Origin of the sequence: Sphingomonas sp. Leaf198 (assembly GCF_001424005.1) — a bacterium.
Taxonomy (GTDB): Bacteria; Pseudomonadota; Alphaproteobacteria; order Sphingomonadales; family Sphingomonadaceae; genus Sphingomonas.
The window spans coordinates 1-111,310 of the sequence record NZ_LMPX01000003.1 but is presented as its reverse complement, the minus strand read 5'-3'; the positions used below and the strand labels follow the sequence as shown (position 1 = coordinate 111,310).

General features: G+C 66.4%; 113 protein-coding genes (1 of these 113 cut by a window edge). 55 read left to right on the top strand and 58 right to left on the bottom strand.

Going from position 1 to position 111,310, the window contains the following annotated elements:
* Positions 1-288, bottom strand: the 5' portion of a protein-coding gene (locus ASG20_RS13060) for a CC_3452 family protein (protein ID WP_056053446.1). It extends 42 nt beyond the left edge of the window; the window shows 288 of its 330 coding nt (coding positions 1-288); it begins with the start codon at positions 286-288; the stop codon falls past the left edge of the window.
* Between the two features lie 182 nt (positions 289-470).
* Between ASG20_RS13060 and ASG20_RS13055 the strand changes: the two genes are divergently transcribed.
* A complete protein-coding gene (locus ASG20_RS13055; protein ID WP_056054707.1) occupies positions 471-899 on the top strand; it encodes a winged helix-turn-helix transcriptional regulator in 429 nt (142 codons plus the stop codon).
* 89 nt (positions 900-988) lie between these two features.
* On the opposite strand, the gene ASG20_RS13050 is transcribed toward ASG20_RS13055, so the two are convergent.
* From ASG20_RS13050 to ASG20_RS13040, 3 genes are read right to left on the bottom strand one after another with little or no spacing between them, the layout of a single operon-like run.
* Positions 989-1,414 carry an acyl-CoA thioesterase gene (locus tag ASG20_RS13050; RefSeq protein WP_056053443.1) on the bottom strand — a complete coding sequence of 142 codons (426 nt, stop codon included), beginning with the start codon at positions 1,412-1,414 and terminating at the stop codon, positions 989-991.
* A 1-nt stretch (position 1,415) separates the two neighbouring features.
* Positions 1,416-2,192, bottom strand: coding sequence for a sulfite exporter TauE/SafE family protein (locus ASG20_RS13045; protein ID WP_056053440.1), 777 nt, complete (start codon positions 2,190-2,192; stop codon positions 1,416-1,418).
* A 9-nt stretch (positions 2,193-2,201) separates the two neighbouring features.
* A complete protein-coding gene (locus ASG20_RS13040) occupies positions 2,202-3,410 on the bottom strand; it encodes an LL-diaminopimelate aminotransferase (protein WP_056053436.1) in 1,209 nt (402 codons plus the stop codon).
* Positions 3,411-3,739: 329 nt separating this feature from the next.
* Between ASG20_RS13040 and ASG20_RS13035 the strand changes: the two genes are divergently transcribed.
* The 3 genes from ASG20_RS13035 to clpS all read left to right on the top strand — a co-directional run bounded on the left by ASG20_RS13035 (position 3,740) and on the right by clpS (position 6,787).
* Entirely contained in the window at positions 3,740-5,458 is a 1,719-nt protein-coding gene (locus tag ASG20_RS13035; RefSeq protein WP_056053433.1) for a PHA/PHB synthase family protein, read from the top strand.
* Between the two features lie 336 nt (positions 5,459-5,794).
* Entirely contained in the window at positions 5,795-6,256 is a 462-nt protein-coding gene (locus ASG20_RS13025; RefSeq protein WP_056053424.1) for a phasin family protein, read from the top strand.
* Positions 6,257-6,448: 192 nt separating this feature from the next.
* Positions 6,449-6,787 (top strand): ATP-dependent Clp protease adapter ClpS, encoded by a 339-nt coding sequence (gene clpS, locus ASG20_RS13020; RefSeq protein WP_056053421.1) that lies wholly within the window; start codon positions 6,449-6,451, stop codon positions 6,785-6,787.
* A 161-nt stretch (positions 6,788-6,948) separates the two neighbouring features.
* On the opposite strand, the gene ASG20_RS13015 is transcribed toward clpS, so the two are convergent.
* Positions 6,949-7,632, bottom strand: a complete 684-nt coding sequence (locus tag ASG20_RS13015) for a Crp/Fnr family transcriptional regulator (protein WP_056054705.1) — start codon at positions 7,630-7,632, stop codon at positions 6,949-6,951.
* Positions 7,633-7,882: 250 nt separating this feature from the next.
* On the opposite strand from ASG20_RS13015, the gene murA reads away from it, so the two are divergent.
* Positions 7,883-9,166: a UDP-N-acetylglucosamine 1-carboxyvinyltransferase gene (murA, locus tag ASG20_RS13010; protein WP_056053418.1), complete on the top strand. Its 1,284-nt coding sequence runs from the start codon at positions 7,883-7,885 to the stop codon at positions 9,164-9,166.
* A gap of 395 nt (positions 9,167-9,561) precedes the next feature.
* Here murA and phbB read toward each other — a convergent pair whose 3' ends face one another.
* From phbB to ASG20_RS12990, 4 genes are all read right to left on the bottom strand, one after another.
* Positions 9,562-10,284, bottom strand: a complete 723-nt coding sequence (gene phbB / locus ASG20_RS13005; RefSeq protein WP_056053415.1) for an acetoacetyl-CoA reductase — start codon at positions 10,282-10,284, stop codon at positions 9,562-9,564.
* A gap of 30 nt (positions 10,285-10,314) precedes the next feature.
* Positions 10,315-11,322, bottom strand: coding sequence for a ferrochelatase (gene hemH / locus ASG20_RS13000; RefSeq protein ID WP_056053412.1), 1,008 nt, complete (start codon positions 11,320-11,322; stop codon positions 10,315-10,317).
* The gene (locus ASG20_RS12995) at positions 11,319-13,505 is read right to left on the bottom strand and encodes a xanthine dehydrogenase family protein molybdopterin-binding subunit (RefSeq protein WP_056053409.1); all 2,187 of its coding nucleotides are present in this window, start codon (positions 13,503-13,505) and stop codon (positions 11,319-11,321) included. Before ASG20_RS12995 ends, hemH begins: the two co-directional genes overlap by 4 nt.
* A 158-nt stretch (positions 13,506-13,663) precedes the next feature.
* Positions 13,664-15,352, bottom strand: a complete 1,689-nt coding sequence (locus ASG20_RS12990; protein WP_056053404.1) for a class I adenylate-forming enzyme family protein — start codon at positions 15,350-15,352, stop codon at positions 13,664-13,666.
* A gap of 37 nt (positions 15,353-15,389) precedes the next feature.
* Between ASG20_RS12990 and lgt the strand changes: the two genes are divergently transcribed.
* The 6 genes from lgt (at position 15,390) to ASG20_RS12960 (ending at position 21,025) form a co-directional block, all read left to right on the top strand.
* Positions 15,390-16,325 (top strand): prolipoprotein diacylglyceryl transferase, encoded by a 936-nt coding sequence (lgt, locus tag ASG20_RS12985; protein ID WP_056053401.1) that lies wholly within the window; start codon positions 15,390-15,392, stop codon positions 16,323-16,325.
* A gap of 51 nt (positions 16,326-16,376) precedes the next feature.
* Positions 16,377-17,465, top strand: a complete 1,089-nt coding sequence (locus ASG20_RS12980; RefSeq protein WP_056053398.1) for a class I SAM-dependent methyltransferase — start codon at positions 16,377-16,379, stop codon at positions 17,463-17,465.
* Positions 17,417-17,974: a GNAT family N-acetyltransferase gene (locus ASG20_RS12975; protein WP_330218677.1), complete on the top strand. Its 558-nt coding sequence runs from the start codon at positions 17,417-17,419 to the stop codon at positions 17,972-17,974. The genes ASG20_RS12980 and ASG20_RS12975 overlap by 49 nt, the downstream gene beginning before the upstream one ends.
* Before the next feature lie 159 nt (positions 17,975-18,133).
* Entirely contained in the window at positions 18,134-18,907 is a 774-nt protein-coding gene (gene pgeF, locus ASG20_RS12970; RefSeq protein ID WP_056053395.1) for a peptidoglycan editing factor PgeF, read from the top strand.
* Between the two features lie 90 nt (positions 18,908-18,997).
* Positions 18,998-20,344, top strand: a complete 1,347-nt coding sequence (locus ASG20_RS12965; protein WP_056053392.1) for a cystathionine gamma-synthase family protein — start codon at positions 18,998-19,000, stop codon at positions 20,342-20,344.
* Positions 20,345-20,506: 162 nt separating this feature from the next.
* Positions 20,507-21,025 carry a phosphoribosyltransferase gene (locus tag ASG20_RS12960; protein ID WP_056053389.1) on the top strand — a complete coding sequence of 173 codons (519 nt, stop codon included), beginning with the start codon at positions 20,507-20,509 and terminating at the stop codon, positions 21,023-21,025.
* 367 nt (positions 21,026-21,392) lie between these two features.
* Here the strand turns inward: ASG20_RS12960 and ASG20_RS12955 are convergent, their stop codons facing one another.
* Positions 21,393-21,788 (bottom strand): glycine zipper 2TM domain-containing protein, encoded by a 396-nt coding sequence (locus ASG20_RS12955; protein WP_056054699.1) that lies wholly within the window; start codon positions 21,786-21,788, stop codon positions 21,393-21,395.
* 155 nt (positions 21,789-21,943) lie between these two features.
* Here ASG20_RS12955 and ASG20_RS12950 point away from each other — a divergent pair, with 155 nt between their 5' ends.
* A complete protein-coding gene (locus tag ASG20_RS12950; protein WP_231420603.1) occupies positions 21,944-22,969 on the top strand; it encodes an esterase-like activity of phytase family protein in 1,026 nt (341 codons plus the stop codon).
* A 71-nt stretch (positions 22,970-23,040) separates the two neighbouring features.
* On the opposite strand, the gene rpmB is transcribed toward ASG20_RS12950, so the two are convergent.
* Positions 23,041-23,340 (bottom strand): 50S ribosomal protein L28, encoded by a 300-nt coding sequence (gene rpmB, locus ASG20_RS12945; protein ID WP_056053386.1) that lies wholly within the window; start codon positions 23,338-23,340, stop codon positions 23,041-23,043.
* A 182-nt stretch (positions 23,341-23,522) separates the two neighbouring features.
* Between rpmB and ASG20_RS12940 the strand changes: the two genes are divergently transcribed.
* Positions 23,523-23,741 carry a hypothetical protein gene (locus ASG20_RS12940; protein ID WP_055874129.1) on the top strand — a complete coding sequence of 73 codons (219 nt, stop codon included), beginning with the start codon at positions 23,523-23,525 and terminating at the stop codon, positions 23,739-23,741.
* A gap of 60 nt (positions 23,742-23,801) precedes the next feature.
* Positions 23,802-24,230 (top strand): nucleoside deaminase, encoded by a 429-nt coding sequence (locus ASG20_RS12935; RefSeq protein ID WP_056054692.1) that lies wholly within the window; start codon positions 23,802-23,804, stop codon positions 24,228-24,230.
* Between the two features lie 150 nt (positions 24,231-24,380).
* On the opposite strand, the gene pepN is transcribed toward ASG20_RS12935, so the two are convergent.
* Positions 24,381-26,969 carry an aminopeptidase N gene (pepN, locus tag ASG20_RS12930; protein ID WP_056053382.1) on the bottom strand — a complete coding sequence of 863 codons (2,589 nt, stop codon included), beginning with the start codon at positions 26,967-26,969 and terminating at the stop codon, positions 24,381-24,383.
* A 106-nt stretch (positions 26,970-27,075) separates the two neighbouring features.
* Between pepN and ASG20_RS12925 the strand changes: the two genes are divergently transcribed.
* Together ASG20_RS12925 and ASG20_RS12920 are read left to right on the top strand one after the other, a co-directional pair.
* Complete coding sequence (locus tag ASG20_RS12925; protein WP_056053379.1) at positions 27,076-28,782, top strand: M28 family metallopeptidase; 1,707 nt, start codon at positions 27,076-27,078, stop codon at positions 28,780-28,782.
* Entirely contained in the window at positions 28,779-29,615 is an 837-nt protein-coding gene (locus ASG20_RS12920; RefSeq protein ID WP_056053376.1) for a hypothetical protein, read from the top strand. The genes ASG20_RS12925 and ASG20_RS12920 overlap by 4 nt, the downstream gene beginning before the upstream one ends.
* Here the strand turns inward: ASG20_RS12920 and ASG20_RS12915 are convergent.
* The 3 genes from ASG20_RS12915 to ASG20_RS12905 form a co-directional block, all read right to left on the bottom strand.
* Positions 29,528-30,448, bottom strand: coding sequence for a DMT family transporter (locus tag ASG20_RS12915; protein WP_056053374.1), 921 nt, complete (start codon positions 30,446-30,448; stop codon positions 29,528-29,530). The two genes, ASG20_RS12920 and ASG20_RS12915, sit on opposite strands and share 88 nt — an antisense overlap.
* Complete coding sequence (locus tag ASG20_RS12910) at positions 30,445-31,446, bottom strand: threonine aldolase family protein (RefSeq protein ID WP_056053371.1); 1,002 nt, start codon at positions 31,444-31,446, stop codon at positions 30,445-30,447. The genes ASG20_RS12915 and ASG20_RS12910 overlap by 4 nt, the downstream gene beginning before the upstream one ends.
* Before the next feature lie 250 nt (positions 31,447-31,696).
* Positions 31,697-33,850, bottom strand: coding sequence for a transglycosylase domain-containing protein (locus ASG20_RS12905; protein ID WP_056053368.1), 2,154 nt, complete (start codon positions 33,848-33,850; stop codon positions 31,697-31,699).
* Positions 33,851-34,059: 209 nt separating this feature from the next.
* Here ASG20_RS12905 and ASG20_RS12900 point away from each other — a divergent pair, with 209 nt between their 5' ends.
* Positions 34,060-34,656 carry an NADPH-dependent FMN reductase gene (locus ASG20_RS12900; RefSeq protein ID WP_231420604.1) on the top strand — a complete coding sequence of 199 codons (597 nt, stop codon included), beginning with the start codon at positions 34,060-34,062 and terminating at the stop codon, positions 34,654-34,656.
* Positions 34,657-34,773: 117 nt separating this feature from the next.
* Here the strand turns inward: ASG20_RS12900 and ASG20_RS12895 are convergent, their stop codons facing one another.
* The 8 genes from ASG20_RS12895 to ASG20_RS12860 form a co-directional block, all read right to left on the bottom strand.
* Positions 34,774-35,805 (bottom strand): sensor histidine kinase, encoded by a 1,032-nt coding sequence (locus ASG20_RS12895; RefSeq protein ID WP_056053364.1) that lies wholly within the window; start codon positions 35,803-35,805, stop codon positions 34,774-34,776.
* Positions 35,802-36,242 (bottom strand): response regulator, encoded by a 441-nt coding sequence (locus ASG20_RS12890; protein WP_056053360.1) that lies wholly within the window; start codon positions 36,240-36,242, stop codon positions 35,802-35,804. Before ASG20_RS12890 ends, ASG20_RS12895 begins: the two co-directional genes overlap by 4 nt.
* Positions 36,239-37,729: a sensor histidine kinase gene (locus ASG20_RS12885; protein ID WP_330218676.1), complete on the bottom strand. Its 1,491-nt coding sequence runs from the start codon at positions 37,727-37,729 to the stop codon at positions 36,239-36,241. The genes ASG20_RS12890 and ASG20_RS12885 overlap by 4 nt, the downstream gene beginning before the upstream one ends.
* Before the next feature lie 90 nt (positions 37,730-37,819).
* The gene (locus tag ASG20_RS12880) at positions 37,820-38,560 is read right to left on the bottom strand and encodes an exonuclease domain-containing protein (RefSeq protein WP_231420605.1); all 741 of its coding nucleotides are present in this window, start codon (positions 38,558-38,560) and stop codon (positions 37,820-37,822) included.
* A gap of 81 nt (positions 38,561-38,641) precedes the next feature.
* Positions 38,642-39,091 carry a PH domain-containing protein gene (locus ASG20_RS12875; RefSeq protein ID WP_056053355.1) on the bottom strand — a complete coding sequence of 150 codons (450 nt, stop codon included), beginning with the start codon at positions 39,089-39,091 and terminating at the stop codon, positions 38,642-38,644.
* 372 nt (positions 39,092-39,463) lie between these two features.
* A complete protein-coding gene (gene pgmG, locus ASG20_RS12870) occupies positions 39,464-40,837 on the bottom strand; it encodes a phosphoglucomutase/phosphomannomutase PgmG (RefSeq protein WP_056053352.1) in 1,374 nt (457 codons plus the stop codon).
* A 67-nt stretch (positions 40,838-40,904) separates the two neighbouring features.
* Positions 40,905-41,159, bottom strand: coding sequence for a DnaJ domain-containing protein (locus ASG20_RS12865; RefSeq protein ID WP_056053349.1), 255 nt, complete (start codon positions 41,157-41,159; stop codon positions 40,905-40,907).
* Positions 41,156-41,965, bottom strand: a complete 810-nt coding sequence (locus ASG20_RS12860; protein ID WP_056053346.1) for a division plane positioning ATPase MipZ — start codon at positions 41,963-41,965, stop codon at positions 41,156-41,158. The genes ASG20_RS12865 and ASG20_RS12860 overlap by 4 nt, the downstream gene beginning before the upstream one ends.
* 81 nt (positions 41,966-42,046) lie before the next feature.
* On the opposite strand from ASG20_RS12860, the gene panC reads away from it, so the two are divergent.
* Positions 42,047-42,898, top strand: coding sequence for a pantoate--beta-alanine ligase (panC, locus tag ASG20_RS12855; protein WP_056053344.1), 852 nt, complete (start codon positions 42,047-42,049; stop codon positions 42,896-42,898).
* A gap of 78 nt (positions 42,899-42,976) precedes the next feature.
* On the top strand, positions 42,977-43,273 hold the full coding sequence (locus ASG20_RS12850; protein WP_056053341.1) for a sel1 repeat family protein: 297 nt from the start codon (positions 42,977-42,979) through the stop codon (positions 43,271-43,273).
* A 162-nt stretch (positions 43,274-43,435) separates the two neighbouring features.
* On the opposite strand, the gene topA is transcribed toward ASG20_RS12850, so the two are convergent.
* Positions 43,436-46,039: a type I DNA topoisomerase gene (topA, locus tag ASG20_RS12845; RefSeq protein ID WP_056053336.1), complete on the bottom strand. Its 2,604-nt coding sequence runs from the start codon at positions 46,037-46,039 to the stop codon at positions 43,436-43,438.
* A gap of 363 nt (positions 46,040-46,402) precedes the next feature.
* Between topA and ASG20_RS12840 the strand changes: the two genes are divergently transcribed.
* Together ASG20_RS12840 and ASG20_RS12835 are read left to right on the top strand one after the other, a co-directional pair.
* A complete protein-coding gene (locus ASG20_RS12840) occupies positions 46,403-46,696 on the top strand; it encodes a hypothetical protein (protein ID WP_056053333.1) in 294 nt (97 codons plus the stop codon).
* Positions 46,693-48,327, top strand: a complete 1,635-nt coding sequence (locus ASG20_RS12835) for a methyl-accepting chemotaxis protein (RefSeq protein WP_082470966.1) — start codon at positions 46,693-46,695, stop codon at positions 48,325-48,327. Before ASG20_RS12840 ends, ASG20_RS12835 begins: the two co-directional genes overlap by 4 nt.
* 102 nt (positions 48,328-48,429) lie before the next feature.
* Here the strand turns inward: ASG20_RS12835 and dprA are convergent, their stop codons facing one another.
* Together dprA and plsY are read right to left on the bottom strand one after the other, a co-directional pair.
* Positions 48,430-49,521 carry a DNA-processing protein DprA gene (gene dprA / locus ASG20_RS12830; RefSeq protein WP_056053329.1) on the bottom strand — a complete coding sequence of 364 codons (1,092 nt, stop codon included), beginning with the start codon at positions 49,519-49,521 and terminating at the stop codon, positions 48,430-48,432.
* Positions 49,514-50,128, bottom strand: a complete 615-nt coding sequence (gene plsY, locus ASG20_RS12825) for a glycerol-3-phosphate 1-O-acyltransferase PlsY (RefSeq protein WP_056053326.1) — start codon at positions 50,126-50,128, stop codon at positions 49,514-49,516. The genes dprA and plsY overlap by 8 nt, the downstream gene beginning before the upstream one ends.
* A gap of 153 nt (positions 50,129-50,281) precedes the next feature.
* Here plsY and murI point away from each other — a divergent pair, with 153 nt between their 5' ends.
* Together murI and hemA are read left to right on the top strand one after the other, a co-directional pair.
* Positions 50,282-51,070, top strand: a complete 789-nt coding sequence (murI, locus tag ASG20_RS12820; RefSeq protein WP_056053323.1) for a glutamate racemase — start codon at positions 50,282-50,284, stop codon at positions 51,068-51,070.
* Between the two features lie 136 nt (positions 51,071-51,206).
* Positions 51,207-52,469: a 5-aminolevulinate synthase gene (gene hemA, locus ASG20_RS12815; protein ID WP_056053320.1), complete on the top strand. Its 1,263-nt coding sequence runs from the start codon at positions 51,207-51,209 to the stop codon at positions 52,467-52,469.
* Positions 52,470-52,472: 3 nt separating this feature from the next.
* Here the strand turns inward: hemA and ASG20_RS12810 are convergent, their stop codons facing one another.
* The 5 genes from ASG20_RS12810 to ASG20_RS12790 are packed head-to-tail and all read right to left on the bottom strand — an operon-like array spanning position 52,473 to position 55,261.
* The gene (locus tag ASG20_RS12810; protein WP_056053319.1) at positions 52,473-53,045 is read right to left on the bottom strand and encodes a Uma2 family endonuclease; all 573 of its coding nucleotides are present in this window, start codon (positions 53,043-53,045) and stop codon (positions 52,473-52,475) included.
* 31 nt (positions 53,046-53,076) lie between these two features.
* Positions 53,077-53,541, bottom strand: a complete 465-nt coding sequence (locus ASG20_RS12805; RefSeq protein ID WP_056053316.1) for a DUF3429 domain-containing protein — start codon at positions 53,539-53,541, stop codon at positions 53,077-53,079.
* Positions 53,541-54,263, bottom strand: a complete 723-nt coding sequence (locus tag ASG20_RS12800) for an anti-sigma factor (RefSeq protein WP_056053313.1) — start codon at positions 54,261-54,263, stop codon at positions 53,541-53,543. The genes ASG20_RS12805 and ASG20_RS12800 overlap by 1 nt, the downstream gene beginning before the upstream one ends.
* On the bottom strand, positions 54,256-54,819 hold the full coding sequence (locus ASG20_RS12795; protein WP_056053310.1) for a sigma-70 family RNA polymerase sigma factor: 564 nt from the start codon (positions 54,817-54,819) through the stop codon (positions 54,256-54,258). The genes ASG20_RS12800 and ASG20_RS12795 overlap by 8 nt, the downstream gene beginning before the upstream one ends.
* A gap of 16 nt (positions 54,820-54,835) precedes the next feature.
* The gene (locus ASG20_RS12790) at positions 54,836-55,261 is read right to left on the bottom strand and encodes a hypothetical protein (RefSeq protein ID WP_056053307.1); all 426 of its coding nucleotides are present in this window, start codon (positions 55,259-55,261) and stop codon (positions 54,836-54,838) included.
* Between the two features lie 252 nt (positions 55,262-55,513).
* On the opposite strand from ASG20_RS12790, the gene rpiB reads away from it, so the two are divergent.
* The 5 genes from rpiB to ASG20_RS12765 all read left to right on the top strand — a co-directional run bounded on the left by rpiB (position 55,514) and on the right by ASG20_RS12765 (position 59,260).
* Complete coding sequence (gene rpiB, locus ASG20_RS12785; RefSeq protein WP_056053303.1) at positions 55,514-55,954, top strand: ribose 5-phosphate isomerase B; 441 nt, start codon at positions 55,514-55,516, stop codon at positions 55,952-55,954.
* Entirely contained in the window at positions 55,951-57,261 is a 1,311-nt protein-coding gene (glyA, locus tag ASG20_RS12780; protein WP_056053301.1) for a serine hydroxymethyltransferase, read from the top strand. The genes rpiB and glyA overlap by 4 nt, the downstream gene beginning before the upstream one ends.
* A gap of 5 nt (positions 57,262-57,266) precedes the next feature.
* Entirely contained in the window at positions 57,267-57,446 is a 180-nt protein-coding gene (locus ASG20_RS12775) for a hypothetical protein (protein ID WP_056053298.1), read from the top strand.
* On the top strand, positions 57,447-57,911 hold the full coding sequence (gene nrdR / locus ASG20_RS12770) for a transcriptional regulator NrdR (protein ID WP_056053297.1): 465 nt from the start codon (positions 57,447-57,449) through the stop codon (positions 57,909-57,911).
* 224 nt (positions 57,912-58,135) lie between these two features.
* Positions 58,136-59,260, top strand: a complete 1,125-nt coding sequence (locus tag ASG20_RS12765; RefSeq protein WP_082470965.1) for a TrmH family RNA methyltransferase — start codon at positions 58,136-58,138, stop codon at positions 59,258-59,260.
* Positions 59,261-59,440: 180 nt separating this feature from the next.
* On the opposite strand, the gene ASG20_RS12760 is transcribed toward ASG20_RS12765, so the two are convergent.
* Positions 59,441-59,740 carry a chorismate mutase gene (locus tag ASG20_RS12760; RefSeq protein WP_056054676.1) on the bottom strand — a complete coding sequence of 100 codons (300 nt, stop codon included), beginning with the start codon at positions 59,738-59,740 and terminating at the stop codon, positions 59,441-59,443.
* Positions 59,741-59,931: 191 nt separating this feature from the next.
* Between ASG20_RS12760 and rpsD the strand changes: the two genes are divergently transcribed.
* From rpsD to ASG20_RS12745, 3 genes are all read left to right on the top strand, one after another.
* On the top strand, positions 59,932-60,546 hold the full coding sequence (gene rpsD, locus ASG20_RS12755) for a 30S ribosomal protein S4 (RefSeq protein ID WP_056053294.1): 615 nt from the start codon (positions 59,932-59,934) through the stop codon (positions 60,544-60,546).
* Positions 60,547-60,733: 187 nt separating this feature from the next.
* Positions 60,734-62,365, top strand: a complete 1,632-nt coding sequence (locus ASG20_RS12750; RefSeq protein WP_056053291.1) for a M28 family peptidase — start codon at positions 60,734-60,736, stop codon at positions 62,363-62,365.
* A complete protein-coding gene (locus ASG20_RS12745) occupies positions 62,366-63,337 on the top strand; it encodes an agmatine deiminase family protein (RefSeq protein WP_056053288.1) in 972 nt (323 codons plus the stop codon).
* 323 nt (positions 63,338-63,660) lie between these two features.
* Here ASG20_RS12745 and ASG20_RS12740 read toward each other — a convergent pair whose 3' ends face one another.
* From ASG20_RS12740 to coxB, 11 genes are all read right to left on the bottom strand, one after another.
* On the bottom strand, positions 63,661-64,530 hold the full coding sequence (locus ASG20_RS12740; RefSeq protein ID WP_056053285.1) for a class I SAM-dependent methyltransferase: 870 nt from the start codon (positions 64,528-64,530) through the stop codon (positions 63,661-63,663).
* Positions 64,527-65,927, bottom strand: coding sequence for a threonine synthase (gene thrC, locus ASG20_RS12735; RefSeq protein ID WP_056053282.1), 1,401 nt, complete (start codon positions 65,925-65,927; stop codon positions 64,527-64,529). The genes ASG20_RS12740 and thrC overlap by 4 nt, the downstream gene beginning before the upstream one ends.
* A 132-nt stretch (positions 65,928-66,059) precedes the next feature.
* Positions 66,060-66,671 (bottom strand): SURF1 family cytochrome oxidase biogenesis protein, encoded by a 612-nt coding sequence (locus tag ASG20_RS12730; RefSeq protein WP_330218675.1) that lies wholly within the window; start codon positions 66,669-66,671, stop codon positions 66,060-66,062.
* Positions 66,668-67,051 (bottom strand): DUF983 domain-containing protein, encoded by a 384-nt coding sequence (locus ASG20_RS12725; RefSeq protein ID WP_056053278.1) that lies wholly within the window; start codon positions 67,049-67,051, stop codon positions 66,668-66,670. The genes ASG20_RS12730 and ASG20_RS12725 overlap by 4 nt, the downstream gene beginning before the upstream one ends.
* Before the next feature lie 271 nt (positions 67,052-67,322).
* Positions 67,323-68,249, bottom strand: coding sequence for a cytochrome c oxidase subunit 3 (locus tag ASG20_RS12720; protein ID WP_056053275.1), 927 nt, complete (start codon positions 68,247-68,249; stop codon positions 67,323-67,325).
* 30 nt (positions 68,250-68,279) lie between these two features.
* Entirely contained in the window at positions 68,280-68,831 is a 552-nt protein-coding gene (locus ASG20_RS12715) for a cytochrome c oxidase assembly protein (RefSeq protein WP_056053272.1), read from the bottom strand.
* The gene (locus tag ASG20_RS19705) at positions 68,831-68,968 is read right to left on the bottom strand and encodes a hypothetical protein (RefSeq protein ID WP_165886435.1); all 138 of its coding nucleotides are present in this window, start codon (positions 68,966-68,968) and stop codon (positions 68,831-68,833) included. Before ASG20_RS19705 ends, ASG20_RS12715 begins: the two co-directional genes overlap by 1 nt.
* A complete protein-coding gene (locus tag ASG20_RS12710) occupies positions 68,965-69,864 on the bottom strand; it encodes a heme o synthase (RefSeq protein WP_056053270.1) in 900 nt (299 codons plus the stop codon). The genes ASG20_RS19705 and ASG20_RS12710 overlap by 4 nt, the downstream gene beginning before the upstream one ends.
* Before the next feature lie 59 nt (positions 69,865-69,923).
* On the bottom strand, positions 69,924-71,393 hold the full coding sequence (locus ASG20_RS12705) for a hypothetical protein (protein WP_056053267.1): 1,470 nt from the start codon (positions 71,391-71,393) through the stop codon (positions 69,924-69,926).
* Positions 71,394-71,966: 573 nt separating this feature from the next.
* Positions 71,967-73,628 (bottom strand): cytochrome c oxidase subunit I, encoded by a 1,662-nt coding sequence (gene ctaD, locus ASG20_RS12700; RefSeq protein ID WP_056053265.1) that lies wholly within the window; start codon positions 73,626-73,628, stop codon positions 71,967-71,969.
* Between the two features lies 1 nt (position 73,629).
* Entirely contained in the window at positions 73,630-74,796 is a 1,167-nt protein-coding gene (gene coxB / locus ASG20_RS12695; protein ID WP_231420607.1) for a cytochrome c oxidase subunit II, read from the bottom strand.
* 388 nt (positions 74,797-75,184) lie between these two features.
* Here coxB and pyrE point away from each other — a divergent pair, with 388 nt between their 5' ends.
* The 5 genes from pyrE (at position 75,185) to ASG20_RS12670 (ending at position 79,170) form a co-directional block, all read left to right on the top strand.
* Positions 75,185-75,769 carry an orotate phosphoribosyltransferase gene (gene pyrE, locus ASG20_RS12690; RefSeq protein ID WP_056053256.1) on the top strand — a complete coding sequence of 195 codons (585 nt, stop codon included), beginning with the start codon at positions 75,185-75,187 and terminating at the stop codon, positions 75,767-75,769.
* A complete protein-coding gene (locus ASG20_RS12685; RefSeq protein WP_056053253.1) occupies positions 75,766-76,494 on the top strand; it encodes a pyridoxine 5'-phosphate synthase in 729 nt (242 codons plus the stop codon). Before pyrE ends, ASG20_RS12685 begins: the two co-directional genes overlap by 4 nt.
* 177 nt (positions 76,495-76,671) lie before the next feature.
* The gene (gene acpS / locus ASG20_RS12680) at positions 76,672-77,106 is read left to right on the top strand and encodes a holo-ACP synthase (protein ID WP_056053250.1); all 435 of its coding nucleotides are present in this window, start codon (positions 76,672-76,674) and stop codon (positions 77,104-77,106) included.
* Positions 77,103-78,092 carry a signal peptidase I gene (gene lepB, locus ASG20_RS12675; RefSeq protein ID WP_056053246.1) on the top strand — a complete coding sequence of 330 codons (990 nt, stop codon included), beginning with the start codon at positions 77,103-77,105 and terminating at the stop codon, positions 78,090-78,092. The genes acpS and lepB overlap by 4 nt, the downstream gene beginning before the upstream one ends.
* A gap of 1 nt (position 78,093) precedes the next feature.
* Positions 78,094-79,170, top strand: coding sequence for an AI-2E family transporter (locus ASG20_RS12670; protein WP_056053243.1), 1,077 nt, complete (start codon positions 78,094-78,096; stop codon positions 79,168-79,170).
* A gap of 175 nt (positions 79,171-79,345) precedes the next feature.
* Here ASG20_RS12670 and ASG20_RS12665 read toward each other — a convergent pair whose 3' ends face one another.
* On the bottom strand, positions 79,346-80,395 hold the full coding sequence (locus tag ASG20_RS12665) for a glycosyltransferase (RefSeq protein ID WP_082470964.1): 1,050 nt from the start codon (positions 80,393-80,395) through the stop codon (positions 79,346-79,348).
* 176 nt (positions 80,396-80,571) lie between these two features.
* Here ASG20_RS12665 and ASG20_RS12660 point away from each other — a divergent pair, with 176 nt between their 5' ends.
* Entirely contained in the window at positions 80,572-81,543 is a 972-nt protein-coding gene (locus tag ASG20_RS12660) for a hypothetical protein (protein ID WP_056053236.1), read from the top strand.
* Between the two features lie 4 nt (positions 81,544-81,547).
* Here ASG20_RS12660 and ASG20_RS12655 read toward each other — a convergent pair whose 3' ends face one another.
* Both ASG20_RS12655 and ubiG read right to left on the bottom strand, forming a co-directional pair.
* Complete coding sequence (locus ASG20_RS12655; protein WP_231420608.1) at positions 81,548-82,978, bottom strand: glycosyltransferase family 39 protein; 1,431 nt, start codon at positions 82,976-82,978, stop codon at positions 81,548-81,550.
* A gap of 218 nt (positions 82,979-83,196) precedes the next feature.
* Positions 83,197-83,937, bottom strand: coding sequence for a bifunctional 2-polyprenyl-6-hydroxyphenol methylase/3-demethylubiquinol 3-O-methyltransferase UbiG (gene ubiG, locus ASG20_RS12650; RefSeq protein ID WP_082470963.1), 741 nt, complete (start codon positions 83,935-83,937; stop codon positions 83,197-83,199).
* 52 nt (positions 83,938-83,989) lie between these two features.
* Between ubiG and ASG20_RS12645 the strand changes: the two genes are divergently transcribed.
* The 3 genes from ASG20_RS12645 (at position 83,990) to ASG20_RS12635 (ending at position 87,438) form a co-directional block, all read left to right on the top strand.
* Positions 83,990-85,243 carry an aspartate kinase gene (locus ASG20_RS12645; RefSeq protein ID WP_056054666.1) on the top strand — a complete coding sequence of 418 codons (1,254 nt, stop codon included), beginning with the start codon at positions 83,990-83,992 and terminating at the stop codon, positions 85,241-85,243.
* 55 nt (positions 85,244-85,298) lie between these two features.
* Entirely contained in the window at positions 85,299-86,318 is a 1,020-nt protein-coding gene (locus ASG20_RS12640; RefSeq protein ID WP_231420609.1) for an NAD(P)H-dependent flavin oxidoreductase, read from the top strand.
* 346 nt (positions 86,319-86,664) lie between these two features.
* Positions 86,665-87,438 (top strand): hypothetical protein, encoded by a 774-nt coding sequence (locus ASG20_RS12635; protein WP_056053229.1) that lies wholly within the window; start codon positions 86,665-86,667, stop codon positions 87,436-87,438.
* On the opposite strand, the gene ASG20_RS19930 is transcribed toward ASG20_RS12635, so the two are convergent.
* Together ASG20_RS19930 and ASG20_RS19925 are read right to left on the bottom strand one after the other, a co-directional pair.
* Entirely contained in the window at positions 87,439-87,666 is a 228-nt protein-coding gene (locus ASG20_RS19930) for a VOC family protein (RefSeq protein ID WP_231420610.1), read from the bottom strand.
* A 3-nt stretch (positions 87,667-87,669) separates the two neighbouring features.
* Positions 87,670-87,843: a hypothetical protein gene (locus tag ASG20_RS19925; protein ID WP_231420611.1), complete on the bottom strand. Its 174-nt coding sequence runs from the start codon at positions 87,841-87,843 to the stop codon at positions 87,670-87,672.
* Between the two features lie 117 nt (positions 87,844-87,960).
* On the opposite strand from ASG20_RS19925, the gene ASG20_RS12625 reads away from it, so the two are divergent.
* The 6 genes from ASG20_RS12625 (at position 87,961) to pal (ending at position 92,959) form a co-directional block, all read left to right on the top strand.
* On the top strand, positions 87,961-88,419 hold the full coding sequence (locus ASG20_RS12625) for a YbgC/FadM family acyl-CoA thioesterase (RefSeq protein WP_056053226.1): 459 nt from the start codon (positions 87,961-87,963) through the stop codon (positions 88,417-88,419).
* A complete protein-coding gene (gene tolQ / locus ASG20_RS12620; RefSeq protein WP_056053223.1) occupies positions 88,416-89,108 on the top strand; it encodes a protein TolQ in 693 nt (230 codons plus the stop codon). The genes ASG20_RS12625 and tolQ overlap by 4 nt, the downstream gene beginning before the upstream one ends.
* A gap of 182 nt (positions 89,109-89,290) precedes the next feature.
* Positions 89,291-89,728 (top strand): protein TolR, encoded by a 438-nt coding sequence (gene tolR / locus ASG20_RS12615; RefSeq protein ID WP_056053220.1) that lies wholly within the window; start codon positions 89,291-89,293, stop codon positions 89,726-89,728.
* 13 nt (positions 89,729-89,741) lie between these two features.
* Positions 89,742-90,776 (top strand): hypothetical protein, encoded by a 1,035-nt coding sequence (locus ASG20_RS12610; protein ID WP_056053218.1) that lies wholly within the window; start codon positions 89,742-89,744, stop codon positions 90,774-90,776.
* Positions 90,777-90,982: 206 nt separating this feature from the next.
* The gene (tolB, locus tag ASG20_RS12605) at positions 90,983-92,380 is read left to right on the top strand and encodes a Tol-Pal system beta propeller repeat protein TolB (protein ID WP_231420625.1); all 1,398 of its coding nucleotides are present in this window, start codon (positions 90,983-90,985) and stop codon (positions 92,378-92,380) included.
* A gap of 51 nt (positions 92,381-92,431) precedes the next feature.
* The gene (gene pal / locus ASG20_RS12600; RefSeq protein WP_056053212.1) at positions 92,432-92,959 is read left to right on the top strand and encodes a peptidoglycan-associated lipoprotein Pal; all 528 of its coding nucleotides are present in this window, start codon (positions 92,432-92,434) and stop codon (positions 92,957-92,959) included.
* A gap of 165 nt (positions 92,960-93,124) precedes the next feature.
* Here the strand turns inward: pal and ASG20_RS12595 are convergent, their stop codons facing one another.
* The 4 genes from ASG20_RS12595 to ASG20_RS12580 form a co-directional block, all read right to left on the bottom strand.
* Positions 93,125-93,976, bottom strand: a complete 852-nt coding sequence (locus ASG20_RS12595) for a S1/P1 nuclease (protein ID WP_056053210.1) — start codon at positions 93,974-93,976, stop codon at positions 93,125-93,127.
* Entirely contained in the window at positions 93,973-94,893 is a 921-nt protein-coding gene (locus ASG20_RS12590) for an isoaspartyl peptidase/L-asparaginase family protein (RefSeq protein WP_056053207.1), read from the bottom strand. Before ASG20_RS12590 ends, ASG20_RS12595 begins: the two co-directional genes overlap by 4 nt.
* Entirely contained in the window at positions 94,890-96,029 is a 1,140-nt protein-coding gene (locus ASG20_RS12585) for an acyltransferase family protein (protein WP_056053204.1), read from the bottom strand. The genes ASG20_RS12590 and ASG20_RS12585 overlap by 4 nt, the downstream gene beginning before the upstream one ends.
* Positions 96,030-96,097: 68 nt before the next feature.
* Positions 96,098-96,619 (bottom strand): DUF1993 domain-containing protein, encoded by a 522-nt coding sequence (locus tag ASG20_RS12580; protein WP_056053202.1) that lies wholly within the window; start codon positions 96,617-96,619, stop codon positions 96,098-96,100.
* Positions 96,620-96,734: 115 nt separating this feature from the next.
* Between ASG20_RS12580 and ispG the strand changes: the two genes are divergently transcribed.
* From ispG to ASG20_RS12560, 4 genes are all read left to right on the top strand, one after another.
* Positions 96,735-97,871, top strand: coding sequence for a flavodoxin-dependent (E)-4-hydroxy-3-methylbut-2-enyl-diphosphate synthase (gene ispG / locus ASG20_RS12575; protein WP_056053196.1), 1,137 nt, complete (start codon positions 96,735-96,737; stop codon positions 97,869-97,871).
* Between the two features lie 324 nt (positions 97,872-98,195).
* Positions 98,196-98,444 (top strand): hypothetical protein, encoded by a 249-nt coding sequence (locus tag ASG20_RS12570; RefSeq protein ID WP_056053193.1) that lies wholly within the window; start codon positions 98,196-98,198, stop codon positions 98,442-98,444.
* Positions 98,445-98,459: 15 nt separating this feature from the next.
* The gene (locus tag ASG20_RS12565) at positions 98,460-99,359 is read left to right on the top strand and encodes a DMT family transporter (RefSeq protein WP_056053189.1); all 900 of its coding nucleotides are present in this window, start codon (positions 98,460-98,462) and stop codon (positions 99,357-99,359) included.
* The gene (locus ASG20_RS12560; RefSeq protein WP_056053188.1) at positions 99,356-99,832 is read left to right on the top strand and encodes a GNAT family N-acetyltransferase; all 477 of its coding nucleotides are present in this window, start codon (positions 99,356-99,358) and stop codon (positions 99,830-99,832) included. Before ASG20_RS12565 ends, ASG20_RS12560 begins: the two co-directional genes overlap by 4 nt.
* A 188-nt stretch (positions 99,833-100,020) precedes the next feature.
* Here ASG20_RS12560 and ppa read toward each other — a convergent pair whose 3' ends face one another.
* The 3 genes from ppa to ASG20_RS12545 all read right to left on the bottom strand — a co-directional run bounded on the left by ppa (position 100,021) and on the right by ASG20_RS12545 (position 103,323).
* Positions 100,021-100,599: an inorganic diphosphatase gene (gene ppa / locus ASG20_RS12555; RefSeq protein ID WP_056053185.1), complete on the bottom strand. Its 579-nt coding sequence runs from the start codon at positions 100,597-100,599 to the stop codon at positions 100,021-100,023.
* Between the two features lie 74 nt (positions 100,600-100,673).
* A complete protein-coding gene (locus tag ASG20_RS12550) occupies positions 100,674-102,587 on the bottom strand; it encodes a M61 family metallopeptidase (protein WP_056053182.1) in 1,914 nt (637 codons plus the stop codon).
* Between the two features lie 82 nt (positions 102,588-102,669).
* A complete protein-coding gene (locus ASG20_RS12545) occupies positions 102,670-103,323 on the bottom strand; it encodes a DUF1345 domain-containing protein (RefSeq protein ID WP_056053179.1) in 654 nt (217 codons plus the stop codon).
* 49 nt (positions 103,324-103,372) lie between these two features.
* Here ASG20_RS12545 and hisS point away from each other — a divergent pair, with 49 nt between their 5' ends.
* The 4 genes from hisS to ASG20_RS12525 all read left to right on the top strand — a co-directional run bounded on the left by hisS (position 103,373) and on the right by ASG20_RS12525 (position 108,288).
* Positions 103,373-104,608: a histidine--tRNA ligase gene (gene hisS, locus ASG20_RS12540; protein WP_056053176.1), complete on the top strand. Its 1,236-nt coding sequence runs from the start codon at positions 103,373-103,375 to the stop codon at positions 104,606-104,608.
* Positions 104,609-104,753: 145 nt separating this feature from the next.
* Positions 104,754-105,827 (top strand): peptide chain release factor 1, encoded by a 1,074-nt coding sequence (gene prfA / locus ASG20_RS12535; protein ID WP_056053173.1) that lies wholly within the window; start codon positions 104,754-104,756, stop codon positions 105,825-105,827.
* A gap of 138 nt (positions 105,828-105,965) precedes the next feature.
* Positions 105,966-106,772: a peptide chain release factor N(5)-glutamine methyltransferase gene (prmC, locus tag ASG20_RS12530; protein ID WP_231420626.1), complete on the top strand. Its 807-nt coding sequence runs from the start codon at positions 105,966-105,968 to the stop codon at positions 106,770-106,772.
* A gap of 256 nt (positions 106,773-107,028) precedes the next feature.
* A complete protein-coding gene (locus tag ASG20_RS12525) occupies positions 107,029-108,288 on the top strand; it encodes a DUF4167 domain-containing protein (protein WP_056053169.1) in 1,260 nt (419 codons plus the stop codon).
* A gap of 258 nt (positions 108,289-108,546) precedes the next feature.
* Here the strand turns inward: ASG20_RS12525 and ASG20_RS12520 are convergent, their stop codons facing one another.
* Positions 108,547-108,825, bottom strand: a complete 279-nt coding sequence (locus ASG20_RS12520; RefSeq protein ID WP_056053166.1) for a hypothetical protein — start codon at positions 108,823-108,825, stop codon at positions 108,547-108,549.
* A 74-nt stretch (positions 108,826-108,899) separates the two neighbouring features.
* Here ASG20_RS12520 and ASG20_RS12515 point away from each other — a divergent pair, with 74 nt between their 5' ends.
* Positions 108,900-109,331, top strand: coding sequence for a CBS domain-containing protein (locus tag ASG20_RS12515; RefSeq protein WP_056053164.1), 432 nt, complete (start codon positions 108,900-108,902; stop codon positions 109,329-109,331).
* 15 nt (positions 109,332-109,346) lie between these two features.
* Here the strand turns inward: ASG20_RS12515 and ASG20_RS12510 are convergent, their stop codons facing one another.
* The gene (locus ASG20_RS12510) at positions 109,347-110,834 is read right to left on the bottom strand and encodes a lipopolysaccharide biosynthesis protein (RefSeq protein ID WP_056053160.1); all 1,488 of its coding nucleotides are present in this window, start codon (positions 110,832-110,834) and stop codon (positions 109,347-109,349) included.
* Between the two features lie 135 nt (positions 110,835-110,969).
* Positions 110,970-111,310: hypothetical protein (locus ASG20_RS19920; RefSeq protein ID WP_236698774.1), on the bottom strand; the 341-nt coding region annotated here is incomplete at its 5' end.

Here is a 111,310-nt window from a genome sequence, read left to right as displayed (position 1 = left end):
ATAGGCCTTGCCCGCGACCGTAAAACTGGCGAGCGGCCCCACGCGCTTGGCGACCGCAGCGCAAAGGATCACGTCGCGCTGGGGCGCCTTGCTGGAGACGAATGCCGCATTCTCCCAGCGCCACGGCGTGCCGTTGGTGATCAGCCGGGTGGAGGCGGGCGCCGCGGCGGGGACGGCGATGTAATAATTGATCGGGGTCTGCGCCGATGCCGGTGTCGCGACCGGTGCGGCGAACCCCGTTGCTAGAGCGGGAACGGCGGTCAGAAGGGCGCGGGTGATGCGAGACATCGGTCGACTCCTAAAAGGTTTCTAATTGCTACTTATCCGGATGCGTTTTGAGTTGCAACTGAAAACCGAGGCATTTCGCTCCGGTCGTTTATGCGGTACCGTTGCTGTCCAATAAGGAAGACGCCGTGGGAAAATTGCGCGAACCCCTGCTCGAATGCAGCCTGCCCGCCGCGCTGGAGGCGATGGGCGAGCGATGGTCGTTCCTGATCCTGCGCGCGTCGTTCAATGGCCTGCATCATTTCGAGGAGTTCCAGTCGGAACTGGGGATTGCGCGCAATATCCTCGCGAACCGGCTCGCGCGGCTGGTCGAGCATGGGATCCTGGAGCGGCAGCCTATTCCGGAGGATCGGCGCAAGATCGCCTACGGTCTGACCGACAAGGGGTTCGCGCTGCTGCCGACGATGATCGCGCTACGGCAATGGGGCGAGCGGTGGGAGACATGCGTGCCGGCGTTCCCGATCCTGGTCGACGCGCGCGATCGGCGGCCGTTGCAGCCGGTGTCGGTGCGGTCGCACGACGGGCGCGTGCTGGGGAAGGGCGACCTGATCTGGGCGCTGCCTGGGGAAGTGGCCGGAGATGGGGTGGAGGCTGAGGCCGAGGCGGCGGAGTAACTGCCTTCGCCCTCTCTTCCTTGTTCTCCCGCGAAGGCGGGAGCCCAGTCTGGACCCCCGCCTTCGCGGGGGAACATGCTATCTAAGGTTTATTGGGCGGGCAGCGCTTCGAGCACCGTGCGGATCGCGTCCGGCAGAGCTACCGGCCGGCCGGTCTCCAGATCGACGTGCACGCTGACCATGGTGATGACGGTGTGCAATTCCCCCGTCTCCGCATGCGCGAGCTCGAACCGCTTCGTCAGGCTGGTCGTCCCAAGCTTCTCGATCCGCACGAACGCCTCGACCGTATCGCCGAGGCGGAATGGTTTGAGGTAATCGATCTCGGTCCGGCGGACGTTGAACTCGGTGGTCGGCCACAGATCAGGCAGAGCCTCCGCGATCCCGGTCCATTCCCAGAACTCGGTAACCGCGACGTCGGCATATTCGAGATAGCGCGAGTTGAAGACGATGCGCTGCCCGTCGATCTCGGCATAGCGCACGCGGAACCTGGTCGAAAAGGCGAAGCCCGGCCTCATATCAGAAGATCAGCTTCACGCCGACCAGCGCCAGCACGGTCGCGAGGACGGGGACCAGCACGCGGTCGGAAACGCGCGTCGCAATCAGGCTGCCGACGATGATGCCGGGGATCGAGCCGATCAGCAGCGACACGAGCAGGTCGACGTCGACCGAGCCGAGGATCCAGTGACCGATCCCGCCGAGCAGCGTCAGCGGTACCGCGTGAGCGATGTCCGACCCGACCAGCCGGTTGATCGGGAGCGTGGGGTACAGGATCAACAGCGCGGTCATGCCCAGCGCGCCGGCGCCGACCGAGGTCAGCGAGACGAGCACGCCGAGGACTGCGCCGAGCAGGATGGTCAGCATCGCCTGGCGCTCACCACCAACCGTGCCGATCCGAGGCGTCAGCCACGCGACGATCCTGCCGCGGAAGAACGTCGCGACCGCCGACAGGATCAGCGTCACGCCGAGAACGACGGTGATCGCGTGGCCGGTGTCGGACGATTTCTCGCCGAGATGGTTGAGCACGAGCAACGTCGCGATCGCCGCGGGGACGCTGCCGGTCGCGAGCCGGCGCACGACCTGCCAGTCGACCGTGCCGCGCCAGCCATGCACCGTCGTCCCGACCGTCTTGGTCGCCGACGCGTAGAGCAGGTCGGTGCCGACCGCGGTGGCGGGGTGGAAGCCGAAGACGAGTACCAGAAGCGGCGTCATCAGCGACCCGCCGCCGACACCCGTCAGCCCGACGATGAGGCCGACGAGCACGCCGGCCACCGAATATAACGGATTGATATCCACGCTGGCGGGTTAGCCGGCGCCACGCGCGGGCGTGTTGACGCCCATCGACTGGAGATATTTCTTCACGTTGCGCGCCGCCTGGCGGAGCCGCTGTTCGTTCTCGACCATCGCGATCCTCACATAGCCCTCGCCGTTTTCGCCGTAGCCGACCCCTGGGGCAACGGCGACCTGCGCGTGAGTCAGCAATTGTTTGGTGAACTCAAGGCTACCTAAGTGCGCGAGTGCGGGCGGCAGGGGGGCCCACGCAAACATGCTCGCGCGGGGGCTCGGTATATCCCAGCCAGCGCGGCCGAAGCTCTCGACCAGCACGTCGCGGCGCTTGTGATAGAGCTGGCGGTTGCGCTCGACGATGTCCTGCGGGCCGTTGAGCGCGGCGCAGGCGGCGGCCTGGATCGGCGTGAACGCGCCGTAATCGAGGTACGACTTCACGCGCGTCATCGCCGCGATCAGCGTCTTGTTGCCGACCCCGAAGCCCATCCGCCAGCCGGCCATCGAGTATGTCTTGCTGAGCGAGGTGAACTCGATCGCGACGTCCTTCGCGCCCGGGACCTGGAGGATCGAGGGGGTCGGCTTGCCGTCGAAATACAGCTCCGAATAGGCGAGGTCGGAGATCACCCACAGCTTGTGCTTCTTCGCGAATGCGACGACGCGCTCGTAGAAGGCGAGATCGACGACTTCGGCGGTCGGGTTCGACGGATAGCCCATCACCAGCACCGACGGCGCGGGGACGGTGAACGCCATCGCGCGCTCGAGGCTCTCGAAATACGCCTCGTCCGGGGTCGTCGGCACCGCACGGATCGTCGCGCCGGCAATGATGAAGCCGAAGGTGTGGATCGGATAGGACGGGTTGGGCGCGAGCACGACGTCGCCGGGCGCGGTGATCGCGGTGGCCAGACTCGCGAGGCCTTCCTTCGAGCCCATCGTCACGACGACCTCGGTCTCGGGATCGACGTCGACGCCGAAGCGGCGGCCGTAATAATTCGCCTGAGCTTTCCGCAGGCCGGGGATGCCCTTCGACTGCGAATAGCCGTGCGCGCTGGGCTTGCGCGCGACTTCGACGAGCTTCTCGATGACGTGCTCGGGGGGCGGCAGATCGGGATTGCCCATGCCGAGATCGATGATGTCCTCCCCGCCCGCGCGCGCCGCCGCCCGCATCGCGTTCACTTCGGCGATGACATAGGGGGGTAAGCGTTTGATGCGGTAGAAGTCTTCGGACATGATCAGCCTCTAGCTGGAGGAGCGGGTGCTGTACCGCAGGTGAGCGGGGGCGTCATCCGCCTCATTCGTCGCGGGGGCGAAAGCTTGGGTATTTTGGCTGGGCTCCACTTTCTATCCTCCCCCGCAAGGGGGAGGTGGCACCGAAGGTGACGGAGGGGGAGGCAGGCGCAACCTCTGCTCCGTGTCCTCCCCCTCCGTCTGGCAAGGGCCAGCCACCTCCCCCTGGCGGGGGAGGATCGTTGAGCATCCTGCGACCACAAATCGTCGATGTGACCATGCTTCCGCCCAGCCGGCGTCTGCGTTAAGCTCCCGAAAAAGCAGAGGATGCCATGGCCGATACTCCTCCCGACGCCTCCACGCCGACCCTCCCCGATCTCCAGCATTGGACGTGGGTGATGGGGCGTGCGCAGCAGATGATGATGGAGCAGGGCCTCGCCGCGATGCAGACGAAGCCCGAGGGGATCCCAGCAATTCCGGGCTTCACCGACCCCGCGACACTGGAGCGTGCGCGCGATTTCTGGGCCGAGAGCCTGACTTTGTGGCAGCGGTTTCTCGATCCCGCCAAGGCGCCCGATCCCGCGCCCATCACCGACAAGCGCTTCAAGGCGCCGCAGTGGCGCGAGCCGGTGTTCGACCTGATCCGGCAGAGTTATCAGCTGATCGGCGACCACATGCTGCGCGGCGTCGAGGCGGTGGACGGGCTCGACCCGAAGCAGAAAGAGCAGTTGCGGTTCGCGACCAAGGGGTTCGTCGATGCGATGAGCCCGACCAATTTCGCGCTGACCAACCCGCAGGTGATCGAGAAGACGATCGAGACGCGCGGCGAGAATCTGCTCAAAGGTCTGCAGAACATGATGGCGGACCTGGCCCGAGGGCAGGTGACGCATACGCCGGACGGCGCGTTCGAACTCGGCCGCAACCTGGCGATGACGCCGGGCAAGGTGGTGAAACGCACGCCGCTCTACGAACTGATCCAGTACAGTCCGACCACCGAGACCGTACTCGCGACGCCACTCGTGATTTTCCCGCCATGGATCAACCGGTTCTACATTCTCGACCTGACGCCGGAGAAGAGCTTCATCCGCTGGGCGGTCGAACAGGGCATCACCGTGTTCATGGTGTCGTGGAAATCCGCCGATTCGAGCATCAAGGACGTCGTCTGGGACGATTATGTCGGGGCGCAGGTCGAGGCGATCGACACGGTGCGCGCCGCGCTCGACGTGCCGGCGGTGCATACGATCGGCTATTGCGTGGCGGGGACGACGCTGGCCGCGACGCTGGCGCTGCTCGCGGCGCGGGGTGAGGCGACGAAAGTGGCTAGCGCGACGTTCTTCACCGCGCAGGTCGATTTCGCGCAGGCTGGCGAGCTACAGCATTTCATCGACGACGAGCAGTTGAAGATGGTCGCGTCGCTGTCGCCCGAGGGGTTCCTCGACGGGCGCTACATGGCGACGACGTTCAACCTGCTGCGCGGGCGCGACCTGATCTGGAATTACGTCACGCAGAATTACCTGCTGGGGCAGGATTACGTGCCGTTCGACCTGCTCCACTGGAACGGCGACACCACCAACCTGCCCGCGAAATGGCATCTGAGCTATCTCACCGACCTGTACCGCGACAACCTGCTGGTTACGGGCACGATGACCGTGGACGGTACGCCGATCGATCTCACCAAGGTCGCGACGCCGAGCTATGTCCAGGCGGGGCGCGAGGATCATATCGCGCCGGCCGAGAGCGTGTGGAAGCTGACCCAGTTGTTCGCGGGCCCGCTAAAGTTCGTGCTGGCGGGGTCGGGGCACATTGCCGGGGTCGTGAACCCGCCGGCTGCGGGCAAGTATCAGTTTTGGACCAATCCCTCCGCGCATACGACGCTCGATGACTTCGTTGCGGGGGCCACCGAGACCAAGGGAAGCTGGTGGCCGGACTGGGTCGAATGGGTGCGGGCGATCGATCCGAAAACCGTTGCGGCCAAAGGGGTTAGGCAACCTGGAACAGGGGCTTTCGCGGCGCTCGGCGATGCGCCGGGGGAATACGTCAAAACCCGATAACACCACCTTCCGTAAACGTCATGGTGCAGTGCACAAATTCATTGTGCGCCGCCGCGAATCGTGTAGAAGGATCGCGACATAACTCCGAAGAGAGGTGCGTGGATGGTGGATATCGTGAAACGGACGGCCAAGACCGGTTCGAAGCCTGCCGCCACCGCGAAGGCTCCTCGGACCGTCGCCAAGCCGGCACAACCGGCACCCAGGCCGGTCGCCAAGACGCCGGCGATCGACACTCCTCCCGCGGCTGCTTTTGTATCGCCGCAACCAGACTCTCCCGCCCCGATTATGGCCGTCGCGCCAACGGGGATCCCAGCTAGCGACACAAAGGACGCCACGATGGACACGATCCAGAGCATCACCGAGAAGACCAAGGCCCTGTTCACCAACGGGTTCAGCGGCACCACGACCAGCGAGTTCAGCGAGCAGGCCAAGGGCGCGATGGAAAAGTCGGCGAAGATGGTCGAGGACATGACTGCATTCGGCAAGGGCAACATCGAGGCGCTGGTCGAATCGTCGAAGATCGCCGCGAAGAACGTCGAGGCGCTCAGCCACGAGGCTGCCGAGTACGCCAAGACCTCGTTCGAGAGCGCGACCGAAGCCGCCAAGACGCTCGCGGCCGCCAAGTCGCCGACCGAGTTCATGAAGCTCCAGGGCGATTACGCGCGTACCACGTTCGACACGATGATCGCCGAGGGCTCGCGCTCGACCGAGCGTCTGCTGAAAATGTTCGGCGAGTTCGCCCAGCCGATCTCAAACCGCGTTGCGGTCGCGACGGACAAGATGAAGATCTCGGCATAAGCCGATAGCGCGCCGCCCTCGGGCAATGCGACACGAAAGGGGCGGCCGTCACGCGACGGTCGCCCCTTTTGCGTTGCGGATTTCGCGCGAGGTTTGCGGGCGCCCCCCTTGCTCTTGCCCCCCGGCATGCCATATTTTGACGGCATGCTTTTGACCCCTGAAATGACGACTCCCCGGCGGACGGGCGAGCAGATGGCCGAGCGCCGCGACGATGGTGGCGAGGATGGCAATGGCGGCACCGGCGCCGGCATCGCGACCAAGACGCGCGCGAAGACTAAACAGCCGACGCCGTACCGTGTGCTGATGCTCAACGACGACTATACGCCGATGGAGTTCGTCGTGCTGTGTCTGCAGCGCTTTTTCCGGATGGATATGGAGGCCGCGACGCGTGTGATGCTGCACGTCCATCAGAAGGGCGTCGGGGTGTGTGGCACGTTCAGCTACGAGGTGGCGGAGACCAAGGTGAGCCAAGTGATGGATTTCGCCAAGCAGAACCAGCACCCGCTACAGTGCACGCTCGAGAAGGCGTGAGCCTGACACTTTGAGCTAAACGTCGTGCTCATCCTCATTCGCAACGGGGAAGTGGTACCGAAGGTGACGGAGGGGGGGGTAAAAACCCCTGCTCAGTGTCCTCACCCTCCATCTGGCAAGGGCCAGTCACCTCCTCTGACGGGCAAGGATCTCACCACAAGTTACCGCGCTGGTGGCAACCAGCGCAGGTCAAGCCCGTCGAACCGGTCGATGTAATTCGCCGCCTGCGCCAATTGCACCTCGTTGAGCAGCGTAACCCGGCCCGTCTCCCGCCGAATCAGGCCGTCTTCCTCCAACTGCCGAAGCATGCGGTTGACGTGGACCGCGGTAAGCCCGGTGGCGTCGCCGATCTCCTCCTGCGTAAGACCGAGCATGAAGCTGTCGCCCATCGCGCGGTCGCGCATCCGCAGTCGGTTGCGCATCTCGAGAAGCAAAGCCGCGATCCGCGCCTTGGCCGAGGTACGACCGAGTGCGGCGAGACGGTCGGTAAGTGCGACCCTCTCCATCTGGTTCATCACCATGATCAGCGCCGACAGCCGCGGGTGATCGGTGACGAGCCCGGTCATCGCCGAGCGATCGAACGAACACACCGTGCAGTCGGTCAGCGCGACCACCGTTTCGGGAGAGTCGCGGTACACCAGCGCCGAGACCGCCAGCATGTCGCCGGCATAGAGGAAGCGCAGAATCTGGCGGCTGCCGTCATCGAGCAGCACATAGCTCATCGCCATGCCGCGCTGCAGGATGAAGAGTTCGGCCTGCGGATCATTCTCGCGCACGAGGACGGCACCGCGACGCAAGTCTCGCGGGCGCTCCTCCAACCGCGCTAACGCAGCCTTCTCGTTCATCGACAGGTCGATGAGATCGCCGACGCGGTCGGCGAAGCAGCTGTCCGGCACTCTGTAATGGTCCCCAATGTTCGAGAACCACAGAGCAAAGCTAGGATTTCCGCGCATTAAAGTCGATCAAGCGGGGGTGTTAGCGCTACGGAAGCAGTGAGCGGTCCCAACGCGGGACTTGACCCCCCGGCAGTATCCGCCCGTCGCCTGATCGATGCGCGGCCCTTGCGCAGAACGCCAGCCGCGATAGACACCCGGGATGGACCGTATTCTCATTCGCGGCGGCAATCGCCTGTCCGGGCGCCTGCCCATCTCCGGTGCGAAGAACGCCGCGCTCACGCTGATGCCGTGCGCGCTGCTGACCGAAGAGCCGCTGACACTGCGCAATCTGCCGCGGCTGGCGGATGTCGACGGGTTCGGACATCTTCTCAATCAGTTAGGCGCGTCGACCGCGATCCAGGGGACGCGACCAGAGGATTTCGGTCGGGTGATGACGATCCGCGCGGGCAATCTGACCTCGACCGAAGCGCCGTACGACATCGTGCGGAAGATGCGCGCGTCGATCCTGGTGCTCGGGCCGTTGCTCGGGCGGGGCGGCGAGGCGACGGTGTCGCTGCCGGGTGGCTGCGCGATCGGTAACCGGCCGATCGATCTGCACCTGCGCGCACTTGAGGCGATCGGTGCCGAACTTGAGATGGCCGCGGGCTATGTGAAGGCGATCGCGCCGGGTGGACGCCTGCCGGGCGGCCGCTTCCGCTTCCCGATCGTGTCGGTCGGCGCAACCGAGAACGTCGTGATGGCGGCGGTGCTCGCCAAGGGTACGAGCGTGATCGAGAACGCCGCGCGTGAGCCTGAGATCGTCGACCTGTGCAACTGTCTCGTCGCGATGGGCGCGTCGATCGACGGGATCGGCACCGAGACGCTGACGATCGAAGGCCGCGATCGGCTGCACGGCGCGACCTATGCGGTGATGCCCGACCGGATCGAGGCGGGCAGCTATGCGTGCGCGGCGGCGATCACCGGCGGCGACCTGGAACTGGTCGGCGTGTCGATCCCGGACATGGGCGCGACGATCGATGCGCTGGTCGAGGCGGGCGTGTCGGTGACGCCGACCAAGGACGGCGTGCGGGTCGCGTCCGACGGCAAGCTGCAACCCCTGACCCTCTCGACCGCGCCCTACCCCGGTTTCGCGACCGACATGCAGGCCCAATTTATGGCAATGCTTTGCATGGCCGACGGCGCCAGCATGCTTACCGAAACGATCTTCGAGAACCGCTACATGCACGTGCCCGAACTGGCACGGATGGGCGCGGACATTCAGGTGCACGGCCGCACCGCGATGGTCCGCGGCGTCGACAAGCTGGTCGGGGCGCAGGTTATGGCGACCGACCTGCGGGCTTCGATGAGCTTGATTTTGGCGGGGTTGGCGGCGGATGGCGAGACGTCTGTGGGCCGGGTGTATCACCTCGACCGTGGGTATGAGCGGTTGGAGGAGAAGCTGAGCGCGGTTGGTGCGGATATCGAGCGCGCTAGCGACGGGTGAGGGCTTGGTGTCCTAGTTTGAGCCGGGGTAGCCCTCTCCCCTCTGGGGAGAGGGTTGGGTGAGGGGCAGCCAAGCAATGCTGCGCCTGGAACTCCCCTCACCCCCACCCTCTCCCCGGAGGGGAGAGGGAGTAGGTTGCCGAGCGCTTCGTTGGCTTCCTTGCTCGCCGCGGACGCTGTGGCGTTCGGTGTAAGCAGCGCTACTCGTTCCCCCGCGAAGGCGGGGGCCCAGGATCAAGCAAGACCGTCCTCGGTAATCCGGTAGACATCTAATCAGCGCCGCCGGCAAAGCCGCCGTCGGACGGGTTCGGCCTAGCCGACCCGCCGGCCGTGCCGGGCGCTGCCCGCTCGCTCCGCTTGCTGGCATCGGCGCGGACGTTGCCGCGCCTGCGCCCGTCAGTACATGTGCTGACCGCCATTGATGCTCAGCGTCGACCCGGTAACGAACCCGCCCTCCTCCGAGCACAGAAACGCTACGCCGCGCGCGATCTCGGTAGCCTGGCCAAGGCGCCCGACCGGGATTTTCGCAACGATCTTCTCCAGAACGTCGGCCGGCACCGCCGCCACCATGTCCGTATCGATATACCCCGGCGCGATCGCGTTGACCGTTACGCCCGCACGCGCGCCCTCCTGGGCCAGGGCCTTCGTGAAGCCGTGGATGCCCGACTTGGCCGCAGCATAGTTCACCTGGCCGTACTGCCCGGCCTGGCCGTTGATCGAGCCGATGTTGACGATCCGCCCCCATTTGCGCGTGCGCATGCCGGGGAACACCGCCTTGGCCATGTTGAAACAACCGCCAAGATTGGTGTCCATCACCTCTTTCCAATCCTGGTACGTCATCTTCAGGATGGTGCCGTCGCGGGTGATGCCGGCGTTGTTCACGACGATATCGACGTCGCCCAGATCGGCGGCGACCTGCGCGCAACCCGCTTGGCACGCGTCGTAGTCGGCGACGTCCCACTTGTAGGCCGCAATGCCCGTGCGCTCGGTGAACTCCTTCGCGCGCGTGTCGTTGCCGGCATAGGTGGCCGCCACGGTCAGGCCCATGTCCTGCAATGCGAGACTGATCGCTTCGCCGATTCCGCGCGTACCACCGGTTACAATTGCGACGCGTGCCATCAGTCTCTCTCCTCAGTGTTTTGCCGAAGGCTAGCCAGCCCGCACCCATCCTTCAAGCTCGCGTGCCAAAATGCTGCGCAACATTCTCACGCCGACCGGGCTGTCGTTGAGGCAGGGGAGATAGGCGAAGTGCGTGCCGCCAGCTTCCTCAAAGCTCTCGCGACCGCGGATCGACAGTTCCTCGAGCGTCTCCAGGCAATCCGCGGAGAACCCCGGCGCGAAGATCGCCACCTTGGTCTTGCCCGCCCTAGCGAGCGCAACGAGCGTCTCGTCGGTTGCCGGCCCCAGCCACTTCTGCGGCCCGAACCGCGACTGGAACGCGATCGTCAACTCGCGCCCCATCCCCTCGCCAAGCAACCGCGCGGTCTTCTGGCAGTGGCAGTGATACGGATCGCCCTGCTGCAACGTCCGCTTCGGCATCCCGTGGAAGCTGGCGACGATCGCATCGGGCGTGAAATCAAGCGCGGAGAGCCCCTCTTCAAGCGAGTCCTTCAGCGCGTCGATATAGAGCGTGTCGTCATAGTAAGGCGGCAGTGTGCGGATCGCCGGCTGCCAGCGCAATCCGGCGAGGTGCTTGAACGCCTTGTCGTTCGCGGTCGCGGTCGTTGCTGCGCAATATTGCGGATAGAGCGGCGCGAGCAGGATGCGTTCACAGCCCGCCGCCTTCATCGCGGTCAGCCGGTCCGAGATCGACGGATTGCCGTAGCGCATCGCCCAGTCGACCAGCACTTCCGGACCGAACGAATCCTTCAGCGCGGCGGCCTGCAACCGCGTGATCGCAGCGAGCGGCGAGCCGTCCTCGCGCCAGACCTGCGAATAGGCATGCGCGGACTTTTTCGGGCGGGTGTTGAGGATGATGCCGCGAAGGATCGGCTGCCATGCGATCTGCGGGATCTCGACAACGCGCGAATCGGACAGGAACTCGCCGAGATAGCGCTTCACCGATTTCGCATCGGGGCCATCGGGGGTGCCGAGGTTCATCAGCAACACGCCGATCTTTGGTTTCGGAATCGGGGGGTGATCGGGGGGCAGGGTCATGGCGCTGGTCTTAAAGGCAAATTGCGGATGCGGAAGCCCGTTGACGCATAGAGCGCATTGGCGATCGCCGGTGCGACCGCGGGGACGCCGAGTTCGCCGACGCCGCCGGGGGCTTCGTCGCTTCGGATCACCTCTACCGTGATATCGGGCGTGTCGGCGAGGCGGGGCAGGCCGATCGTGTCGAACCCGCGCGCGTCGGCGAGGCCGCGAGTGAAGCCGGTCGAGGCACCGAGCGCGGCGGCCATGCCGAAGATCAGCCCGCCCTCGATCTGCTGGCGGACGATGTCGGGATTGATCTGCGCACCGCAATCGACCGCGGCGACGAGGCGGTCGACCACCGGGCGCTGGTCCGCGCCGATGTGCGCCTCTGCCATGACGGCGATGTAGCTGCCGCGGAACGCGTGGGCTGCGATCCCCTGGCCGCTGCCGGCGACGCCGCCGTCCCAGCCGCCGAGCGCCGCCGCGGTCGAGAGGCAGCGGGCGAGTCGCGGTTCGCCGCCGAGCATGGCGATGCGGAACGACATCGGTTCGGACTGCGCGGTGCGCGCGAGTTCGTCGAGGAAGCATTCGGTGAAGAACGCGGTGTAGCCGTGTGCGCCGCCGCGGAGGTGGCCGGTAGGGATGCCGATCTCGGCAGGGTGATGCTCGACCGTATAGGCGGGGATGCGATAGACTGGCGCCGCGCCCGCGACGGCGTAGCGGTCACCTTTGACGCCGATCAGCGCGGCTTCGGTCGCGAGGCCCGGCATCATCCGGCGTGCCATCTCGGCGCCGGTCGAGGGGGCAGCGATGTTGGCCGACCAGCCCATGATCGCGCCGTTGGGGGCGAGCCGTGCGGCCATCTTCGCGACGGCGGGCGGGCGGTAGTGATCGTGGAGCGAATCCTCGCCACGCGACCAGGCGAGGCTGACCGGGCGTCTTAGCTTTACCGCCAGCACTGCCGCCTGTTCGGCGACATCGTGTTCGAGCGCGGCGCCGAACGATCCGCCGATCAGCATCGGATGGACGACGACGGCATCCTCGCTGAGGTCCGCCGCCCGCGCTGCTGCCGATCGTGCGAGCCCCGGTGCTTGCGTTGCCAGCCAGAGTTCGAGGCGGCCGTTGGAGAAGGAGGCGGTTGCGCTGCGGGTCTCGATCGCTGCGTGCAGACCGAGGCCCGCGCGGTAGTTTGCGGTGACGAGCTTGGCACCCTGGAAGGTCGTGGCGACGTCGCCTGCGGCCGCCATCTGCTTGCCGGGACGGGCTAGCGCGGCGTCGAGTGCTGCGTCGATCGACTTGGTATCGGGGAGGGGGATGTCGTTCTCGAATCGCGGTGCGAGCGCGTCGAGCGCCTTTTGTGCGGCCCACCCTGTCGTTGCGACGGCCGCCGCCCAGCGCGGGTTCTCGACCACCGACAGCACGCCGCGGATGCGGTCGGCGGCGGCACGGTCGACCTTTGTCAGGCGACCGCCGACCGGGCCCTGGCGGATTGCGGCGTGGACCATGTCGGCGAGGCGGACGTCGCCGGCGAAGTTGGCCGAGCCGTCGACTTTCGAGGGGGTGTCGAGGCGGGGGACGGATTTGCCGACAAGCTTGCCCGCGCCCTGGATGTCGAGCGGGAGGGGATCGGGGAGGGTGAACTTCGCGGCTTCCTCGGCGAGTTCGGCGAAGCGGATGCGCTTGGTTTGGTAGGTGCAGAAGCCGGCGTCGACGTTGACCTGGGTCCAGTCGGCGTCCCAGCGTTTGGCCGCCGCCATGCAGAGCAGCGCGCGGGCGCCTGCGCCGGCCTCGCGACAGGCTTGCTCGAACATCCGGATCGAGCTTGATCCGCCAGTCAGCATCGGTGGCCGCGTCGTGCCTTGCGGGAGGCGGTCGAGCAGACCTTCGAACAGGTCGCGTGTGCCGATCGGGTTGGCGTAGAGCGGGTTGAGCGGGGCGGGCTCGACGCCGACGGTGCGCCAGTCCGCGCCGAGTTCGTCCGCGACGATCTGGGGGAGGGTGGTGTAAACGCCCTGACCGTGCTCGACTTGCGGGACGGCAACGGTGACGTGCCCGTCGGTGCCAATCTTGAGCCACGCGCCGAACGGGGTTTCGCCGGGGTTGGCGACGAGGTTTGGGGCGTAGGTTCGTGGCCAAAGGCCCCAGGCGACGACAAGGCCGATCCCCGCGCCGCCGCCGACGAGTATGCTGCGCCTGTTGATCATGAGGTGGCTCTAATCCTTCTCCCCCACGGGGAGAAGGTGGCGCGAAGCGTCGGATGAGGGGGAGTGGGTCTCCGAGGCTGTGCCGGGAGTCTCACTGCCCCTCTCCCTTCCGTCGCCAAGCGGCTCCTCCCTCCCTCTCCCCGTAGGGGCGAGGGAATTTAGACGAGCGCTCGGTACGTGGCTTTCAGCGACACCTTGTCGATCTTCTCCGTCCCCAGTCTTGGGAGCGGCTCTTCCGAAATCCAGATCTGCTGCGGTATCTTGAACGCGGCGATGTGCTGGTGGAGGAACGCGGTCAGGTCGTCCGGGGTCAGCGTTTCGCCGTCCCGCGTGACGACCACTGCGCCGGGGACCTCGCCGAAGCGCTCGTCAGCGAGGCCGAACACGGCGGCTTCCGCGACCGCTGCGTGTTCGTACAACGCCGCCTCGACCTCCTGGCACGAGATGTTCTCGCCGCCGCGGATGATGATGTCTTTCTTGCGGTCGACGATGAACAGGTAGCCGTCCTCGTCGAGGTAACCGATGTCGCCGGTGCGGAAATAGCCGTCCGACGTGAACGCCGCGGCGGTCGCATCCGGGCGGTTCCAATATTCCTTGAAGTTGCAGATCGTGCGGATGCAGACCTCGCCGCGCTGGCCCTGGTCGACCGAGTGGCCGGCATCGTCGAGGATCGCGAGGTCGACCAACGGCGCGCCGGGGCGGCCGGCGGAGTTGGGCTTGGCGAGATAATTGCCGCGCCAGTTGCCGGTGCCGACCGCGTTGGTCTCGGTCAGGCCGTAGCCGATCAGCGGTGCGCTTCCGCCCATTTCCTCGTCGATGCGGCGGACGTGATCGACTGGGCGCGGCGCACCGCCCGCGGCGAAATCGGTGACGGTCGATAGGTCGTAATTCGCCCGGTCGGGGTGGTTGAGGATCTCGAAGCTCATCAGCGGTACGCCGACGAAATAGGTGACGCCTTCCGCTTCGATCAGCCGCATCGCCTCGCCTGCATCCCATTTCGGCATCAGCACCAGCTTGCGCCCCATCGCGAAGCTCTGGAGGAAGACGGGGACCTCCCCGGTGATGTGGAATAGCGGGATCGTGAGCAGCGTGACCGGCTGGCCGACCGGCGGATTGCCTTGCGCGGTGGCGATCCCGACCATCATCATGACCTGGCCGAGATAGTTGAAGATGCCCTGCACGACGGCGCGGTGTTCGGAGAGCGCGCCCTTCGATTGGCCTGTCGAGCCCGATGTGAACAGGATCGTCGCATGATCCTCCGGCCCGAGCAGCGGGAGGTCGGCGGTGTGATCGTCCTTTGCGAACACGGCTCCAAGCGCGGCGTCGAGTTCGCGCGAATCGTCGATCTCGACCACGGGCGACCGTAGGCCTGCGATCTGCGCGAGGCGCTTCACCCGCGGCGGATCGGCGAACACGAGCGCGCAATCGACCTCGCCGATCGCGGTCTCCAGTTCCTCCGACTGCCACCAGCCGTTGAGCAGGGTCGCGACGCCGCCAGCCATGATGATGCCCATGTAGAGGACGATCCACGACGGCGAATTGCGCATCGCAATGCCGACGCGGTCGCCCTTGGCGATCCCGTACCCGCCCACCAGCGCCCGCGCGGTGCGCTCAGCGGCGGCGTAGACCTTACCGAACGTCAGGCGTTCATCGCCCGAGACGAGGAAGACGGCGTCGCGATGCTCGTTGGCATAATGCGCGAAATAATAGCTGAGCGCGGGCGGGGCGGCGGCGATCGTCGGCAGCGTGACGCCGAACCGCTCGGCCGATCCGAGCGCGAGCATGCCGTCGGGCGCGGTCAGCGCGGCCATCGTCGAATCCATAGCTGCATCGAGCTCGGTCCGCATATCGCTCTCCTACTTGGTCTTATCGTTATCGGCCTTTATGCAGGGGCGAACGCGTGGGGAAAAGCCTTTGATCCTGTCGACCATCACCGCCGCTGCGGGTGCCGTAGCGCCTGCCGTCGGCAGTCACATCCGCTTCGAGGATTTGGGGCTGCACCCCGACGTATTCTCGATCGGCTTCTTCACGCTGCGCTGGTACAGCCTTGCCTATATCGGCGGGATCCTGCTCGGCTGGTGGTATCTGCTGAAGCTGCTCGCCCAGCCCGGCGCACCGATGGCGCGCCGGCATGCCGACGACCTCGTATTCTACGCGACGCTCGGGATCATCCTCGGCGGGCGGCTCGGCTATGTGATCTTCTACGCGCCCGAGATGTTCCTGCATCCGCTGCGGATCTTCCGGCTCTGGGACGGCGGCATGTCGTTCCACGGCGGCGTCATCGGCACGTCGATCGGGCTGATCCTGTTTGCGCGGAAGCATCAGCTCAACTGGCTGCGCGTGCACGATTATATCGCGTGCTGCGTACCGTTCGGGCTGTTCTTCGGGCGGCTGGCGAACTTCGTCAACGGCGAGCTGTGGGGCAAGCCGACCGACGTCGCGTGGGGGATCATCTTCGAGCGCACCGTGCCGTTCGGGATGGTCGAGCCGGCGCGGCATCCGAGCCAGCTGTACGAGGCCGGGCTGGAGGGTATCGTCCTGTTCGCGCTGCTGTGGTTCGCGTTCTGGAAGACCAAGGCGCGGTATGACCCGGGCAAGCTCGTCGGGTTGTTCGTGCTGGGGTACGGGATCGCGCGGTTTACCGTCGAGTTCTTCCGCGAGCCGGATTCGCAGCTGCGGGCGTTTGCCGAGCATACCGGGCTGCACATGGGGCAGTGGCTGTGCGTGCCGATGATCGTCGGTGGCGCGTATCTGGTGGCGACATCGGCCAAGCGGCGGGTGCGGGTCGAGTCGATCGCGGGGACGGCGAGCGTCGCCTGACCCCCCTCCCGCTTGCGGGAGGGGTTGGGGGAGGGCATGGCCGCAAATGTCATGGCCAACGATAATCCAGCCCCTCCCCTAACCCCTCCCGCAAGCGGAAGGGGAATAGACACCGCGCTTCCCGAACGTCTCGCCCGAGCGATTGCGCTCGCGGGTCCGATCCCTGTCGCGCAGTATATGGCGGCGGCGAACGCGCACTATTATGCGACGCGCGACCCGTTGGGGGCGGGGGGCGACTTCACCACCGCGCCCGAGATCAGCCAGATGTTCGGCGAGCTTGTCGGGCTGTGGTGTGCCGATCTTTGGGACCGTGCTGGCCGCCCGGATGTGGCGTGGGTCGAGCTCGGGCCGGGTCGCGGGACTCTGGCCGCTGACGCCGCGCGGGCGATGGCGAAGGCAGGGCTCGAGCCTCCGGTGCATTTCGTCGAGACCAGTCCGGCGCTGCGGGCCGCGCAGGCCGAGCGGGTGCCCGCTGCCACGTGGCACGACTCGATCGATACGCTGCCGACCGATCGCCCGCTGATCGTCGTCGCCAACGAGTTCTTCGACGCGCTGCCGATCCGGCAGTTGGTGAAGCGCGAGCAGTGGCACGAACGCCTCGTCGCGGCGCAGGACCTGCTGTTCTTGCCGATAGCCGGCAAGCCGCTCCCGGATGCCGTCATCCCCGAGCCGTTTCGCGATGCGCCCGCAGGCTCGATCCTCGAAACCTCGCCTGCCGCCGTGACGATCATTCGCGGTCTCGCCAAGCGGATCGCGGCGCAGGGCGGTGCGCTGATCGCGATCGACTATGGCTATGAGGGGCCGGCGCTCGGCGACACGTTGCAGGCGGTGCGCGGGCATGCGTTCGCCAATCCGTTCGATGCGCCGGGCGAGCATGACCTGACCGCGCATGTCGACTTCACCACGCTCGCCGCCGCGGCACAGGCCGAGGGGGCTGTTGCTTGGGGGCCGGTGACGCAGCGCGACCTGCTCGGTGCGCTCGGGATCGATTCGCGGACGTCGGCGCTCGCCAAGGCGTCGCCTGCGCGGGCGGAGGCATTGGCGGCGGATCGGAGGAGGTTGATGGACGACATGGGTACGCTCTTCAAAGCGTGCGCGATCACCGCGCCGAACTGGCCGACACCGGCGGCGTTTGCATGATGGCCTATCGCAATGCGGTGCCCGCCGACGGTGCAGAACTCGGCTCGATGGCGAAGCAGTCTTTCACCGATACGTTCGGTACGCTGTACCGGCCTGAAGACCTCGCCGCGTTTCTCGAGCAAGCGTTCGGGGAAAAGGGGTTGCTGGCGCAGCTGTCCGACCCTGCCTTCACGGTGCGTGTCGCGGTGGACGAGGCGGGTGCGATCGTTGGGTTTGCCAAGATCGGACCGGTGGCGTTTCCGGGCGATTGGCCTGCGACGGCGATCGAACTTCACCAGCTTTATGTGCGGGGTGACCAGCATGGTGCGGGTGTCGGCCCTGCGTTGATGGACTGGGCGATCGATGTTGCGCGCGCTGATGGTCGCACGGAGATGATTCTCAGCGTCTATGTGGACAACCACCGGGCGCACCGGTTCTATCAGCGGTACGGCTTCGTCGAGATTGGGCGGTATGTGTTCATGGTCGGCGAGCAGCCTGATGATGACCGGATCATGCGGCTTGTGCTGTGAGGGCTGGTGCTACCAGCATCGCGCGGAACGGTACCACCCCGGCGGAGGCCGGGGCCCAATTGGAAAGGTCGTAGTAACGATGCGCATTCCCCTGTCAGCAACGTCCCCCAATTGGGCCCCGGCCTTCGTCGGGGTGGAGCTATCGGAGGGGCGGTCGCTATGACTATCGGAGCGATCCGTGCGAAGGCGCTTGGCGACATTCCGCATGGCTTTCTCGGACGGCGTGGCGGCGTCTCGACCGGGGCGTATGCGAGCCTTAACGTCGGCATCGGGTCCGACGACGACCCCGCCGCCATTGCTGAGAACCGCCGTCGCGCTACCGAGGCCGTCCTCCCCGGTGCGAGACTTGTCGGTCTCTATCAGGTCCATTCCGCCGACGCGGTCACCGTGATCGAGCCGTTCGACGACGCGATCCGCCCGCATGCCGATGCGCTGGTCACCAACCGCCCCGGCCTTGCGCTCGGTATTCTTACCGCGGACTGCGCGCCCGTATTGTTCGCCGACGCGCACGCCGGCGTCGTCGCGGCCGCGCATGCTGGGTGGAAGGGCGCGCTCGGGGGCGTCACCGATGCGACGATCCTCGCGATGGAGGCGATCGGTGCGCACCGCGACCGGATCGTCGCCGCCGTCGGGCCGTGCATCGCGCGCGCCAGCTATGAGGTCGACGACGCCTTCATCCGCCGGTTCTGCGAAGCGGATCCGGAGAACGAGCGCTTCTTCGCGGACGGTCGCGCCATCGAGAACAGGGGCGGTCATTACCAGTTCGACCTGGAGGCCTATGTCGTCAGCCGGCTCGCGGTCGCCGGGATCGGCCGGATCGAGGCGCTCGGGCTCGACACCTACACCGATGACGATCGCTTTTTCAGCTATCGGCGCGCGACCCATCGCGGCGAGCCCTCCTATGGGCGCCAGATCAGCATAATCGGTCTGTAACGGGGGCCCGTAACGGCTCCCAAAGCCCTCGCCGGTCGTTTAGGCTCCGCACATCGGCTCGCATAAGACGGGCCACGCAGGAGCATATTGATGTCCGATACCCCCGAAAACGCCGGCGCAGTCCCCGCCGAAACCGAAGCGGACCTGACCGGCGTAGCGGCACGCGTCGCACCCAAGCCTGAAGTCGAGAAGATCGGCGGGCGCAAACTGAAGCCGTCGACCTTGATGATGGGGCACGGTTACGATCCCGCGCTGTCGGAAGGCTCGCTGAAGCCGCCGATCTTTCTTACCTCGACCTTCGTGTTTCCCAACGCGGCGGCGGGCAAGCGCCACTTCGAAGGCGTTACGGGCAAGCGTCCGGGCGGGGCCGAGGGGCTCGTCTATTCGCGCTTCAACGGCCCGAACCAGGAGATCCTCGAGGATCGTCTCGGTGTCTGGGAAGAGGCGGAGGACGCGCTCGCCTTCTCGTCGGGCATGTCGGCGATCGCGACGCTGTTCCTCGCGATGGTCAAGCCGGGCGACACGATCGTCCATTCGGGGCCGTTGTATGCGGCGACGGAGACACTGATCGGCCGCGTGCTCGGCAAGTTCGGGGTCAAGTGGCTCGACTTCCCGGCGGGTGCGACGCGCGAGGAAATCGACGCGGTGATGACCGAGGCGGCGACCGGTAACGTCGCGCTGATCTATCTGGAAAGCCCGGCGAACCCGACCAATGCACTGGTCGACGTCGAGGCGGTCGCAGCCAGCCGTGACGCGATCTTCAAGGGCGAGAAGCCACCGATCGCGATCGACAACACCTTCCTCGGGCCGCTCTGGTTCCAGCCGCTCAAGCATGGCGCGGACATCGTCGTCTACTCGCTGACGAAGTATGTCGGTGGGCATTCGGATCTGGTCGCGGGCGGCGTGCTGGGGTCGAAGGAGCACATCAACACGATCCGGACGATGCGGAACACGATCGGGACGATCACCGATCCGAATACGGCGTGGATGTTGCTGCGGTCGCTGGAGACTCTCGAACTGCGGATGAGCCGCGCGGGCGAGAATGCCGCGAAGGTCTGCGCTTTTCTCCGCCACCATCCGAAGGTCGAGCGGGTCGCGTATCTCGGCTTTCTTGAGGACGAGCCGGGTATGGAGCGGCAGGCGGACATTTATCGCCGCCATTGCACCGGCGGGGGCTCGACCTTCTCGCTGTATCTCAAGGGTGGCGAGCGCGAGAGCTTCGCATTCCTCGATGCGCTGAAGATCGCCAAACTGGCGGTGTCGCTGGGGGGGACCGAGACGTTGGCCAGTCATCCTGCGGGCATGACGCATCTGTCGGTGCCGGATGCGCGCAAGCAGGCGCTGGGGATCACGGATAATCTCGTCCGGATCTCGATCGGGGTGGAGGATCCGGACGATCTGATCGCCGATTTCGAGCAGGCGCTGGAGACGATCTGACCTTGATACGGTAGCTCCCGTTCCTTGTTCTCCCGCGAAGGCGGGAGCCCAGACTGGATCCCCGCCGCCTTCGCGGGGAAACAAGGACCGGGCGTTGCACCTGTGGCGCAAAGCTGGCGGGTTTTGGGTGAAGTCTTCGCCCTGACCCGCTAGCATCCCACAATGCCGACCTTTACCCCCATCCCGCAGCACGAGTTCGTCGCTGCGATCCACATTCTCGCCGCCAAGCTGGTCGAGGATACCGAGTGGAAACCCGATTACATCATTGGCATCGGCCGCGGTGGTCTCGTGCCCGCGGTGTTCCTCAGCCATGCGATCGGGTTGCCGACGTTGTCGGTCGATTATTCTAGCCAAGTGAAGGACTTCGCCGACGAGCCACTGGTAAAGCTCGCCGCGCGGACGCGAGAGGGCGAGCGGCTGCTGTTTGTCGACGACATCAATGATTCGGGGCGGACGATTACGCATCTACGTGGTGCGCTGGCGGCGGCGGGTGCTGTCGAGGGATCGGTGCGGTTTGCGATGTTGATCGACAACGTCAGTTCGGCCGAGCGGATCGAGTATTGTGCGCGGACGATCGACCGCGCGGTGACGAAGGACTGGTTCGTATTTCCCTGGGAGGCAGTCGCGCCGGCGGCGGCGATTGCCGAGGATGCGGCGGAAGTGCCTGAGCGGATTGCCTGATCGAGCCCACCACCGTCATCTGATCCACGCACTACCGTCATCCTGACGAAAGTCAGGACCCAGGGTAACTGACCACCGTAGGTCGTGGCTCTCGGTCCTGACGTTCGTCAGGATGACGGAGTAGGTGAGACGGCGCTATCACCATCTATGGTGCCGGATTGAGACGAACAAAGGGCCGGCTCCCATACGAGAAGCCGGCCCTCGCCCTCGATACGCTACGCGAGGGAACTGGGAAACTGGTTGGGGTGGCCTAAGCAGGGCGCGACGTCGGCAAAGCCGTCGTCGGTCGGGTCAGGCTAAGCGCCTGCCCGCCGTCCGCGCCGGCGGTTGCTCGCTTTCGCTCGCACCGGCCCGGGCGTTGCCGGGCTTACCGCCGGCAATACCCGGGGTTATCCGACTTATCGATCGCGTTGCCGGCCAGGCCACCGCCGGCCGCGCCGAGCAGGGTCCCGATCGTCCGGTCACCACGACCGGCGATGGTGTGACCGAGCAGGCCGCCGGCGAGCGCACCGATGATCGTGCCGCCGGTGTTGTCGCAACCGCGACGGCTGCGCGCGTTGTAGTTGTAGCGGCGGTCGTTGCCGCGGTACTCGCGATAGTCGCTCCGGTCGTAACCACGATCGTATCCGCGATAGCCGTCCTGATACCCATCGTAGCCACGCTCGTAGCGTGGACCCCAGCGCTGCGCATCGGCGGCGGCAGGAACGAGGGCGGTCGCACCCAATGCGAGGGCACTGGCGGCGAGTGTAAAAGTCTTGAACATCGTGCGTCTCCCGTTGGGGATTTCGGCGGCGGCGGGGGCCGTGCTTCCATCCTCGATGAGACGCTTATGGGTGATTCGCATTGAGCTGAGCCTGAATGCCTCCGTTATCCGCTGTTCATGCTTCCGCGGATCGCCGGACGCCCTATTAGGACGCGATGCGGCGCCTGATCATTGTCCTGTTCGTATGCGTAAGCGTCCACATGATCGTCCCGACCTGGTCGGGCGAAGCGCGGCTCGACCTGCTCGGCAGGAGCGCGCAATTGACTGCGACCCGAGTCATGCTCGATCGTACCGACCCGCGGCATGTCCGGGTTGGCGGGCTTACCTATCTCGGCGGCGTTGCCCTCGACAGCCGCGATCCGGCGTTCGGCGGCTTCTCGTCGCTCGATGTCGCACATTCTGGCACGGACGACCGATTCACGCTGCTCAGCGACGGCGGCAATATCGTCCAGTTCCACATGGGGCAGGATTGGCGGCCGCACGCGATCGCGTTCGCCAACCTGCCCGCCGGGCCCGGCATCGGCTGGGAAAAGGGCGACCGTGACAGCGAGTCGATGGCGATCGACCCGCGCACTGGCCAGATCTGGGTCGGTTTCGAATACCGCAACGCGATCTGGCGATATTCGTCCGGTTTCACCGGCTACGAGGCCCGCGTAAACCCCGAGGCGATGCGAAAATGGCCCGCCAATGGCGGTGCCGAGTCGATGGCCCGCATGCCGGATGGCCGGTTCGTAGTCATCAGCGAGGTGGCGCATGCGCGTCCCTCGGATTGGAGTCGGTCCGAAGACGAGCGGCTGCACACGCGCCAGGCGCTGATCTTCGCGGGGGACCCGACTCAGGTCGGGCCGCCGCAACGTTTCGCCTACGAACCATATGGCCGCTACGATCCGTCCGACGTCACCGCATTGCCGAACGGCGACCTGCTGGTGCTCGATCGCGGTTTCAGGCTGCCGTTCCGTTGGTCCAACCGGATATCGCGGGTCGTCGCGCGGGATGTGGCGGCGGGGCGAGTCGCGCGCGGCCGCCTGATCGCGACGATCGACGCGCCGCTGATCCACGATAATTTCGAAGGGATCGACACGACGGTCGAGAACGGCGCGACGATCGTGTGGATCGTGTCGGACGACAACCAGATGTTTCTCCAGCGCACGCTGCTGCTGAAGTTCAGGCTGGATCGCTAGCCTTACAAACGCCGACGGCCCGCCCTGCTAGGTGCAGGGCGGGCCGCGGTAATCGCAGTACGACGTCGCTGTTAAGCGGCGACGGCCGATGCTGCGATCTTCTTGACGACTTCGCGCTTCAGGCGACGAACGCGGAGCGACAGCTTGTCGTCCGAGACCTTCACCAGCCAGTTGTCGAGGCCACCATTGTGCTCGACGGTGCGCAGGCCGTGCGTCGAGACGCGCAGCTTGACGCCCTTCTCGAGCGAATCGGAAAGCAGCGTGACGTTCTGCAGGTTCGGAAGGAACGTGCGCTTGGTCTTGTTGTTGGCGTGGGAGACGTTGTTCCCGACCATCCGGCCCTTGCCGGTCAGTTCGCAGATGCGCGACATGTGATTACCTATTCAAGTGTCGGGAGGAACCCCGGAAAGGCGCGCGGATAGCTGGCACGCCGGCTTTCGTCAACCGATTCACGTCAAACGTGCCCGCGGTTGTCCGCAATGGGCATTGTGCAACCCACGGCGATCGACGACGTTGTTACGCTATCGAACTGTTCAATAAAAGGGGATGTCCAATGCGTACGCTCTTGTCTCTCGTCGCGATCGTCGTGCTGGTCGTGGTCGGCCTGATGTATTTCGGGATCATCAACATCGACCAGACCCGCCAGGGCGTCGTCCAGGCACCGAAGTTCCAGGCCGACGTCGCCAAGGTCACGCTCGGCACCGAGAACAAGACCGTGGCGGTGCCGACGATCAACGTCGAGAAGCCGGCCAACAGCCAGGCACCGAACTGAGCTTTACGGAACGCGGGCAGCGGGGCAGGGCCTGAGGCCATGTTCCGCGTTCCCGACCCTATGCGCCGCGCGCTCGATGCGGCACGCGATGCGGCGCTGGCTGGGGAAGTCCCGGTTGGCGCCGTTGTCGTTAAGGACGGCGTTATTATCGCGACGGGGGCGAATGCGCCGCGGGCGTTGTGCGATCCGACCGCGCATGCGGAGATCCAGGCGATTCGCGCTGCTGCTTTGGTTCTCGGTAGCGACAGGCTCGAGGGGTGCGATCTATGGGTGACGCTGGAGCCTTGCGCGATGTGTGCCGGGGCGATCGCGCATGCCCGGATCGCGCGGCTCTATTATGGGGCGGCGGATGCGAAGGGTGGGGCGGTGGAACATGGGCCGCGGTTTTTTGGGCAGCCGACGTGTCATCATCGGCCTGAGATTTATGCGGGAATTGCGGAGACCGAGGCGGCGATGATCCTGCGGGAGTTCTTTGCCGCGCGCAGGTAGGGCATCGTAGTCGGGTTCGCGCTACCTTGCTCCGGTCGCACCACCCACTTCCGTTCGCCCTGAGCGAAGTCGAAGGGCATGCCCCAAGTGAAAGTGCTTCGACTTCGCTCAGCACGAACGGATGGGGGGCTGTTCGCAGTTCCTGGCGAGTTAGCCCTCCAGACTCTTCGACGCCTGCTCGAACACATCCTTCGATAGCCCCGGCGTCCGCACGATCCGTTCCAGTTCCGCGCGCATCAACCCCGCGCGCGCCGCGTCGAACCGGCGCCAGCGGCCGAGCGGCGGCAGGAGTTTCGCCGCGGTCTGTGGGTTCAACCGGTCCAGCGCGATCAGCTGGTCCGCGAGAAACCGGTAGCCACTGCCGTCGGCATTGTTGAACGCCCGCTGGTTCGCGCCGAATGCGCCGATCAGCGAGCGGGCGCGGTTGGGGTTGGTGAGGGTGAAGTCGGCATGGTCGGCGAGCCCCGCGACGATTGCGCCGGTATCGTCGCGCGACGACTGCGCCTGCGCCTGGAACCACTTGTCGAGCACCAGCGGGTTGTCGCAATATTGGCTGTAGAAGATGTCGAGCGCAGTGGTGCGGATCTCGGACCCGCTGCTGACCAGCGTCGTCAGCGCGCCCATCCGGTCGGTCATGTTGTCCGCCGAATCGAACTGCGCGAAGGCGAGGTCGGCCGCATCATCCGCGCCGCTCGCCGCTATATAGCCGAGTGCAACCGACCGCAGGCGACGCAGACCCTTGCCCTCCGGCGTATAGGCGTAGGACTGGCCCTCGCTCCGCGCGTACGCCTGGCGCCATTGCGCCTCCAGCCGCGTGCCGAGATCGCGACGCAGCGCCTCGCGCGCACGGAAGATCGCGTCGGGATCGACGACGGCCATCTGGTCGCCGATGAAGCTTTCCGACGGCAGCAACACCGCCTCGGCGACGAACGCGAGATCGAGATCGGTATTGGCGAGCGTGTTCGCGACGGCGGCGATCACGGCCTCGTGATCCGCATGACCGCCCGTCGAGGCGACCAGCGTATCGAGCATCAACTGCTGCATCGCCTCGTAGCGCGCGAACGGATCGTCGTCGTGCGCGCTGAGGAAGGCGAGGTCGGCGGCGGTGCGGTCGCTATCGACCACCACGGGGGCAGAGAAGCCGCGGTTGATCGACAGCACCGGGCGTTCGGCCAGACCTTCGAATTCGATCGTGTCGAGCGTGTCGTCGAACAAGACGAGGCGTTCGTCGGTCAACGCCGCACCCGATTCGGCACCGAACAACTTCACCCGCAACGGCAGCACCATCGGCGACTTTACCGGCTGGCCGGGCGTCGCGGGTACCTGCTGCGCTAAGCGTAGCGTCGCGCGGTCGCCGTCGTGCGACAGGCTCGCCGAAACACGCGGCGTGCCCGCCTGCGAATACCAGAGGCGGAACTGGGTAAGGTCGACCTTGCCGCCTTCCTCCATCGAGGTCACAAAATCCTCGCAGGTCGCCGCCGTCCCGTCGTAGCGATCGAAATACAGGTCGGTGCCGGCGCGGAAGCCCTTCGGTCCGAGGATCGCGGCCATCATCCGGATCAGCTCGGCGCCCTTGTTGTAGATCGTCGCGGTGTAGAAGTTGGAGATCTCCTGGTAGGATTCAGGCCGCACGGGATGCGCGAGCGGGCCGGAATCCTCGGGGAATTGCGACGCGCGCAGGCCCCGGACATCCTCGATCCGCTTGACGGCGCGCGAACCCTGGTCGGCGGAGAAGCCCTGGTCGCGGTAGACCGTGAAGCCTTCCTTCAACGACAGCTGGAACCAGTCGCGGCAGGTGATCCGGTTGCCCGACCAGTTGTGGAAATATTCGTGCGCGACGACCGCAGCGATCGCGTCATAGTCGTAATCGGTCGCGGTATCCGGGTCGGCGAGGATGTAGCGCGAGTTGAAGATGTTGAGCCCCTTGTTCTCCATCGCGCCGAAGTTGAAATCGTCGACCGCGACGATGTTGAACACGTCCAGATCATACTCGCGGCCATAGGTCGTCTCGTCCCACGCCATCGCGAGTTCGAGTGCCTTGAGTGCGTGGTCGGTCTTGGGCAGGTCGGCCTCGCGCACCCAGATGCCGAGCGACACCTCGCGGCCCGACATGGTCGTGAAGCTGCTGCGGTTCACGGCGAGGTCGCCGGCGACCAGCGCGAACAGGTACGACGGCTTGGGGAACGGATCGTGCCAGGCCGCCCAGTGGCGGCCGTCGTCGAGATCGCCCTGCGCGACCGGATCGCCGTTCGCGAGCAGCACGGGGAAGTGCTTCCTGTCGGCGGTCATCCGGACCGAATAGACGCTGAGCACGTCGGGGCGGTCGGGGAAGTAGGTAATGCGGCGGAAGCCTTCCGCCTCGCACTGCGTGCAGAGATTACCGCCCGAGGCATAGAGCCCCATCAACTGCGTGTTGCGATCCGGGGCGATCTCGACCTGAGTCTCGACGACATGCGCGGCGCCGGTGAGGGGAATGACGAGCTGTTCGCCGTCGATCCGCCAGTCGTTGATCGCGACGCCGTCGACCGTGACCGAGAGCGGCTTCTGGCCCGCGCCGTCGAGCCGGAGCGGTGCGGCGTGATCGCCGTTGCGCGTTACCGACAGTGTTGCCGTTACGCGGGTGGTGGAGGGATCGAGGTCGAAATCCAGTTTCGTCTCGGGGACCAGCCACTCGGGCGGGGTATAGTCCTCGCGGCGAATGACGAGCGGGTGGGCGAGACTGTTCTGGATATCGAGCATATGTTTGCGAATATAGGGCCGTAGCCGCCTATCGCCAGCCAAAGCTTGCGCGGGTGACGGTGGATGCTACGCCGCTGCAACACGTTCCCTTTGCAAGGATTTCCGGATGTATCGTCCTATCGGCGCGCTCGCGGTGCTCGCGCTTTCTACCTCTGCCCTTGCTCAGACTGCGCCACAAGCTGCCCCCGCGCCGGTTCCGGTGACCGCGCCGAATACTGCCGAGTTGAACGCGAAGCTCGCAGCACCGCTGCCGGCGGATCAGGCGTCGATGAAGGCGCATGTGCTGTTTCTCGCGTCGGATGCGATGAAGGGTCGCGAGGCCGGCAGCCCCGAGTTCGATATCGCCGCGCAATATGTCGCCGCGCAGTTTTATGCCGCGGGTCTGCGGCCGGGTGGCGATCAGGGCGGCTATCTCCAGACCGTGCCGCTCGTGTCGTACAAGGCGGCGAGCAAGGGCGATTTCGTCTGGACCGGTCGCGGGCCTGCGCAGCCGCTCGTATTCGGTGAAGACTACGTCCCCGCGGCGAACGGCGCGAAGGCCGAGACCAGCGTTTCAGCACCGGTGGTGTTCGTCGGCTACGGGATCGACGCGCCGCAATATGGCCAGGACGATTACAAGGGCGTCGACGTGCGCGGCAAGATCGTCGCCTATTTCGGCGGCTCGCCCGCGCGGTTCGGCGGCGAGGAGCGCGCGTTCTTCGGGTCGGGCGGTACCAAGGCGGCGATCGCGCAGGCCAAGGGTGCGGTCGGCGTGATCACGCTGGAGAGCCCGCGCTCGGCGGAGGTGCGGACGTTCGCCAAGCTGGCCGACTCCTATGCGACGCCGCGGATGACGTGGGCGAACCCCGACGGCACCGGCAAGGTCGAAGCGCCCGGCGCGCCGTCGCTCGGGACGGTCAGCATGGCGGGCGCGGCCAAGCTGTTCGCGGGTGCGAAGACACCGTGGAGCCGGATCATGAAGCAGGCGGACCGCGACAATGCGAAGTTCAAGGCGGTGCCGCTGGTCGGTACGCTGACCGTCGCGACCAAGACGAGCTTCGTGCCCGCGGCGAGCAGCAACGTCGTCGGGATGATCCCGGGTAGCGATCCGGTGGTCGGCAAGGAGGTCGTCGTGCTGTCGGCGCATCTCGATCACATCGGCATCACCAAGCCAGTGAAGGGCGACGCGCTCAACAACGGCGCGCTCGACAACGCGATCGGCATCGCCAGCCTGATCGAGGAGGCCAAGCGCTTCACGGCCAGCGGGCAGGCGCCGAAGCGGACGATCATGTTCCTGGCGGTCACGGGCGAGGAGAAGGGGTTGGTCGGCAGCGATTACTTCACCAACCACCCGACCGTGCCGCTGACCTCGATCGTGGCGGACGTGAACCTCGACATGCCGATCCTGACGTACAAGTTCGAGGACATGGTGGTGTTCGGCGCCGAGCGCTCGACGATCGGCCCGATCGTGCAAAAGGCGGTCGCGGCGATCGGCGTCGGCCTCTCGCCCGATCCGATGCCAGAGGAGGGCATCTTCGTCCGCTCGGATCACTTCCGCTTCGTCCAGAAGGGGATCCCGTCGGTGTTCCTGTGGCCGGGTCAGAAGGGGCCGGGCAAGGCGGCGGTCGCGTATTTCATGGCGAACAATTACCACAAGCCGTCGGACGACCTGACGCAGCCGATCCTGTGGGATCAGGGCGTGCGGTTCGTCGATGCGAACTACCGGATCGCGCGCGAGATCGCCGATGGCGCGCAGCGGCCGGTGTGGAACGCGGGCGATTACTTTGGGACGCTGTATAAGGGACCGATGGCAACGACCGGGACGACGAAATGAGCCGACTGCTTATCTTCGGGCTGGGCTACACTGCGGGGCGGCTGGCCGAGCGGCTGGCCGGCGAGGGCTGGCATGTCGTCGGCACGACGCGGGATGGGCGCGATGGTACGCTCCGGTTCGACGATACGGATGCGGTGACGGCGGAGATCGCGGCGGCGACGCATATCCTGTCGTCGGTGCCGCCCGAGCATGAGGCGGACCCCGTGCTCGAGCGCTACGGTTCGCTGTTGCTGCGGACGCGGGCGTGGATCGGGTATCTGTCGTCGACGGGTGTGTACGGCGATGCGCAGGGTGCGTGGGTCGACGAGACGGCGCCGATCGGTGGCGGTCGCAGGAGCGCGCGGGCGGCGGCGGATGCGGACTGGCTGGCCATCGGTGCGCGGACGTTTCGGTTGCCGGGGATCTATGGCCCCGGTCGCTCGCCGCTCGACCGGGTGCGGCAGGGCAAGGCGCACAGGATCGAGCAACCCGGCCAGGTGTTCAGCCGCGCGCATGTCGACGACATCGTCTCGGGGGTGATCGCCGGGTTCGATGCACCGGCGGGGGCGTATAATCTCGCGGACGACGTGCCCGCGTCGCAGAACGACGTGGTGGCGTTCGCGGCGATGCTGCTCGGGATGCCTGCGCCGCCGTTCGTGACGCTCGAGGAACTCTCGGCGATGGGGCGCGGGTTTTATAACGAGAACCGGCGGGTGGCTAACGGGAAGGCCAAGCGCGTGCTTGGCTGGACGCCCGTCTGGCCCGACTACCGTGCCGGCCTGCGTGCGCTGAGTGCGATGACCAGGCCGATGCCGGACAATATTGCGCCGGCGACGGCCAAGGTCGACCAGTGATAATGTTCGAAGATCGTCGATAGCAGCATCGCGATCACCGGCACGATGACGCCCGAATAGGCCGCCTTGGCGGGGCCGATCGCGCGGATGACGTTGAAATACAGCGGGAAGGCGAGCGCCGACGCGAACACGCCGAGATAGAGGATGCCGGCGACGTAGCCGAAGCGCGGCTCGAACACCGGCGGCCCGGTGGTGATCCACGCGAACGCGGCGTCGAGGCACGCGCCGATCAGCATCGCCATCGCCAGCGTTGGGGCCATCGGATAGCGTTTGGCGAACGCGCTGCCCTGGATGACGTTGGCGACGGACGCGGCCATCACGCCGCACAGCGTCAGGACGATGCCGATCGTCGCCGAGCGCGGCCCGTGCGGATCGACCCGCGCTTCGTTGACGAACAGCAACGCGACCCCCGCCATCGCCACGGCGCAGCCGACCATCAGCTGCCGTCCGAGCCGTTGCTTGAGGAAGATGCGGCCAAAGATCGCGTTGGGGACGAGTAGGAGCGCGAACACCACCGCGACGAGCCCGGAGGTCACGTAATGCTCGGCGCGGTAGACGAAGTTGAAGTTGAACGTGAACAGCGCGATGCCGATCACGGCTGCGAACGCATAGCCGCGCGCGTCGAACTTGAAGCTCTCGCGCTTGATGCTGGCGTAGATCGCCATCGCGATGCCGGCGACGAGGAAGCGGTAGCTGATCGACCAGCTCGGCGGCACCACCGATATCTGGTCGCGGATGATCAGCCAGGTCGAGCCCCAGATCAGCGTGACGATGCCGAACGGGATCAGCACCGCGGCGCGGGTCGACTGGGGTGGGTCGGTGGGGCCGGTCACAGCTCGCGGAGGGCGTCAGCGAGCAGGCCGACCGCGTCTGCCGGGCTGTCCCAAGCGGTGACGAGGCGGATCTCGCCCGCGGCCCAGTCGTAGAAGTCGAAGCCCTTCGCGCGCAGGGCTGCGGCTTCTTCCGGCGTGGCGCGGAGGAAGACTTCGTTCGCTTCGACCGGATGGACGAGGCGGTCACCGGCGGCGGCGGCTAGCTTCGTCGCGCCGTCGTTGGCGGCGTTGGCGTTGGCGAGCCAGAGGTCGTCGTCGAGCATCGCGAGGATCTGTGCGGAGAGATATCGCCCCTTCGACAACAACAGCCCGGCGCGTTTGCGGCGGTATTGCGTGACGGCGGCGAGGTCGGGCTTGAAGAAGACCAGCGCCTCCGCGCTCATCGCGCCGTTCTTGACGAAGCCGAAGCTCAGCGCGTCGACACCGGCGCGCCACGTCATCTCGGCGGGCGAGCAGCCGACGCGTGCCATCGCGTTGGCGAAGCGCGCGCCGTCCATGTGGAAGCCGAGCCCGCGCTCCTTCGCCAGCGCGCCGATCTCCGCGACCTCATGAGGTTGGTAGACGCGGCCATATTCGGTGGCGTTGGTGATCGAGATCGCGTGCGGCTGGACGCGGTGGACGTCGTCGGGGATCGCGTCGAGGACGGTGCGGATGGTGTCGGGGATCAGCTTTGCGCCGTCGCCGTCGGCGAGGAACAGCTTGGCGCCATGCGTGTAGAATTCGGGCGCGCCGCCCTCGTCGTTCTGGATGTGCGCGTCGCGGTGGCAGACGATCCCGCCGTGCGGCGGGCAGAGTGCGGCGAGCGCGAGGCAGTTGGCGGCGGTGCCGGTGGGGACCCAGAGCACTGCGACGTCGGTTTCGAACAGCGCGGACAAGCGGCCGTCGAGCTGCTGGCTCCACGCGTCGCCGGCATAGGCGGTGTCGAGCGTGTCGGCGGCGGCGATCGCGGCCATGACCTGCGGGTGGATCCTGGCGGCGTTGTCGGAGAAGAAGCGCATGGGGGAGACATGCTGCGATGCGGTGGTGGCGTCAACGGGGGCGTCTCGCTGAGTTGCGAATCCCCGTTCCTACTCTTCCACCCCGGCGAAGGCCGGGGCCCAAGTGGGGGCGGTAGGTAACGAAGGCCTGCGCGTCGTTACTGCAACCTTTCCAATTGGGCCCCGGCCTCCGCCGGGGTGGTGCCTGATAGCCGGGGTGGTGCCTAATCGCTGGGGTGGTGCTGAGTGACGGATGGCGTCGATCAGCAAACTACTGCCCTTCGTCGAACCCCGGCTCTTCCTCCGGAGGTCGGCGATCGTCGCGTGGGGGCGGGCCTTCCTGGCGGTCGCGGCGGGAGGGGCCGACCGAGATGGTGCCGTCCTCGCCCATCTTCAGGTTGAAGCCCATCCCCTCGATCTGCCCGCCTAGCGGCAGGATCGAATTGTCTTGCTCGTCTGCCGGCAACGCGTCGGGATCGACTTCCTCGACCGCGGGAGGAGGCGCGGCGATCGGGGCGATGCCCAGCGCGCTCTGCATGAAGTCGCGCCAGATCCGTGCCGGGATGCCGCCGCCCGACAGGCCGGGATTCGACGAATTGTCGTCGTTGCCGACCCACACGCCGACCACCAGATCGCGCGCGAAGCCGACGAACAGTGCATCCTTGTTGTCCGAGGTCGTGCCGGTCTTGCCGAACGCGTCGACCGTCAGGTTTGCGCCGCGCCCGGTGCCGGTGCGGATCGAGGCCGCCAAAAGATCGAGCATCTCGTCGTGGATCTTGTTCGGCATTTCGGTCGCGCCGCCGGTCAGTGACTGGTACCAGCCCTTCTCGCGGACGTCGGCAAGGCCGCGCGGCTGGACCGGATATTGCTCGCGCGCGATCGCGGCATAGGCGGCGGTGAGTTCGAGCAGCGATACCGTCGAGGTGCCGAGCCCGATCGTCGCCTCGCTCGGGATCGGCGTCGAGATGCCGAGGTCGCGCGCGGCCTTGATCACCGCTTTGACGCCAACCTGTTGCGTCAGCCGTGCCGCGGCGACGTTGGACGAGCGCGCGAACGCCTGGCGCAGCGTGATCGTCCCCTGATAGCGGCCGTCGCTGTTCTTCGGGGTCCAGTCGCCGATCGTCACCGGGCGGTCCTCGATCGTCGAATCGGGGGTGAGGCCCTGGCGCATCGCGGCGAGGTAGACGAACAGCTTGAAGGTCGAGCCGGGCTGGCGGCGGGCCTGCGTCGCGCGGTTGAACGGGCTTTTCGCGTAGTTCTTGCCGCCGATCATCGCGACGACGCGGCCATCGGGGCGCATCGCTACCAGCGCGACCTGTGCCTGACGCAATCCTGCGCGCGCGACAGTGCGCTCCGCCGCGCGTTGTAACCGCGGATCGAGCGTGGTCTGGACGGTCGCCTCGGTCTTGATCTCGCCGGCTTGGTCGCGCGCTTCGGGGAGGATCCAGTCGGCGAAATAGGTGCCGTTGGGGAGCTGCGACGGGCGGCTGCCGAGCACGCGCTGCGGCTGGACCGCGTCGCCCTCCGCCTTGGTGAGGAAGCCCGCGTCGACCATCGCGCCGACCACGACGGCTTCCCGCTTGCGCGCGCCTTCGAGGTTGGAGGTGGGCGCGAGGCGCGACGGTGCCTTGACTAGCCCGGCGAGCATCGCCGCCTGGCCCACGTTCAACTTGTCGGGGGTGCGGCCGAAATAATGCTTGGCAGCCGCGCTGATCCCGTAGGTGTTGTCGCCGAAATAGACGTTCGAGAGATAGCGCGAGAGGATCTCGTTCTTCGACAGCCATGCCTCGAGCCAGAACGCGATCATCGCCTCGCGGATTTTCCGCGTCGCGGTGCGGTCCGAGTCGAGGAACGCGTTCTTGGCCAGCTGTTGCGTGATCGTCGAGCCGCCCTGGCGTACGCCGCCCGAGCCCATGTTCGCCCATGCCGCACGCGCGATGCCGCGCGGGTCGACGCCCCAGTGCGAATAGAAGCGCCGGTCCTCGATCGCGAGGAACGCCTGCGTCACGTGCGGCGGGAGCTTCGAGGCGTCGACCGACTTGCCGATGATCGCGCCGCGCCGCGCGATCGGCGTGCCGTCGTCCGCGGTCAGTGTGATCGAGGGCGGTGTTGGCGGCTGGAGCGACTTCGACAGCGGCGCGGTGATCGCAAGCCAGATGACCGCGATCACCAGCAGGACGATGCCGATCCCCGCTCCGCGCAGGACCCAGCGACCGATCGGACGCTTGCGCCGCGGCACGCGGGCGGTGGCGTAGGGCGCCGCATCGCGGTCGTCATATGACCCGGACTCGTCACTATCGCGCTCGGCTTCGTATTTCTGGCGCAGGCGTTCGCGTTCGGTGATCAGTCGCTCGCGCTCATAGGCATAGGGCTCGCGGTCGCCGCGCGAACTGGAACGGTCGGGGTCGAAGGGATCGGGGCGCATCGGATCGTTCCAGGTCGGCCAAGCGGCGGACTTTTAGTGTGTTATCGTTCTATGACAGCTCGGGCAAGCCTATGCGCATGCCTAACGTGTACCGGGGCTTAGCGACAGCGTCCGTGGTGTTCGCGTGACGAGAACCGACCGAAGCCCTGTTGTCATCGCGCGGCGAAACGGGGAAGAGCGTGTCGATGACGTTCGAACAGGATGAAACCGTGGCCGCTTCCGACACTCTCCCCGCCATTCTGCCGGTGGTCGTTGGCATCGGCGGCACGATCGGCGGCGTCTCGTCGACCGAGCGTGCACTCCGGATCGCGCTCGATGCGGTCGAGAAGCAGGGCTATCGCACGCAGATGTTCGGCGGCGCCGACATGGCGCGGCTGCCGCTCTACGATCCGAAGGCGACGACGCGGACCGCGGACGAACGCGCGTTCGTCGAGGCCGTGCGCGGTGCATCGGCGGTGATCATCGCCAGCCCGGGCTATCACGGCAGCATCTCCGGCGTGGTGAAGAACGCGCTCGACCTGCTCGAGGAGACCGCGCGCGACGAACGCCCGTATCTGGCGGACATGCCGGTCGGGCTGATCGCCACGGCGTATGGCTGGCAGGCGACCGGCAGCACGATCGCGGCGCTGCGCTCGATCGTCCACGCGCTGCGCGGCTGGCCGACGCCGTTCGCGGCGGCGATCAATACGCAGGTGACGAAGTTCGATGACGAGGGCGGCGCGAACGATCCCGCGGTGATCGAGCAATTGTGCCTGGTCGGACGTCAGGTGGCACGGTTCGCGCCGTTGTCGGAGCCGGCGAACTAACAGGTTTGCGCTATCGTCCGTTCGCCCTGAGCGCAGTCGAAGGGCATGTCCCAAGCGAGGGTGCTTCGACTTCGCTCAGCACGAACGGGGTAGGGGAGTTCTGAGGCTTGGTACCCGCTACCGCACCGCCGCGCGGAGGGTGGCGCGGACGCCGGTGTGGGTGGGGTCGTATTCGACGATCGACTGCAGGCTCTGCGCCATCGCGCGGATCAGCTTCGTGCCGAGCCCGGTGCCGCGCGGCGTCGCGTCCTCGGGGATGCCGCAGCCATCGTCCTCGACCGCGAGCAGGAAGACGTCGTCGTCGATCCGGCGGAGCGCCACGCGGATTTCGCCGCCGCTGTTGGGGTAGGCGTATTTGCACGCGTTGGTGACGAGTTCGGTGACGATCACGCCGAGCGACACCGCGCGGTCGGTGGGCAGGCGGATCGGTTCGGCGGCGAGGCTCAAGGCGCGGGGGAGCGCTTCGGTCGACCAGGTCTCGGCAAGTTCGTCGACCAGCGCGCGGAGATATTCCTGCATGTCGACGCTCTCGACGTCGTTGCTGGTGTAGAGCCGGCGGTGGACCTGCGCGATCGCCTGGATGCGGCGCTGCGTATCCTCCAGCGCCTCACGCGCGGAAGGGTCGGTCAGCGCGGTCGCCTGGAGTCGGACCATCGCCGAGACGAGTTGCAGCGAGTTGGCGACGCGGTGGTTCACCTCGCCCAGCAGCGCCTCTAGCCGCGCGTTGCTGGCCCGGAGGTCGGCTTCGGCGGACGCCTTTTCCTGTTCGAGCAGGGCACGCGCGCGGACCTGTTCGAACGAGGCGGCGAGCAGGTCGAAGAAATCGTCGCCGACCGTCTTCACGACGTAATCGGCGGCACCCGCCTTCAGTGCGGCGACCGCGATGCGGCCTTCCTCGGAGCCGGTGACGTACACCACGGGGGGCGGATCGGGCAGGCGGCGGAGCGCTTCGAGGGTCTCGAGACCGTCCATGCCGGGCATGTAATGGTCGACCGCGATCAGGTCGAAGCGTTCTGCGGCGGCCTTCACGACACCCTCGGCCCCCGTCTCGGCGACCGTCATCCGGTAGCCGCGGCGCTCCAGGGCACGCGCCGCCAGCCGCCGGATGCCGGCGTCGTCGTCGATGTAGAGGACGCGCGTTTCGCTCACTCGGCTTCGGGGACCTGGATCACCGACAGGAACAGCCCGAGCTGGCGGATCGCCTGCGCGAAGCTCTCATAGTTGACGGGCTTGGTGATGTAGACGTTGCAGCCAAGATCGTAGCAGCGCTCGATCTCGACCTTGTCGTCGGTGGTGGTGAGCACGACGACCGGCGTGCGCTTGAGCGGGCTGCCCTCGGCCTTGATCCGGGCGAGGATGTCGGTGCCGCTCATGTCGGGCAGGTTCAAGTCGAGCAGGATCATCGCCGGGCCGCTTTTCGCGGGGCCATCGGCGGCGTTGAACAGGAAGTCGAGCGCGGTAGTGCCGTCGGTGAAGTGGCGGATATCGTTCAGGATCCCGGCGCGGCGAATGTTCTTCTCGATGAGGCGGGCATGACCCTCGTCATCCTCGATCATCACGATGCCGACGGTCTTGTGATCGTTCATGCTGCGTCCTGGATAGTCATGTGGGTCGGCAGGTTGAGCCGGAAGGTCGCGCCGTCGCCGAGCGTCGACTGCACGTCGATCGTACCGCCCAGACGATAGGCAAGTGCGCGGACATGCGCGAGTCCGATGCCTTCGCCCGGCTGGTCCTGCGCGCCCGAGCGGCGGAACAGGTCGAACACGCGCTGGTGATCGCGCGGATCGATGCCGCGGCCGTTGTCGACCACCGACAGGATCACGCGGCCGCGTTCGGTATGGCCCTTGACCGTGATTTCGCCGGGGCGGCCCGGTTTCAGGTATTTGGTCGCGTTCTCGATCAGGTTCGACAGGATCTGTTCGAGCGCGAGGCGATCGGTGACGATGGCCGGCATCGGCCGCTCGACGCGCACCACCGCACCGCGATCGTCGACGATGTGCTGCATCGCGCCGACGATCGTGTCGACCAGTTGCGCAGGGTCGATATGCTCGAGCGCGATCGTCCGGCGGCCTTCGCGCGCCAGCTTGAGGATGGCGTTGATGAGCCGGTCCATTTTCTGCGTCGAGGTGCGGATGAAGCCGATCGCCTCGGGCAGGTCCTCGCGCGCCGCCAACCGCGCGTCTTCCGTCAGGATGTGCGGCGCTTCGGCCTCGGCGCGATCGACCAGCTCGGCGAGCGGCCCGGCGGCGGTCGCGAGTTCGGCGGTGAAGCCCATCACGTTGACCAAGGGCGAACGCAGATCGTGGCTGACGATATAGGCGAAGCGCTGGATCTCCTCGTTCGCGCGGCTGAGGTCGGCGGTGCGTTCCACGACCTGCTCCTCAAGCGTCTCGTTGAGGGTGCGCAGGCTGTCGCGCGAGGCGGCGAGGTCGGCGGTGTAGCGGCGGATCAGCAGGACCGCGAGGATCGCGACGATCAGCAGCAACGCCGCGGCGAGCCCGGCGACCGAGAGGAACAGTGCACTGGTGCTTTGCTGGCGTTCGGTGCGGATCGCGAGCAGGCGGACTTCGTCGGCGGCCATCGCCTGGAGGCGGTAGCGGATGCCGCGCATCAACGGCACGCTGGCATCGACCGCGAACCGGCGCTGCGCTTCGGCGATCCGACCCGAGGCGACCAGGGTCATCGATTGCGTCCGGAGCGCGCGCAACTGGACGAAGCGCGGCTGGATCAGGGCGAGGCGCGCGATCTGGTTGGGGTTGTCGCGGGTCAGGTGGCGCAGCTTGCGGATCGACGGCACGAGGTTGCCTGCGGTTCGTGCGTAGGCGGTGGCGAACAGCGGCTTGCCGGCGAGGATATAGCCGCGCCGCGCGGTCTCGGACTGCTCCATCTGGATCTGGAGCGTGGCGACGGCCTGGCGGACGTCCTGCGTGTGGAGGATCTCGGCGGTATAGGTGTGGTTGCGGACGGTGATCCAGCCGATCGCGATCGCCGCGGCGGCCAGCGCGATGAAGCCGAGCGTCATGAACGCGACCAGCCAGCGTGCGACCCGCCCCTCCGACGACGGTAATTTCAAGCGTACGCGGACCATAGGGGGTGGGGTGTAGGCGGGCGGAGGTCGTTACGCCAGCGATACTGACGCGTCCGCAGAGACGACCATATTGATCTAGAGCAGCAGGTCCTGCGCACTCGCCTTGCCGACGCGACCGCCGCCGCTGCGCCGGTCCATCTCGTGGTTGGCGGTGAAGCGGATATCGGGATCGCGGTCGGTCATGAACGCCATCAGCGTCTCGTGATCGAGCTCGGACCATTCCTTGCCACGATCGGGGCCGTAGCGGACGCGCGGGATCAGGCCGGGGTCGCGCGACCATTCGACGAGCTGGGCGAAACTCGCCTCGTTGAGCATGTCCCGCAGGTGGAACGCGGTGACGTAGGCGTCGGGGAACGCGCGGTGCGCGGGGAGGCCGCGTTCGTGCTCCATGCCGTGCGGCTTGCGCCAGTAGCGCAGCACCTGATTGGAGAAGCTCGGCGAGTCGGGCCAGAGGCGGAGCGCGCATTTCCACGTGCAGATCCACTCGGCGTCGCGGGTGAGCGCGGGGGTGCAGAATTTCTGCTCGAAATCGGCGCGATGAGCGGCGAGCGCGAGCCGGCGTGGCCACGGGTCGAGCACCTGGCGGGCGCAATCATGCCAATACGGCGCGTCGGCGACATGCTCGTCGAGGATGTGGTGGATCGCCTGAGTCACGGGCGGGATCAGCCGGCCTGGATTGACGAGCAGGCTGCCGCCTTCGCCGTAGATCTCCCAGCGGCCGTCCTCGCCGAGCGCGACGTCCTGCCAGCCGATCTCGCAGACGCCGTGGGCGGGCGGGGCCGAGCCGGTGGTCTCGAGGTCGACGACCCGGATCATCTGGGGTTGCGGCCTAGGCTTGGAATATGCGGGCTTGGGATAGGGGGGCGCCATGCCCGCCATGTGGGGACAAAAGCGCGCTTAATCCAGCGCGTATGAGTCATCCACGTCGAGTTCGCGGACGCCGCGGCGCTGGCGGGCGCGGTCGACCAGTTTGCGCAAGCCTTCGCGACGGTCGCGTGCCATCGGGATGTCGCGGAGGGTGAACTCGCCGCCTGCCGTCGTGCGGTCGCTCGAGGTGAGGATGATCGTGCCGATGTCGGTCATCTGGTTGAGCAGCGAATAGCCGAGCCGGACGTCCTTGATCCGGTAGAGCTCGATCTCGTCGATCGTCTTGAACAGGATGCCGCGCTTGATGATCAGGCGCTGGTCGGTGATCTCGTAGCTGGCGCTGCGGTTCTTGAGCCAGCGGATGCCGATGAGGACGAAGCCCACGCCGGCGAGACAGGTGAGGAGGCTGCCCCAACCGGCAAGGCTGCCGAGCAGCCAGCGCCGCGTGCTGGAGCGGAATTCGTCGACTGGGCGCTCCACTGGGGGACTCCTTGGGGTGGTGGCGGGACGGTAGGCGAGGGCGGTGGTGAGTCAATCATGTGTGGCTGTCGCCAACACAACGCCGTCATTGCCACCTCATCGTCATCCCCGCGGAGGCGGGGATCCATAGTCTCCGAACGGTCGTGATACATTGGGAGGCCAGCCAGTCTGGGTTCACGCGTCCGCGGGAATGACGGGGGGCACTTCACTACTCGCAGCATGTACTTCGTCTAATTCTGCGAGCGCCCTCTCCACCAGCACCACCCCGGCGGAGGCCGGGGCCCAGTTGGGGGAGGTTGCTAACGGAAGACAGCGCGCAGTTACTTCCACCTTTCCACTTGGGCCCCGGCCTTCGCCGGGGTGGCGGCCGTGTTACGGTACCGATCTCACAACACCGCTGACCGCGAGTTGTGCGTCGACCTCCGCCAGTAGCGCATCAAGCGCCGCCTGGTCCTTTGCCTCGGCACGTACCGTCAGCATTGCCTGCGTGTTCGAGGCTCGCAGCAGCCACCACCCGTTGGCGGTCGTCACCCTCGCACCATCCGTGAGGTCCATCTCCGCCCCTTCGGATTTCAACCGAGCGATCACCTCGTCCACCACCACGAACTTGCGCGCGTCCTCGACTGGAAACCGCAGGTCCGGCGTCGCGACCAGCGCGGGCATCGCGTCGCGCAACTCGGTCAGCGACCGCCCCGACAGATGCACCGCACGGATCAGCCGCACCGCAGCATAGTGCGCGTCGTCGAAGCCGTAATATTCGCCGGCGAAGAACAGGTGCCCGCTCAACTCCCCGCCGATCGGCGCGCCGGTGCGCGTCATCGCGGTCTTCATCAGGCTGTGGCCTGTGGCGGCCATCACCGGCTCGCCGCCCAACGCCGTGATTCGGTCGAACAACGCCTGCGAGGACTTCGCGTCGGCGACGATCGGCGCACCGGGGTGCTCGCGCAGCGCAGGTTCGACCAATATGGAGAGAATCTGATCCCCCCAGATCACGCGTCCCAACCCGTCGACCGCACCGATCCGATCACCGTCGCCGTCGAAGGCCACTCCGAAATCGAGCTTCTTCTCCGCGACCAGGCGTTTCAGATCGGCGAGGTTCGCCTCTTCGGTAGGATCGGGATGATGGTTGGGAAAATTGCCGTCGACTTCGGCGAAGATCACATGATGCTCACCCGGCAGCAATTGCACGAGCTTCTCGATCACCGGGCCGGCCGCGCCGTTACCCGTGTCCCAGCCGATCCGGAACGCGCCGCCCGCATAGCCCGCCATCAGCCGCCCGATATAGGCGTCGAGGACGTCCGCGGTCGTAACCTCGCCCGCGCCTTCGCTCCAGGTGCCCGATGCGGCGAGCGCGGCGAGGTCCTGGATGTCGTCGCCGAAAAATGGCGCGTGGGCGTGCACCATCTTGAAGCCGTTATATTCGGGGGGATTGTGGCTGCCGGTTACCTGGATGCCGCCGTCCACTTCTAGCGTCGCTTCGGCGTAATAGAGCATCGGCGTGGAGCTGAGGCCGATGCGGACGACGTCGACGCCGCCTGCGACGAGGCCGGAGACGAGCGCGGCTTCCAGTTCGGGCGAGGAGTTGCGGCCGTCATAGCCGACCGCGACGCGGGTGCCGCCCGCCGCGCGTATGCGGGTGGCGAAGCCTCGGCCGATCGCCACGGCGTCGGCGGGGCCGAGCGCTTTGCCGACGATCCCGCGGATGTCGTATTCGCGGAGCGAGGTCGGGTCGAACTGGTGGGTCATTGGCCTGTCTTTCCGTTCGTGCAGAGTTTGTCCTTCGACTTCGCTCAGGACGAACGGCGGTTTGAGGTTAGCGCGCGCGCTTCAGGAGGAGGTCGCGCGCGGCGTTCACTCGACGGGTCAGGTCGGTCGAGCCGCCGCGGTCGGGGTGGACCGAGGCGATCAGGCGGCGGTGGGCGCTGCGGATCGCGTCGGCGTTCGCGCTGCTGTCTATGCCGAGGATCGAGCGGGCCTCCGCTTCATCCGTTACGACGCGCTGCTTCGGCTTGGGGCGGAGATAATGCCACGCCGCCCAAATAAACAGCGCGGCGACGATCCACTTCACGCAGCGACGTCCGGCGCTTGCTCGACAACTTCGGGCAATTGCAACGCGGCCATCATCTCGCGCAATTCCTGGCGTGCCGCGACATGCGCGAGGCCCATGCTACCGAACGCCTTCGCATCGATCATCGTCAGCCCGGCGGGGAACATCTCGCGGTAGATCACGCGCTCGCCGAGCCCCGGGATGATCCGGAAGCCGACGCGCTTCGCCAGTTGCGCAAGCGCGTCCGACACGCGGCGCATGTTGCGCGCCTCGATATGCTGAAGGCGGTTGCGCAGTACGACCCAGTCGATCGTCGTGCCGTCAGCGCGCGCGCGCTGTTTCCGCGCGTCCCAAATCAGTTCGGAATAGAAGCTCGGGCGCGTCACCTGGTAGGTCTCGGGATCGACCTGGCCGATCAGGTCGAAGTCGACGAAGCTGTCGTTCATCGGCGTGACCAGCGTGTTCGCCAGTGCGGCTGCTGTGCGCGCGAACGGATCGTCGCGGCCGGGGGTGTCGACGACGAGGAAGTCCGAGCCCTCGCACAGCGAGTGCCAGAGGTCCTCGAACTGGTCCTCGCTCTGGTCGGACAGCGTCGCATGGCGCGGCATCGGCAGCACCGAGCCGTTGCGCCTCATCGTCTCGGCGCGGTTGTCGAGATAGCGGCCGACGGTGCGTTGGCGGTGATCCAGATCAAGACACGCGACGCGTGCACCCTTGGCAGCAAGCGCGATCGCGACGTGGACCGCGGTCGTCGACTTGCCGGTGCCGCCCTTCTCGTTGGCGAACACGATCACGTGCGGCGAAGCTAGGGGTGAGTCAGGGCCCATGGCCAACGCGCGTTTCCTTATTGATCGAGACTGTCACCCTTCATAGAAGCCGCGACCGCACTTATCGAGTAGGAGTTTCACGTGGACACCGTCCGGGACCTTAATGCGTTGCGCGACAGCGTCGCCGCCTTCCGTGCGGCGGGGCAGCGCGTCGCGCTCGTCCCGACGATGGGCGCGCTCCACGCCGGCCATGTCGCGCTGATCGAGGCGGCGAAGCGGCCGGGGACCAAGGTCGTCGCGTCGATCTTCGTCAACCCGACGCAGTTCGGCCCGAGCGAGGATCTGTCGCGCTATCCGCGGCGCGAGATGGCCGATATCCGGATGCTCAACGAAGCCGGGTGCGACCTGCTCTGGCTGCCGTCGGTCGAGACGATGTATCCCGATGGCTTCGCGACGTCGGTGCGCGTCTCGGGTGTCAGCGATGGGTTCGACGGCGCCTCGCGGCCCGGCCACTTCGACGGTGTCGCGACGGTCGTGTCGAAGCTGTTCAACCAGGTCGGCCCCGACGCCGCGTATTTCGGCGAGAAGGATTACCAGCAGCTGGCGGTCGTCCGGCGGTTCGTCGCCGATCTCGATTTCGCGATCGATATCGTCGGGGTGCCGACGCAGCGCGACGACGACGGTTTGGCGATGTCGTCGCGCAACATCTACCTCGACGACGAGCAGCGCAAGCAGGCGGTGGCCTTGCCGCGGGCTCTGGGTGTGGCCGCGCGGGCGATCGCGAAGGGCGAGGACGTCGAGTCGGTGCTCGACGATGCGCGGACGACGTTGGTCGGGGCGGGGTTCACCATTGATTACGTCGCGCTGGCGGATGCCGAGACGCTGTCCGAGAACCCTGCGGCGGAGCGTCCGCGGCGGTTGCTGGCGGCGGCACGGATGGGCGCGACGCGGTTGATCGATAACATCGTGATCGAGGCGCCAGACGCGTTGTAAAAAACGGGCGTTAACCCATTAACCATTTCGTAGCCCGAATCACGGCACTCTGTCCTCACGAACATTGGGGGCAAGACCATGGGCAGCAGTTTCAAGAACGCGAATATCGGAATCGAACGCCGTCTGGCGGATGCCGCGCGCGGCGACGACCGGGCGTGTTACGAACTGGGGATGGTGTATTCGACGGGGACTTCGGGTGTCGTCCTCGACCTGATCGAGGCGCACAAGTGGTTCAACCTGGCGGCGGTGTCGGGGAACATCGCCGCGCAGGAATGCCGGGCTGAGATCGCCGAGGACATGACCGCGCGGGAGATCTCGGTGGCGCAGCGCGCCGCGCGGGATTGGATGCAGTTGACGCAACGCCGGGCTGCTTGATCCTCCCCGGAACGGGGAGGGGGACCGTTCGCCGCTTGGCGAAGGGTGGAGGGGGATTACCGCGAACGTAGCGTTCGTGAGGCTTACCTTACGCAGCGGTGCTTTTGGGGAAGCGCCCCTCCACCATCCTTTGGATGGTCCCCCTCCCCTTGCAGGGGAGGATTAGGCTTCCGCTTTCTTCTTCGGTGCGGCTTTCTTGGCGGGGGCCTTTTTAGCCGGCGCTTTCTTCGCTGGAGCCTTCGCCTCAGCGGCATCCTTGGCCGGTGCCTTCTTTGCCGCCGGCTTCTTGGCGGGCGCTTTCTTCTTCTTCGTTGCCGGCGCCGCGGCGGCGCGTGCGTCGATCAGCGACGCGGCTTCCTCGAGCGTCAGCTGGTCCTTCTCGATCGACTTGGGCAGGGTCGCGTTGGTCGTGCCGTCGGTGACGTAGGCGCCGTAGCGGCCTTCCATTAGCTTGATCTCGGCCTCGGTGCGCGGATGGTTGCCGAGGATCTTTAGCGGGGCCTGAGCCCCGCGCGCGGTGCGTCCTCCGCCGGCTGCGGCTTCCGCGAGCTTTACGACCGCGGCGTTCATGCCCGTCTCGAACACGTCCGCGGTCGTCTGGAGCCGCGCGTATTTGCCCGCGTGCTTCAGATACGGGCCAAACTTGCCAATCGTCGAGATGATCGGTTCGCCGGTCTCGGGATGGTTGCCGACCGTCCGGGGGAGCGACAGCAGCTTGACCGCCCATTCCAGATTGAGCTCGCCGATGTCCTTCGGGATCGACGCCATCTTGCGATCTTCGCCTTCGCCGATCTGCAGATACGGGCCGAAGCGTCCTGACTTGCGCTCGATCGGCTGGCCGGTGTCCGGGTGCGTGCCGAGCGTCGACGGGCCGGCATCTGCCTCGGCGTCGCCACCGGGTTGCGCGAACCGACGCGTGTATTTGCACTCGGGGTAGTTCGAGCAGGCGATGAACGCGCCGAACTTGCCGCCGCGCAGCGCCAGCTGGCCCTCGCCGCAGTTCGGGCAGAGACGCGGATCGCCGCCGTCCGCCTTTGCCGGGAACAGGTATGGCGCGAGGAAGGTGTCGAGCTCGGCGGTGATCGCGGAGGGCTGCTGCTCCATCACCTCGTTGGTGCGCGGCTTGAAATCGCGCCAGAACGCATCGAGCACCGACTGCCACTGTGCGCGGCCGCCCGAGACGTCGTCGAGTTCTTCCTCCAGCTCGGCGGTGTAGTCGTAGCCGACGTACTTCTCGAAGAAGCGCTCTAGGAACGCCGTCACCAGGCGCCCGCTTTCCTCGGCGAAGAAGCGGTTCTTCTCGATCCGGACGTAGGCGCGGTCCTTCAGCGTCTTGATGATCGACGCATAGGTGGACGGGCGGCCGATGCCGAGTTCTTCCATCCGCTTGACCAGCGAGGCTTCGGAGAAGCGTGGCGGCGGCTGGGTGAAGTGCTGCTCGGCGTCGACCTTCTTCTTGGCGGGCGCATCGCCTTCGCGCATCCGCGGCAGGCGGCGGGCGTCCTCGTCGGCCGAGTCATCAGACCCTTCCTCGTACAGCGCGAGGTAGCCGGGGAAGAGCACGACCTGGCCGGTGGCGCGCAGGATGTTGCGGCCGGTGCCGTCGGCCATCTCGACCGTCGTGCGCTCCATGCGGGCGGACGCCATCTGGCTGGCGAGCGCGCGCTTGAAGATCAGGTCGTAGAGGCGCGCGTGATCGCCGCCGCCGGCCTTGTCCTTGCCGAAGTCGGTCGGGCGGATCGCCTCGTGCGCTTCCTGCGCGTTCTTCGCCTTCGACTGATATTGCCGCGGCTTGTCGGGGACATAGCTCGCGTCGAAGCGGTTCGCGACGGCGAGGCGCGCGGCGCTGATCGCGCTCGAATCCATCTGCACGCCGTCGGTACGCATGTAGGTGATCGCGCCGTCCTCGTAGAGACCCTGCGCGATCCGCATCGTGTGATCCGCCGAGAAACCGAGTTTGCGCGAGGCTTCCTGCTGCAACGTCGACGTCGTGAATGGCGGCGGCGGGTTGCGACTGGCGGGCTTGGTCTCGACCGACTGAACCGAGAAATTGCCGTCGAGCACCGCCTGCTTGGCGCGCAGGGCATCGCCTTCGTTGCCGATCGAGAGGCGGTCAAGCTTGTTGCCCTCGAACTGCGTCAGCCGCGACGTGAACGCGGTGCCGTCATGCTCCATCTCGGCCGTCACCGACCAGTATTCCTGCGGCTTGAACACGTCGATCTCGCGCTCGCGCTGGACAATCAGGCGCAGCGACACCGACTGGACGCGGCCGGCGGACTTCGCGCCGGGCAGCTTGCGCCACAGTACGGGGGACAGCGTGAAGCCGACCAGGTAGTCGAGCGCACGGCGGGCGCGGTAGGCGTCGATCAGATCGTCGTCCAACTCGCGCGGGTTCTTCATCGCCTCGGTGACGGTCGCCTTGGTGATCGCGTTGAACGTGACGCGCTCGACCTCCTTGGGCAGCGCTTTCCGCGCCCGCAGGACCTCACGAACATGCCACGAGATCGCCTCGCCCTCGCGATCTGGATCGGTCGCGAGGATCAGGCGGTCGGCAAGCTTGGCGAGATCGGTGATCGCCTTCAGCTGCTTCGACTTGTCCGCATAATTCTCCCACGTCATCGCGAAGGCGTCGTCGGGATCGACCGAGCCGTCCTTGGGCGGCAGGTCGCGGACATGGCCGTAGCTGGCCAGGACGCGGTAATCGCTGCCCAGATACTTCTCGATGGTTTTGGCCTTGGCAGGCGATTCGACGATGACAAGCTGCATGGGGAAACCGGGGTCCTTACGTGTACGCGTACGAGGGTGGGGACGAAGGGGCAGTGCCGTCAACCCGCAGAGGGTTCAGAGTGAAGTGCAGAAAGTGCAGACGCTGGCGCGGGTTTTCCAGAGGGTCGCGAGCGAGAGGGTGCGAGATCGGCAGCATATCCTTTGAGGATGGCAGGCTGCGGCGATGCAGGACAGCGTCCGCGAAACCGCCGGCACGGGCCACCGGTTTGAGCCTTTGCCGAAGTCAAATTGGCCGATTCGGGTCTTTGTCGAAGCCAAATCGGGGGCGATCATGCGCGGCGAACTTACTTTGCATTAACCAGGCGGTGCATAGGTAAGCGTATGAAATTCCAGCTAAGTCGGATGTTGATCCCTGCGCAGATCGCTACTGCGACAGTTGGGCTTGTCGCGTTGACGATGTGGCCGCCAGCATCGGGTTCGATGCTGTTGGTGCCGCTCGATCAAGATGGCGGAGCGGCGGTGCAGGGTGCGCTGGCGGGCGGTGCGGTGTTGCTCGGGGCCGGGCCGATTCCGGGATCGCTGGTCGTCGTTGGCGATCGTGCCCGCATCGCCCCCCAGGTCGCGTGGAATATCGTCATCATGGCCGCTCCGCCCGCAGGCTGCGGGGCCGATGTCGGTGCTAGGAAGCCAGCATGAATCGAATCGCCGCAGTGCTGAAGCCGGCCTTCTCCCAGCTGAATTTCGGGGCGAAACTGGGGGCCGCCGCAAAAATCGAGGATGATGCCGGCCTCAACCCGCTCGACCGGCTGCGGCGTCGCGCCGTCCAAGCCTGGGCGGCGATCGGCTGGATTTCGCTGGGGGGGCTACTGATAGGCAACGCCGTATTGGGCGCGGGCGCGAGCGTCCCGCTGTTGGTCATCGGCGCCATCATCACGGCGGGGCCAACCGCGATGGCGCTCCGCGGGCGCTACGATGTCGAGGCCCGGACGTTGATGGGGTCGCTCGCCGCGGTGATCCCGGCAATGCTCGTTTTCCTGCTCAAGGGGCATCCGTGGCAGATGGATGCACACATGTATTTCTTCGTCGGGATGGCGGCACTGGTAATGTTGGCGGACTGGCGGCCGATCGCGCTGGCGACGGTGCTGACCGCCGTGCATCATCTTGCGCTCGAATGGTGGGCCCCGGAATTCGTGTTCACCGGCACGGGTAATCTCGGCCGGGTGATCTTTCATGTCGTTGCGGTCGGGCTGCAATTCGGCGCGTTGACGGTGCTGACGATCCAGCTCGAGCGGCTGTTCCGGTCACAGAGCGCGGCGTTGCGGCGGTCGCGCGAGTTGACCGAGTTGGCGGAGGACGGTCAGCGGCGGACCGAAGAGGCGATGCATCAGGCGCGTGCGGCGGAGGCGGTGGCGGCGCGAGAACGCCAGCAGCGCGAGGACCAGGCGACGCGGATCGCGAGCGAGCGGCGCGGCGAGCTGGTGGCGCTAGCGAACGAGTTCGATCACTCGGTGACGTCGGTGGTGAAGAGCATCGGTCAGGCGACCGAACGACTAGAGCATGCGGCTGTGCGGCTCGAGGACGTTACCGGCGGCGCGACCCAAGATGCGGTCGAGGCGGCATCGGGCGCAGGCCGGGCGGCGCGCGACATAGCGCATGTCGCGTCGTCGATCCGCGACCTGTCCGAATCGATCCGGACGATCGCGATCGCGGCCGATCAGCAATCGGAATTGACCGTGGTGGCAAGCCTGGAGGCGCAGCGCAGCGTGCAGACGGTGGCGATGCTGGAGGATCACGCGGTCCAGATCGAGGTCTTTCTCGACGATATCCGCGAACTGGCAAGCAAGACCAATTTGCTGGCGCTGAACGCGACGATCGAGGCGGCACGGGCGGGCGACGCCGGGCGCGGATTCGCGGTCGTCGCGGGTGAAGTGAAAGTGCTGTCGGCGGATACCAAGCGGGCAAGCGACCGGATCAGCACGCTGCTCGCCGGGATCCGCGAAGGCGTCGCGGATACGGGTGAGAAACTGCGCAGCGTCAACACCGCGATCGGCCAGGTCTCGGTGGCGGCATCGGGGATCGCGACTGCGGTTGGCGAGCAGCGCTTCACGGCGCAGGAGGTCGATGCGGGTACAGCGCGCGCGGTCGACGCGGCTGACGAGATCGGCACCCGGATCAACGGCGTGGCGGCGGCGGCGGGATCGGCCTCGTTATTGTCGGCGTCGGTGCGGGGCAGTGCCAGCGACCTCGCAGCGAGCGCGCGAAATTTGCGGTCGTCGACCGACCTGTTCGTCTCGTTCCTGCAATCGGACGATGCAGCGGCGGCTTAGTTCCCAAGTCGCCCCAATCTTTTCGAGATTAGCGCTCAAGCGACCCTTGCCTTGGCGGGGGGGGGCTCGGTCGACGACCGTGAATGTCCGGGTGGAGCGGCGTCAGGTCAGGCTGACCCGGCCGCCGGCGTGGCGTTCGAGGCGACCGCTTAGCTCGAGTTCGAGCAACACCATTTGCACGACGGCGGGGGGAAGGTGCGACTGGCGGATGAGTTCGTCAATTGCGACCGCGACCGGGCCGAGCAGGTCGGTGATCCTGCGGCGGTCGGCGTCGCTTGCATCTTCGGGGGGCGAGGCGGCGTAGGCGCCGATCGGGGCGCGGACCGAGCGCGGGTCGAACGGGCGGATCTGTTCGAGGATGTCGGCGGCGGACTGTACCAGCGTGGCGCCTTCGCGGATCAGGAGGTTGCAGCCTTGCGCGCGGGGATCGAGCGGGCTGCCGGGGACGGCCATGACTTCGCGGCCGGACTCGTTCGCTAGCCGCGCGGTGATGAGCGAGCCGGATTTTGGGACGGCCTCGACGACGACCGTGCCGATCGCGAGGCCGGCGATGATGCGGTTGCGCGAGGGGAAATTGCGCGCCTTGGGCTCGGTGCCGGGGGGCTGTTCGGCAAGCAGCAGACCTTCGGTGGCGATGCGTTCCTGCAACGCGGTGTTGTCGGGCGGGTAGGCGATGTCGATGCCGCTGGCGATCACGCCGATCGTGGCGCCGCTGGTACCGGCGCCGAGCGCGCCGATATGCGCGGCGGTGTCGATGCCGCGGGCCAGGCCGGAGACGATGGTGGTGCCTTCCTCGGCCAATTGAAGTGCGAGCTGGCGGGCGAAGCGGCAGGCGGCGGCGGACGCGTTGCGCGCGCCGACCATCGCGATGCAGGGGCGGCCGGCGTGGGCGATGTCGCCGCGGAGGATGAGCGCCGGGGGCGCGGTCTCGATCTCGGCGAGCAGACGGGGATAGTCAGGGTCGTCGAGGAAGAGGTAGCGTGCGCCGAGCCTGGCGGTGGCGGCCATTTCGCGTTCGGCTAGCGCAGCGTCTGCGATTTTCGGCGCGCGTCCGCCGCCACGCTGGGCGAGCATCGGGAGGGCTTCGATCGCGGCGTCGGCGCTGCCGAAGCGCGCGATGAGCTGGCGATAGGTGACCGGTCCGATCCCGGTCGTGCGGATGAGCCGAAGTCTTGAGACCGTCGGGTCAGCCACTCTTTTGCCGGTTGGACCCGATGCGCGGTTCGGTGCCCGAGAACAGCCGTTCGACGTTCTCGCGGTGTTTCCACAGGACGATCAGCGCGAGCGCGAGGAGCAACAGGACGAGGTCGAAGCGACCGAACAGCGCGGCGGCGAACGGCGCGCTGAGCGCGGCGGCCATGCCCGCGACCGAGGAGATTCGGAGCCCTGCGAGGAGGCCGAGCCAGACGACCGCGTACACCAGTCCGAGCGGCCAGTGGAGCGCGACGACGATGCCCATCAGCGTGGCGACGCCCTTGCCGCCCTTGAACTTCAGCCAGACGGGGTAGCAATGGCCGATGAACGCACTGGCAGCCGCGAGCAGCGTATTACCGGGGAACAGGTGTGCGACCAGCAGCACGGCGACCGCGCCCTTGGCCATGTCGAGCAGCAGCGTGGCGGCGGCGAGACCCTTGCGCCCAGTGCGCAGGACGTTGGTCGCGCCGATATTGCCCGAGCCGATCGTGCGCAGATCGCCTGCGCCGCCGGCGCGTGTGAGGATGACGCCGAACGGGATCGAGCCGAGCAGATAGCTCAGCACGAGCGATAGCGTGGGCGCGACCCAGAGAATTTCCGTCTGCAACTATGTCCCCCGTTCTGGAGGGGCTTATAAGCGACGCGGGGCCGACGGCAAATGGCGTAGCTGGGCATCGATCACTCTCCATTCGTCAGGATGACGAGGTGGGGGGGCGACGGGTACTGGTTTGCACGGGCCGAACCGGCCTAAGAGCGCTGTATGGACACGCGCCCCATCCTATTCTTCGACTCCGGCGTCGGCGGGCTGTCGATCGTCGGTCCGACGCGCGCGGCGCTGCCCGAAGCACCGTTCGTGTATGCCGCCGACTCGGCTGGGTTTCCCTACGGGACCAAGAGCGAGGCGGAGATCGCGGCGCGGGTACCGGTGTTGCTGGGGCGGTTGGCTGAGCGGTATCGGCCGCGGTTGATCGTGATCGCGTGCAACACCGCCTCGACGATCGCGCTGCCGGTGGTGCGCGCCGCGCTCGACCTGCCGGTGGTCGGGACGGTGCCGGCGATCAAGCCGGCCGCGCTCCTTTCGAAGACCCGGACGATCGGCGTGCTGGGAACCGAGGCGACGGTGCGGCAGGCGTATGTCGATGATCTGGCGGCGAAGTTCGCGGGCGATTGCACGGTACTGCGTTATGGCTCGGCGGCTCTGGTCGAGATGGCCGAGGCGAAATTGCACGGCCGAGTCGTCGCGGCGGAACGCTATGCCGCGGTGCTAGATGGCTTGTTTTCGCAGCCCGGCGGCGACGCGATCGACGTGATCGTCAATGCCTGCACGCATTTCCCACTGGTCGAAGCGGAGCTTGCGGCCGCTGCTCCCGGCGTGGGCTTCGTCGATGGCGGACCGGGGATCGCGCGGCGGATCGTGCATCTCATGCAGGGCGAATCATGGTCGGGAGCGGGGGAGGGCGTTGCCGTCTTAACCCGGTTGGGCGACGAGGAGCGCGCGCTCGGACCGGCTCTGGCGGCGCGGGGGTTTGGCAGGATCGAGCAGCTTTAAGCGCTGACCTGGGACAATGTGGCACCTTGCGTCGTGAGCGCATCGTGGCAATGTGCTGCCGGGATGAGGAAAGCGATCACCGTAAGAGCGGTATTGCGCTGGAAACGAGTGAAAGCGAGGCGTAGTGCCCAAGCCTATGATTACCAACGGCATCTCGGCAACGGATTCTACCTTGGGTCCGCGAGTCGATTATTCGCGCGTTTTTACGCAGGCGATCGACCGGTTGCATGCCGAAGGGCGCTACCGCGTGTTCATCGACATTCTCCGCAACAAGGGTGCGTTTCCGAACGCGCGCTGCTTCGCCGGGCATAATGGTCCGAAGCCGATCACCGTGTGGTGCTCGAACGATTACCTCGCGATGGGCCAGCACCCGAAGGTGATCGCGGCGATGGAAGAGGCGTTGCACGACGTCGGTGCGGGCTCGGGCGGCACGCGCAACATCGGCGGCAACACGCATTACCATGTCGACCTGGAAGGCGAACTCGCCGACCTGCACGGCAAGGAAGCGGCTTTGCTGTTCACCAGCGGGTACGTCTCGAATGAGGCTACGCTGGCGACACTGGCGAAGGTGCTGCCGGGCTGCATCATTTTTTCCGACGAATTGAACCACGCGTCGATGATCGCGGGCATCCGTAACTCGGGCTGTGAAAAGCGCGTGTTCCGCCACAACGATCTCGCGCATCTCGAAGAGCTCCTTGCGGCCGAAGATCCGGCGGCACCCAAGCTGATCGCGTTTGAGAGCGTGTATTCGATGGAGGGCGACATCGCGCCGATCTCCGCGGTGTGCGACCTCGCCGACCGGTATAACGCGCTGACCTATTGCGACGAAGTCCATGCGGTCGGGATGTACGGCGCGCGCGGCGGCGGCATCTCGGAGCGGGACGAGGTCGCGCACCGGATCACGATTCTCGAGGGGACGCTGGGCAAGGCGTTCGGAGTGATGGGCGGCTATATCGCCGCCGATCGCACGATCGTCGACGTGATCCGCTCGTATGCGCCGGGGTTCATCTTCACGACCTCGCTGTCACCGGTGCTGGTCGCTGGCGTGCTGGCTAGCGTGCGGCATCTGAAGGCGTCGAGCGTCGAGCGCGAGGGGCAGCAGGCTTCCGCGGCGATGCTGAAGGCGATGCTGAAGGACGCTGGGCTGCCGGTGATGATCGGCGATACGCATATCGTGCCGCTGATGGTCGGCGATCCGGTGAAGGCGAAGAAGATAAGCGACGTGCTGCTCGCCGAATACGGCGTGTACGTGCAGCCGATCAACTACCCGACCGTGCCGCGCGGGACCGAGCGGCTGCGGTTCACACCGGGCCCTGCGCATACCGAGGCTATGATGCGCGAGTTGACTGAAGCGCTGATGGAGATCTGGAGCCGCCTGGACTTGCGCAAGGCGGCTTGAGGGTCAGTCGACGACGATGTCGAGGTTGAGTTCGGGGATTGCGATAGTCTGGCCGAACGGGATCAGCCGTTTGTCCTCGTAATCACCGGCGCGGGGCTTGGCCATCACATGCGTCCGACGCGCGTTGATATCGACCACCCAATAATGTGGCACGAACGCCTCGGCATAGTCGCTTCTCTTGGCGCCGAGATCGAGCGCGAGGCTCGTATCCGCGATCTCGACAGCAAGGAACAGCGCAACGCGGTCGAACAATGTCGCGCGTAGATCGGGGTCGCGAAGCACCGCCACATCCGGTTCGCGCAGCGTGTCGGCGGTCAGGCGGACGGTCGGCTCCTGCCCGACGATCCATTCGGTGCCGAGTGCGGCGAAGGCGGACTGTAAGCGCAGGAAAGCGATCCGCTGCGCGTTCCAGTGCGGTACGTTTGCCGGTGACATCCGCATAATCTCCCCGTTGACCAGTTCGACCTTGCCCAGCCAGTCGGCTATCGGCGGATGACGGACGAGTTCCATGAACTCGGCGGTGGTGAAACGCGCTGGCCCGGAAGCCAATTGAGTGATGTGTTCGGCAACGCTCATAGCGTTAGTATAGCATTTTCCCGCACCCGAGTCACAATATGGCCGCCAGTAACGTCAGGACGCCGAGGCCGATCGACAAGGGGATGCGCAAGGCCATCCAGCCGGGTGGCGCGATGCCGGCGCGGACCAGCGCGCGGTCGACGAGCAGCGCGGCGATCAGGCTGATGCCGAGCACGACGAGCGAGGGGCCGGGCCAGCGCAGGCCGACCATCCAGGGCCAGGCGGTGATCAGCGCGATCAGCGACGGCGCGACGCTGGCGAACCAGAGCCAGCGGGGCGGCGAGTCGGTGCGCGCGGCGAGGCCCCACCAGAGACCGCCGAGGAAGCTCAGGATGATCGCGGCATAGGCGTAGGCGATCGCCAGCGCGGAAAACCGGCTTTGCGGATCGCCGCTCAGCAGCAGCGCGACCGCAGCGAGTTGCGGGAGAAGGCCGCTCAGCCCGAGCAGGCGCGCGATCGGCGGGATGCCGCCGGTCGCGGCGGGTCGCTTGGTCATCAGACGCGCGCGACTACGCCGGTGGCGACGACCGGGCCGGTGGGCAGGCCGGTCGGCGAGCCGCCGAGCGGTTCGACCGAGATCGCGAGCGTCGCGCCGGGGGTTATGCGACCGCGGTCGACGCCCTTGGGTGCCAGCGAGGTCGGACGGCCCGAGAGCAGGCCGAGCGAATGCGGCACGCCGTCGCCGCCGATTACCCAGAGCTGCGCGACGCGGGCGTCCGGAACGCCGGGGCCTGCCGCGACGCGGAGTGCGCCGTTGGCGGGATCGTAGACCGCGGCGACCGGCGACTTCGCGTCGCCGAGCATCGCGACGAGCACGCTGGTCGGCCGCGCGGCCGGTATTGAGGGGGCGATCGGTTGCGAGACGGGCACGGTCGGCTCTGGGCGGACCATGACGAACAGCAACAGCGATGCGGCGATCGCGCTGGTGACGGCGGCGAGCGCGGGCCATGCGAAGCGGCTGGTCTTTGCGGGCGCCGGGGTTCCATCGAGGCTGGCTTCAATCCGGGCGGCGAGATGCGGCGGCGCGGTCTGTTCGGGCCAGAGGTCGAACAGCACGGCCAGACGCGACCGCCACCATTCGACTTGGGCGGCAAAACCGGGTTCGGCGAGCACGCGGCGCAGGGCTGCCCCGCGCTCTTCGCCTTCGAGCAGGCCGAGTGCGAGTTCGGCGGCGGCAACGCCCTCAGGCACGCCGGTATCGGTGGTCGGATCAACCATCGAGGCAGTCCTTCAGGCGGGCGAGACCGCGGCGGACCCAGCTCTTCATCGTGCCCAGCGGCACGGCGCGCTTGATCGCGAGTTCGGCGTAGGTGACGCCGTCGAAGAACGCGGTGCGGATCGCGTCGCGCTGTTGCGGTTCGAGACCGTCGAGGCATTCGATCAGTTCACGCGACGATTCGCTCGCCAGCATTCCCGCCTCGGCGCCTTCACCGGGATCGGCGATGTCGGGCGCGTCGTCGAGCGGGCTGGTGCGGCGGACGCCCTGCGCGCGCTGCCAGTCGATGGCGCGGTTGCGCGCGATCGTCGCCAACCAGGTTATCGGGCTCGCGCGGCCGGGTTCCCAGGCACCGGCGCGTTTCCAGATCGTAAGATAAACCTCGTGCAGCACATCCTCCGCGGCTTGGGCGTTGCCGCAGATACGATGGGTAATGCCGAAAAGCTTCGCGCTGGTCAGCGAATAGAGTTCGCGAAACGCGTCGCGGTCCTCTTGCCCGGTGCGCAGGAGCACCTCGGAGAGATGCGCGCGCGCCGCGTCCGCATTTGAAAAGGCCATGGTCACGATCCGGAACCTAGCGGCTAAGTCGCTCGCGGCAATAGCCTTCGCCGGGCTTGACGGTGAGGCAGTCGGTTTTGCCGAACAGATATTTGAGCCCGGTCGCGTCGCCGTTGGTCGGGCGAAGCGTTTCGTGGATGCCGCCGCGATCGAAGGATATCGTGTCGCCGGTCGCGGTGCCGTCGAAATTGCCCTTGTTGTCGAGGTCCCACTGCATGGTCAGCGCGTAGTGGCCGGGCGCGGCGGTCGGCGCGACGTCCAAGACCATGCCTTCGACGCCGATCCAGCGGCCGGTATAGTCGGGCGCGGGTTTGGGCGCGGGGGCGGAGACCTTGCGTTCGACCGAGCCGGCGGGCGTCATGTTGCCGTCGCTGCTGGTGTCGGGCGCAGGGCCGGAACAGGCGGTCAGCGCGACGGCGGCGAGCAGGGTGAGGGCTTTCATCGATGTCTCCTTCACGGTCGGCGTTCAGCGCAGATGCCGACCTTAGCGCGTCATCCTCACGAAAGTCAGGACCCAGAGCCACGGGTGATGCGCTATGTTAACCTTGGGTCGCCCTGGGTCCTGACTTTCGTCAGGATGACGGGGTGAAATGGGATGCCGTCGTCCATCACGACCCGCGAACAGGTGTGGCAAATGCGCGCTCGGGTCGGTAAGGGGCTGGGCACCCGATCCCCCGTCACAGGATTACGCCAGGTGCGCATCGCCATCGCGTCCGATCACGCCGCCGTTTCGTTGAAAGCGGTGCTCGCCGCCTGGCTGCGCGAGGCGGGGCATGACGTGCTCGATCTCGGGCCTGAAGGCACCGCCAGCGTCGACTATCCGGACTACGGGTTCAAGCTCGCGTCGGCGATCGCCGATGGTAACGCGGACCGCGGTATCGCGCTGTGCGGCTCTGGGATCGGTATCTCGATCGCCGCTAACCGCAACCCCGCCTGCCGCTGTGCGCTCGTGTCCGAACCGTTGTCGGCGAGCCTTGCGCGCATCCATAACGACGCCAACGCCATCGCGATGGGCGCCCGCCTGATCGGCGAGGAAATGGCCAAGGCGTGCGTCGAAGCTTTCTTGTCCGCCGAATTCGCCGGCGGCCGTCATCAACTCCGTGTCGACAAACTTTCCACAAAGGTCCCCGCATGAGCACTCAGCCCCGCGAACTCCACGACGTCCAGCCCGACGGCTTTTTCACGCGCGGCCTCGCCGATGCAGACGCTGCCGTATTCGCCGGCGTCGCCGCTGAACTGGAACGCGAGCAGACGCAGATCGAGCTGATCGCGTCCGAGAACATCGTCTCGAAGGCGGTGCTCGAGGCGCAGGGCTCAGTGTTCACGAACAAATATGCCGAGGGCTATCCGGGCAAGCGCTACTACCAGGGCTGTGCACCGTCGGACATGGTCGAGACGCTAGCGATCGAGCGGGCGCGCGCCATCTTCAGCTGCGGGTTCGTCAACGTGCAGCCGCATTCGGGTGCGCAGGCGAACGGCGCGGTGATGCTGGCGCTGGTCAAGCCGGGCGACACGATCCTCGGCATGAGTCTGGATGCGGGCGGTCACCTGACGCATGGCGCCAAGCCGGCGATGTCGGGCAAGTGGTTCAACGCCATTCAGTACGGCGTGGATGCGACCACGCATCTGATCGACTACGACCAGGTCGAGGCGCTCGCGCTCGAGCATCAGCCGAAACTGATCATCGCGGGCGGCTCGGCCTATCCGCGGACGATCGACTTCGCGCGCTTCCGCGCCATTGCGGACAAGGTCGGCGCGTATTTCATGGTCGACATGGCGCATTTCGCCGGGATCGTCGCAGCGGGTCTGCACCCGACGCCATTCGGCCACGCGCATGTCGTGACCACCACCACGCACAAGACGCTGCGCGGCCCGCGCGGCGGCATGATCATGACCAACGACGAGGCGCTGGCGAAGAAGTTCAACTCGGCGGTGTTCCCGGGACTTCAGGGCGGGCCGCTGATGCACGTGATCGCGGCGAAGGCGGTCGCTTTCGGCGAGGCGCTGCAGCCCGACTTCAAGAGCTACATCGCCGCGGTCGTTGAGAACGCTAAGGTGCTGGCGGCGACGCTCAAGGAGCGCGGCTCGGACGTCGTCTCGGGCGGCACCGACACGCATCTCGCGCTGATCGACCTCACTCCGCTGGGCATCACCGGTCGCGATGCGGACGAGGCGCTGGAGCGCGCGGGGATCACCTGCAACAAGAACGGCATCCCCAACGATCCGCTGCCGCCGGTCAAGACCAGCGGCATCCGCGTCGGTTCGCCAGCGGGTACGACGCGCGGGTTCGGCCCGGCGGAGTTCCGCGAGATCGGCAACATGGTCGCCGACGTGCTGGACGGCCTCGCGAAAAAGGGCGAGCATGGGGACCCGGAAGTCGAGGCGGACGTTCGGACGCGTGTTCGTGCACTCTGCGCGCGCTTCCCGATCTATCAAGGATAAGCAGCATGTCGAAGTTCGACGACGTCCAGAACGACATCAAGGCGACCCCCGGCCTCGGCAAGAGCATGGCCAAGTGGAGCGCACTCGGCGCGGTCGTGGCGATCCCGGTGCCGGTCATCGGCCCGATCTTCGGCGCACTCGCGGGCGCGGGCTACGCGTACTACAAGGGCAAGAAGAAGGTCTGAATGCGCTGCCCCTTCTGCGGACATGAAGACAGCCAGGTAAAGGACAGCCGCCCCACCGAAGACGGGGCGGCGATCCGACGCCGGCGCCAGTGCGAAGGCTGCGCCGCGCGTTTCACGACGTTCGAGCGGATCCAGCTGCGCGAGCTGTTCGTGTTGAAGAGCGAGGGGCGGAGAGAGCCTTTCGACCGGGAGAAGCTGCTCAGGTCGTTGTCGATCGCGACGCGGAAGCGGGCGATCGAGCCGGGGCGGATCGAGAAGCTGGTGAGCGGGATCCAGCGGCGGCTGGAGACGTTGGGCGAGAACGACGTCACATCGAAGCGGATCGGCGAGATGGTGATGGACGGGCTCAAGGGGCTCGATTCCGTCGCGTATATCCGGTTTGCGAGTGTGTATCGGGATTTCAGCGAGGCGAAGGACTTCGAGGCTTTTGCCGGGAGTGTCGAGGAGGTTGGGCGGGCGGAGTGATTTGCTCCCTTACCTGTCCTTTGATACGCGCTCTCGACTTTGCTCAATCGCTACTCGGGACGAACGGATTGGGGGTGAGGTCTGAGCCTCATGGATACGTCCGCTCGCCCGTTCCCCGCTAGGTTATCAGGCTCGTGGTTATCAGGCCCATCACCCCCTCTTCCGTTCGTCCCGAGTAGACGTCGAGCTTGTCGAGACGGCGTATCGAGGGATAAGCCCCACCCATGACATTCTGGGCCTATGTGGTGCGTTGCGCCGACGACAGTTATTACACTGGACATACCGACGATCTTGAGCGGAGGATCGGCCAGCACAATCTCGGCGAAATCCCGGGGTACACGCAGACGCGACGCCCGGTGACGCTGATGTGGAGCCAGGAATTCCCCTCGCGGCAGGAGGCTCTCGCGGCGGAGTTCCAAGTGAAGGACTGGTCGCGGAAGAAGAAGGAGGCGCTGTTCCGCGATGATTGGGCGGCGGTGTCGGCGGCGGCTAGGAAGCCTGAGCGTTCGGAACCTGTCCCTCGATACGAGGCCTCGACAAGCTCGACCTCTACTCGGGACGAACGGGATGGGGAGGGTGAACAGGCTGGTATGGACGAGGAAGCGACGGTCGGCGCCTCGACCCCACCCCCCGTCATAATCCTGGTCCGCCCCCAACTCGGCGAAAACATCGGCAAGGCCGCGCGCGCCATGCTAAACTTCGGGCTCACCGAAATGCGCCTCGTATCCCCGCGTGACGGCTGGCCCAACCCCTCCGCCGGCCCGGCCGCCAGCGGTGCCGACATCGTGCTCCAGAACGCGAAGGTCTACGACAGCGTCGCCGCCGCCACCGCCGACTGCGCGCAGGTGTTCGCGACCACGGTACGCAAGCGCGGCGTGACCAAGCCGGTCGTTACCCCGGAACAGGCCGCAACCGAGATCCACGCCGCCCCCGGCCGCTCCGCGATCCTGTTCGGGCCCGAGCGCTCCGGCCTCGAAACCGACGACGTCGCGATCGCGCGGACGATCATCACGGTGCCGATCAATCCGGAGTTCGGCTCGCTCAATCTCGCGCAGGCGGTGATCTTGGTCGCCTATGAATGGTCGAAGGGCCTCACCGCCGAGCGCGAGCTGTCGCAGCCGTCGATCAACCCGATCATGCCGCCCGCACCGCAGGAAGAACTCGACGGGATGATCGGGCAGCTCGATGCGATGCTGATGGGTGCGGGGTTCTTCCACCTGCCCGACAAGATGCAGTCGACGCGGCGGACGCTGCGCACGCTGCTGACGAAGCCGGGCTGGTCGAGCCAGGAAATCCGAACTTTCCGCGGCGTACTGTCGTCGCTGGCGGGGAAGAGGCCGCGGGGCTGATTTTTCGACCGGGCGCGCCTCCGTTCGTCCCCCGCCTCCCGTTCGCCCGCCTCCCGTTCGCCCCGTCCCGTTCGCCCTGAGCGAAGTCGAAGGGTGTGCCCCAAGCGAAGGTGCTTCGACTTCGCTCAGCACGAACGGGAGAGGGGTGAACGGGGTAGGGTTTGGGGCTTGTCGGAAGTTTTAGCGGCGGTCGAACGCCGCCAGTTCATACGTGATCGAGGCTTCGACCAGCGTCTCCCACAGATCCGCGACCACTGCCTCCGGAACGCCCAGTCTCACCGCCTCGGCCCGCGCATTGTCGATCACCTGCGCCTTCCGCGCCTCGTCGCGGACATGCCCACGCTCGGGCTTGATGCGCGCGGCGGCGTCCATGTACGCGAACCGCGCGGCGATGAGCGCGACCAAGTCGCGGTCGAGCGCGTCGACGCCTGCGCGGACGTCGGTCATGGTGGTGCAATCTGGGCCGGGGAGAATGGTCATGCGCCGTCTCTTGCCGAGCCCCATACGGCCTGTCCAGCTTGACTCTGGCCCGCCCCCCGTCTAGGCGCCCGCCTTCGCAATGGCCCTGCACCCCGGTGAAGCGGTGGCCCTGCCCTGTCTGGACATCCGTCTCGTACAGCCAGCAGAGCGATACCGGGAACAACGTTGTTAGCATTTGCCAAGGACTTACTATGTCGAAGCGTCAAAGCGCGAAGTACAAACTCGATCGCCGTATGGGCGAGAACATCTGGGGTCGTCCCAAGTCGCCGGTCAACAAGCGTGAATACGGCCCGGGCCAGCACGGCCAGCGCCGCAAGGGCAAGGTCAGCGATTTCGGTATCCAGCTGCGCGCCAAGCAGAAGCTCAAGGGCTATTATGGCGACGTGACCGAGAAGCAGTTCCGCGCATGCTACCATGAGGCTGCGCGTCTGAAGGGCGATACCTCGCAGAACCTGATCGGCCTGCTCGAGCAGCGCCTCGACATGATCGTCTACCGCGCCAAGTTCGCACCGACGATCTTCGCGGCACGCCAGATCGTTTCGCACGGCCACATCCGCGTCAACGGCGTGAAGTGCAACATCGCCTCGCGTCGCTGCTTCGTCGGCGACGAGATCACGCTGGGTTCGAAGGCGCAGGAAATGGCGCTGGTCATGGAAGCACAGAGCCTCGCCGAGCGTGAGATCCCCGACTACGTCGCCACCGACGGCGCCGCCAAGGTCACCTTCACGCGCGTCCCTACGCTCGACGAAGTGCCTTACCCGGTGAAGATGGAGCCGAACCTGGTCGTCGAATTTTACTCGCGTTAAGCCGAGAAAATTCGTCGACCGGCCGGCGTCGCTCAAGCGACGTCCGACGACGTGGCTTTGCCACGGCGCGGTTTGGAATGGAGAAGGGCGGTCCTGCGGGGCCGCCCTTTTTCGTTGCCCCGTGTCGCCTCGTGGACATGCACGCCCAGCTTTGCCAGAACGCGCGCAACCAAACGGGGAAATGACCATGCGCGCTGCCATCCTGTCTCTGTTGCTGCTCGGGACCGCCGCGTCCGCGCAGACCTCGCCTGCGATCTCGGTAGAGACGTTGAAGACCGTCACGCAGGTGCTCTCGTCGGACGCCTACGAAGGCCGCGCGCCGACCACGCCCGCGGAGGCGAAGACGGTCGCGTATATCGTCGAGCGGATGAAGGCGGCGGGGCTGAAGCCCGGCAACAAGGGATCGTGGACGCAGGACGTGCCGATGGTCCAGATCACCGCGGGCAACGTGCAGCCCTATGTCTTCTCCGGTGGCAAGGCGCCCGTGAGCCTGAACTTCCGCACCGACATGGTCGCGGGCACCTACCGCGTCGTGCCGAAGGTGTCGGTGGCGAACAGTGACGTGGTATTCGTCGGCTACGGCATCACCGCGCCCGAGAAGGGCTGGGACGATTATGCCGGCACCGACATGAAGGGGAAGACGGTGGTCATCCTCATCAACGACGCCGACTGGCAGACGATGTCGCGCGAGGGGCCCTTCGAGGGGCGTGCGATGACGTGGTACGGGCGCTGGCCGTACAAGTTCGAGAATGCGGCCAAGCACGGCGCGGCGGCGGCGATCATCGTCCATGATACCGAGCCGGCGGCGTATCCGTGGGCGGTGGTGCAGTCGTCCTGGACCGGGCCGCAGCTGGAGCTGGACGAGAAGGGCGATCATCTCGACCAGTCGCAGATCGTCGGCTGGATGCAGAAGCCGGCCGCCGAGCGCGTGTTCACGAGCGCGGGCAAGGATTACGCGACGCTGGCGGCGGCGGCGAAGGTGAAGGGATTCAAGGCGGTCCCGCTCGGGCTGAAGTTTGGCGGCGGGTTTGACAACACGATCAAGCGGCAGGCGTCGAAGAACGTCATCGGCGTGCTGCCGGGGACGGCGGCTCCCAATGATTATGTGATGTATTCGGCGCATTGGGATCATCTCGGGCGCTGTGACGCGGTCGATGGCGACGACATCTGCAATGGCGCTGCGGACAATGCGAGTGGGGTCGCCGGGCTCGTTGCCTTGGCGGAGGCTCAGGTGAAGGCGGGGCCGGCCAAGCGCTCGATCGCGTTCCTGGCGGTGACCGCGGAGGAGTCCGGGCTGCTTGGGTCACGCTATTATGCCGAGCATCCGATCTATCCGCTCGCGCACACTGTCGGCGGCGTGAACATGGATGTGTTGAACGTCGACGGCCGCGCGAAGGACTTCGTGCTCACCGGCGCGGGGAAGTCGGAGATCGAGGACCTCGTGAAGCCGTTCGTCGCTGCCGGGGGCCGTGTGATCGGCGTCGAGGCGAATCCTGAGCGCGGCGGCTATTACCGCTCGGATCACTTCAGTTTCGCCAAGCTGGGCGTGCCGATGCTCGATGGCGGCAGCGGCGAGGACCTTGTCGTTGGTGGCACCGCAGCAGGACATGCCGCGCGCGAGGATTATGTCGCGCACCGGTATCACAAGCCCGCGGACGAATATGACGTGAAGTGGGACTGGTCCGGTGCGGTCGAGGACCTGACGATCTACTACGGCCTCGGGCGGAAACTCGCGGACGATACCAGTCTGTGGCCGAACTGGTATAAGACCGCCGAATTCCGCGGCATCCGTGACCGCGATCGCGCAGGAGCCAAGTAAGTGACCACGACCGTCTCTACCCCCGCCGAATGGGCGCACCACAAGGCCGTCTGGATCGGCTTTCCGAGCCATGCGGACCTGTGGCTTGAGGATCTCGAGCCTGCGCGGGACGAGGTCGTCGCGTTCGCCAAGGCTGTGCATGCGGATGGCAAGGGCGAGACGGTGATTCTGGTCGCGGCCGACGTCGGGTCGGCGACGACCGCCAAGAAGCTGGCGCCGTTCGCGGACGTGGTGGTCGAGCCGTTCGGCGATATCTGGCTGCGCGATACCGCGCCGATCATCGTCGGCGACGGCAGCGCGCGCGACTTCCGGTTCAACGGCTGGGGCGGAAAGTACGACCTGCCGGGTGACGACACGATCGGGCAACGGCTGGCGGAAAGCCGGCACAAGCGGGTCGAGGCGTGCGACTGGGTCCTCGAGGGCGGCGCGATCGATGGCGATGGCACCGGGACGGTCGTGACGACGCAGCAGTGCCTGCTTAACCGCAACCGCAATCCGTCGCTGACCAAGGCGGAGATCGAGGCGCGGCTGGCATCCGACCTCGGCTATACCCGCGTGGTGTGGCTGGGCGACGGGTTGGTCAACGATCATACCGACGGCCATGTCGACAACCTCGCGCGGTTCGTCGGCGAGGGACGCGTGGCGATCCCGAAGGCGACCGACAACGATCCGAACTGGCAGGTGTACCAGAACGCGGCGCGGGACGCCGAGGCGGCCGGGCTGGAGGTGGTGACGATCCCGTCGCCGGGCCGCGTGCTGCGCGACGAGGAGGTCGTGCCGGCGAGCTACATGAACTTCTATATCGGCAACGCCGCGGTGGTGGTGCCGTTGTATGGCGCGGAGAACGACCAGGCGGCGGTGGTGGCGATCCAGGCGCTGTTCCCGGACCGTGAGGTAGTCGGGCAACGTGCGGATCATATCCTGACGGGCGGCGGGAGCTTCCACTGCATCTCGCAGCAGATTCCGGGGTAATCCCGCAACTGCCGTTCGTCCTGAGCAGCTGTCGAGTAACTCCGCAAAGGGGCGTATCGAGACGGCGTATCGAAGGACAGGTTGGCGTGCAGAACCTGTACCTCGATACGAGCCCTCGATACGCCCAAGCGGGCTACTCGGTCTCTACTCGGCACGAACGGTAGGGGAGTTGCCGGGTTTGTCCCGTCCCCTGAATCAACCACCACCCCGGCGAAGGCCGGGGCCCAATTGGGGGACGTAGCCAACGGAGGACCGTCCTTCGTTACGCCAACCTTTCCAATTGGGCCCCGGCCTTCGCCGGGGTGGAAGTCAAATAGGTAAGCTCAGCGGCTCCAGCGGGCCCAGATTGCGGTGGGGAGGGTGAGCCCGCGCGCTTCTTCGCGGACGCCGAGTTCGCCGACTTCTACCTTGCCAGGAAGATCTGCGAAGACCTGGTTCAACAGTTCGCCGATCGCCAGCGCCGACATCCGCACCGCGTAGACCGTCAGGAACAGGAAGCGCGAATTCTCGTCGAGCAGCTTCCGGCAGTCGGCGATCAGCTTCGGCAGGTCTTCCTCCAGCCGCCAGACCTCGCCTTCCGGGCCACGCCCATATTTCGGCGGATCGAGCAGGATTCCATCATATCGCCGCCCCCGCCGAACCTCGCGCGCGACGAACTTCGCCGCATCATCCGTCATCCAGCGGATCGGCGCGTCGGCCATGCCGGACAGTTTTGCATTGGCCTTGGCCGCCTCGACCGACTTCTTCGACGCATCGACGTGGACCATGCGGACGCCCTTGGTCGCCATCGCCAGCGTGCCGACGCCGGTATAGCCGAACAGGTTCATGCATTCGGGCGAATCGAGCCCCGCAACGCGCTCGCGCATCCAGCTCCACACCGGCGCCATGTCGGGGAAGAAACCGAGGTGGCGGAACGGGGTCGTCTGCGCGGTGTACGACACCTCGTTCCACTTGAGCGTCCAGCCTTCGCGGGGCACGGGCTCGGCAAATTCCCAGCGGCCGCCGCCGTCCTCGTCCGAGCCGGGGACGAATTCGCCCTGCGCCTGCCAGTCGGTCGAGGCAGGCGCCCACATCGCCTGTGGCTCGGGGCGGATGAAGCGGAAGCGGCCGTAGCGTTCGAGCTTCTTGCCGTGGCCGGAGTCGATCAGGCCGTAATCCGCCCAGGGCTCGCCGATGAGGGTTTCCAGCTTCATGCCGACGGCTTCGCGCGCTCGGTGATGTAGGCGGTGATCGCCTCGAAGGTCGCAGGCAGCGTCACGTAGCGCTCCTCGCGGTCGAACAGGTCGCCAACGCGGGTGGGCAGCGAGGGACGGACGCCGGTGGCGCGCTCGACCGCATCGCCGAACTTGGCGGGGTGCGCGGTGGCGAGCGTCACGATCGGCACGCCGGCGGGGACTTCGGTACGCAGCGCGGCGGCGAGGCCGATCGCGGTGTGCGGGTCGATCACCTGCCCTGCGTGCTCGTGCGCCCAGCGCATCGCCAGCGTCATGTCGTCGAGATCGATGCGCTCGCTCTGGAACAGCGCGGAGGCGCCCTGCGACTGCGCGTTGGTGAGGCGCATCGCACCCGAGGATTCGAAGCCGGCCATCTGTGCAGCGAGCGCGGCGCCATCACGGTCGCCGAGGTCGAACAACAGGCGCTCGAAGTTCGAGCTGACCTGGATGTCCATCGACGGCGTTGGGGTCTGCTGGACGCCCCCCTTCGAATAATCGCCGGTGCTGAGCGCGCGGTGGAGGATGTCGTTGACGTTGGTCGCGACCACCAGCTTGGCCACCGGCAGGCCCATCTTTGCCGCGACGTACCCTGCGAAGACGTCGCCGAAATTGCCGGTGGGGACTGCGAACGCGACCTCGCGATCGGGCGCGCCGAGGCGGACGGCGGCGTAGAAGAAATACACCACCTGCGCCATCAGGCGGGCCCAGTTGATCGAATTGACCGCCGACAGCGCGAACTTGGTCGAGAAGGCGCGGTCGTTGAACATCGCCTTCACGAGTGCCTGCGCGTCGTCGAAGCTGCCTTCGATCGCGATGTTGTAGACGTTGGGGCTGAGCACGGTGGTCATCTGGCGGCGCTGCACGTCGGAGATGCGGCCGACCGGGTGGAGCATGAAGATGTCGATGCCCTCGCGCCCCGCGACCGCGTCGATCGCCGCCGAGCCGGTGTCGCCGCTGGTCGCGCCGACGATCGTCAGGCGCTTGTCCGTGCCGGCGAGGAAGCGCTCGAAGAAGAGGCCAAGCAACTGGAGCGCGACGTCCTTGAACGCGAGCGTCGGGCCGTGGAAGAGTTCGAGCAGCCACTGGTCGTGGTCGAGCTGCACGAGCGGGACGACTGCGGCGTGCGAGAAGCGGCCATAGGCCTGCTCGCAGAGCGACTTGAGTTCCTCCCGCGTCATCGCGTCGCCCACGAACGGGGCCATCACCGCGACCGCGGTGTCGACGTACGACAGGCCCGCGAGCGCGGCGATCTCGTCGCTGGTCATCGTCGGCCACGCGTCGGGGAGGTAGAGGCCGCCGTCGGAGGCGAGACCGGCGAGCGTTGCCGCTTCGAAATCGAGGATGGGCGCCGAGCCGCGGGTGCTGATGTAACGCATGGCCAAGCGGTTAGCGAATGGGCGGGGAGGCGACAAGCTGCCCGCACCGCTCGTTTTCCTGCGAACGCAGGAATCCAGGGTTACGAAGGAATGCGCGCGGTACCCTGCGCTCCTGCGTTCGCAGAAGAACCGCTAGCGTGGCCGGCGGCGCAGCGCGAGCGTGTAGATGATCGCGGCGATGGCGGCGAAGAAGAACCATTGGCCGGCGTAAGCGAGGTGATTGTTCGGGACCGAGGCGATGTCGGGCTTGCCGTTGGGGTTGAGACCCGCTTGTGGGGTATCCGCGACCAGCATCAGGCGCTGCGCGGTGTGATCGAACAGCGATCCGATCAGCGAGCGGCCGTCGGGGGCGTGGCTGATGTAGCCGGAGACTTCGCCGCCGGTCCACGCGATCTTGGCCATCGGGTCGCGCGTGGTGCCGAGTTGGACGACCATGCCGGGGCCTTCCGCGCCGGTGCGGCACTCGGCGATCGCGCGGAAGCCGGATTTGCCGGCGCCGGCGAGCTTGATGGCGGTCGGCTGTAGGCAGAGGCTCGAGGCGCGGCGGAAGAGCAGCGTTTCGTCGGGGATGCGCGGGAAAGCCATAGGCGGCTTGGCGGGGTTGGCGGCGAGCTGGGCGAGGAACGCTTCCTTTTTCGGGAGGCGGTCGAGGAGTTGCCATAGGCCGAGGCCGATCATCGCCGCGATCGCGAGCGTGACGAGGATGGTCGGGATGACGGGTATGCGTCGTGCGGTGCGGGTCACGGGTCGATTCGGCCTTCGCGGGCTGCGTTGCGGTATTCGGCGGACATGAGCGCGCCCTTGGCTGCTCGGAGCGAGAGAACGACCCCGCCGGCGGTGAAGGGGATCCAGATCAGCATGTGCAGCCAGAGCGGCGGGTGGACCTTGAGTTCGAGCGTGATTGCGAGCGCGACGACTAGCGCGCCGAGGATCAGGGTCAGGAATGCGGCAGGGCCGTCGCCGACGTTGAACTTGCTGAAGTCGAGCCCGCAGTTCGGGCAGCGGTCGGCGAAGTTGGACCATTTCGCGAAGAGCGTGGGTCTGCCGCAGCGGGGGCACAGGCCTTTCAGCGCGACCTGCGCGATCGTGGGGGCGTTGGCGAGGGGGTATGGATCTTCGGTCATGCGGTCAGCGCTTCCCGTCTTTGTTTCCCCGCAAAGGCGGGGATCCAGACTGGGCTCCCGCCTTCGCGGGAGAACAAGGTTGGTGTGCGAGCCTTGGCTTGCGGCAGCGCCTTACCACTATACGCCACTACCCCGGCGGAGGCCGGGGCCCAGTTGGGGGACGTCGCTGGCGAAGGGCCGCGCTTCGTTACTGCAACCTTTCCAACTGGGCCCCGGCCTTCGCCGGGGTGGTAGTTATCGGAGTGGTCGCAGTGGATGAGCTGGTAGTCGCTCAACCGCCGTGGACGGGGGCGCCCCAGCCGCCCCAGACGTAGACGGTAACGAACAGGAACAGCCACACGACGTCGACGAAATGCCAGTACCAGGCCGCCGCCTCGAAGCCGAAGTGCTGGCGCGGGGTGAAGTCGCCGCGGTAGGCGCGGACCAGACAGACGATCAGGAAGATCGTGCCGATGAGCACGTGGAAGCCGTGGAACCCGGTCGCCATGAAGAACGACGCGCCGTAGTTGATCCCCTTGAACGGGAACGGCGCGTGGGCATACTCGTACGCCTGGATCGAGCTGAACAGGATCCCGAGGATTACCGTCAGCCACAGGCCCTTGAGCACGCCGTCGCGGTTGCCGACGCCGATCAGGCCCCAGGCGCCGGTCTTCTCGCCGCCGCGCTGATTGTGGATCAGCGCGTGGTGCGCCCATGTTACGGTGGTGCCCGAGGTGAGCAGGATCAGCGTGTTGAGCAGCGGCAGTTCGAACGGGTTGATGACCGTCAGGCCCTTGGGTGGCCACTGCGCGACGATCGCCGCACCGCCTTCGACGGCGCGCGTGACAGTACCGTCGGCATAGGTCATCGCGGTCGGGAACAGCGAGAAGTCGAAGAACGCCCAGAACCAGCCGACGAAGAACATCACTTCGGAGGCGATGAACAGGATCATGCCGTAGCGGAAATGGAGCTGGACGACGGGAGTATGATCGCCCGCGCGGGCCTCGTGCACGACCTGCGTCCACCAGGAATACATCGTGAAGAGCACGCCCGCGAGGCCAATGAAGAACACCCAGCCGCCGCCATTGGGCTTGTCGATATGGCCGCCGTGCATCCACATGATGCCGCCGACCGCCATGATCAGCGCCGAGAACGATCCGACCAGCGGCCAGATGCTCGGCGGCAGGATGTGGTAATCATGGTTCTTGGCGCCGGCCATCGGTACTCCCCTATTTTCTTTGGCGACGTTCTAGCTGGCTGTTTTCGCAGAATCCACCGGGTAAAACGTATAGCTAAGCGTGATCGTCTGGATATCGGCCGCGTCGGGGTCGGTCAGAATCTTCGGATCGACAAAGAAGATCACCGGCATCCGCGCGGTCTCGCCGGGCTTGAGCGTCTGCTGCGTGAAGCAGAAGCACTGGATCTTGGTGAAATACTTGCCGGCCTGCGCGGGCTGGACGTTGAACGTCGCGGTGCCGGTGAGCGGCTTGTTCGAGGTGTTGGTGGCGGTGAAGAACGCCATGTCGCGCGCGCCGACGTCGATCGTGTCCGAACGATTCTCGGGCGTGAACTTCCACGGCAGCTTGGGGCTGACGTTGGTGTCGAAGTCGACGGTGATCTTGTGGTCGACCGCACCAGGCGCTGCGAGCCCGCGGTTGGTGGTGCCGTTGAGCCCGGTCGCGGCGCAGAACAGCCGGTAGAGCGGCACGCTGGCCCAGGCGAGCCCGGTCATGAAACAGATGAAGACCACCGCGAGCGCCGCAGTACGATTGGTGCGCGACATGGCCTTCCAGCCGGCCATCAGTGCGGCATCCCCGCGCGAATCTTGGCGATCGAGATCGCGAAGACGAGGATGACGAACGCGCCCAGCAAGAGCGCCATGACGCGGGCGCGGCCGCGTTGGCGGCTGCGGATCAGGTCTGGATCGGGCAGGCTCATGCGAACCACCGGTCGACGACCAGCGCGCCGAACATCACGAACAGATACAGGATCGAGTATTTGAACAAGGCCTTCTCCGGCTTCATCAGGTCGTCGGCATGGGTGGTACGCTTGGCGACGCGGGCCGCGAGCAGCGCGAACCAGCCGGTCAGCAGGATGGCGGCGATGCCGTAGATCGCACCGGTCAGCCCGAGCGGCCAGGGCAGGATCGCCACCGCCGCCATCGGGATCGTGTAGAGCCCGATCTGCGTCCGCGTGGTCCGCTCGCCCGAGACGACGGGAAGCATAGGTACGCCCGCGGCCGCGTAATCGCTCTTCATGAACAGCGCGAGCGCCCAGAAATGCGGCGGCGTCCAGAGGAACACGAACAGGAACAGCAACACCGGCAGCAACGCAATGTCACCTGTCGCCGCGGCCCAGCCGATCAGCGGTGGGAATGCACCCGCAGCGCCACCGATGACTATGTTCTGTGGCGTGCGGCGCTTTAGCCAGACGGTGTAGACGAGCACGTAGAACAGGATCGAGACGGTCAGGATCGCGGCTGCGACGAGGTTGACCGCGACGCCCATGAACAGCACCGAGAACGCGCTGAGCCCTACGCCGAAATGGAGTGCCGCTTGGCGGTCCATGCGGCCATCGGGGAGCGGACGCTTCTGCGTGCGGCGCATGACCGCGTCGATGTCCGACTCATACCATTGGTTGAGTGCTCCCGCGGCGCCGGCGCCGAGCGCGATGCAGAGGATCGCGGTGAAGCCGATCACCGGGTGTACGCCGACGGGGGCTGCGAGCATGCCGCACAGTCCGGTAAAGACGACGAGCGTCATCACGCGCGGCTTGGTCAGCGCAAGGAAATCGCGCCAATGCGCCGGTGGCAGGAGGGGGGCGGCAGGAGTCATGGTTCGGGTACGCTATACGCGTTGCGGCGGAGGTCGGAAAGCCTTCGCGTCGTGACGGTTCAAGGGGTTGGACGAGGCGCGGGTACGGCCTGGTGAATGACCGCGGTGCCGTCCGCATAGATCCGCCGCCACGTAGGGTCGTGGTCGAGCGCCGACACCAGCTTCGATCGTGGTGGCAGGATCGTCCAGCCGAAATGCCATTTCGCGTTCGCGGCACGCCAGCGATCCACGTCGCCCTGTGCGATCGCGAAATAGTCGAGCGTGAACGGGTCGCCGTACATATCGGATCGGCCGTCGATATAGGGACGGATACCGGCGAGGATCAGCGAACCGCCGAAGCCATAGTCGTTGAAGACCGGCTGACCGCGAAGCTGCCGCGGTACGTGGCGGAGCGCCGTGACGGGGATGGCGGCGCTGTCGGCGCGGACGACCGGTACGGCAATTCGGTATGCCGAGAGACCCGCGGCGAGCAAACTCAGCAACGCGATGATCGGCGCGCTGTCGCGAGCATCGCGGAAGCGGGGCGCGGCGCCGACCGTCGCGGTCCAGGCTTTGCCGATCGGTTCGGCGAGCAGGAGCACGCCCACGACGACGAGGACGATCTCCTGGCGGGTATGCTGTAAGGTCAGATGGAGGACGCCGAGCAGCAGGATCAGGCGGACGGGCGGGATGCGGACCGGGCGGACTAGGAGCACGAACAGCGTGGCGAGCAGGATCGCCTCCAACCCGGAAAAGCCTGAGAAGTCGGCGGGCTGCCATTCGTTGAGATGCTGCAAGAGCGCGAGGTTGTTGACGTAGAAGGGGAAGATCAGGCCGTCGATGCCCGCGGGGGTTGCCGTCGCGGCGATCGCCGAAAGGATGCCGAACATGCCCCAGCCGATAACGACGTGGCGCCGGTCGGATGGCGTTGCGGCGATCAGCGCTTCGAGCGCGAAGACCCCGACCAGCGCGAGGCCGAAAACGAAACTGCCATGTGCGTTCGCCCAGACCAGCATCAGCGCGGCGAGAACGAGCGGCGGCGATCGATCGCGGTCGCGGGCACGCAGGAGCGCGATCGTCCAGCCGGCCAGCAACGGCAGCGCCAGGATATGCGGGCGCGCGAGGAGAGACGGGAGCAGGCCGGTGGCGAGCATCAGCAAGGCGGCGATGCTGGCGCGCGTGCTCAGCCAGCGACGACTCTGATAGGCGACGAGCGCGAACAGGGCCGCCATCGCCGCGCCGATCAGCACGATCAGGCCGCTCCAGCCAGCCGCGCGGTAACTCGCATACATCGCCAGTTCGGACAGCCATTCGTGCGCCACCCAGTGGCGCCCGGCGGCGGTGAACGAGAACGGATCCGTGGTTGGGACGCTGGCGTGCGCGACGATCCACGCACCGGTCGCAAGGTGCCAGCCCGTGTCGCCGTCGCGCAGCGCGGTGGGGACGATGATCGTGAACGCGAACGCGGCGAAGGCGGCGAGGAGGGCGAAGGTCGAGCGGGGGATGCCGGTGGAGGCATCGGGACGGACTAGGGCTGGCGCGCGCGGCATGGAGGTGGGGTAGCGCGATTGTCCTTTGGAATGGTGAATGGGGACGTGAGGGTGCGTTGGCCCGATGCCTTCGCATAGTCCCAGACGATTCCTGCCGCCTCAGCCCTCTTCCGCGACCGTGTTCATTCTCGCCGCCTGCCCTCCTCTCGCCACCCCAGCGAAAGCTGGGGTCTCCCATTTGGTCGGCGCGTGGAGTCACCGGGCGAGATCCCGGCTTTCGCTGGGATGACGGGGAGGGCGTCGAAGGTGGCGGGCATGGGGATCGCGTAGCGGGATGGCGTGGGTCGGAAATGATTTAGGTCAGGGATTACGGAGGTGGGCTCCTGCCTCCTTGTTCTCCCGCGAAGGCGGGAGTCCAGACTGGGTCCCCGCCTCCGCGGGGAAACATCTTGGGGCTCAGGACGGCTGTTCAACGAAAAACGCCCCGGGTTTCCCCGAGGCGTTCTCGTTTTTGGTTGGCCCCGACACGGGAGTTAATCCCGTGTCGTCGGACGCGGCAGTACCGCGCCGGCCGGTAGGATGCGTGCGGCTGGCCGCACCGGCGCGTAGCTGACGCTACGTCGCCTCGCATCCTCAATCGATCTTCGGCAGCGTCTCGAACTGGTGGTACGGCGGCGGCGAGGAGATCGTCCACTCCAGCGTCGTCGCGCCGTCGCCCCAGGGGTTGTCGCCCGCTGGCTTGCCTGCGATCAGCGACCAGATCAGGTTGACGAAGAACACCACCATGCCCGCGGCCATGATCATGTAGCCGACCGACGCGACCGTGTTCCAATGCTCGTACTGCGGCGTGTAGTCCGGGATGCGGCGCGGCATGCCCTGCAGGCCGAGGAAATGCATCGGGAAGAACATCACGTTCACGCCGACGAAGAACACCCAGAAGTGCAGCTGGCCGAGGAACTCGTTGTACATCTTGCCGGTCATCTTCGGGAACCAGTAATAGAACCCGGCGAACAGCGAGAAGACCGCGCCCAGCGACAGCACGTAGTGGAAATGCGCCACCACGTAGTATGTGTCCTGCATGTAATCGTCGATGCCGCCGTTCGCGAGCACCACGCCGGTCACGCCGCCGACGGTGAACATGAAGATGAAGCCGATCGACCACACCATCGGTGTCTTGAAGGTGAGCGAGCCACCCCACATCGTCGCGATCCACGAGAAGATCTTGATGCCGGTCGGGACCGCGATGACCATCGTCGCCGCGGTGAAGTACATCTTGGTGTTCACGCTGAGGCCGGTGGTGAACATGTGGTGCGCCCACACGACGAACCCGACCACGCCGATCGCGACCATCGCATAGGCCATGCCGAGATAGCCGAAGACGGGCTTGCGGCTGAACGTCGAGATGATCTGGCTGACGATGCCGAAGCCCGGCAGGATCATGATGTAGACTTCGGGATGGCCGAAGAACCAGAACAGATGCTGGTACAGGACGGGATCGCCGCCGCCGGCCGGATCGAAGAAGGTCGTGCCGAAGTTGCGATCGGTCAGCAGCATAGTGATCGCCGCGGCGAGCACCGGTAGCGCCAGCAGCAGCAGGAACGCGGTGACGAGCATCGACCACACGAACAGCGGCATCTTGTGCAGCGTCATGCCGGGCGCACGCATGTTGAAGATCGTCGTGATGAAGTTGATCGCGCCCAGGATCGACGATGCGCCCGCGAGATGGAGCGCGAGGATCGCCATGTCGGTCGACGGCCCGGGCTCGCCATAGGTCGAGAGTGGGGCGTAGAGCGTCCAGCCATTACCCGCGCCACCGAAGAACGGCGACGCCAGCAGCAGCGTGAAGGCGGGGATCAGCAGCCAGAACGACACGTTGTTCATGCGCGGGAACGCCATGTCGGGCGCACCGATCATGATCGGCACGAACCAGTTGCCGAAGCCACCGACCATCGCCGGCATGACCATGAAGAACACCATGATCAGGCCGTGCGCGGTGATCAGCACGTTCCAGAGATGGAGCGACTCGTCGAGGCTGGCGGGACCGCCGTGAAGCATCGACGCCCAGCCCTGCAGATACTGGATGCCGGGATGCGCCAGCTCGGCGCGCATGAGCCCGGAGACCGAGCCGCCGATGATCCCCGCGACGATCGCGAAGATCAGGTACAGCGTGCCGATGTCCTTGTGGTTGGTCGACATGAACCAACGCGCGAAGAAGCCCGGTTTGTGATCGGTATCGTGATGGTCGTGCGCTTCGTGGGACACGAAGGCCGACGGGGTGAGAGCGGTGTCGGTCATCTTACTGTCCCGCGTTGCCGGCGCCGGCCGGGTTTGAGGTGGCGCCCTGCGTCGTCGCGGGGGCGGTTGCGTTGGCGGGGGTCGCTACGTTCTCGACCGGGCCGGTGGCGTTGGCGGTTTCCGCGGCCTCCTCGACCTTCGCCGCGGAGCCGTCGGCGCCGGGCTGCGGGATGACCTTGTCGGACGCCTTGCCGGGAGTCGGCATCGTGCCGCCCTTGGCGCGGACCCACGCCGCGTATTCGGCGGGCGGAACCGCCTCGACCGCGATCGGCATATAGCCGTGGCGCGCGCCGCAGAGCTCCGAGCACTGGCCGAAATACAGGCCGGGCTTTTCGATCGTGAAGCTGGTCTCGTTCAGGCGACCGGGGATCGCGTCGAGCTTGATCCAGAACGCCGGGACCGCCCAGCTGTGGATCACGTCGTTCGAGGTCGTGATCAGGCGGATCGGCACGCCGACGGGGAGGACGATGCGGTTGTCGGTGGCGAGCAGCTTGGGGCCGTCGGCATCGGTACGCGGACGTTCGCCGGCGGCGACGTCAGCCTTTTCCTTCAGCATGTTGGCGGTGATCTCGAACCCGCCATTGTCCGGATACTGATAGGTCCAATACCATTGGTTGCCGATCGCCTTCAGCGTGACGGCTCCCGAGGGCGCCGGCTTGAACTGCGCTTGCAGCAGACCGATCGAGGGGACTGCGATCAGCACCAGGATCACGACCGGCGCGAGCGTCCAGATGATCTCGATGAAGGTGTTGTGGCTGGTCTTCGACGCGACCGGGTTGCGTGCCTTGCGGTAGCGGAACGAGACCCAGAACAGCAGCGCGAGGACGAACAGCGAGATGATCGTGATCGTCGGCACCAGGATCGAATTGTGCATCCAGTGCGCGAACTGGCCGTTCTTGGTCACCTGTGGCTGGAGCCCGAAAAGGCCGTCGGTCGGCTGACCGATCATCGGCTTGACCGTCATTGCGGGCGCACCGTCCATCGCGAGCTCGGGGCTGGACGGGTTGGCGGTCGGCGTCGCGGCGGCGGTCGTCGGCGCAGTGTTCGACACGCCCCCCGGAGCGGCAGCGGCTTGAGGTGCGGGTGCTGCTGACGTCGGCGTGGCAGCAGGCTGGGCCGCATGCCCGGCGACACCACCGAGACTCGCCAGTGCGAGCCCCGCTGCCATCGCAAATCCTCTCATCCCCATCTTGCGCATCGTTTTTATTGACCCCGGTTTATAGCGAACCCGATTCCGGACGCGCGGATGTCTGCTTATGATTTGGGAAGAGCTATACCCAGCGGGGGGGCTCGCCTCAAGCCTTGTCTGACCTTGCACGCGGCACGCCCATCCATCCACTCCGTCATGCCGGGCTTGTTCCGGCATCCACCGTCCCGAAAGTTCGAGAGAACGGGGTTCGCGGAACGGTGGACCCCGGAACGAGTCCGGGGTGACGGCGTGGGTGGAGGCGCCTTGAGAGGGACGTTGCCATTGTCGTTCATTAATGAACTGCCCTATATCTCATTAATAAGGCGCGAAGTCCCGACGCGCAGACCATTTGGAGCGATGACCCGCGATGACCGAAGACGACGTGCTCGCCGAATTCCGCGCTGCCGAAGCGTTGCTCGAAGGGCATTTCATCCTGTCCTCCGGCCTGCGCAGTTCGCGCTATCTGCAATGCGCGCGGGTTTTGATGGATCCGGCGCGAGGCGCGCGTTTGTCGGAAGCGCTGGTGGCGTCGATCCCGGCCGAGTTGCGTGCGCAGATCGACATCGTGGTCTCGCCGGCGATGGGCGGCGTGATCGCCGGTCACGAAATGGGCCGCGCGCTGGGTGTCGAGGCGGTATTCCTCGAGCGGCCCGACGGCGTGTTCGAACTGCGCCGCGGGTTCCGGCTTTCGCCCGGCCAGCGCGTGCTGATGATGGAGGACGTCGTCACCACCGGGCTGTCGTCGCGCGAGGCGATCGCGGCGATCGGGCGCGCGGGCGGCGTGACGGTCGCGGCGGCGGCCTTGGTCGATCGCTCCAACGGGACGGCGGATCTAGGCGTGCCGTTCTTCCCGCTGATCCGGCTCGATGTGCCGACCTATCCGGCGGATGCGTTGCCGGCCGAACTCGCGGCGATCCCGGCGATCAAGCCCGGCAGCAGGGCTGCAGCATGAGCCGCGACCTGCGTCTAGGCGTCAACATCGACCACGTCGCGACCGTGCGGAACGCACGGGGGGCAGGGTATCCAGATCCGGTACGGGCGGCGCTGGTCGCTGCGCAGGCCGGCGCGGACGGGATCACCGCGCATCTGCGGGAGGATCGGCGGCACATTACCGACGACGACATCGCGCGGTTGTCGGCCGAGCTGACGATCCCGCTCAACCTGGAAATGGCGGCGACCGACGAGATGCTCGGCATCGCGCTGCGTCACAAGCCGCACGCCGCGTGCATCGTACCGGAAAAGCGCGAAGAACTGACGACCGAGGGGGGGCTCGACGTCGCCGGGCATTACGACCGGATGGCGCGACTGGTGGATGCGCTGGCGGGAGCGGGTATCCGCGTGTCGCTGTTCATCGAACCGGACTCGCGGCAGATCGAGGCGGCCGTCCGGCTCAAAGTGCCGGTGATCGAACTGCACACGGGCTTGTATGCGGAACTGTCCGGCGAGGCGCGGACGGTGGAGTTGCGACGGCTGACGGATGCAGCGGCGCTGGCGGCGAAGAACGGCATCGAGGTGCATGCGGGGCATGGCCTGACCTACGACAACGTCGCACCGATCGCGGCTATCCGGCAGGTTCGGGAGCTGAACATCGGGCATTTCCTCGTGGGGGAGGCGCTGTTCGTCGGGCTTGGCGAGGCGGTTCGGCTGATGCGCGAGGCTATGGATGCGGCGCGATAAGCAGTCAGTTTTGTTCGCGCAGAGGCGCAGAGGCGCGGAGCAGAAGAGGGAAGCGATCCGAGGCTGGATTTTCTCGCGGCCTCACTCGATCTTGCCGCTCTTGCGGCCCTCATACTCTCCGCGCCTCTGCGCCTCTGCGCGCAAATCTAATTTTGTCTTCCGACTCCAGGCGTCGCGATGATTATCGGGCTTGGATCCGACCTGTGCAATATCGAGCGGATCGCGGCGTCAATCGAGCGGTTCGGCGAGCGGTTCGAGCAGCGGGTGTTTACCGATGTCGAACGGGCTAAGGCGGCGCGGCGGCCCTTTACCAAGGCGGGGACGCTGGCGAAGCGATTTGCCGCCAAGGAGGCGTTTTCGAAGGCGGTCGGCACCGGGTTCCGCGCGGGCGTGTTCATGCGCGATATCGGCGTGGTCAACGCACCGAGCGGTGCACCGACGCTGGCGCTGACCGGGGGCGCCAAAGCAAGGCTTGACGCGTTGACCCCCGAAGGCCACGCCGCGCGCGTGCATTTGACGATGACCGATGATCATCCGTGGGCGCAGGCCTTCGTGATCATCGAAGCTATACCTCTGATATCCCCGGACATGCGCCAGGATACGAATCGATGAAGGACGCGGCGTTGGACGGCAACGAGTTCCCCGAAAAGCCCCTCGCGCAGACCGCGGCCGATACCGCGCCACCGGCCGGCACCGCACCGGAAATTGGTTCCGAGACTGGCCGCCGCCGCGGCACCGACTGGTGGGGCGAGGTGAAGGGCATATTCTGGCTGATCCTGGTCGTGCTCGGCTTCCACAGCTTCATCGCCAAGCCCTTCTATATCCCCAGCGAATCGATGCTGCCGGGGCTTCGGATCGGCGACCGGCTGGTGGTGACCAAGTTCGCCTATGGCTGGTCGTTCGTGTCGCCGACGATCCCGAACCCGGTCGCGATCTTCAAGGGCGTCGTGCTGCGTCAGCAGGAGGACAGCTGGAGCGTGTCGCTGCCGTTCATCCACGGTCGGCTGTTCGGCTCGCTGCCGACGCGCGGCGACGTGGTGATCGTGACGCCGCCGGGGACGCACAACGACTATATCAAGCGCGTGATCGGCCTGCCGGGCGACAAGCTGGCCGTGCGCGGCGGGATCGTGTTCCTCAACGGCGTCGCGGTGAAGCGTGGCCCGCTGCACGACACGCTGATCCCGGTCGACACCAACAGCCCGTGCAGCGAGATCGACTATCCCGGCGCGCGCGAGACGCTGCCCGACGGTCGCGAGATGTGCCGCCTGCCGACCTATACCGAGACGCTGCCCAACGGCCGCCGCTACGAGACGATCGATCTCGAATCGGATAGCCAGGGCGACAATTTCGCGGAAGTCACGATCCCCGCGAACCACGTCTTCCTGATGGGCGACAACCGCGATCGCTCGGCCGACAGCCGGTTCGCGCTGAGCCAGCTCGGACTTGGCGGACCCGTGCCGTACGAGAATCTCGGTGGCCGTGCAGAGTTCATCACCTTCAGCCTCGACGGCGATGCGACGTTCAATCCGCTGAGCTGGTGGAGTTCGCTGCGCCCGGATCGCGCCGGCACCTCGCTCCATCCCGCCAAGGTGAACTGAGATGGCCGAGACGAAGACCGTCGACGAACTGAGCCCGGTCGAGATGCGCGATCCGTTCCTGCGCAAGGAACTGAAGCGCGCGACGATCTGGCTCGGGCTCGCCTGCATGATCGCGCTGCTGATCGTGCTGGTGCAGCCGTTGCTGATCATCTTTGCGGGCGTCGTGTTCGCAGCCTTGCTCGATGGCGGCGTGCGGCTGCTCGGACGCGTGCTGCCGATCGGGCGTGGCTGGCGGTTGCTGATCGTCGTGCTGCTGACCTTCGCGTTCCTGGTCGGCACGTTCGTGCTGACCGGGGTGCAGGTCACCGAGCAGGTGACGCAGCTGCGCTCGACCCTGGAATCGCAGGCCAATCGCTTCACCGGCTATCTGACCTCGCAGGGGCTGATGCCGGGTGCGTCGGACGTCAACGGGATCGTCAAGCAGGCGCTCGGCTCGGTCGGGCGGGTGACGTCGTGGGTGGGCAGCGCGATCGGCGCGATCACCAGCATGTTCATGATCCTGATCCTCGGGCTGTTCATCGCGATGGACCCGGGCACGTACTCGCGTGGGCTCCAGTGGATGGTGCCACTCGACCTGCGCCCCGAGTTCGCCAGGACTTTGGTCAAGATGGGCGCGACGTTGCGGCGGCTGCTCGCCGGACGCCTGCTCGGAATGGCGGTCGAGGGTGTCGCGAGCGGCATCGCGCTGGCGGTCGGCGGCGTGCCGATGGCGATGCTGCTCGGTATTATTGCGGGTATTCTCGCGTTCATCCCGAACGTCGGCGCGATCGTGACCGGCGTGCTGATGGTCGCAGTCGGGTTCAGCGCGGGCGTCGATACGGGGTATTGGGCGATCGGCACGTACCTCGTGGTGCAGACGATCGACGGGTATGTGATCGTGCCGATGGTCGCCAAGCGGACTGTGGATCTGCCGCCGGCGTTGACGCTGGGCGCACAGATCCTGGCGAGCGCGCTGTTCGGGATCCTGGGGCTGGCGCTGGCCGATCCGATGACCGCGATGTTGAAGACCGCGCTGGAGCGGCGGTCTGAGCGGGAAGAAGAGAAGGCCGAGGCGGGTGAAGGTGAGGCTACGGCCTGATCTAGCTTAGCGCCCCCTCCCAACCTAATCCGCGTCCAAGCTTCCATTACGTCATCCCCGCAGACGCGGGGACCCATATCCTCCGAGGTTCGCCAATATGGGTCCCCGCGTCCGCGGGGATGACGGAGGGTCGGGGTGGAATGACGCCAATAGGGCAGGGGAATAGTGTAGGAAATTAGCGCCTTACCAATCGATCGAAGAGCGCGAGGTAGCGCTCCGCCGAGTCCGCACCGGGTTGCGGCACCGGGTCTGGCCGCCCCGCAGTCGGCGCTAGCCACGCGTCCAACGCTGCGATCAGCGCAGCGGGATCGTCTCTTGCGACGACACTGCCGCGGTCCGGCCGATCAACAATCTCCACCACCGCTGCGCTCGAGTCGGTCGAGATCACCGGCGTCCCGACCGACAGCGCCTCGCGCAAAACCCCCGGTACGCCTTCGTACTCCGAGGTCAGCGCCAGCACCGTCGCACGCGCCATGACCGGGAGCGGATCGCTGCTGTGGCCAAGCAGGAGGACGCGGTCCGCTAGACCCAGCGCGCGAATCTGCGTTTCGATCGCCCCGCGCTCGCTACCATCACCGAGGATAACGAGCGGTATCGTCTGGTCCGCCAGCAGCGGCAGCGCGGCGATCAGGCGGTCCCAGCGTTTCTGCGGTTCGAGGCGCCCTACCCCAAGAATGAAGCGCGGCGGCAGATCGGGCAGCGCGCCCGGAATCGCCACCGCGGGCGGGTTCGGAATGACGCTCGTCCGCCCGACCATCCGGGTCGCCAGCGCCGCCTCGTCCGCGGTCGCAGGCGTCATCGCGACGAGGTGATCGAGGAACCCGCCGTGCCGCGCCAGCCAGAGCTGGTGCGCCGCGTGCATCAGCCGGCCATGATCGGCGCGCGTCGGGGCGTTGGACATCTTCGCGACGATCGGCGGACACGTCTTGCCCAGCCGCAGCCTCGTCCACGCCGCGCTCCAGGTATAGAAATTGCCGGGGCAGAAGATCACATCCGGCGACAGGCGGCGGACGACCGCCGGCAACGTCGGCAACCGAAACGGCGAAACGATTTCCAGTCCCTCGGGCAGTTCCGCCGCTAGAGGCCCGGAGATATCCTCGATCGCCAGCGTCACGCGCCGCCCCGCCGCGAGCCAGCCGCGCGCGAGGCGCAGTTGCGCGCGCTCGACCCCGCCGCCGCGGAGGTCCTCGGCATAGGTCAGGATGTGCTGGGCGACCGGCGACATACACAACACTGAAACATGGGAGTCATCATAATGCACGATTGGTAGAGCGGAGATCGCGACCGAATGAAACCGACTTTACGTGCACGACCGGCGGCTAAAGGCTATTGTCGCGCCATGATACCGGCAATGGCTGGTGCACCGTGCGACCCTTGCAGACATGGCGTGAGGACAAGCGATTGACGACGCGACCGCCGATTGCGGCCGATCCTGCCGGTTATGCCGACGTCTCAAATGTCGGGCTGGAACCGCTGAAGACGGTCCGCAGCCGCTGGCCGGCGATCATCGGCGCAGTGCTGACCGGCGCGATGATCGTCGGGCTGGCGCGCGAGCTGTTCGGGCATGGCCTGGCGGGGCTCGGCCGCTCGGTGCCCGCCGATCCCCGCTTCTATCTGTGTTTCGTGCTGCTCTACATGGCGTCGCCGACCGGCGATTACGTGATCTTTCGGCGGCTCTGGGAGATTCCGATCGGCGGGCTGGTCGCGCTGATCAAGAAGCGGATCGCGAACGAAGTCGTGTTCGGCTATTCGGGCGATGCGTATTTCTACGCCTGGGCGCGGGCGAAGGCGCAGATGGTCGCGTCGCCGTTCGGGGCGGTCAAGGATGTCTCGATCCTGTCGGCGATCGCGGGCAATGCGGTGACGTTGCTGCTGGTGGCGATCGCGCTGCCGTTCGGACGCGACCTGCTGACTCACGATCAGTTTCGCGCGGTGCTGGCATCGGCGGGCGTCACGCTGGTGATATCCCTGCCCTTCCTGATCTTTTCGCGGCGAGTGTTCTCGCTGGCGCGGCCGCTGTTGTGGTGGGTGTTCTCGGTCCATTGCATCCGGTTGTTGCTCGGGTCCTTGCTGATCGCGCTCGCCTGGCATTTCGCGTTGCCTGGCGTGTCGATCGGCATGTGGATGTTCCTCGCTGCCGGGCGGTTGCTCGTGTCGCGGCTGCCGCTGGTGCCCAACAAGGACCTGCTGTTCGCCAATGCCGCGATACTGCTGATCGGTCAGGATCAGACCCTGTCCGAACTGGTCGCCTTCACCGCGGCGCTGACCCTGCTTGTGCATGTCGCGCTGATCGTCGCGTTCGCCGCGCATGCGATCGCGATGCGACCGACTGTCGGTCGGGCAAGCGATCGCGGGCGCGATCACCGAGCGTGAGAGGCTATCGCAGGGCTGTGTTCGGCGATGCGGCCGGCGGCACGTAGAGCGTGAAGCGCGTGCCGGGAACCGCGACCGATCGATAGCCGCTCCGAATTGCCCAGGCGGCGAGCACATGATCGAGACTGGCGTCCCCGCTGGTGTCCGCGGCTTCGCCACCGGTGAGAATCGGCGCGCCAGTCACGCGCGCACGCGCTCGTGACATCAGATGGAGCGCGCGCTCCTGTCGCGGATCGAGCAGGCTCGTGCTGCGGAAATAGAACGGGCCGGTGGCGAAGATCGGGTCGGGCAAGCGGTTCGCGGCGGACAGCATCTGCGGAGACAGTGTCGCGATCGGACCACTGATGTCGCGTCGATCGAGGATCCGGCCGAGCGCACGCCCTTCGCGCAGCGCCTGGGCCAGCGACAGGCCGTCCGGACTGGCCAAGGCTGCGATCGACGGCGCGAGTCCGGCAATCGCGAAGACACCGAGCGCGACTCGCCACGGCCGGCCGGGGCGCGTGATCAGCGCGAGTCGGACGAACAGCGCTGGCAGGACGGGAAGCAGGTACTGCCGCCAGGTCGGGAACGGCAGCAGGGCGGCTACGAGCCCGGCGAGGATGAGCGCGTCCAACAGCCCGATCGCGCGGCGGCGGCTTGCGTCTCGGGCGACCAGGATCAGCGCGGGCAGCGCCGCACCGAGCGCGAGGAATTTGAGCGTGTCGACCGCCTTGGCGGGGAGCGACATCTTCCAGGGCCGGGACGCGTAATATTCGGCGGGCCCGCGCGCGGGGAAGGTCAGCGTCCCGAACACGAAGCCGGCGGGACTCGTCGTGTAGCTCCAGGCGACGAAGACGATCACCGGCAGCGTGCCGAGCAGGATCGCGACAGGGCGGTGGCGGCGGTGGATCAGTGCGTACAGCCCATAGGCGAGCGCGGGGAACGCGTAGGAGATCTTGGCGGCGGCGCCGCCGGCCAGGAGCAGCCCGATCAGCAGCGCCCGGTTTCGCGTCGCATCACGGGTTTCCGCGCGTGCGATCAGCGACAGCGCGGCGGCGAGCAGTGCGGCGGGGAGCGCATCGTTGCGCGCGGTACCGATGCTGAAGAGGAGAATGTCGCAGGTGGCGAACAGCGCGGCGCAGGCGAGCGCGGCTTTGGGTTTCGCGCCGAGGGTTCGGGCGGCGGTGTGGACGCAGACGATCGTCGCGACGCCGAGCAGCGCGTTGACGATGCGGAGCGCTGGCCAGGTCCAGGTTCCGGCTAGGAGCGCGATCGGGGCGAAGAGGTAGGGTTGGAGCGGGGTCTGGAGGTAGGCGAAGTCCCTGTACGGGAGCAGGCCGTGCGCGGTCAGCGCGGCGGCGGCGACGTACTGGCTCTCGTCGTGATCGACGGGGCGGAGGAGTGCGAGGGTAATGAGGATGATCGCCAGCGCTGCGAGCATTAGAAGATTGTTCACCCGCGAAGGCGGGTGTCCAGACTGGGCACCCGCCTTCGCGGGTGAACACGGTTGGGGAGCGGCGTGCTCCATTATTCAGCCCCACCCTGCTCACTACCACCCCGGCGGAGGCCGGGGCCCAATTGGGCGACGGTTATGATCGAGGATGGCGCTCCGTTACTGCGGCTTTCCCAATTGGGCCCCGGCCTTCGCCGGGGTGGTCGCGTGTGGGGCACGAGTCAGGCTTTTACCGCGGTCAGGAAGTAATCGAGGTTGGTCGAGTCACTCAGCGTGAAGCCAGTCGCCGGCGAGAAGCTCAGCCCCCGCGTGTCCGTCACGCGAAGCCCCGCATCCTTCAGCAACGCGGTCAGTTCCTCGGGCGTGAGGAACTTGTTCCAGTCGTGCGTCCCCTTGGGAATGACGCCAGCGCCCTCCGCCACGGTGATCATCGCCAGCCGCGACAGCGGCGTACGGTTGGGCGTCGAGAGGATCAGCAATCCACCCTCCGCCAACGTCCGCGCCAAGCCCCGCACGAAGCCGGCGGGATCGCTGACATGCTCGATTACCTCGAGGCTGGTGACCAGATCGAACTGCCCGACCAGCCCCTCGACGCCCCCCGCCCGGTAGTCGATCGCAAGACCACTCTGCGCCGCATGGATCTCCGCCACCGCGATATTCTCGGGCGCCGCATCGATCCCCGTAACCTCTGCGCCAAGCCGGGCGAGTGGTTCGCACAGCAACCCCGCACCACACCCCACGTCGAGCGCGGTCTTCCCCGCCAGCGGCGTGAAGGTCGAACCATCGCCCCCCCAATGCGCGTCGACCTGCTCGCGGATGTAGCGCAACCGCGGCGGGTTCAGCTTGTGGAGCGGGGCTGACGAGCCCTTCGGATCCCACCAGTCCTTTGCCATCGTGCCGAAATGCGCGGCCTCGCGCGGATCGATTGTTGCGTTCGTTGCGGTGTCGCTTGCCAGTATCATGCGCGCTACCTATCAGGGCCGCCGCTTCGACCCAAAGGGATTTGCGCTGCCAATGGCCCGTATCGTGATGAAATTCGGCGGGACGTCGATGGCTGGGATCGAGCGTATCCGCAACGTCGCCGCACGCGTGAAGCGCGAAGTCGACGCCGGCAACCAGGTCGCCGTCGTCGTCTCCGCGATGGCCGGCGAGACCGATCGGCTGGTCGGCTTCTGCCGCGAGGCGTCGTCGCTGTACGACGCGAAGGAATATGACGTCGTCGTCTCGGCCGGCGAGCAGATTACGAGCGGCTTGCTCGCGATCGCTCTCCAGGCGGCCGGGTGCAAGGCACGGAGCTGGCTCGGCTGGCAGTTGCCGATCAACACCTCGGACGCGCACGGATCGGCGCGCATCGGCGAGATCGACACGGCCGCGCTCGACGCGAGCCTCGCGGACGGAGTCGTCGCCGTAATCCCCGGTTTCCAGGGCGTCGCGGATGGCCAGCGCGTCACGACGTTGGGCCGCGGCGGGTCGGATACGTCGGCGGTGGCGATGGCGGCGGCGATGAAGGCCGATCGCTGCGACATCTATACCGACGTCGACGGCGTCTACACGACCGACCCAAGGATCGTGCCTCGCGCGCGCAAACTGAGCAAGGTCACGTACGAAGAGATGCTGGAACTCGCCAGCGTCGGTGCCAAGGTGTTGCAGACTCGGTCTGTCGGCCTGGCGATGAAAGAGAATGTGCGTGTGCGCGTATTGTCCTCGTTCGAGGATGGCGACACCAATGATGGTCACCGCGGCACGTTGATCGTGGGCGAAGAGGAAATCGACGATATGGAACGCCAGCTCATCACCGGCATCGCGCACGACAAGAACGAGGCGAAGATCACGTTGACGCAGGTCAGCGATCGGCCCGGCTCGGTCGCGGCGATCTTCGCGCCGCTCGCGGATGCGGGAATCAACGTCGACATGATCGTGCAGAACGTCGCGCATTCGACCGGCTCGACCGACGTGACGTTCACGGTACCGGCGGCCGATCTCGCGCGCTCGCTCGACGTGCTCGACAAGGCGAAGGACGCGATCGGCTATGCGACGATCGTCCACGACACGCGCGTCGCCAAGGTGTCGGTGGTCGGCGTCGGGATGCGCAGCCACGCGGGCGTCGCCTCGACGATGTTCACGACGCTCGGCGAGCGCGGCATTAACATCCAGGCGATCGCGACGTCGGAAATCAAGGTCAGCGTGCTGATCGAAGAGGATTATACCGAGCTCGCCGTGCGCGTGCTGCATACGGCGTACGGGCTCGATGCCGAGGATGCGGCTTGAACTTGATAGATAACGACATGATCCCGGCAGGCGCCGGGACGACGGGGATGGATGCATGACGATCGGTACTGAGCGGCTGCAACGCCGGATGGCGCGCGGCGCCGCGTTCCTCGGGTCGGAGGTCGCGATTCTCGGCGGCGCGATGTCCTGGGTGAGCGAACGTCACCTCGTCTCGGCGATCTCGAACGCCGGCGGGTTCGGGGTGATCGCGTGCGGCGCGATGACGCCCGCGCTGCTCGACACCGAGATCGCCGCGACTAAGGCAATGACCGACAAGCCGTTCGGCGTGAACCTCATCACGATGCATCCCGATCTGTTCGAGCTGATCGCGGTCTGCGCCAAGCACAAGGTCGGCCACGTCGTGCTCGCGGGTGGCCTGCCGCCCAAGGGTAGCATCGAGGCGATCAAGGAGACGGGCGCCAAGCTGATCGCGTTCTCGCCCGCGCTGGCGCTCGCGAAGAAGCTGATCCGCAGCGGCGTCGACGCGCTGGTGATCGAGGGGATGGAGGCCGGCGGCCATATCGGCCCGGTCTCGACCAGCGTGCTCGCACAGGAAATGCTGCCCGAGATCGCCGAGCAGGTGCCGGTGTTCGTCGCGGGCGGGATCGGTCGCGGCGAGGCGATCGCGGGGTATCTCGACATGGGTGCGGCGGGCGTCCAGCTCGGCACGCTGTTTGTGTGCGCGACCGAATCGATCGCGCATGCCAATTTTAAGAAGGCGTTCATCCGGGCGTCGGCGCGCGATGCGATCGCCAGCGTGCAGATCGATGCGCGGCTGCCGGTGATCCCGGTCCGCGCGCTGAAGAACGCGTCGAGCGAGTTGTTCACCGCCAAGCAACGCGAAGTCGCCGGGCATCTCGATGGTGGCCGCGTGGAAATGGCCGAGGCGCAGTTGCAGATCGAGCATTACTGGGCGGGTGCCTTGCGCCGCGCGGTGATCGACGGCGATGTCGACCACGGCTCGGTGATGGCGGGCCAGTCGGTCGGCATGGTGAAGCGCGAGGAGCCGGTCGCGGACATCATCGGCGGGCTAATGGCGCAGGCGGCCGCGGCGCTGGAAGCGCGCGCGGTCTAGGGCGGTACTGATCCTCCCCTTGGCGTGGGAGGATCGAGAGGGCGGCGTCTCTCCTACGCTGTGATGCTCCGTGCCGGCGTCTACATGGTACCACCCCGGCGGAGGCCGGGGCCCAATTGGGGGACGTTGCTGATTACCGGTGCGCTCCGTTATCCCGACCTCTCCAATTGGGCCCCGGCCTCCGCCGGGGTGGAAGTGATCCTGGGCAGGGCGCGCCCTTCTGCCGAGCTTGAAACTCCCAACCCCGCACCCATCTCCACTCGCCGCAAATCGCGTACGGCTTACGCATCGTTAACCTTCCGCATGCCAGACATGTCCCGTCGGGGGACATCACGAGGTGGTTGCGATGAGTCGTCGGTTTGCGTTGCTTTCATTTACCGCAGTAGCCTTGGTGGCGGGGTGCGCGCCGAAGCCCAAGACGGTCGCCGTCGTTGCGCCGCCGGTGGTCGCGGCTCCGGTCGCCGCGCCCGCAATGCCGAAGGGTGCGTCGCCGACCATGGTGATTCCGGTCGCGTTGCCCGATGGCACCTATCCCACGCCGAATCGCAACCTGACTCCGGCCGCCAAGGTCTGGCACCTGCGTGCCGCGCTCAACGTCGCCGCGCTCGCCTGCCGCGGGCCGCAGGAAGGCGCGATCATTGCCAGCTACAACGCGCTGCTGTCGGCGCAGAAGCCGGTGCTCGCCAAGGCCGAGGCGACCTATGCCAGCGAGTGGAAGTCGGGCGGCCGCGATTGGCAGGATCGCTACGACGATGCGATGACGCGGCTGTATAACTTCTTCTCGCAGTCGCCCGCGCGCGACGATTTCTGCGCGGCGGCGAGCACCGTGCTGGCGCAGAGCGCTGGCGTGACGGCCGACGCGATGCCCGCGTTCGCGGCACAGCAACTGCCGACGCTCGAACGCCCGTTCACCGATTTCTACCGCGCGTTCGACGCATGGCGTGGTCGGGCTACCCCGGCGCCGGTGTACGCGCAGCAGCCGCGACCGGCGCTGGCTTCGCGCCAATACGCGTCGAACATGACCGTCCAGACGATCACGCAGGCGCGTCTCCAGCCGATCTCGCAGCCGGTACCGCCGCCGCAGCCCCGGCTGAAACTGGATCCCAGCGTCTTCCAGTAATCAGGTCTTGAGCGGCGATCCGATCGACCAGCTATGGCCGAACGGATCGCGCACCTGACCGTAGCGATCGCCCCAGAACTGGTCGGCGACGGGCATCGTCACGATCGCGCCGGCCGTCGCCGCGCGCTCCACCCAGCCATCCGCATCGTCGACCTGCAGGTGCAGCGTGATACCGGCGGGTTCGGGTTCGTCGTGGCCGCGCCATTCGGGAAACTCGTCGCCCAGCATCAGTCAGCCGTCGTTGATCCGGAGGCTCGCCTGCATCAGCCTGACCCCGTCATCGGCGACGTTGGTCTCGACGACCGTCGCGGCGAACGCGGCTTCGTAGAAGGCGAGTGCTTCGTGCGCCCGCTTGCCGCGGATGACCAGAAAAGGTGTGATACCGCGAGTGGGACGATCGGCCATGCGAGTCTCCTGCGTTCGATGAGTCGAGACTAGGCGCATGATTCGCACCCGGCCAGTGCCGACATGATGAAGGCAATGGTTGGCTTCGTGGCAAAGACTGGGTTAACAGCCGCGGCAATGGCTGAAGTTTCAGATCGTCCGGCGGAAGGCCGCTTCGAAGGGCGCGAGCACCGGTTTCCGGTGCGCGTGTATTTCGAGGACACCGATCTGTCGGGTGCGGTCTATCACGCCAATTACCTGCGCTACATGGAGCGCGCACGCTCCGACATGTTGCGGCTCGGCGGGATCGACCAGCGCGCGACGTTCGAGGCAGGCGAAGGCTCCTACGCGATCGCCAACGTGACCATCCGCTATGCCGCACCGGCGCGGCTCGACGACGCGCTCGTCGTCGTCTCGCGGATGACGCAGGTACGCGCCGCTGGCGTCGCCATTCATCAAAGGGTCATGCGCGACGGGCTTGTCTTGGTCGAGGCGGACGTGGTGGCGGCATTGGTCGCCCCCAATGGCCGCCCACGCCGCCAGCCGCGCGCCTGGATCGATATCTACGAACGCCTTGTCTGGCAGGGGGAAGCATGAATCCGGTGTTGACTATGGATAGCGCGACGCTGTCGCCGATCCACTTGTTCCTCCAGGCCGACTGGGTGGTGAAGGGCGTGATGATCGGGCTGCTGCTCGCCAGCATCTGGACCTGGGCGCTGATCGTCGCGTTCTGGCGGCGGATCGGCAAGACGCGGAAAGGCATGACGCGGTTCGAGCGCGACTTCTGGAAGGCCGAGGATATCGACGTCTTCTACAAGGCGGAGGGCGAGAACGACCTGCCGTCCGCGCGCGTGTTCGCCGCCGGCGTGACCGAGTGGCGGCGCTCGACCGCAGGCGGCACGATCGACAAGAGCGGCACGCGCGAGCGGCTGGCGACGACGATGGGCGCAGCGGTCGCGGGCGAGATCGACAAGCTGTCGGACCGGCTCAACGTGCTGGCGACGGTCGGCTCGGTGGCGCCGTTCGTCGGGCTGTTCGGCACGGTCTGGGGCATCATGCGGAGCTTCACCAGCATCGCGGCGGCGCAGAACACGTCGCTGGCGGTGGTCGCGCCGGGGATCGCGGAGGCACTGTTCGCGACCGCGATCGGCCTGTTCGCGGCTATTCCGGCTGTGATCGCGTACAACCGGTTCAGCCACGGCATCAACCGGATCGAGGCAAGCCTCAACCGGTTCGCCGACGGTTTCCACACGACGTTGTCGCGCCAACTGGACGGCTCGCGATGAGCGGCGCGCAAATCCTCCCCGGCACGGGGAGGGGGACCGCGACGCGCAGCGGCGTGGTGGAGGGGGTTCTCCCCGCAGCACAGCGTCCGTGGGACAAGGCCCTCTACGCACCGCAGCATATGACGCACGCCCCCACCACCAGCGAAGCTGGTCCCCCTCCCCGCGTGCGGGGAGGATTTTAAGTGGCGATGAACCTTCCTTCCTCCCGTGGCCGCGGTCGCCGCGCGCCGATGGCGGATATCAACGTCACGCCGCTGGTCGACGTGATGCTGGTGCTGCTGATCATCTTCATGGTGACCGCGCCGTTGATGACCGCGGGCGTTCCGGTGAACCTCCCCGACGCGCGTGCGAAGGCGCTCGACCAGGAGCAGAAGCCCGTCGAGATCTCGATGGATGGCACCGGCGCGCTGTTCATCGACAAGGATCAGGTGACCGACGACGCGCTGCCGGTGCGATTGGCCGCGATTGCCGCCAGCCGTGCGGTCGGCGACGAGCCGCAGGTGCTGCTGCGCGCGGACCGGAAGCTTGATTACGGGCGCGTGATGCGCGTGATGGGCGAACTCAACCGCGCCGGGCTGAACCGCGTCGCGCTGGTGACCGTCGAGGGTAATCAGAACTGATGGCGCTGGCCTGATGGATCGTTCGGAGAAGATCGGCTTAGGCGTTGCCGTCGTCGGGCATGTCGTGCTGTTCGGCTTGCTGTCGCTTAGCTTTCTCAGCGCGCCCGAACCGCCGAAGATCCAGCAGCAGCCGATCGACGTGAGCCTCGTCCCCGACGTGGCGCTGGAGGCGACCGCGCCGCAATCGGTCGAGACGCCAGCCGAGTCGGTTGCCCCGGACGAGGGTGCGCCCGAGGATGCCGCGCCGCCGGCTCCGCAAGAGGTCGAGCCCGAGCCGAAGCCCGATCCCGTACCGCCCGCGCCTCAGCCGAAGCCCGCGCCGCCAAAACCCAAGCCGCAGCCGGCGCCCGAACCAAAACCCGAGCCCAAGCCGCAGCCTAAACCCAAGCCTGCGCCACCAAAGCCCGCCGCCAAGCCGGCACCGGTGCCTAAGCCGGCCGAGAAGCCCAAACCGGCGCCCGCCAAGGCCAAGCCGACGAAGCCCGCGCCGGAGAAATCGGCACCTGCGAAGACCGCGACGAAGTCGAAGGACTCTGCTGCAAAGTCGTCTTCTAGTGCAGCCAAGCCCGCCAAGCCGTCCTCGACCAAGGGCAGCGGCTCGACCGCGGAGGCCAAAACCTCGCGGTCACGCGGCTCGCGGCTCGGCGACAATTTCCTCAAGGGTCTGTCGGCCGATCCGTCGCCAAGCAAGTCGGAAGCGCCCAAGGCCGCCAAGCTCGGCGCGCAGGCGGCGGCGAACATCGGGTCAGCGATCCTGCGCCAGGTGCAGCCCTGCGCGAACCGCCAGGTCACGCCTGGACCCGGCGCCGAGCGGATCCGCGTGACGATCAACCTGCGGCTCAACCGCGACGGCACGCTGAAGTCGCGGCCGACGATCAGTGGTCATGCCGGCGTCGACGACGACAACCGGCGCTATGTCGACCGCGTCGACGATCTGGCGATCGCGACCTTCGTCGGGTGTTCGCCGCTACGCGGTTTGCCCGACGACCTGTATGACGTGCAGAACGGCTGGAGCAATTTCAGCCTGCGCTACAAACTTCCCGGCTGAGGATGTCCGTTATGACTCGATCGATCCTGGGGTTTTTCCCTTTGCGCCAGCTGCCTCCAGTTGAGAAACACCACCCCGGCGAAGGCCGGGGCCCAATTGGGAAGGTCAATGTAACGATGCGCAACGCTCCCTCAGCGGCGTCTCCCAATTGGGCCCCGGCCTTCGCCGGGGTGGACGCCGGGTTGGGTGGGCGTAAGGCTCGATCGATCCTTGCATCGGTTGGGCTGCTCGCTTTCGTCTCGGCTAGTGTCGCCACTGCGCAGGACGCGCCGGCTGCAGCTCCAGCACCACAGCAAGCCCCTGCCGATCCAGCCGCCCCAGCCCCGGCAGGCGATCAGTCCGGCGGACTCGTGGTCGACGTCACCGGCGGTATCTCCGCACCGATGCCGATCGCGATTCCCGTCATGCCGACGTCCGCCGTCGTCTCCACCCCGGCAGGGTCGACCGACGTGCTCGGTCGCCAGCTCGCCGACATCGTCACAAACGATCTCCGCAACTCTGGCCTGTTCACGCCGCTGTCGCCCGGCCAGCTCCGCCCGATCACCTTCCCCGAAGTCACGGCACCCGGGTTCGATTACTGGGGCAGCACCGGCGCGCAGGCGCTGGTTCAGGGCTTCATCCGCGCCAACGGCGACGGCAATCTGACGGTCGGCTGCTACCTCTACGACGTGTCGTCGAAAGCCGAGCTGACGCGCACTGGCTTCGTCGTGCCGCCGTCGGACTGGCGTCGCGCAGGGCATAAGTGCGCCGACATGGTCTACACCCGCCTGACCGGCGAGGGCGCCTATTTCGATAGCCGCGTCGTCTACGTGTCCGAGACCGGCCCCAAGGGCCACCGCATCAAGCGGCTCGCCATCATGGATCAGGACGGCGCCAATCACCGCTTCCTGACCAACGGCCAGTCGATCGTGCTGACGCCGCGGTTCGCGCCGAACCAACAGTCGATCGTCTATATGAGCTATCTGAACAATCGCCCGGCGATCTATGTCTACGACATCGGTTCGGGCAAACAACGCCTGGTGGTCGCGAACGCGAACCTGACGTTTGCGCCGCGCTTCTCGCCGGACGGTCGCAACATCCTGTTCTCGATGGCGCAGGGCGGCAATACCGACGTCTACCGCGTGTCGTCGCAGGGCGGGACGCCGCAGCGGCTGACCAACTCGCCGGGGATCGACACGGGCGGGAGCTATTCGCCGGACGGCTCGAAGATCGTGTTCGAGAGCGATCGGTCGGGGGGGCAGCAGATCTACGTGATGAACGCCGACGGCTCGAACCAGCAGCGGATCAGCTTCGGCGGTGGGCGCTATGCCACGCCGGTGTGGAGCCCGCGCGGCGACCTGATCGCGTTCACCAAGCTCGGCGGCGGTTTCCGGATCGGCATCATGAGCCCGAGCGGCGGCGGCGAGAAATTGCTCACCAACGACTGGCAGGACGAGGGGCCGAGCTGGTCGCCAAACGGCCGCGTGATCAACTTCTATCGCTCGGGACGCGGCAGCGGCGGCAAGGCGGACCTCTGGTCGGTCGACCTGACCGGCGTCAACGAGCGCAAGATCCCCACGCCGCTCGACGGCTCGGATCCGGCATGGGGCCCCTTGCGGCCCTGAACCTGCTATGGGGACGTAACGGGGAATATGATTTTCTACGGGAGACTGTCTATGTCGAAGCTTTCCAACATCTTGCTCGCATGTACCGCGTTGATCGCCGTTTCGGGTTGCGCAAAGAAGCGTCCCGCCGTGTTGCCGCCCGCACCGGTCGACAACAACGCCGCTGTCGATCCCAATGCGGGCCAGAACAACGGCAATGTCGGCGGGGCGATCGTGCCGGGGTCGGATGCCGACTTCCAGCGCTCGGTCAGCTCGAACACGGTGAACTTCGGGCTCGACATGTACGATATCGATCCGACCGCGCGCGCGATCCTCGACAGCCAGGCGCAGTGGCTGGCGAAGTTCCCGAACCAGCGCATCACGATCGAAGGCCATGCGGATGAGCGTGGCACGCGCGAATACAATCTTGCGCTCGGCGATCGTCGTGCGAACGCGACCAAGAACTATCTGGCCGCGAAAGGTGTGTCGGCGTCGCGGATGACGACGATCAGCTATGGCAAGGAGCGCCCGGTGGCGCTGGGCTCGGACGACCAGAGCTGGGCCGCGAACCGTCGCGCGGTCACGGTGGTGCTGAACTAGCTTTATCGTGGCGGTCCCTCTCCCCTCCGGGGAGAGGAAAGGAGGAACCGCTTGGCGACGGAAGGGTGAGGGGCTGTTGGCGCGGGTGTCCTGAGCCTCACGCCCCTCACCCTCCCACGTGCAAGAGCCCGCGGGCCCCTCCCTCTCCCCGGAGGGGAGAGGGGTTTAGTCCAGCGCCTTGTCGAGCAGCTTCGCCAGACGAATACCCCCGCGGCGGACTTCTTCTCGCGACACCGGCACCATCTTGGCGATCGTCGCGTCGTCCATTTTCACCCGCGCCGGCACCGTACCGCATGCATCCCCGCCCAGCGCCGCCGCATACGCCGTATGCGCGGCCTCCCAGGACTCCCGGCTCCAGTCGGTAACCGTCCCAGCCCCAATCTTAGCCCGCTCAGCCGCCGGATACCGCCTTACCAGCGACGGCGGCGTCGAGATCGCGCGCTCCGCCAGCGGCCCGTCCCAGATCGAATGTAGGTTGAACCGCGCGGGGCCGTAGATCCCGTAATCCGCCTTCACATCGTTGCCGCCCTTGTCGTTACGATCGCCTGCGTGGAGCGGCTGGTGCAGATCACCAACGAAGTGGATCAGGAACGCCAGCGCCTGGACGCGGTCCTTCGGCGACGTGGAGCGATCGCGGAGCAGCGTCACGTCGCGGTCGATCTGGACCGAGACGCAATTGCCGTCCTTGCACGCGGGCGTCAGGTCGAACGGCGCGCAGACGTCGGCATCTTGGAAATGCCAGGTATAGGCGAACCCGAAACGCGATTTGCCGTCGGCGGTCTTGAGCGGCTTGATGCAGTCCGCCCAGACGCTCGCCTGCTCGATCGTCCCCGCGGGACATTCGGGCGTGTCGAGCAGCGCCTGTTGCGCGAGCAGCTTGCGGATCTCGGCCTTGGTCTTCGGCGTGACGTTGGCATAGGCGATCTGCGCGACGGTCTGGTGGCCATACTCCCAGAACGCGGTGGCGGGGGAGGCAAGGCCGAGGACGGCCAAGGCGGCGAGGAGATAGCGCTTCATGCCGGCTCGTTAGCGTAGATCGCGACGGTCCGGCTACCCTCGGACGACGCGCGTCCGCGGTACATCCCGACGGTGTTGAAACCCCACGCCATCGCGCCGTCCGGCCCCGCGACGATCACCCCGCCCGTGCCGCCAAGCGCCTTCACTTCGGCAAGCACCGCGTCGGCGGCAACCTGCAGCGACTCGCCCAACAACCGGACGCGCGCGGCGATCTCATGACCAACGCCGACGCGGAGGAAGAACTCGCCCGAGCCGGTGCAAGATACCGCACAGGCGCGATCGTCGGCGAAGGTCCCCGCGCCGATTACCGGCGTATCGCCGATCCGGCCCCAGCGCTTGCCGGTGACACCGCCGGTCGAGGTGGCGGCGGCGACATGGCCGTGCGTATCGCACGCGACCGCACCGACCGTGCCGTATTTCATGTCGACGTCGAACCCTCCGCCATCGGCCTGGAACTCGGCGAATTGCCGGCGACGTTCGTCGGTCGCGAACCACGCGGCATCCGCGTGGGGAAGGTCGCGTTCGAGCGAGAATGCATCCGCACCCTTGCCGGCAAGGAAGACGTGGCGGCCATCGTCGAGTATCGCGCGGGCGAGGCCAACCGGGTTGCGCGTGGCGGTGGCTGCGGCGACAGCGCCGGCTGCCCGGGTGCGGCCGTCCATGATCGCAGCGTCGAGCTCCAGCGTGCCGTCATGCGTGAATACCGCGCCGCGCCCCGAGTTGAAGTGCGGATCGTCTTCAAGCACGCGGACCGCTGCTTCCACCGCGTCCAGCGCGCTGCCGCCGTCCGCCAGCACCTTCGACCCAACGTCGAGCGCATGCGACAGGCCCGCTCTCGCGCCCGCGTCCTGCTCGGGCGAGACCATTTCGCTGTCGAGTTTGCCGGCGCCGCCGTGAATGACGAGGGTCCAGGTCATGCTGAGTCTTTCGAGGGTAGGGCGCGGAGGCCGATGAGGGGGCGGAGCGGCGCGATGCTGCGGCCGATCCAGTAGAAGACGATGCAGCCGATCGTCGTCGCCGCGAGCAGGCACGCGAACTCCGCCCAGCCTGGCAGGCCGGCGGGGAGCAGCGCGTACATGACAAGGACGACGATCGTCTGGTGGATCAGGTAGAATGGGAATACCGCCTCGGTCAGCGTGCGGCGCCAGCGGTGATCGCGGTTCCAGTGGCGCTCGGCGATCCCGATCAGCGCGACGATCGCCCCCCATTGCTCGAGCGCGTGCGCGACGCCGTAACCGGGGTAGATCCAGCGCGGCGCGACGATGTCGCCGGGCCATTCGAGCTCGACGCCGATGATCGCTACATAGCCGAGCACCGCGGCGACCGCGCCGACCTTCCACCAGCGCGCGATCGCCGCCATTGCGGGCTCGGAACGGGCTAGGCCGAAGCCGAACAGGAACGCGGGGAAATAGGTGACGTGCGCGACCCAGTCGCCGAACAGGGCCTGCGATTCCGCGGCCATCTGGAACCACCAGGCGTGGACGAACACGAGCCACGCGACGGGGAGGACGAGCACCGCCCAGCTGCCGAAGACCCAGTCGAACGCGCGTTGCAACCAGTCGCCGCGAACGACGACCAGCCCCAGCGTTAGAACAGTCGTGTAGACCCAGAGATAGACGACGAACCAGAGGTGGTTCCAGGTCGGCAGCGACAGTCCGGCGAGCTTGCCGAACCGGAAATAGTCATGCGTCCAGAAGGTCAGATAGCTGCCGGCATAAGCGTGCTTGGTGACCAGCTCGACCCAGGGCTGCGGGGGCACGATCACCGCCATGCCGAACAGCAACGGCACCAGCAGGCGGTAGCAGCGATTGGCGAAGAATCCGCCTGTGCCGCTCGACCGGTTGAGCAGCGCGCGGCTGGCATAGCCCGAGACGACGAACAGCAGCGTCAGCCGCCACGCGTTGCTCGCCAGCATCGGCAGCCGCACCCAGTCCTCGACATGGAGCGACTTCACATGGAAGTTCCACGGCACGAAGACCATGCCGATATGGTAGAGGATCAGCAGCGCGAACGCCCCGATCCGCAGCCAGTCCATGCCATAATGCCGGGTCATCGCGCGGCCCTAGGGGGCGGGGGGCGGTGCCGCAAGCGCGGGACTGACCAGCCGTTCCCCGCGCCGGTTCACGCCTTCATGCGCGGCGTGCCCATGAAGTCGCGCTTGCCGATCGGCACGCCCTGCGCGCGCAGGATCGCGTAGGCAGTCGAGGCGTGGAAATAGAAGTTGGGCTGCGAGAACGAGAGCAGGAAGTTCGCGCCGGTGAACGGCATGACGAACGTGCCGAACTCGAACGTCGTGTCGTTGTCGGCAAGCGCGTCGAACGTCTCGCGGTCGATCCCCTCCAGCGTGGCGATCGCGTCGCGCATCACCTTATGGAGACCTGCGAAGTCGGTCGGCCAGGCCGAGCGATCGGGCGCGAAGGTACCGGCGCGGACGCCCTCGATCCCGCCGACCGAATGTCCGGCGCACGCCTTCACCTGATAGCCGAAGGGCAGCATGTCGTCGGCGAGCTTCGCATCGATCAACGTCGCGGGTTCGATACCGCGCTCGACCGCGAACGCTTCCGCCTTGTCGAGCAGCGCGTCGACCGCACGGAGTATCTGGAGGTTCGAGGGGATCGTCGCATCGTACAGGGACAGGGTCATCGCGTTCGCTCCTAAAGTCGTGCGCCGCTATGGCCGACGTTCGCCATACCCGCCAGCAATGTTCCGTTCCGCAGCGCAAGTCGCTATATAGGCCTCGAACTCCCGAGGAATCCCCATGTCCCTTCGTCCCTGGCGCGATATCACCCGCCGCAAGAGCCGCCAGATCATGGTCGGCAACGTCCCCGTCGGCGGCGATGCGCCGGTCACCGTCCAGACGATGACCAACACCCCGACCGACGACGTACGCGCGACGGTCGACCAGATTCGGCGCTGCGAAGACGCGGGCGTCGACATCATCCGCGTCAGCTGCCCCGACGTCGAATCGACCGCCGCACTGAAGCAGATCGTCCGCGCGAGCCGCGTGCCGATCGTTGCGGACATCCATTTCCACTACAAGCGGGCGCTCGAAGCCGCCGATGCGGGCGCGGCGTGCCTGCGGATCAATCCGGGCAACATCGGCTCGGCGGCGCGCGTGAAGGAAGTCGTCGATGCGGCGAAATCCAACGGCTGCGCGATCCGGATCGGCGTCAACGGCGGCTCGCTCGAGCGGCACCTTCTCGAGAAATACGGCGAGCCTTGCCCCGATGCGCTGGTCGAGTCGGCGCTCGATCACATCAAGCTGTTGCAGGATCACGACTTTCACGAGTTCAAGGTCGCGGTGAAGGCGTCCGACCTGTTCCTCGCGGTGGCGGCGTACCAGCAGCTTGCGGAGCAGGTCGATTGCCCGCTGCATCTCGGTATCACCGAGGCGGGCGGGTTCGTCGGCGGTACGGTCAAGTCGGCGATCGGGATGGGCAGCCTGCTGTGGTACGGGATCGGCGACACGATCCGCGTCTCGCTCTCCGCCGAGCCCGAGGAGGAAGTGCGCGTCGGCTTCGAGATCCTGAAGTCGCTCGGCATCCGCAACCGTGGGGTCCGCGTCGTGTCCTGCCCGTCGTGCGCGCGGCAGGGCTTCGACGTGATCCGGACGGTGCAGGCGCTCGAGGAACGGTTGCAGCACATCCGCACGCCGATGTCGTTGTCGGTGCTCGGTTGCGTCGTGAATGGGCCCGGCGAAGCGCGCGAGACCGATATCGGCATCACCGGCGGCGGCAACGGCAAGCACATGGTGTATCTGTCTGGCGTCACCGACCACCACGTCCAGGACGCCGACATGGTCGACCACATCGTCCGCTTGGTCGAGGCAAAGGCGGCCGAGATCGAAGCTGCGGATGAGGCGATGGCGGCGCTGGTGCCGGTGGCGGCCGAATAGGGGGGGCCACTACGCCCCGTCATCCTGACGAAAGTCAGGATCCAGGGTAACGAACGCGGACCTCAATGGCTCTGGATCCTGACTTTCGTCAGGATGACCGGGGATAGGGCGCAGGCTTCTTCTCGTTCCGGAAGTCCAGGGTAACAGGTGATGACGGTTGCGGCTCCTGGACCCTCGCCTTCGCGGGGGAACAGGTATGGACCTGCGGAGATGGTGTGCCGGCTCGATGCGGCGTATGGGATACGCATGATGACGGCTGCCGACCTCGATGCACTGACCGCGTTGGATCGGGCCGCGACGCCTGGGCCCTAGTATGTGCGGGCGATGGATGACGAGAACGCAACGTGCGCGACGGCTGTTGCGACGAAGCCCAACACGTCCGGCGATAACGACGAGCTATCCGGTTCGACCTATCACGGCGTTGTCGCGGCGACCTCGATCCAGCATCACGACTATGTTGTTCCCGCGGATGGACGATCGAGGGAAAATGCAGCGTTGATCGCGGCCGTCCGGACCGCGATTCCCGAATTGCTGCGGCTGGCGAGAATCGGTGCCGCAGTCGATCGCGCCTGATATTAGCCTGTTCCGATGACCTCTCGCATCGTGTCGCCCGCTCTAGCCTTCGCGATTGCCGCGCTCGGCATCGGACTGTTCTCCATGATGGATGCGGTGATGAAGTCGCTCGTGCTGGCGATCGGCGTCTATAACGCGCTGCTGTGGCGGCAGATGATCAGCGTCGGGCTCGGCGCGGTCGCGTGGAAGCTCGGGAACAGCGGGCGGCCGAGCGGGCGGGCGCTCAAGCTGCATCTGGCGCGCGGGTTGGTGACGACGGCGATGGCGGTGCTGTTCTTCTGGGGGCTCGCACGCGTACCGATGGCGCAGGCGATTTCGCTGACCTACATCGCGCCGATCCTCGCGCTGCTGCTCGCGGCGGTTGCACTGGGCGAGCGGGTCGGGTGGAAGACGTTCGTCGCGTCGATTGCCGCGCTTGGCGGCGTGCTGGTGGTGGTGATTGGGCAGGGGCGCGAGGTGCCGGGGCCTGAGACGTTTCATGGGACGCTCGCGATCCTCGGCTCGGCGGTGCTGTATGCGGTCAACCTCGTGATCGCGCGGTTGCAGAGCCAGGCGGCGCGGCCGGGCGAGATCGCGTTCTTCCAGGCGCTGGTTATCACCGCGACGCTGGCGCTGGCCTCGCCCTGGCTCGCAGTGGTGCCCGAGGCGGTGCAATGGCCCAAGCTCGTGCTGGCCGCCGGGCTCGCGACCGCGTCGCTTTGGCTGCTCGGCTGGGCCTATGCGCACGGCGATACCGGGTTTCTTGCGACCACCGAATACACGTCGTTCGTCTATGCCGCCGTGCTGGGTTTCCTGGTGTTCGGCGAGCGGGTATCGGCGTTCACGCTGGCGGGTGCGGCGATCATCGTCGTCGCGTGCCTGTATGCGGCGCGGCGGCGTGACATCGCGCAGACATCGATCGAGGCTAGTGCATGACCGTCATCCGTCCCGCCACCGTTGCCGATGTCGGCACGATCCTGCGCTTCGTCCGCGAGCTCGCCGCGTTCGAGCGCGAGCCGGATGCGGTCGATGCGACCGAGCCGATGCTGACGGAGGCGTTGTTCGGCGAGCGGCCCGCCGCGGAGGCGCTGATCGCGGAGACTGCACAAGGCCCCCTCGGGTTCGCGCTGTTCTTCCACAATTTCTCGACCTGGACCGGCAAGCGTGGGCTGTATCTGGAGGATCTGTACGTGACACCGGACGCGCGCGGGCAGGGGGTCGGCGGTGCGCTGCTGGCGCATCTGGCCGGCATGGCGCTCGATCGCGGCTGCGCGCGGTTCGAATGGTCGGTGCTCGACTGGAATGCCGACGCGATCGCGTTTTATCGGAAGGTCGGCGCGGTCGGTATGGAGGAATGGACGATCCAGCGGATGTCCGGGGATGCGCTGCTCAGGCTGGCGGGGCGGTAACGGGCCGCCGCCGCCCCGAACCGGTCCAGTAAAAAAGTACCTCCCCGGCGCAGGCCGGGGCCCAATTGGGAGATCGAGGTAACGACGGATGGTGCTCCGTTACTTCGACCTTTCCACTTGGACCCCGGCCTGCGCCGGGGGGGGCAGATTTGGAACGCTCCCGGCGCAGTAAACCGACAGAGTTCAGATCAGCGCCCTGCGGCGTCGTCCGAATTCATCGGTTCCTTGCCCTTCGCCTTCTCGGCCTCATAGCGCTCGATCGCCTCGATCGTGACGCGCTTGGCTTCCTCGGCGTCGCCCCACTTGCCGACGCGGACCCACTTCGTCTTCTCGAGGTCCTTGTAGTGCGTGAAGAAGTGCTCGATCTGCTCGAACACGATTTCGGGCATGTCGGCACGCTCGCCGATGTTGGCGTAATACGGGAACACCGCATCGACCGGCACGCAGACCAGCTTCTCGTCGCCGCCGGCTTCGTCTTCCAGATTCAGCACCGCGATCGGCCGTGCGCGGACGACGCATCCGGGGATAAACGGCGAGCGCGCGATCACGAGGGCATCCAAGGGATCGCCATCGGGGCTGAGCGTGTGCGGCACGAAGCCGTAGTTCGCCGGATAGCGCATCGGCGTGTGCAGGATGCGATCGACGAACAGCGCGCCCGATGCCTTGTCGAACTCGTACTTCACGGGCTCGCCGCCGGTCGGCACTTCGATGATGACGTTCAGGTCCTCGGGCGGGTTCTTGCCGGTCGGGATGAGATCGATACGCATGGCGGTCCTTTCGATATGACGATGCCGGCGCTTCTCGTCAGGGAGAGCCGCCGGCACCGATAGATTTCAAAGGCTCAACGCGGCGTCAGCAGCTTGTCGAGCCCGCCTTCCCCTGTACCGACCTTCTGAAGGCGCGGATAGCGCGGCCCGTCATGGTAATCGAGCGTGATGTCCCGGAATCGGTCGTTGTTCTTCACAGTCAGGCGAATCGGTGCCTTCGTTCCCCGCGCCGCGAGGATCGCCGCCTTGATCCGATCGGGCGAATACGCCTCGCTGTTGACCGCCTCGATTTCGGTGCCGACGTCGAGGCCGGCCTTGAACGCGGGGCTGTCCCAGATCGACGTGGTGACCACGCCCTCCTTGTTGATCACCAGCCCAAGCGAATAGCTGACATCGGTGCCGCGGGTCTTCTCGACCTGCTTCAGATACGGGCTCTGCTCGGGGCCGTAGACCAGCTTGTAGCCGTTCATCGCGAAGCCGTTGATGGGGGCGGGCTTGCCTGTCTCGGTCAGGCGGGTGTTGAGGAACGTCGCCCAGTCATAGGGGACGATGCCGTTGAGCGTCTTCGCGACGTCGGCGAAGGTGTAGGTCAGCTCGCCGTAATCACCGTCGCGGACGCCGAAGAAGGCCTTGGCGAAGTCGTCGATCGACTTGGTCCCGCCGGACTTCTGGCGGAGCATCGCGTCGACCTCCATCCAGACCATCAGGCCCTCGTTGTAGTAATCCTCCGAACGCTGCCAGCTGGTCCAGCCCTTGGGCTTCCGCGCCGAGATGACGGGGTCATTCGTCGTGTCGATCAGCGGGCGCCATTCGCGACCCTTCGCGCTGTCGTAGATGCCCAGGATCGCGGCATAGCCGTCGAGCGTGTCCTGCTTGCTGACCAGCCCCGAGCGCGCCTGGAGCACATAGCCCCAGAACTGCGTCTGGCCTTCGTACACCCACAGCAGCGAATCGCGCATCGGCGTGCGGAAGTCTGGGGTCCACAGGTCGGCGCCGCGGCGGAACTTGCCGTCCCAGCTATGCGTGAACTCGTGCGGAAGTAGATTCCGCGCAGCGGAGGTCGTGTCCCACTCGGTGAAATAGCCCGGCTTCACGCCGTTCTCGGAACTGCGATGATGCTCGAGGCCGATCCCGCCGAGCAGATCGCTGATCGACAACAGGAAGTGGTAGTGATCGTAATGCTGCGCGCCGAAGGTCTTGGCGGCCTGGTCGACGAGGCGCTTGTGCGCGTCGATCTGTTCGGGCTTGGCGGCGAGCTGGTCGGGGCTGTCGGCGAAGACGTCGAGATCGACCTTCGGGCTGAGCGGCCAGACCTTGCCGTACTTGCCCGCCAGGGTCGGCGAATCGACGAGGATCTCGTAGTTGGTCGTGTCGTAGCTGTAGGTCGAGCCCGAGACCTTGGCGGGCACCGCACCCGCGGCGGTCCAGCCGGTCGGGTAGGTGACGGTCATCTTGATCGGGATCTGGCGCGTAAAATAGCCGGCGGGATAAAGGCTGACGAGGTTCGGTTCGAGGCTGATCATCGTCGGCGTCATCACCACGCGGCCCTGGTCGCCCTTGGTCGCGGAGACGAACTGGAACTCGGCGACGAGGGTCTTCGCACCGGTCGGCACGTCGATGTGGAACGCGAACACATCGACCGGATCGCGCGTCCAGGGCACGATCTTGCCGTTCGCGCGGATCACGAGGCCGGCGAGCTTTTCGATCTCGCCGCGCGGGGAATGCGCGCCGGGCAGCCACTTCGGATAGAGCAACGCCATCGGGCCGGACTTGGCGACCGGGATGGTCTGCTTCACGCGAAAGATGCCGCGCTCGGTGTCAGTCGCATCGACGTCTAGCAGCAGCGTGCCGGGATAGGGCGTGTCGACCGCGTCGGGGATCGTGTCGACGAACGGCACCGGTTGCGGCGCGGTGTTGCCCGCGGGGACCTGCGCAAATGCAGGGGCGGCGGACGCGAGCAGGGATGCGACGAGAAGCTTGCGGATCAAGGAAGGGCCTTCCGGCTGAGAGACGATGACCCGAGGTGTAATCGCGATAAAGGGCAGCCGTCCAGTCCTTTACCCGGTACCCTCAGCCAGCACTCCCGAGCACATTGATCGTGAACGCCAGCACGCCGATGTTGAACACGAACGCCGCCATGCACTGGCCGAGCGCGGCCTTGCGCACCCGGCGCGAGGTGATCTCGACGTCCGAGGTCTGGAACGTCATCCCCAGCGTGAACGCGAAATAGGCGAAATCCCAGTAATCGGGCTCGTCGCAGCTCGGGAAATCGAGGCCCTTGGCGTCCTTGCCGTCCGGATCGTCGACATAGAACAGATGCGCATAATGCAGCGTGTAGATCATGTTCGAGAACAGCCACGCGAGCGCCAGCGTCGTGATCGTCAGCGCGATCCCGACCGCGTCGTTCTTGCCCTGCAATTCCTTCGCCACCGCGACGAGGATGACCAGCATGATCGTCCCGCTGAACCCGAGCAGCACCGCGCGGTTGGCGTCGTTCTCCTCCGCCGCGCGACGCATCCGGGTGGCGGTGGCGTTGCGGAACAAGGTCGACACCGCGATCAGGAACACGACCGCGGCGACGTCGAACCCCGCCATCGTGCCACGCCCGAGCCCGAAATGCGGGATCAACGCGGCCAGCCCGATCGCGAAGACCAGCACGAACAGGATGAAGCGCGGCGGGGCAACGCGTTGGCCAAGGCCCCAATATCTGGGTTTGTCGTTCATGCCACAGCGCTAGCGCTTAGCGGGGACGTCGCCTAGATACGCGCGCATCATGGCTAAGATTGAAACCCCGCGCCGCATCCGTGGCACCCAGGACATTTTCGGCGACGAGCAGCGCCGGTTCGCGCATGTTCTGTCGACGTTCGAACGCGTGCGGGCGCTGTATTGCTTCCAGCGCGTCGACATCCCGGTGTTCGAGTCGACGGCGGTGTTCGCGCGCTCGCTCGGCGAGACCACCGATGTCGTGTCGAAGGAGATGTACACGTTCGAGGATCGCGGCGGGGATTCGCTGACGCTCCGTCCCGAGTTCACCGCCGGCATAGCGCGCGCGTACCTGACCGAAGGCTGGCAGCAGTTCGCGCCGATGAAGCTCACCACCAGCGGGCCGGTGTTTCGCTACGAACGCCCGCAAAAGGGTCGCTTCCGCCAGTTCCACCAGATCGACGCCGAGGTGATCGGTGCGGCCGAGCCGGCGGCGGATGTCGAACTGCTCGTGCTCGCGGACCAGTTGCTGCGCGAACTCGGCATTTCCGAGGGCGTGACGTTGCAGCTCAACACGCTGGGCGATGCGGCAACGCGTGACGCCTGGCGCGAGGCGCTGGTGGCGCATTTCGAGGCGCATCGCGGCGAGTTGTCTGAGGACAGCCTGACCCGGCTCGAGAAGAACCCGATGCGGATACTCGATTCGAAGGACCCCCGCGACCGCCCGATCGCCGACAGCGCGCCGGATATCGACGCGTATCTGACCCCCGAGGCACGCGCGTTCTTCGAGGCGGTGACCGCCGGGCTCGATGCGGCGGGCGTCGCGTGGGAGCGCAACGCGCGGCTGGTCCGCGGCCTAGATTATTACCGCCACACCGCGTTCGAGTTCGTGACCGATCGGTTGGGCTCGCAGGGTACCGTGCTGGCCGGCGGCCGGTATGACGGGCTGATCGGGTCGCTCGGCGGGCCGGAGACGGCTGGTGTTGGCTGGGCCGCGGGTGTCGAGCGATTGGCTATGCTGCTGGAGGAACCGACTGAGCAGCGTGCCCAAGTCATCGTCGTTGCAGAGGACGATGACTCAAGTCTTGATGCGATTGCGCTGATTTCCAACCTCCGGCGAAATGGCGTGTCCGCCGATCTGGTTGCATCCGGTTCGCCGAAAAAACGCTTCGACAAGGCCGTCAAGGCAGACCCGCAGGCGATCGCCAGCGTTCGTCGCATCGACGGCGAAGTCGTTCGAAAGTTGAAGATGTTCGGGTCGGTAACCGAAGGACTTGAGGCCCAATTGAAGACGCTGCTGTCGTGATGGATCATTCGCAAATCCTCCCCGGCACGGGGAGGTGGCAGTGCGCGGCACTGACGGAGGGGGGCTTCCACGTCGCGCAACACCTGTGGCCCGCCCCCTCCACCCCCCTTCGGGTGGTCCCCCTCCCCGTGCCGGGGAGGATTTGATGACCCAGATCTCCCCCGACCGCATCCGCGCCATCGAGGCGCGGCGTGACGAGCTGCAGGCGCTGATGTCGACCGGCGATCTCCCCTCGGATCGCTTCGTCGCGGTGTCGAAGGAATATGCCGAGCTCGAACCCGTGGCTCAGGCCGCCACCGAAGTGCGCCGGTTGCGGCAGGAGGCGGAAAGCCTCGCGTTCATGGCCGAGGATGCCGACGACGAACTCCGCGCGATGGCGTCGGACGAACTGCACGAGAACCGCACGCTGCTCGAAACCGCGGACCGCAAGCTCGCGCTCGCGCTGCTGCCGCGCGACTCCGCCGACGAACGCTCGGCGATGCTCGAAGTCCGCGCCGGTACGGGTGGCGACGAGGCGGCGCTGTTCGCGGGCGACCTCTTCCGGATGTACCAGCGCTATGCCGAATCACAGGGCTGGCGGGTCGAGATGATCTCCGGTTCGTCGTCCGACGCGGGCGGCTTCAAGGAAGTCGTCGCCAGCGTCACCGGGCAGGGTGTGTTCGCCAAACTCAAGTTCGAGAGCGGCGTGCACCGCGTCCAGCGCGTGCCCACCACCGAGGCCGGTGGCCGGATCCACACCTCGGCGGCGACCGTCGCGGTGCTGCCCGAGGCGGAGGAAGTCGACGTCAAGATCGACGACAAGGACCTGCGCATCGACGTCTATCGCTCGTCGGGCCCCGGCGGGCAGTCGGTCAATACCACCGACAGCGCGGTGCGGATCGTCCACATCCCGACCGGGCTGACGGTGATCCAGCAGGACGAAAAGTCGCAGCACAAGAACAAGGCCAAGGCCCTCCGCGTGCTCAGGACGCGGCTGTACGAGGCGGAACGCGACCGGCTGCATGCCGAGCGGGCAGGCGCGCGAAAGTCGATGGTCGGCTCGGGCGATCGCTCGGAGCGGATCCGGACGTACAATTTCCCGCAAGGCCGCGTGACCGATCACCGCATCAACCTGACGCTGCATCGTTTGCCGGAGATCGTCGCGGGCGAAATGGACGAACTGATCGGCGCGTTGGTGGCACAGGACGAAGCGGACCGCCTGGCGCAGCTGGATGGCTGAGCGTTCCCCAGCCGCAACGGCATTCCCCTCCCGCTTGCGGGAGGGGTTAGGGGAGGGGCTTCCCGCTAAGGGCATCGCTCGGTGACAGCCCCTCCCCCGACCCCTCCCGCAAGCGGAAGGGGAGCAGTTAGCAACGCCATCGCCACCGCCGCTGCGCGCCTCACCTTCTCCGCCACCCCCCGCCTCGACGCGGAACTCCTGATGGCGCACGCGCTCGGCGTCGAGCGCAACGCGATCCTCCTCGATCCGGATCGCTACACCGTCCCCGAGAGCTTCGCCGCGCTCGTCGAACGCCGGCTCAACCACGAGCCGATCGCCTACATCACCGGCACCCGCGGCTTCTGGTCGATCGACCTCGCCGTCGGCCCCGGCGCACTCGTCCCCCGCGCCGACAGCGAAACCCTCCTGATCGCCGCCCAAGCGCACTTCGCCGGCCGCGCCCCCGCGACAATACTCGACCTCGGCACCGGCCCCGGCACGCTGCTCCTCGCCGCGCTCGACGAATGGCCCGCACAAGGCCTCGGCGTAGACTATTCCCCCCAAGCGCTCGCCTACGCCCGCGCCAACGCCGCAACCCTCGGCGTCACCGACCGCGCGCACTTCATCCACGGCAGCTGGGCCAGCGCGATCGTCGGCCAGTTCGACCTGATCCTCGCCAACCCCCCCTACATCGCCACCGACGAACGCCTCCCAGCCGAAGTCCACGACCACGAACCCCACGCCGCGCTCTACGCCGGCTCAGACGGGCTGGACGACTACCGGATCCTCGCCGAACAGCTCCCCGCACTGATCGCCCCCGGCGGCGCGGCGGTGATCGAGATCGGTTCGACGCAAGCTCCCCCCGTCACGGCGCTACTCGAGGCGCAAGGTCTACATGTCGCGCTCCATCACGACTATGGCGGCAACGCGCGTGCGTTAGTGGCAACCCACGCCCCCGCGACTTGAACAATATGGCGCTAAACCTCACATTTCGCTTGTAGTAGGTCCCTTGCGGCCGCTATCACGCGGGCAGGGGCACGCACTCTCGACGATTGGTCGGTTTAGAGCGATGACCCGCATCCTTCGCTTTGAGGTCGCTGCAGTCCGGCGGCCCTGGCAAGTTCGACGCACCGATCTCGTCTAGATCGTCGGTGCGCGACGGGGGTTTGCACCGCATTTCGGAGCACGACCAGATTTTGGTTCGACGACTGAGGACACAAGCTTGATCAACAACCGGCAAGCCGGCCGCCGTCGCGGTCGTGGCAACAATAATAATGGCGGCGGCGGTAGTGGTGGCGGTCAACGCCAGGGTGGCGGCGGCGGCGGCCAGGGTGGTCGCGATACCGGCAACCGCATCGACAGCCGCGCGCGGGGCAACGCGAGCCAGCTGTACGAGAAGTACAAGAACCTCGCGCGTGACGCGCAGCAGCAGGGCGACCGCGTCAACATCGAATATTACCTCCAGTTCGCGGATCATTATTTCCGGGTCCTGAGCGAAACCCGCGCCCGTTTCGAAGAGAGCCAGCCGCAGGCGCAGCAGCAGCCACGCCGCCAGCAGCCGTTCGATCTCGACGGCGACGACGATTACGGTGACGAAGGCGAACCGATCCGCTCGGGCGAGCAGCAGGGTACGCCCGAGCAGCCTCGTGGCGAGCAGAATGGCGGCCAGCAGAACGGCCAGTACCAGAACGCGCCCCGCCAGAATCGTGAGGGCCAGAACCGCGACAACCAGAACCGCGAGGACCGCCCTCAGCGTGAAGATCGTCCGCAGCGCGAAGAGCGTCCGCGGTACGAGAACAATCGTTATGAAGGCCAGCGTAACGAGGCGCAGCCGCGCAACGAAGGCCAGCGCGAGGACCGCGTCCGTGGCGACAATCCGCGCAACCAGCGCAACACCCCGCGTGATGCCCAGCCGCGCGACGATCGCAGCGCCGAAGAGCAGGGCCAGGCTCGCGAAGCGCAGGCGCGTGAGACCCAGCAGCGCGAGACGCAGCCCCGCGAGAACGGGCGCGACGAGCAGGTCCGCGAGCCCCGCAGCGACTACCGCGACACGCCGCAGCGCGAGACGGTCCGCCGCACGCCCCGCGTGAGCGCACCGGTCGCCAACGCCAACCAGGATTCGGAAGCCGATGCGGTTCGTTCGGTAAACGAGCCCGCCGAGCAGGTGGCGCAGTCGACCGAAGCCGTCGAGACGACGATTCCTGTCGCCACGACCGAGGAGCAGCCCCGCCGTCGCGGTCGCCCGCGCCGCGATCGCAGCCTCGACGCCCCTATCGCGCAAGATCAGGGCGGGCAGGACGAGCACGCACCGACCGCGTTCGATGCGGATCGCCTGCCGCCGTCGCTCGGCATCTCGGCAACGGTCGCCCCTGCACCATTGCCTGCGCCCGCAGCCGAAGCGGCTCCTGCCGACACCGCTGCCGAAGAAAAGCCCCGCCGCCGCCGCGTTCGCGCGGTACCGGGCGAAGTTCAGGCTGGCTGAGCCTCGCACCGACGTCGGTCCGAGGATTGAAAAAAAAGGCCGGTACCGCTTCGCGCGGTGCCGGCCTTTTTTTTCGTCGGGATTTTCCGGCAGGGGGATGGCTAATCGCCTCCCCCACCCGCTTGCGGGAGGGGGCTGGGGGGTGGGCTCGCGCTATCCGCGTCCCCACTGGTCAAGACCGCGTGCCCACCTCCGGCCCCTCCCGCTCACGGGAGGGGGAAGACAGTGCGCGATTTTAGCGCCCGCTTTCCGTCCCCCTCAGTCGATCCTGGTCACGTCCTCGTCGTGGCCACTACCCGAACTGAGAAACGCGAGCCCCATCAGCAGGCCGGCCATCATCACCGATCCGCCGACGCCGCCGATCACCGCCAGCATCGTCACCAAATGCAGCGGCCCTTGGATATGCGCCATCGCCGCGATGATCGCCGCGACGCATACTGCGGCCGCCAGCACCATCCATGCCATGATGGCCCGAAACCGCGCCCAGGCAAACGCCGCATAGTCAGGGTCGTCCAGGCCGGGCGGTAGGTCGCTCATCGCTTCCCATTGCCGCGCAAACATGGTTTCTTCAATCTACGCGCTACGAAGACGCAAGAGATGGAGAGGCGAACATGACGATCGCGGCAATCCTGAGCGGCAAGGATGCAGGGGACGTCCTCTCGCTCCACCCCGATTCGACGGTGGCGGACGCGGTGGCGTTGCTCGCGGAAAAGCGGATCGGCGCGGCCCCAGTGCTCGAGAACGGCCAGGTGGTCGGCATCTTCTCCGAACGCGACGTCATCCACTGTCTGCAATCGGACGGTGCCGCCGCGCTGGCGCGTCGGATCGGCGACGTGATGACCACCGCGGTGAAGTCGATCGGCCCCGCCGAGTCGGCGATCGGCGCACTGTCGTTGATGACCCAGCGCCGGATCCGTCATCTGCCGGTGATCGAGGGTGACACGCTGGTCGGGTTCGTCTCGATCGGCGATCTCGTCAAATACCGGATCGACCGGATCGAGGCGGATGCCGCGGCGATGCGCGAGTATATCCAGTCGGCGTAGCGCAGGTACGCCAGACTAGGCGGGGAGCGGCTGTTTCCGGGCGATGGCGATCACCTCGCGGATCGTCGCGCGCGCGAAGACCAGCATCCAGCTTGCGTATACCGCCGCGCCGATCGGCACGAGGATCGCCAGCCGCCAGTGCGCGTCGAGCGGCGGGAGCGTGCGGTCGACCAGCCCGACCACCAGCGCCATAGCGATTCCCCCGAACGCTGGCGCGGCGACCGCGGCGGCGACGTCTCTGGCGCGCACACCGATCACCGGCAGTGTCCGCCACGCGCTGATCGACAGATACAGCGGATAGGCGAGGATCCACGCGACGCCCATCCCGGTCGGTCCCCAATGCACGCCGACCAGGAACGCGCTGGCGAGAATGATCGCGCCGGTCGCGCCGTTCCGCACGCCGATCCCGGGGCGACCCCGCGCATCGGAGGCCGGCGTGAACAACACCTGCAACGTCATGAACGGCATCGCGAGCGCCAGCAGGTGCACCACCGGGGCGGTTTCGCGCCACTTCTCGCCAAGCATCGTCAGTACGAGCGGTTCGGAGGTTGCCGCCAGCCCCATGTAGAACGGCATCGCGACGATCATCACCATCCGCACGCCGCGCACGAACGCACGGCCGATCGCATCCGGATCATGCTGCATCCGCGCATAGGCGGAGAAGGCGACCTCGTTCAGCGGCGGCACGAATTTCGAGACGAAGATCTGTGTCAGGAACAGACTGGTGGTATAGATGCCGAGCGTATGCGGCGAAAAGCTGCGTCCCGCGATGAAGACGTCGGCCTGGCTTTGCAGGAACCAGAACAGCTGGCTCGCGGCCATCACCCCGCCATAGCGCGCGATCGTCCCGGCCCCACGAAAATCGAAGCTCGGCCACACCAGCGAGCGCGCCGACCATGTCATCATCGTGCCGCGCACGCTGAACAGCACGATCGGCGCGAGCACCAGCGTCCAGACGCCCAGACCATACATCGCGCCACCCAGCGCTGCGCTGGCCGACGCGACCGATGCGGTGATGTTGGCCTTGGCCTGGTGGCGAAAGTCCATCGCGCGCGACAGCAGGGCATAGGGAAGGGCAATGAACGGCGTCGCCAGATAGAGCAGGGCTTGGACGCGCAGCATGTCGCCGACGATCGGTTGCCGATAATATGCTGCAGCGAGCGGGGCTAGCGAGAGCTGGGCGATCGCAAGCGTCACGTTCAGCACGATCAGCATTCCGAACAGCTGCCGCACTTCGCGGTGGCTGATCTCCTTTTGCTGGATCAGCCCGCTCGCGAGGCCATAGCCATTGAGCATCGCCATGAAGGTAAGAACCACCTGGCACATCGCGAACAGCCCGTAATCCGCGGGGGCGAGAATCCTGATCACCAGGAAGGTGGCACTCCATTGCACCAGTTGCGCAACGATCTGGCTGCCCGAGCGCCAGATCAACGCGCTCCGGACTTGTCCGGCCAGCGAGGGCTGATCGTCGGCCGGCATCGAGGCAGGAGTCGCGGTATCCATCGTATCGGGCATGTAGCGATATGCCCCTTCACAACGGATTAAGGCGAGGCCTTAAAACGGTTGCGCTACCGGGAATGGGCTGAGCCACTGCGGTACTGAGGAAAAACAGCTCATATCCAACGCTCTAGCTATGGCTCATACCGAGGCTGCGGGCGTCATAAACGCGTCAGCCGGCAAAAATTGCCACAAATGTGAAAGATTGTGTTTGACGCGAATCGGAACCCCGCCTAGAGGGGTGTCACCGCAGCGGAGTGCCTCACCGGCTTCTGAAGCGGTCGCAAAAAACCAGATGCTCCAAGCTTTCTCGGAAGAGAGGGTTATGCGAGTGTGCCACAAATGTGAAAGATTGTGTTTGACGCGAATCGGAACCCCGCCTAGAGGGGTGTCACCGCAGCGGAGTGCCTCACCGGCTTCTGAAGCGGTCGCAAAAAACCAGATGCTCCAAGCTTTCTCGGAAGAGAGGGTTATGCGAGTGT

What these genes read in the sequence shown, in the direction of transcription:
- pgmG (WP_056053352.1), bottom strand. Translation starts at nt 40,837, where the DNA reads ATGACCCACCAGTTCGACCCGACCTCGCTCCGCGAATACGACATCCGC.
- ASG20_RS13025 (WP_056053424.1), top strand. Translation starts at nt 5,795, where the DNA reads ATGGACACGATCCAGAGCATCACCGAGAAGACCAAGGCCCTGTTCACC.
- ASG20_RS12880 (WP_231420605.1), bottom strand. Translation starts at nt 38,560, where the DNA reads ATGATCCGGGTCGTCGACCTCGAGACCACCGGCTCGGCCCCGCCCGCC.
- pepN (WP_056053382.1), bottom strand. Translation starts at nt 26,969, where the DNA reads ATGCTCGATATCCAGAACAGTCTCGCCCACCCGCTCGTCATTCGCCGC.
- ASG20_RS12545 (WP_056053179.1), bottom strand. Translation starts at nt 103,323, where the DNA reads ATGAACGACAAACCCAGATATTGGGGCCTTGGCCAACGCGTTGCCCCG.
- ASG20_RS12565 (WP_056053189.1), top strand. Translation starts at nt 98,460, where the DNA reads ATGACCTCTCGCATCGTGTCGCCCGCTCTAGCCTTCGCGATTGCCGCG.
- ASG20_RS12840 (WP_056053333.1), top strand. Translation starts at nt 46,403, where the DNA reads ATGTTGATCCCTGCGCAGATCGCTACTGCGACAGTTGGGCTTGTCGCG.
- ASG20_RS12965 (WP_056053392.1), top strand. Translation starts at nt 18,998, where the DNA reads ATGTCCGATACCCCCGAAAACGCCGGCGCAGTCCCCGCCGAAACCGAA.
- rpmB (WP_056053386.1), bottom strand. Translation starts at nt 23,340, where the DNA reads ATGTCGCGCATCTGCGAACTGACCGGCAAGGGCCGGATGGTCGGGAAC.
- ASG20_RS12960 (WP_056053389.1), top strand. Translation starts at nt 20,507, where the DNA reads ATGCCGACCTTTACCCCCATCCCGCAGCACGAGTTCGTCGCTGCGATC.
- ASG20_RS12905 (WP_056053368.1), bottom strand. Translation starts at nt 33,850, where the DNA reads ATGCGCCCCGATCCCTTCGACCCCGACCGTTCCAGTTCGCGCGGCGAC.
- ASG20_RS13055 (WP_056054707.1), top strand. Translation starts at nt 471, where the DNA reads ATGGGCGAGCGATGGTCGTTCCTGATCCTGCGCGCGTCGTTCAATGGC.
- ASG20_RS12995 (WP_056053409.1), bottom strand. Translation starts at nt 13,505, where the DNA reads ATGATCAACAGGCGCAGCATACTCGTCGGCGGCGGCGCGGGGATCGGC.
- ASG20_RS12715 (WP_056053272.1), bottom strand. Translation starts at nt 68,831, where the DNA reads ATGGCCGGCTGGAAGGCCATGTCGCGCACCAATCGTACTGCGGCGCTC.
- clpS (WP_056053421.1), top strand. Translation starts at nt 6,449, where the DNA reads ATGGCCGAGCGCCGCGACGATGGTGGCGAGGATGGCAATGGCGGCACC.
- ppa (WP_056053185.1), bottom strand. Translation starts at nt 100,599, where the DNA reads ATGCGTATCGATCTCATCCCGACCGGCAAGAACCCGCCCGAGGACCTG.
- ASG20_RS12560 (WP_056053188.1), top strand. Translation starts at nt 99,356, where the DNA reads ATGACCGTCATCCGTCCCGCCACCGTTGCCGATGTCGGCACGATCCTG.
- ASG20_RS12765 (WP_082470965.1), top strand. Translation starts at nt 58,136, where the DNA reads ATGACATTCTGGGCCTATGTGGTGCGTTGCGCCGACGACAGTTATTAC.
- murA (WP_056053418.1), top strand. Translation starts at nt 7,883, where the DNA reads ATGGACCGTATTCTCATTCGCGGCGGCAATCGCCTGTCCGGGCGCCTG.
- prfA (WP_056053173.1), top strand. Translation starts at nt 104,754, where the DNA reads ATGACCCAGATCTCCCCCGACCGCATCCGCGCCATCGAGGCGCGGCGT.
- ASG20_RS12625 (WP_056053226.1), top strand. Translation starts at nt 87,961, where the DNA reads ATGGCTGAAGTTTCAGATCGTCCGGCGGAAGGCCGCTTCGAAGGGCGC.
- ASG20_RS12670 (WP_056053243.1), top strand. Translation starts at nt 78,094, where the DNA reads ATGGCCGAGACGAAGACCGTCGACGAACTGAGCCCGGTCGAGATGCGC.
- nrdR (WP_056053297.1), top strand. Translation starts at nt 57,447, where the DNA reads ATGCGCTGCCCCTTCTGCGGACATGAAGACAGCCAGGTAAAGGACAGC.
- ASG20_RS12585 (WP_056053204.1), bottom strand. Translation starts at nt 96,029, where the DNA reads ATGACCCGGCATTATGGCATGGACTGGCTGCGGATCGGGGCGTTCGCG.
- ASG20_RS12935 (WP_056054692.1), top strand. Translation starts at nt 23,802, where the DNA reads ATGCGCCGCGCGCTCGATGCGGCACGCGATGCGGCGCTGGCTGGGGAA.
- ispG (WP_056053196.1), top strand. Translation starts at nt 96,735, where the DNA reads ATGTCCCTTCGTCCCTGGCGCGATATCACCCGCCGCAAGAGCCGCCAG.
- ASG20_RS12835 (WP_082470966.1), top strand. Translation starts at nt 46,693, where the DNA reads ATGAATCGAATCGCCGCAGTGCTGAAGCCGGCCTTCTCCCAGCTGAAT.
- thrC (WP_056053282.1), bottom strand. Translation starts at nt 65,927, where the DNA reads ATGCGTTACATCAGCACCCGCGGCTCGGCGCCCATCCTCGATTTCGAA.
- ASG20_RS12850 (WP_056053341.1), top strand. Translation starts at nt 42,977, where the DNA reads ATGGGCAGCAGTTTCAAGAACGCGAATATCGGAATCGAACGCCGTCTG.
- ASG20_RS12710 (WP_056053270.1), bottom strand. Translation starts at nt 69,864, where the DNA reads ATGACTCCTGCCGCCCCCCTCCTGCCACCGGCGCATTGGCGCGATTTC.
- ASG20_RS13015 (WP_056054705.1), bottom strand. Translation starts at nt 7,632, where the DNA reads ATGAACGAGAAGGCTGCGTTAGCGCGGTTGGAGGAGCGCCCGCGAGAC.
- ASG20_RS19925 (WP_231420611.1), bottom strand. Translation starts at nt 87,843, where the DNA reads ATGGCCGATCGTCCCACTCGCGGTATCACACCTTTTCTGGTCATCCGC.
- ASG20_RS12590 (WP_056053207.1), bottom strand. Translation starts at nt 94,893, where the DNA reads ATGACCTGGACCCTCGTCATTCACGGCGGCGCCGGCAAACTCGACAGC.
- pgeF (WP_056053395.1), top strand. Translation starts at nt 18,134, where the DNA reads ATGACTATCGGAGCGATCCGTGCGAAGGCGCTTGGCGACATTCCGCAT.
- ASG20_RS12640 (WP_231420609.1), top strand. Translation starts at nt 85,299, where the DNA reads ATGACGATCGGTACTGAGCGGCTGCAACGCCGGATGGCGCGCGGCGCC.
- rpsD (WP_056053294.1), top strand. Translation starts at nt 59,932, where the DNA reads ATGTCGAAGCGTCAAAGCGCGAAGTACAAACTCGATCGCCGTATGGGC.
- acpS (WP_056053250.1), top strand. Translation starts at nt 76,672, where the DNA reads ATGATTATCGGGCTTGGATCCGACCTGTGCAATATCGAGCGGATCGCG.
- ASG20_RS12685 (WP_056053253.1), top strand. Translation starts at nt 75,766, where the DNA reads ATGAGCCGCGACCTGCGTCTAGGCGTCAACATCGACCACGTCGCGACC.
- murI (WP_056053323.1), top strand. Translation starts at nt 50,282, where the DNA reads ATGGACACGCGCCCCATCCTATTCTTCGACTCCGGCGTCGGCGGGCTG.
- tolQ (WP_056053223.1), top strand. Translation starts at nt 88,416, where the DNA reads ATGAATCCGGTGTTGACTATGGATAGCGCGACGCTGTCGCCGATCCAC.
- ASG20_RS12665 (WP_082470964.1), bottom strand. Translation starts at nt 80,395, where the DNA reads ATGTCGCCGGTCGCCCAGCACATCCTGACCTATGCCGAGGACCTCCGC.
- topA (WP_056053336.1), bottom strand. Translation starts at nt 46,039, where the DNA reads ATGCAGCTTGTCATCGTCGAATCGCCTGCCAAGGCCAAAACCATCGAG.
- ASG20_RS19705 (WP_165886435.1), bottom strand. Translation starts at nt 68,968, where the DNA reads ATGAGCCTGCCCGATCCAGACCTGATCCGCAGCCGCCAACGCGGCCGC.
- ASG20_RS12805 (WP_056053316.1), bottom strand. Translation starts at nt 53,541, where the DNA reads ATGACCAAGCGACCCGCCGCGACCGGCGGCATCCCGCCGATCGCGCGC.
- ASG20_RS12610 (WP_056053218.1), top strand. Translation starts at nt 89,742, where the DNA reads ATGGATCGTTCGGAGAAGATCGGCTTAGGCGTTGCCGTCGTCGGGCAT.
- ASG20_RS12595 (WP_056053210.1), bottom strand. Translation starts at nt 93,976, where the DNA reads ATGAAGCGCTATCTCCTCGCCGCCTTGGCCGTCCTCGGCCTTGCCTCC.
- ASG20_RS12725 (WP_056053278.1), bottom strand. Translation starts at nt 67,051, where the DNA reads ATGACCGAAGATCCATACCCCCTCGCCAACGCCCCCACGATCGCGCAG.
- glyA (WP_056053301.1), top strand. Translation starts at nt 55,951, where the DNA reads ATGAGCACTCAGCCCCGCGAACTCCACGACGTCCAGCCCGACGGCTTT.
- ASG20_RS12510 (WP_056053160.1), bottom strand. Translation starts at nt 110,834, where the DNA reads ATGGATACCGCGACTCCTGCCTCGATGCCGGCCGACGATCAGCCCTCG.
- pal (WP_056053212.1), top strand. Translation starts at nt 92,432, where the DNA reads ATGTCGAAGCTTTCCAACATCTTGCTCGCATGTACCGCGTTGATCGCC.
- ASG20_RS12810 (WP_056053319.1), bottom strand. Translation starts at nt 53,045, where the DNA reads ATGAGCGTTGCCGAACACATCACTCAATTGGCTTCCGGGCCAGCGCGT.
- ASG20_RS12760 (WP_056054676.1), bottom strand. Translation starts at nt 59,740, where the DNA reads ATGACCATTCTCCCCGGCCCAGATTGCACCACCATGACCGACGTCCGC.
- ASG20_RS12645 (WP_056054666.1), top strand. Translation starts at nt 83,990, where the DNA reads ATGGCCCGTATCGTGATGAAATTCGGCGGGACGTCGATGGCTGGGATC.
- ASG20_RS12800 (WP_056053313.1), bottom strand. Translation starts at nt 54,263, where the DNA reads ATGGTTGATCCGACCACCGATACCGGCGTGCCTGAGGGCGTTGCCGCC.
- ASG20_RS12750 (WP_056053291.1), top strand. Translation starts at nt 60,734, where the DNA reads ATGCGCGCTGCCATCCTGTCTCTGTTGCTGCTCGGGACCGCCGCGTCC.
- ASG20_RS13050 (WP_056053443.1), bottom strand. Translation starts at nt 1,414, where the DNA reads ATGAGGCCGGGCTTCGCCTTTTCGACCAGGTTCCGCGTGCGCTATGCC.
- ASG20_RS12705 (WP_056053267.1), bottom strand. Translation starts at nt 71,393, where the DNA reads ATGCCGCGCGCGCCAGCCCTAGTCCGTCCCGATGCCTCCACCGGCATC.
- hisS (WP_056053176.1), top strand. Translation starts at nt 103,373, where the DNA reads ATGGCTAAGATTGAAACCCCGCGCCGCATCCGTGGCACCCAGGACATT.
- hemA (WP_056053320.1), top strand. Translation starts at nt 51,207, where the DNA reads ATGATTACCAACGGCATCTCGGCAACGGATTCTACCTTGGGTCCGCGA.
- coxB (WP_231420607.1), bottom strand. Translation starts at nt 74,796, where the DNA reads ATGGCAGCGGGGCTCGCACTGGCGAGTCTCGGTGGTGTCGCCGGGCAT.
- ASG20_RS12635 (WP_056053229.1), top strand. Translation starts at nt 86,665, where the DNA reads ATGAGTCGTCGGTTTGCGTTGCTTTCATTTACCGCAGTAGCCTTGGTG.
- ASG20_RS12990 (WP_056053404.1), bottom strand. Translation starts at nt 15,352, where the DNA reads ATGCGGACCGAGCTCGATGCAGCTATGGATTCGACGATGGCCGCGCTG.
- lepB (WP_056053246.1), top strand. Translation starts at nt 77,103, where the DNA reads ATGAAGGACGCGGCGTTGGACGGCAACGAGTTCCCCGAAAAGCCCCTC.
- lgt (WP_056053401.1), top strand. Translation starts at nt 15,390, where the DNA reads ATGCAGGGGCGAACGCGTGGGGAAAAGCCTTTGATCCTGTCGACCATC.
- ASG20_RS12955 (WP_056054699.1), bottom strand. Translation starts at nt 21,788, where the DNA reads ATGTTCAAGACTTTTACACTCGCCGCCAGTGCCCTCGCATTGGGTGCG.
- hemH (WP_056053412.1), bottom strand. Translation starts at nt 11,322, where the DNA reads ATGACCCTGCCCCCCGATCACCCCCCGATTCCGAAACCAAAGATCGGC.
- ASG20_RS12925 (WP_056053379.1), top strand. Translation starts at nt 27,076, where the DNA reads ATGTATCGTCCTATCGGCGCGCTCGCGGTGCTCGCGCTTTCTACCTCT.
- pyrE (WP_056053256.1), top strand. Translation starts at nt 75,185, where the DNA reads ATGACCGAAGACGACGTGCTCGCCGAATTCCGCGCTGCCGAAGCGTTG.
- ASG20_RS12775 (WP_056053298.1), top strand. Translation starts at nt 57,267, where the DNA reads ATGTCGAAGTTCGACGACGTCCAGAACGACATCAAGGCGACCCCCGGC.
- phbB (WP_056053415.1), bottom strand. Translation starts at nt 10,284, where the DNA reads ATGGCACGCGTCGCAATTGTAACCGGTGGTACGCGCGGAATCGGCGAA.
- ASG20_RS12910 (WP_056053371.1), bottom strand. Translation starts at nt 31,446, where the DNA reads ATGCGCTTCTTCTCCGACAACGCCGCCAGGATCCACCCGCAGGTCATG.
- ASG20_RS12920 (WP_056053376.1), top strand. Translation starts at nt 28,779, where the DNA reads ATGAGCCGACTGCTTATCTTCGGGCTGGGCTACACTGCGGGGCGGCTG.
- ASG20_RS12950 (WP_231420603.1), top strand. Translation starts at nt 21,944, where the DNA reads ATGCGGCGCCTGATCATTGTCCTGTTCGTATGCGTAAGCGTCCACATG.
- ASG20_RS12980 (WP_056053398.1), top strand. Translation starts at nt 16,377, where the DNA reads ATGGCCAACGATAATCCAGCCCCTCCCCTAACCCCTCCCGCAAGCGGA.
- ASG20_RS12570 (WP_056053193.1), top strand. Translation starts at nt 98,196, where the DNA reads ATGGATGACGAGAACGCAACGTGCGCGACGGCTGTTGCGACGAAGCCC.
- ASG20_RS12795 (WP_056053310.1), bottom strand. Translation starts at nt 54,819, where the DNA reads ATGGCCTTTTCAAATGCGGACGCGGCGCGCGCGCATCTCTCCGAGGTG.
- ASG20_RS12890 (WP_056053360.1), bottom strand. Translation starts at nt 36,242, where the DNA reads ATGAACGATCACAAGACCGTCGGCATCGTGATGATCGAGGATGACGAG.
- ASG20_RS19930 (WP_231420610.1), bottom strand. Translation starts at nt 87,666, where the DNA reads ATGCTGGGCGACGAGTTTCCCGAATGGCGCGGCCACGACGAACCCGAA.
- ASG20_RS12790 (WP_056053307.1), bottom strand. Translation starts at nt 55,261, where the DNA reads ATGAAAGCCCTCACCCTGCTCGCCGCCGTCGCGCTGACCGCCTGTTCC.
- ASG20_RS12515 (WP_056053164.1), top strand. Translation starts at nt 108,900, where the DNA reads ATGACGATCGCGGCAATCCTGAGCGGCAAGGATGCAGGGGACGTCCTC.
- ASG20_RS13035 (WP_056053433.1), top strand. Translation starts at nt 3,740, where the DNA reads ATGGCCGATACTCCTCCCGACGCCTCCACGCCGACCCTCCCCGATCTC.
- ASG20_RS12520 (WP_056053166.1), bottom strand. Translation starts at nt 108,825, where the DNA reads ATGAGCGACCTACCGCCCGGCCTGGACGACCCTGACTATGCGGCGTTT.
- ctaD (WP_056053265.1), bottom strand. Translation starts at nt 73,628, where the DNA reads ATGACCGACACCGCTCTCACCCCGTCGGCCTTCGTGTCCCACGAAGCG.
- ubiG (WP_082470963.1), bottom strand. Translation starts at nt 83,937, where the DNA reads ATGATACTGGCAAGCGACACCGCAACGAACGCAACAATCGATCCGCGC.
- ASG20_RS12940 (WP_055874129.1), top strand. Translation starts at nt 23,523, where the DNA reads ATGCGTACGCTCTTGTCTCTCGTCGCGATCGTCGTGCTGGTCGTGGTC.
- ASG20_RS12580 (WP_056053202.1), bottom strand. Translation starts at nt 96,619, where the DNA reads ATGACCCTGTCCCTGTACGATGCGACGATCCCCTCGAACCTCCAGATA.
- ASG20_RS12720 (WP_056053275.1), bottom strand. Translation starts at nt 68,249, where the DNA reads ATGGCCGGCGCCAAGAACCATGATTACCACATCCTGCCGCCGAGCATC.
- ASG20_RS12860 (WP_056053346.1), bottom strand. Translation starts at nt 41,965, where the DNA reads ATGGGCCCTGACTCACCCCTAGCTTCGCCGCACGTGATCGTGTTCGCC.
- ASG20_RS13040 (WP_056053436.1), bottom strand. Translation starts at nt 3,410, where the DNA reads ATGTCCGAAGACTTCTACCGCATCAAACGCTTACCCCCCTATGTCATC.
- ASG20_RS12740 (WP_056053285.1), bottom strand. Translation starts at nt 64,530, where the DNA reads ATGAAGCTGGAAACCCTCATCGGCGAGCCCTGGGCGGATTACGGCCTG.